131 protein-coding genes and 3 tRNA genes are annotated in these 110952 nt (G+C 69.9%); 90 read left to right on the top strand and 44 right to left on the bottom strand.

Annotated features, from left to right (window positions below; all coding sequences use genetic code 11):
- The first annotated feature begins 35 nt into the window (after window positions 1-35).
- The gene (gene fdhD / locus FCN18_RS24010; RefSeq protein WP_137096127.1) at window positions 36-863 is read left to right on the top strand and encodes a formate dehydrogenase accessory sulfurtransferase FdhD; all 828 of its coding nucleotides are present in this window, start codon (window positions 36-38) and stop codon (window positions 861-863) included.
- 25 nt (window positions 864-888) lie between these two features.
- Window positions 889-1818: an alpha/beta hydrolase gene (locus FCN18_RS24005; protein ID WP_137096126.1), complete on the top strand. Its 930-nt coding sequence runs from the start codon at window positions 889-891 to the stop codon at window positions 1816-1818.
- A 44-nt stretch (window positions 1819-1862) separates the two neighbouring features.
- Here the strand turns inward: FCN18_RS24005 and FCN18_RS24000 are convergent, their stop codons facing one another.
- From FCN18_RS24000 to FCN18_RS23965, 8 genes are all read right to left on the bottom strand, one after another.
- Window positions 1863-2798, bottom strand: a complete 936-nt coding sequence (locus tag FCN18_RS24000) for an anti-sigma factor RsbA family regulatory protein (protein ID WP_407675789.1) — start codon at window positions 2796-2798, stop codon at window positions 1863-1865.
- A 75-nt stretch (window positions 2799-2873) separates the two neighbouring features.
- Window positions 2874-3176: a hypothetical protein gene (locus FCN18_RS23995; RefSeq protein WP_137096125.1), complete on the bottom strand. Its 303-nt coding sequence runs from the start codon at window positions 3174-3176 to the stop codon at window positions 2874-2876.
- Between the two features lie 67 nt (window positions 3177-3243).
- Window positions 3244-4539, bottom strand: coding sequence for an ATP-dependent Clp protease ATP-binding subunit ClpX (clpX, locus tag FCN18_RS23990; protein WP_112275540.1), 1296 nt, complete (start codon window positions 4537-4539; stop codon window positions 3244-3246).
- Window positions 4540-4752: 213 nt separating this feature from the next.
- Entirely contained in the window at window positions 4753-5379 is a 627-nt protein-coding gene (locus tag FCN18_RS23985; protein ID WP_110342856.1) for an ATP-dependent Clp protease proteolytic subunit, read from the bottom strand.
- 26 nt (window positions 5380-5405) lie between these two features.
- Complete coding sequence (locus tag FCN18_RS23980) at window positions 5406-6017, bottom strand: ClpP family protease (protein ID WP_255565735.1); 612 nt, start codon at window positions 6015-6017, stop codon at window positions 5406-5408.
- Window positions 6018-6124: 107 nt separating this feature from the next.
- Window positions 6125-7546, bottom strand: a complete 1422-nt coding sequence (tig, locus tag FCN18_RS23975; protein ID WP_112275536.1) for a trigger factor — start codon at window positions 7544-7546, stop codon at window positions 6125-6127.
- 201 nt (window positions 7547-7747) lie between these two features.
- Window positions 7748-9091 carry a Na+/H+ antiporter NhaA gene (gene nhaA / locus FCN18_RS23970; protein WP_112275534.1) on the bottom strand — a complete coding sequence of 448 codons (1344 nt, stop codon included), beginning with the start codon at window positions 9089-9091 and terminating at the stop codon, window positions 7748-7750.
- Window positions 9092-9115: 24 nt separating this feature from the next.
- Complete coding sequence (locus tag FCN18_RS23965) at window positions 9116-9400, bottom strand: DUF3040 domain-containing protein (RefSeq protein ID WP_112275533.1); 285 nt, start codon at window positions 9398-9400, stop codon at window positions 9116-9118.
- 160 nt (window positions 9401-9560) lie between these two features.
- On the opposite strand from FCN18_RS23965, the gene FCN18_RS23960 reads away from it, so the two are divergent.
- The 9 genes from FCN18_RS23960 to FCN18_RS23920 all read left to right on the top strand — a co-directional run bounded on the left by FCN18_RS23960 (window position 9561) and on the right by FCN18_RS23920 (window position 18597).
- Window positions 9561-10631 (top strand): sensor histidine kinase, encoded by a 1071-nt coding sequence (locus FCN18_RS23960; protein ID WP_112275531.1) that lies wholly within the window; start codon window positions 9561-9563, stop codon window positions 10629-10631.
- Window positions 10628-11404, top strand: a complete 777-nt coding sequence (locus FCN18_RS23955) for a LytR/AlgR family response regulator transcription factor (RefSeq protein WP_112275529.1) — start codon at window positions 10628-10630, stop codon at window positions 11402-11404. The genes FCN18_RS23960 and FCN18_RS23955 overlap by 4 nt, the downstream gene beginning before the upstream one ends.
- Window positions 11405-11417: 13 nt before the next feature.
- Complete coding sequence (locus FCN18_RS23950) at window positions 11418-11762, top strand: hypothetical protein (protein ID WP_113643350.1); 345 nt, start codon at window positions 11418-11420, stop codon at window positions 11760-11762.
- Complete coding sequence (locus FCN18_RS23945) at window positions 11759-13534, top strand: sodium/solute symporter (protein WP_112275525.1); 1776 nt, start codon at window positions 11759-11761, stop codon at window positions 13532-13534. Before FCN18_RS23950 ends, FCN18_RS23945 begins: the two co-directional genes overlap by 4 nt.
- A gap of 74 nt (window positions 13535-13608) precedes the next feature.
- Complete coding sequence (locus tag FCN18_RS23940) at window positions 13609-13950, top strand: DUF485 domain-containing protein (protein ID WP_137096124.1); 342 nt, start codon at window positions 13609-13611, stop codon at window positions 13948-13950.
- Window positions 13947-15551, top strand: coding sequence for a solute symporter family protein (locus FCN18_RS23935; RefSeq protein WP_112275521.1), 1605 nt, complete (start codon window positions 13947-13949; stop codon window positions 15549-15551). Before FCN18_RS23940 ends, FCN18_RS23935 begins: the two co-directional genes overlap by 4 nt.
- 114 nt (window positions 15552-15665) lie before the next feature.
- On the top strand, window positions 15666-16235 hold the full coding sequence (locus FCN18_RS23930) for a hypothetical protein (RefSeq protein WP_137096123.1): 570 nt from the start codon (window positions 15666-15668) through the stop codon (window positions 16233-16235).
- Window positions 16236-16268: 33 nt separating this feature from the next.
- Entirely contained in the window at window positions 16269-17480 is a 1212-nt protein-coding gene (locus FCN18_RS23925; protein ID WP_137096122.1) for a cysteine desulfurase-like protein, read from the top strand.
- A gap of 160 nt (window positions 17481-17640) precedes the next feature.
- On the top strand, window positions 17641-18597 hold the full coding sequence (locus FCN18_RS23920; protein WP_137096121.1) for a matrixin family metalloprotease: 957 nt from the start codon (window positions 17641-17643) through the stop codon (window positions 18595-18597).
- Window positions 18598-18792: 195 nt separating this feature from the next.
- Here FCN18_RS23920 and FCN18_RS23915 read toward each other — a convergent pair whose 3' ends face one another.
- Together FCN18_RS23915 and FCN18_RS23910 are read right to left on the bottom strand one after the other, a co-directional pair.
- Window positions 18793-19161: a hypothetical protein gene (locus FCN18_RS23915; RefSeq protein ID WP_112275512.1), complete on the bottom strand. Its 369-nt coding sequence runs from the start codon at window positions 19159-19161 to the stop codon at window positions 18793-18795.
- Window positions 19162-19288: 127 nt separating this feature from the next.
- Window positions 19289-19702 (bottom strand): helix-turn-helix domain-containing protein, encoded by a 414-nt coding sequence (locus tag FCN18_RS23910; RefSeq protein ID WP_112275510.1) that lies wholly within the window; start codon window positions 19700-19702, stop codon window positions 19289-19291.
- A 134-nt stretch (window positions 19703-19836) separates the two neighbouring features.
- On the opposite strand from FCN18_RS23910, the gene FCN18_RS23905 reads away from it, so the two are divergent.
- From FCN18_RS23905 to FCN18_RS23770, 33 genes are all read left to right on the top strand, one after another.
- Window positions 19837-20079, top strand: coding sequence for a helix-turn-helix domain-containing protein (locus tag FCN18_RS23905; protein WP_112275508.1), 243 nt, complete (start codon window positions 19837-19839; stop codon window positions 20077-20079).
- Between the two features lie 98 nt (window positions 20080-20177).
- Complete coding sequence (locus FCN18_RS23900; RefSeq protein ID WP_112275506.1) at window positions 20178-20477, top strand: hypothetical protein; 300 nt, start codon at window positions 20178-20180, stop codon at window positions 20475-20477.
- Entirely contained in the window at window positions 20477-20620 is a 144-nt protein-coding gene (locus FCN18_RS39195) for a hypothetical protein (RefSeq protein WP_158303160.1), read from the top strand. The genes FCN18_RS23900 and FCN18_RS39195 overlap by 1 nt, the downstream gene beginning before the upstream one ends.
- Window positions 20621-20655: 35 nt before the next feature.
- Window positions 20656-21510: a hypothetical protein gene (locus FCN18_RS23895; protein ID WP_112275504.1), complete on the top strand. Its 855-nt coding sequence runs from the start codon at window positions 20656-20658 to the stop codon at window positions 21508-21510.
- On the top strand, window positions 21507-22505 hold the full coding sequence (locus FCN18_RS23890) for a PD-(D/E)XK nuclease family protein (RefSeq protein WP_112275502.1): 999 nt from the start codon (window positions 21507-21509) through the stop codon (window positions 22503-22505). Before FCN18_RS23895 ends, FCN18_RS23890 begins: the two co-directional genes overlap by 4 nt.
- A gap of 190 nt (window positions 22506-22695) precedes the next feature.
- The gene (locus FCN18_RS23885) at window positions 22696-23187 is read left to right on the top strand and encodes a hypothetical protein (protein ID WP_112275500.1); all 492 of its coding nucleotides are present in this window, start codon (window positions 22696-22698) and stop codon (window positions 23185-23187) included.
- Entirely contained in the window at window positions 23184-23612 is a 429-nt protein-coding gene (locus tag FCN18_RS23880; RefSeq protein WP_112275498.1) for a hypothetical protein, read from the top strand. The genes FCN18_RS23885 and FCN18_RS23880 overlap by 4 nt, the downstream gene beginning before the upstream one ends.
- Window positions 23605-24078, top strand: coding sequence for a hypothetical protein (locus FCN18_RS23875; protein ID WP_112275496.1), 474 nt, complete (start codon window positions 23605-23607; stop codon window positions 24076-24078). The genes FCN18_RS23880 and FCN18_RS23875 overlap by 8 nt, the downstream gene beginning before the upstream one ends.
- Entirely contained in the window at window positions 24068-24427 is a 360-nt protein-coding gene (locus FCN18_RS23870) for a hypothetical protein (protein WP_112275494.1), read from the top strand. The genes FCN18_RS23875 and FCN18_RS23870 overlap by 11 nt, the downstream gene beginning before the upstream one ends.
- The gene (locus tag FCN18_RS23865) at window positions 24420-24758 is read left to right on the top strand and encodes a hypothetical protein (protein WP_112275492.1); all 339 of its coding nucleotides are present in this window, start codon (window positions 24420-24422) and stop codon (window positions 24756-24758) included. The genes FCN18_RS23870 and FCN18_RS23865 overlap by 8 nt, the downstream gene beginning before the upstream one ends.
- Complete coding sequence (locus tag FCN18_RS23860) at window positions 24751-25005, top strand: hypothetical protein (RefSeq protein WP_112275490.1); 255 nt, start codon at window positions 24751-24753, stop codon at window positions 25003-25005. The genes FCN18_RS23865 and FCN18_RS23860 overlap by 8 nt, the downstream gene beginning before the upstream one ends.
- 77 nt (window positions 25006-25082) lie before the next feature.
- Window positions 25083-25493 (top strand): hypothetical protein, encoded by a 411-nt coding sequence (locus FCN18_RS23855; protein WP_112275488.1) that lies wholly within the window; start codon window positions 25083-25085, stop codon window positions 25491-25493.
- The gene (locus FCN18_RS23850; protein ID WP_112275487.1) at window positions 25490-26308 is read left to right on the top strand and encodes a DNA adenine methylase; all 819 of its coding nucleotides are present in this window, start codon (window positions 25490-25492) and stop codon (window positions 26306-26308) included. Before FCN18_RS23855 ends, FCN18_RS23850 begins: the two co-directional genes overlap by 4 nt.
- Complete coding sequence (locus FCN18_RS23845) at window positions 26305-27276, top strand: hypothetical protein (RefSeq protein ID WP_137096120.1); 972 nt, start codon at window positions 26305-26307, stop codon at window positions 27274-27276. The genes FCN18_RS23850 and FCN18_RS23845 overlap by 4 nt, the downstream gene beginning before the upstream one ends.
- Window positions 27273-27776, top strand: a complete 504-nt coding sequence (locus tag FCN18_RS23840; protein WP_137096119.1) for a zinc finger domain-containing protein — start codon at window positions 27273-27275, stop codon at window positions 27774-27776. Before FCN18_RS23845 ends, FCN18_RS23840 begins: the two co-directional genes overlap by 4 nt.
- A gap of 77 nt (window positions 27777-27853) precedes the next feature.
- Window positions 27854-28120: a hypothetical protein gene (locus FCN18_RS23835; RefSeq protein WP_112275480.1), complete on the top strand. Its 267-nt coding sequence runs from the start codon at window positions 27854-27856 to the stop codon at window positions 28118-28120.
- Window positions 28117-28281, top strand: coding sequence for a hypothetical protein (locus tag FCN18_RS39190; RefSeq protein WP_158303159.1), 165 nt, complete (start codon window positions 28117-28119; stop codon window positions 28279-28281). Before FCN18_RS23835 ends, FCN18_RS39190 begins: the two co-directional genes overlap by 4 nt.
- Entirely contained in the window at window positions 28278-28619 is a 342-nt protein-coding gene (locus FCN18_RS23830; RefSeq protein ID WP_112275478.1) for a hypothetical protein, read from the top strand. Before FCN18_RS39190 ends, FCN18_RS23830 begins: the two co-directional genes overlap by 4 nt.
- On the top strand, window positions 28616-30151 hold the full coding sequence (locus tag FCN18_RS23825) for a DNA cytosine methyltransferase (protein WP_112275476.1): 1536 nt from the start codon (window positions 28616-28618) through the stop codon (window positions 30149-30151). The genes FCN18_RS23830 and FCN18_RS23825 overlap by 4 nt, the downstream gene beginning before the upstream one ends.
- Window positions 30144-30530 carry a hypothetical protein gene (locus FCN18_RS23820; protein ID WP_112275474.1) on the top strand — a complete coding sequence of 129 codons (387 nt, stop codon included), beginning with the start codon at window positions 30144-30146 and terminating at the stop codon, window positions 30528-30530. Before FCN18_RS23825 ends, FCN18_RS23820 begins: the two co-directional genes overlap by 8 nt.
- Complete coding sequence (locus FCN18_RS23815; RefSeq protein ID WP_137096118.1) at window positions 30527-30706, top strand: hypothetical protein; 180 nt, start codon at window positions 30527-30529, stop codon at window positions 30704-30706. Before FCN18_RS23820 ends, FCN18_RS23815 begins: the two co-directional genes overlap by 4 nt.
- A complete protein-coding gene (locus FCN18_RS23810; protein ID WP_112275470.1) occupies window positions 30694-31002 on the top strand; it encodes a hypothetical protein in 309 nt (102 codons plus the stop codon). Before FCN18_RS23815 ends, FCN18_RS23810 begins: the two co-directional genes overlap by 13 nt.
- Window positions 30999-31514 (top strand): RusA family crossover junction endodeoxyribonuclease, encoded by a 516-nt coding sequence (locus FCN18_RS23805; protein ID WP_206077978.1) that lies wholly within the window; start codon window positions 30999-31001, stop codon window positions 31512-31514. The genes FCN18_RS23810 and FCN18_RS23805 overlap by 4 nt, the downstream gene beginning before the upstream one ends.
- Window positions 31511-31732: a hypothetical protein gene (locus FCN18_RS23800; RefSeq protein WP_112275468.1), complete on the top strand. Its 222-nt coding sequence runs from the start codon at window positions 31511-31513 to the stop codon at window positions 31730-31732. The genes FCN18_RS23805 and FCN18_RS23800 overlap by 4 nt, the downstream gene beginning before the upstream one ends.
- Complete coding sequence (locus tag FCN18_RS39185) at window positions 31729-32097, top strand: hypothetical protein (RefSeq protein ID WP_158303158.1); 369 nt, start codon at window positions 31729-31731, stop codon at window positions 32095-32097. The genes FCN18_RS23800 and FCN18_RS39185 overlap by 4 nt, the downstream gene beginning before the upstream one ends.
- Window positions 32094-32657 carry a WhiB family transcriptional regulator gene (locus FCN18_RS39180; RefSeq protein WP_158303157.1) on the top strand — a complete coding sequence of 188 codons (564 nt, stop codon included), beginning with the start codon at window positions 32094-32096 and terminating at the stop codon, window positions 32655-32657. The genes FCN18_RS39185 and FCN18_RS39180 overlap by 4 nt, the downstream gene beginning before the upstream one ends.
- Window positions 32658-32667: 10 nt before the next feature.
- Window positions 32668-32799, top strand: a complete 132-nt coding sequence (locus FCN18_RS40605) for a hypothetical protein (RefSeq protein WP_267285373.1) — start codon at window positions 32668-32670, stop codon at window positions 32797-32799.
- The gene (locus FCN18_RS39175; RefSeq protein ID WP_158303156.1) at window positions 32781-33206 is read left to right on the top strand and encodes a DUF6221 family protein; all 426 of its coding nucleotides are present in this window, start codon (window positions 32781-32783) and stop codon (window positions 33204-33206) included. Before FCN18_RS40605 ends, FCN18_RS39175 begins: the two co-directional genes overlap by 19 nt.
- Complete coding sequence (locus tag FCN18_RS39170; RefSeq protein WP_158303155.1) at window positions 33203-33349, top strand: hypothetical protein; 147 nt, start codon at window positions 33203-33205, stop codon at window positions 33347-33349. Before FCN18_RS39175 ends, FCN18_RS39170 begins: the two co-directional genes overlap by 4 nt.
- 185 nt (window positions 33350-33534) lie before the next feature.
- On the top strand, window positions 33535-33735 hold the full coding sequence (locus FCN18_RS23785; protein WP_137096117.1) for a hypothetical protein: 201 nt from the start codon (window positions 33535-33537) through the stop codon (window positions 33733-33735).
- 23 nt (window positions 33736-33758) lie between these two features.
- Entirely contained in the window at window positions 33759-34025 is a 267-nt protein-coding gene (locus tag FCN18_RS23780) for a hypothetical protein (RefSeq protein ID WP_112275462.1), read from the top strand.
- A 43-nt stretch (window positions 34026-34068) separates the two neighbouring features.
- Window positions 34069-34623, top strand: coding sequence for a hypothetical protein (locus FCN18_RS23775; RefSeq protein WP_112275460.1), 555 nt, complete (start codon window positions 34069-34071; stop codon window positions 34621-34623).
- On the top strand, window positions 34620-35906 hold the full coding sequence (locus tag FCN18_RS23770; protein ID WP_112275458.1) for a PBSX family phage terminase large subunit: 1287 nt from the start codon (window positions 34620-34622) through the stop codon (window positions 35904-35906). The genes FCN18_RS23775 and FCN18_RS23770 overlap by 4 nt, the downstream gene beginning before the upstream one ends.
- A 17-nt stretch (window positions 35907-35923) precedes the next feature.
- Here the strand turns inward: FCN18_RS23770 and FCN18_RS23765 are convergent, their stop codons facing one another.
- Entirely contained in the window at window positions 35924-36298 is a 375-nt protein-coding gene (locus FCN18_RS23765) for a hypothetical protein (protein ID WP_112275456.1), read from the bottom strand.
- A gap of 96 nt (window positions 36299-36394) precedes the next feature.
- Window positions 36395-36880 (bottom strand): hypothetical protein, encoded by a 486-nt coding sequence (locus tag FCN18_RS23760; protein WP_206077977.1) that lies wholly within the window; start codon window positions 36878-36880, stop codon window positions 36395-36397.
- Between the two features lie 161 nt (window positions 36881-37041).
- On the opposite strand from FCN18_RS23760, the gene FCN18_RS23755 reads away from it, so the two are divergent.
- Both FCN18_RS23755 and FCN18_RS23750 read left to right on the top strand, forming a co-directional pair.
- Complete coding sequence (locus FCN18_RS23755) at window positions 37042-38589, top strand: phage portal protein (protein WP_112275793.1); 1548 nt, start codon at window positions 37042-37044, stop codon at window positions 38587-38589.
- Window positions 38586-39710 carry a phage minor capsid protein gene (locus FCN18_RS23750; protein WP_228714101.1) on the top strand — a complete coding sequence of 375 codons (1125 nt, stop codon included), beginning with the start codon at window positions 38586-38588 and terminating at the stop codon, window positions 39708-39710. Before FCN18_RS23755 ends, FCN18_RS23750 begins: the two co-directional genes overlap by 4 nt.
- Before the next feature lie 25 nt (window positions 39711-39735).
- On the opposite strand, the gene FCN18_RS23745 is transcribed toward FCN18_RS23750, so the two are convergent.
- On the bottom strand, window positions 39736-40182 hold the full coding sequence (locus FCN18_RS23745) for a hypothetical protein (protein ID WP_112275454.1): 447 nt from the start codon (window positions 40180-40182) through the stop codon (window positions 39736-39738).
- Between the two features lie 77 nt (window positions 40183-40259).
- Here FCN18_RS23745 and FCN18_RS23740 point away from each other — a divergent pair, with 77 nt between their 5' ends.
- The 23 genes from FCN18_RS23740 to FCN18_RS23635 all read left to right on the top strand — a co-directional run bounded on the left by FCN18_RS23740 (window position 40260) and on the right by FCN18_RS23635 (window position 57761).
- Window positions 40260-41003 (top strand): hypothetical protein, encoded by a 744-nt coding sequence (locus FCN18_RS23740; protein ID WP_137096116.1) that lies wholly within the window; start codon window positions 40260-40262, stop codon window positions 41001-41003.
- Between the two features lie 7 nt (window positions 41004-41010).
- The gene (locus FCN18_RS23735) at window positions 41011-41220 is read left to right on the top strand and encodes a hypothetical protein (protein WP_112275450.1); all 210 of its coding nucleotides are present in this window, start codon (window positions 41011-41013) and stop codon (window positions 41218-41220) included.
- Between the two features lie 177 nt (window positions 41221-41397).
- Window positions 41398-42252 (top strand): N4-gp56 family major capsid protein, encoded by an 855-nt coding sequence (locus tag FCN18_RS23730; RefSeq protein WP_158303154.1) that lies wholly within the window; start codon window positions 41398-41400, stop codon window positions 42250-42252.
- 65 nt (window positions 42253-42317) lie between these two features.
- Window positions 42318-42593 (top strand): SAP domain-containing protein, encoded by a 276-nt coding sequence (locus FCN18_RS23725; protein WP_137096115.1) that lies wholly within the window; start codon window positions 42318-42320, stop codon window positions 42591-42593.
- Window positions 42594-42700: 107 nt separating this feature from the next.
- Complete coding sequence (locus FCN18_RS23720; RefSeq protein WP_112275444.1) at window positions 42701-42913, top strand: hypothetical protein; 213 nt, start codon at window positions 42701-42703, stop codon at window positions 42911-42913.
- A complete protein-coding gene (locus FCN18_RS23715; RefSeq protein ID WP_112275442.1) occupies window positions 42914-43144 on the top strand; it encodes a hypothetical protein in 231 nt (76 codons plus the stop codon). It begins immediately after the preceding gene.
- The gene (locus FCN18_RS23710; protein ID WP_112275440.1) at window positions 43141-43794 is read left to right on the top strand and encodes a collagen-like protein; all 654 of its coding nucleotides are present in this window, start codon (window positions 43141-43143) and stop codon (window positions 43792-43794) included. The genes FCN18_RS23715 and FCN18_RS23710 overlap by 4 nt, the downstream gene beginning before the upstream one ends.
- Before the next feature lie 114 nt (window positions 43795-43908).
- The gene (locus tag FCN18_RS23705; protein WP_112275438.1) at window positions 43909-44760 is read left to right on the top strand and encodes a peptidoglycan recognition protein family protein; all 852 of its coding nucleotides are present in this window, start codon (window positions 43909-43911) and stop codon (window positions 44758-44760) included.
- A gap of 21 nt (window positions 44761-44781) precedes the next feature.
- Window positions 44782-45042, top strand: coding sequence for a hypothetical protein (locus FCN18_RS23700; RefSeq protein ID WP_112275436.1), 261 nt, complete (start codon window positions 44782-44784; stop codon window positions 45040-45042).
- Between the two features lie 3 nt (window positions 45043-45045).
- On the top strand, window positions 45046-45843 hold the full coding sequence (locus FCN18_RS23695) for a hypothetical protein (protein WP_112275434.1): 798 nt from the start codon (window positions 45046-45048) through the stop codon (window positions 45841-45843).
- Window positions 45840-46418 (top strand): hypothetical protein, encoded by a 579-nt coding sequence (locus FCN18_RS23690; RefSeq protein ID WP_146770602.1) that lies wholly within the window; start codon window positions 45840-45842, stop codon window positions 46416-46418. Before FCN18_RS23695 ends, FCN18_RS23690 begins: the two co-directional genes overlap by 4 nt.
- Window positions 46415-46855: a hypothetical protein gene (locus FCN18_RS23685; protein WP_112275430.1), complete on the top strand. Its 441-nt coding sequence runs from the start codon at window positions 46415-46417 to the stop codon at window positions 46853-46855. The genes FCN18_RS23690 and FCN18_RS23685 overlap by 4 nt, the downstream gene beginning before the upstream one ends.
- Entirely contained in the window at window positions 46849-47175 is a 327-nt protein-coding gene (locus tag FCN18_RS23680) for a hypothetical protein (RefSeq protein WP_112275428.1), read from the top strand. The genes FCN18_RS23685 and FCN18_RS23680 overlap by 7 nt, the downstream gene beginning before the upstream one ends.
- Window positions 47172-47510, top strand: coding sequence for a hypothetical protein (locus FCN18_RS23675; RefSeq protein ID WP_112275426.1), 339 nt, complete (start codon window positions 47172-47174; stop codon window positions 47508-47510). The genes FCN18_RS23680 and FCN18_RS23675 overlap by 4 nt, the downstream gene beginning before the upstream one ends.
- A gap of 57 nt (window positions 47511-47567) precedes the next feature.
- Window positions 47568-48005: a minor capsid protein gene (locus FCN18_RS23670; protein WP_112275424.1), complete on the top strand. Its 438-nt coding sequence runs from the start codon at window positions 47568-47570 to the stop codon at window positions 48003-48005.
- Window positions 48002-48493, top strand: coding sequence for a phage tail tube protein (locus tag FCN18_RS23665; RefSeq protein WP_112275422.1), 492 nt, complete (start codon window positions 48002-48004; stop codon window positions 48491-48493). Before FCN18_RS23670 ends, FCN18_RS23665 begins: the two co-directional genes overlap by 4 nt.
- A 19-nt stretch (window positions 48494-48512) precedes the next feature.
- Window positions 48513-49157: a DUF7426 family protein gene (locus FCN18_RS39845; RefSeq protein WP_206077976.1), complete on the top strand. Its 645-nt coding sequence runs from the start codon at window positions 48513-48515 to the stop codon at window positions 49155-49157.
- A 50-nt stretch (window positions 49158-49207) separates the two neighbouring features.
- Entirely contained in the window at window positions 49208-49336 is a 129-nt protein-coding gene (locus tag FCN18_RS40600; protein WP_267285372.1) for a hypothetical protein, read from the top strand.
- Window positions 49337-49360: 24 nt separating this feature from the next.
- The gene (locus FCN18_RS23655; protein WP_112275421.1) at window positions 49361-52918 is read left to right on the top strand and encodes a coiled-coil domain-containing protein; all 3558 of its coding nucleotides are present in this window, start codon (window positions 49361-49363) and stop codon (window positions 52916-52918) included.
- A gap of 36 nt (window positions 52919-52954) precedes the next feature.
- Window positions 52955-53713: a hypothetical protein gene (locus FCN18_RS23650; RefSeq protein ID WP_112275420.1), complete on the top strand. Its 759-nt coding sequence runs from the start codon at window positions 52955-52957 to the stop codon at window positions 53711-53713.
- Complete coding sequence (locus FCN18_RS23645; RefSeq protein WP_137096114.1) at window positions 53713-56226, top strand: hypothetical protein; 2514 nt, start codon at window positions 53713-53715, stop codon at window positions 56224-56226. The genes FCN18_RS23650 and FCN18_RS23645 overlap by 1 nt, the downstream gene beginning before the upstream one ends.
- A 6-nt stretch (window positions 56227-56232) precedes the next feature.
- Window positions 56233-57036 carry a hypothetical protein gene (locus FCN18_RS23640; protein ID WP_112275418.1) on the top strand — a complete coding sequence of 268 codons (804 nt, stop codon included), beginning with the start codon at window positions 56233-56235 and terminating at the stop codon, window positions 57034-57036.
- Between the two features lie 59 nt (window positions 57037-57095).
- Entirely contained in the window at window positions 57096-57761 is a 666-nt protein-coding gene (locus FCN18_RS23635) for a hypothetical protein (protein ID WP_112275417.1), read from the top strand.
- Between the two features lie 3 nt (window positions 57762-57764).
- Here the strand turns inward: FCN18_RS23635 and FCN18_RS23630 are convergent, their stop codons facing one another.
- On the bottom strand, window positions 57765-58955 hold the full coding sequence (locus FCN18_RS23630) for a helix-turn-helix domain-containing protein (protein ID WP_137096113.1): 1191 nt from the start codon (window positions 58953-58955) through the stop codon (window positions 57765-57767).
- Between the two features lie 96 nt (window positions 58956-59051).
- Here FCN18_RS23630 and FCN18_RS23625 point away from each other — a divergent pair, with 96 nt between their 5' ends.
- Complete coding sequence (locus FCN18_RS23625) at window positions 59052-59276, top strand: hypothetical protein (protein WP_112275415.1); 225 nt, start codon at window positions 59052-59054, stop codon at window positions 59274-59276.
- Window positions 59277-59402: 126 nt separating this feature from the next.
- On the opposite strand, the gene FCN18_RS23620 is transcribed toward FCN18_RS23625, so the two are convergent.
- On the bottom strand, window positions 59403-59576 hold the full coding sequence (locus FCN18_RS23620; protein ID WP_112275414.1) for a MerR family transcriptional regulator: 174 nt from the start codon (window positions 59574-59576) through the stop codon (window positions 59403-59405).
- Window positions 59577-59798: 222 nt separating this feature from the next.
- Between FCN18_RS23620 and FCN18_RS23615 the strand changes: the two genes are divergently transcribed.
- Together FCN18_RS23615 and FCN18_RS23610 are read left to right on the top strand one after the other, a co-directional pair.
- Window positions 59799-60059, top strand: coding sequence for a helix-turn-helix domain-containing protein (locus FCN18_RS23615; protein WP_112275413.1), 261 nt, complete (start codon window positions 59799-59801; stop codon window positions 60057-60059).
- A complete protein-coding gene (locus FCN18_RS23610) occupies window positions 60056-60349 on the top strand; it encodes a hypothetical protein (RefSeq protein WP_112275411.1) in 294 nt (97 codons plus the stop codon). Before FCN18_RS23615 ends, FCN18_RS23610 begins: the two co-directional genes overlap by 4 nt.
- Window positions 60350-60559: 210 nt before the next feature.
- On the opposite strand, the gene FCN18_RS23605 is transcribed toward FCN18_RS23610, so the two are convergent.
- The 3 genes from FCN18_RS23605 to FCN18_RS23595 form a co-directional block, all read right to left on the bottom strand.
- Complete coding sequence (locus FCN18_RS23605) at window positions 60560-60829, bottom strand: hypothetical protein (protein ID WP_112275409.1); 270 nt, start codon at window positions 60827-60829, stop codon at window positions 60560-60562.
- A gap of 29 nt (window positions 60830-60858) precedes the next feature.
- Window positions 60859-61872, bottom strand: a complete 1014-nt coding sequence (locus FCN18_RS40270) for a tyrosine-type recombinase/integrase (protein ID WP_112275407.1) — start codon at window positions 61870-61872, stop codon at window positions 60859-60861.
- A gap of 102 nt (window positions 61873-61974) precedes the next feature.
- Window positions 61975-62048, bottom strand: a tRNA-Pro gene (locus FCN18_RS23595).
- Between the two features lie 79 nt (window positions 62049-62127).
- Between FCN18_RS23595 and FCN18_RS23590 the strand changes: the two genes are divergently transcribed.
- The 3 genes from FCN18_RS23590 (at window position 62128) to FCN18_RS23585 (ending at window position 63532) form a co-directional block, all read left to right on the top strand.
- Window positions 62128-62201 (top strand) — tRNA-Gly (locus FCN18_RS23590).
- A gap of 535 nt (window positions 62202-62736) precedes the next feature.
- Window positions 62737-62883: a hypothetical protein gene (locus tag FCN18_RS39165; RefSeq protein ID WP_158303153.1), complete on the top strand. Its 147-nt coding sequence runs from the start codon at window positions 62737-62739 to the stop codon at window positions 62881-62883.
- A 37-nt stretch (window positions 62884-62920) separates the two neighbouring features.
- On the top strand, window positions 62921-63532 hold the full coding sequence (locus FCN18_RS23585) for a hypothetical protein (RefSeq protein ID WP_137096112.1): 612 nt from the start codon (window positions 62921-62923) through the stop codon (window positions 63530-63532).
- A 378-nt stretch (window positions 63533-63910) separates the two neighbouring features.
- On the opposite strand, the gene FCN18_RS23580 is transcribed toward FCN18_RS23585, so the two are convergent.
- Both FCN18_RS23580 and FCN18_RS23575 read right to left on the bottom strand, forming a co-directional pair.
- Window positions 63911-64357 (bottom strand): nuclear transport factor 2 family protein, encoded by a 447-nt coding sequence (locus tag FCN18_RS23580; RefSeq protein ID WP_137096111.1) that lies wholly within the window; start codon window positions 64355-64357, stop codon window positions 63911-63913.
- Window positions 64358-64360: 3 nt separating this feature from the next.
- Entirely contained in the window at window positions 64361-65239 is an 879-nt protein-coding gene (locus tag FCN18_RS23575; RefSeq protein WP_113643355.1) for a TIGR03619 family F420-dependent LLM class oxidoreductase, read from the bottom strand.
- A 311-nt stretch (window positions 65240-65550) separates the two neighbouring features.
- On the opposite strand from FCN18_RS23575, the gene FCN18_RS40715 reads away from it, so the two are divergent.
- Window positions 65551-66294 (top strand): C40 family peptidase, encoded by a 744-nt coding sequence (locus FCN18_RS40715; protein ID WP_323808373.1) that lies wholly within the window; start codon window positions 65551-65553, stop codon window positions 66292-66294.
- A gap of 70 nt (window positions 66295-66364) precedes the next feature.
- On the top strand, window positions 66365-67159 hold the full coding sequence (locus tag FCN18_RS23565; RefSeq protein ID WP_137096110.1) for a hypothetical protein: 795 nt from the start codon (window positions 66365-66367) through the stop codon (window positions 67157-67159).
- Between the two features lie 19 nt (window positions 67160-67178).
- Here FCN18_RS23565 and FCN18_RS23560 read toward each other — a convergent pair whose 3' ends face one another.
- Window positions 67179-67988, bottom strand: coding sequence for an Fpg/Nei family DNA glycosylase (locus FCN18_RS23560; RefSeq protein ID WP_112275393.1), 810 nt, complete (start codon window positions 67986-67988; stop codon window positions 67179-67181).
- A complete protein-coding gene (locus tag FCN18_RS23555; RefSeq protein ID WP_112275391.1) occupies window positions 67988-68461 on the bottom strand; it encodes a ribose-5-phosphate isomerase in 474 nt (157 codons plus the stop codon). Before FCN18_RS23555 ends, FCN18_RS23560 begins: the two co-directional genes overlap by 1 nt.
- A 59-nt stretch (window positions 68462-68520) precedes the next feature.
- Between FCN18_RS23555 and FCN18_RS23550 the strand changes: the two genes are divergently transcribed.
- Both FCN18_RS23550 and FCN18_RS23545 read left to right on the top strand, forming a co-directional pair.
- Complete coding sequence (locus FCN18_RS23550; protein ID WP_137096109.1) at window positions 68521-68886, top strand: hypothetical protein; 366 nt, start codon at window positions 68521-68523, stop codon at window positions 68884-68886.
- Window positions 68879-69694, top strand: coding sequence for an MBL fold metallo-hydrolase (locus tag FCN18_RS23545; RefSeq protein ID WP_137096108.1), 816 nt, complete (start codon window positions 68879-68881; stop codon window positions 69692-69694). The genes FCN18_RS23550 and FCN18_RS23545 overlap by 8 nt, the downstream gene beginning before the upstream one ends.
- A gap of 63 nt (window positions 69695-69757) precedes the next feature.
- Here the strand turns inward: FCN18_RS23545 and FCN18_RS23540 are convergent, their stop codons facing one another.
- Window positions 69758-70381, bottom strand: a complete 624-nt coding sequence (locus tag FCN18_RS23540) for a mycothiol-dependent nitroreductase Rv2466c family protein (protein ID WP_112275385.1) — start codon at window positions 70379-70381, stop codon at window positions 69758-69760.
- 164 nt (window positions 70382-70545) lie between these two features.
- On the opposite strand from FCN18_RS23540, the gene pepN reads away from it, so the two are divergent.
- Window positions 70546-73110, top strand: a complete 2565-nt coding sequence (gene pepN, locus FCN18_RS23535) for an aminopeptidase N (protein WP_137096107.1) — start codon at window positions 70546-70548, stop codon at window positions 73108-73110.
- Between the two features lie 85 nt (window positions 73111-73195).
- Here the strand turns inward: pepN and FCN18_RS23530 are convergent, their stop codons facing one another.
- The 3 genes from FCN18_RS23530 to FCN18_RS23515 all read right to left on the bottom strand — a co-directional run bounded on the left by FCN18_RS23530 (window position 73196) and on the right by FCN18_RS23515 (window position 75359).
- Window positions 73196-73690, bottom strand: coding sequence for a DUF5130 family protein (locus tag FCN18_RS23530; protein ID WP_228714106.1), 495 nt, complete (start codon window positions 73688-73690; stop codon window positions 73196-73198).
- The gene (ctaJ, locus tag FCN18_RS23525) at window positions 73677-73916 is read right to left on the bottom strand and encodes an aa3-type cytochrome oxidase subunit CtaJ (protein ID WP_112275379.1); all 240 of its coding nucleotides are present in this window, start codon (window positions 73914-73916) and stop codon (window positions 73677-73679) included. Before ctaJ ends, FCN18_RS23530 begins: the two co-directional genes overlap by 14 nt.
- Before the next feature lie 705 nt (window positions 73917-74621).
- On the bottom strand, window positions 74622-75359 hold the full coding sequence (locus FCN18_RS23515) for an HNH endonuclease (RefSeq protein WP_228714100.1): 738 nt from the start codon (window positions 75357-75359) through the stop codon (window positions 74622-74624).
- Between the two features lie 188 nt (window positions 75360-75547).
- Here FCN18_RS23515 and FCN18_RS23510 point away from each other — a divergent pair, with 188 nt between their 5' ends.
- The 3 genes from FCN18_RS23510 to FCN18_RS23500 are packed head-to-tail and all read left to right on the top strand — an operon-like array spanning window position 75548 to window position 78504.
- Complete coding sequence (locus FCN18_RS23510) at window positions 75548-76546, top strand: mechanosensitive ion channel family protein (protein ID WP_137096106.1); 999 nt, start codon at window positions 75548-75550, stop codon at window positions 76544-76546.
- A gap of 41 nt (window positions 76547-76587) precedes the next feature.
- A complete protein-coding gene (locus FCN18_RS23505; RefSeq protein WP_112275373.1) occupies window positions 76588-76980 on the top strand; it encodes a globin in 393 nt (130 codons plus the stop codon).
- A gap of 6 nt (window positions 76981-76986) precedes the next feature.
- Complete coding sequence (locus FCN18_RS23500; RefSeq protein WP_206077975.1) at window positions 76987-78504, top strand: alpha-amylase family glycosyl hydrolase; 1518 nt, start codon at window positions 76987-76989, stop codon at window positions 78502-78504.
- Window positions 78505-78508: 4 nt separating this feature from the next.
- Here the strand turns inward: FCN18_RS23500 and FCN18_RS23495 are convergent, their stop codons facing one another.
- Window positions 78509-79930 carry an LVIVD repeat-containing protein gene (locus tag FCN18_RS23495; protein WP_137096104.1) on the bottom strand — a complete coding sequence of 474 codons (1422 nt, stop codon included), beginning with the start codon at window positions 79928-79930 and terminating at the stop codon, window positions 78509-78511.
- A 144-nt stretch (window positions 79931-80074) separates the two neighbouring features.
- Between FCN18_RS23495 and FCN18_RS23490 the strand changes: the two genes are divergently transcribed.
- Window positions 80075-80731 carry a DUF305 domain-containing protein gene (locus FCN18_RS23490; RefSeq protein ID WP_137096103.1) on the top strand — a complete coding sequence of 219 codons (657 nt, stop codon included), beginning with the start codon at window positions 80075-80077 and terminating at the stop codon, window positions 80729-80731.
- Window position 80732: 1 nt separating this feature from the next.
- Here the strand turns inward: FCN18_RS23490 and FCN18_RS23485 are convergent, their stop codons facing one another.
- From FCN18_RS23485 to FCN18_RS23445, 9 genes are all read right to left on the bottom strand, one after another.
- Window positions 80733-81020: a hypothetical protein gene (locus FCN18_RS23485; protein WP_112275365.1), complete on the bottom strand. Its 288-nt coding sequence runs from the start codon at window positions 81018-81020 to the stop codon at window positions 80733-80735.
- A 145-nt stretch (window positions 81021-81165) separates the two neighbouring features.
- On the bottom strand, window positions 81166-81801 hold the full coding sequence (locus tag FCN18_RS23480) for a hypothetical protein (RefSeq protein WP_112275363.1): 636 nt from the start codon (window positions 81799-81801) through the stop codon (window positions 81166-81168).
- Entirely contained in the window at window positions 81798-82226 is a 429-nt protein-coding gene (locus FCN18_RS23475; RefSeq protein WP_112275361.1) for an acyl-CoA thioesterase, read from the bottom strand. The genes FCN18_RS23480 and FCN18_RS23475 overlap by 4 nt, the downstream gene beginning before the upstream one ends.
- Window positions 82226-87199: an NAD-glutamate dehydrogenase gene (locus tag FCN18_RS23470; protein ID WP_137096102.1), complete on the bottom strand. Its 4974-nt coding sequence runs from the start codon at window positions 87197-87199 to the stop codon at window positions 82226-82228. Before FCN18_RS23470 ends, FCN18_RS23475 begins: the two co-directional genes overlap by 1 nt.
- 119 nt (window positions 87200-87318) lie before the next feature.
- On the bottom strand, window positions 87319-89520 hold the full coding sequence (locus FCN18_RS23465) for a hypothetical protein (protein ID WP_228714098.1): 2202 nt from the start codon (window positions 89518-89520) through the stop codon (window positions 87319-87321).
- Window positions 89521-89657: 137 nt separating this feature from the next.
- The gene (gene ettA / locus FCN18_RS23460; RefSeq protein WP_112275786.1) at window positions 89658-91334 is read right to left on the bottom strand and encodes an energy-dependent translational throttle protein EttA; all 1677 of its coding nucleotides are present in this window, start codon (window positions 91332-91334) and stop codon (window positions 89658-89660) included.
- Between the two features lie 122 nt (window positions 91335-91456).
- Window positions 91457-91900 carry a single-stranded DNA-binding protein gene (locus FCN18_RS23455; protein ID WP_112275358.1) on the bottom strand — a complete coding sequence of 148 codons (444 nt, stop codon included), beginning with the start codon at window positions 91898-91900 and terminating at the stop codon, window positions 91457-91459.
- Between the two features lie 153 nt (window positions 91901-92053).
- Window positions 92054-94021 (bottom strand): cytochrome c oxidase assembly protein, encoded by a 1968-nt coding sequence (locus FCN18_RS23450; RefSeq protein ID WP_112275356.1) that lies wholly within the window; start codon window positions 94019-94021, stop codon window positions 92054-92056.
- An 88-nt stretch (window positions 94022-94109) separates the two neighbouring features.
- On the bottom strand, window positions 94110-95279 hold the full coding sequence (locus FCN18_RS23445) for an MFS transporter (protein WP_113643434.1): 1170 nt from the start codon (window positions 95277-95279) through the stop codon (window positions 94110-94112).
- 110 nt (window positions 95280-95389) lie between these two features.
- Here FCN18_RS23445 and FCN18_RS23440 point away from each other — a divergent pair, with 110 nt between their 5' ends.
- The 3 genes from FCN18_RS23440 (at window position 95390) to FCN18_RS23430 (ending at window position 97445) form a co-directional block, all read left to right on the top strand.
- Window positions 95390-96466 (top strand): LacI family DNA-binding transcriptional regulator, encoded by a 1077-nt coding sequence (locus FCN18_RS23440; RefSeq protein ID WP_137096100.1) that lies wholly within the window; start codon window positions 95390-95392, stop codon window positions 96464-96466.
- A 183-nt stretch (window positions 96467-96649) separates the two neighbouring features.
- Window positions 96650-97054, top strand: a complete 405-nt coding sequence (locus FCN18_RS23435) for a peptidase inhibitor family I36 protein (RefSeq protein ID WP_137096099.1) — start codon at window positions 96650-96652, stop codon at window positions 97052-97054.
- A gap of 317 nt (window positions 97055-97371) precedes the next feature.
- A tRNA-Arg gene (locus tag FCN18_RS23430) sits at window positions 97372-97445 on the top strand.
- Here FCN18_RS23430 and FCN18_RS23425 read toward each other — a convergent pair.
- The 8 genes from FCN18_RS23425 to FCN18_RS23390 form a co-directional block, all read right to left on the bottom strand.
- Window positions 97414-99366 carry a recombinase family protein gene (locus tag FCN18_RS23425; RefSeq protein WP_112275351.1) on the bottom strand — a complete coding sequence of 651 codons (1953 nt, stop codon included), beginning with the start codon at window positions 99364-99366 and terminating at the stop codon, window positions 97414-97416. The genes FCN18_RS23430 and FCN18_RS23425 overlap by 32 nt on opposite strands.
- A gap of 155 nt (window positions 99367-99521) precedes the next feature.
- A complete protein-coding gene (locus tag FCN18_RS23420) occupies window positions 99522-100052 on the bottom strand; it encodes a hypothetical protein (RefSeq protein ID WP_110344151.1) in 531 nt (176 codons plus the stop codon).
- A gap of 185 nt (window positions 100053-100237) precedes the next feature.
- A complete protein-coding gene (locus tag FCN18_RS40260) occupies window positions 100238-101608 on the bottom strand; it encodes a DNA-methyltransferase (protein ID WP_110344150.1) in 1371 nt (456 codons plus the stop codon).
- Complete coding sequence (locus tag FCN18_RS23410) at window positions 101605-102648, bottom strand: DNA-methyltransferase (protein WP_110344149.1); 1044 nt, start codon at window positions 102646-102648, stop codon at window positions 101605-101607. Before FCN18_RS23410 ends, FCN18_RS40260 begins: the two co-directional genes overlap by 4 nt.
- Complete coding sequence (locus tag FCN18_RS23405; protein WP_206077974.1) at window positions 102645-103895, bottom strand: DNA-methyltransferase; 1251 nt, start codon at window positions 103893-103895, stop codon at window positions 102645-102647. Before FCN18_RS23405 ends, FCN18_RS23410 begins: the two co-directional genes overlap by 4 nt.
- Window positions 103892-104644 carry a recombinase family protein gene (locus tag FCN18_RS23400; protein ID WP_110344148.1) on the bottom strand — a complete coding sequence of 251 codons (753 nt, stop codon included), beginning with the start codon at window positions 104642-104644 and terminating at the stop codon, window positions 103892-103894. Before FCN18_RS23400 ends, FCN18_RS23405 begins: the two co-directional genes overlap by 4 nt.
- 113 nt (window positions 104645-104757) lie before the next feature.
- Window positions 104758-105678: a DNA methyltransferase gene (locus FCN18_RS23395; protein ID WP_110344147.1), complete on the bottom strand. Its 921-nt coding sequence runs from the start codon at window positions 105676-105678 to the stop codon at window positions 104758-104760.
- Window positions 105671-106654, bottom strand: a complete 984-nt coding sequence (locus tag FCN18_RS23390) for a hypothetical protein (RefSeq protein WP_137096098.1) — start codon at window positions 106652-106654, stop codon at window positions 105671-105673. Before FCN18_RS23390 ends, FCN18_RS23395 begins: the two co-directional genes overlap by 8 nt.
- Before the next feature lie 535 nt (window positions 106655-107189).
- Between FCN18_RS23390 and FCN18_RS23385 the strand changes: the two genes are divergently transcribed.
- The 3 genes from FCN18_RS23385 to FCN18_RS23375 all read left to right on the top strand — a co-directional run bounded on the left by FCN18_RS23385 (window position 107190) and on the right by FCN18_RS23375 (window position 110888).
- Window positions 107190-108212, top strand: coding sequence for a hypothetical protein (locus FCN18_RS23385; RefSeq protein ID WP_110344145.1), 1023 nt, complete (start codon window positions 107190-107192; stop codon window positions 108210-108212).
- A 173-nt stretch (window positions 108213-108385) separates the two neighbouring features.
- On the top strand, window positions 108386-108715 hold the full coding sequence (locus FCN18_RS40255; RefSeq protein WP_043832176.1) for a pilin: 330 nt from the start codon (window positions 108386-108388) through the stop codon (window positions 108713-108715).
- A gap of 4 nt (window positions 108716-108719) precedes the next feature.
- Window positions 108720-110888 (top strand): hypothetical protein, encoded by a 2169-nt coding sequence (locus tag FCN18_RS23375; RefSeq protein ID WP_137096097.1) that lies wholly within the window; start codon window positions 108720-108722, stop codon window positions 110886-110888.
- Window positions 110889-110952: the final 64 nt, after the last annotated feature.

Genomic DNA, 110952 nt, shown 5'->3' with positions numbered 1-110952 from the left:
AAGGGCTGTCGAACGTCGGTGGGGAGTGAGGTCCTATGGGCAGAGTGACGGTACGCAGACCGGTACGCAAGCTCACCGCCGACGGGCAACGGCGCAGGCCGGACGCGCTGGCCGCGGAAGAGCCCCTCGAGCTGCGGGTCTCCGGCAAACCGCTCGCGGTGACCATGCGCACACCCGGACACGACGTGGAGCTCGCCCACGGCTTCCTGCTCTCCGAGGGCGTCATCGGCTCGCGCGAGGACATCGCCACCGCCCGCTACTGCGACAGCGTCGACGACACCGGCCGCAACACCTACAACGTGCTCGACCTCGCGCTCGCCGAGGGCGTGCCGGAGCCGGACACGGGCGTCGAGCGCAACTTCTACACGACGTCCTCGTGCGGGGTGTGCGGCAAGGCCGCGCTCGACGCCGTCAAGCTGCGCACCCGGTTCGACCCGTCCGGCTCGCCGTTCACGGTCAGCACGACCGTGCTGGCAGGCCTGCCCGACGCCCTGCGCGAACGGCAGCGGGTGTTCGCCGCGACCGGCGGCCTGCACGCGGCCGGGCTGTTCACCTCCGAAGGGCGGCTGCTGGCCGTGCGGGAGGACGTGGGCAGGCACAACGCCGTCGACAAGGTACTCGGCTGGGCACTGCTCGAAGGGCGCATCCCGCTGTCCGACTGCGGCCTGCTGGTCTCCGGGAGGGCTTCCTTCGAGCTGGTTCAGAAGGCGGCGATGGCGGGTATGCCCATGCTCGCCGCGGTGTCGGCTCCGTCGTCGCTCGCCGTGGAACTCGCCGAGGAGAACGGCATGACCCTCGTCGGTTTCCTGCGCGGCGAGAGCATGAACCTCTACACCGGGGAAAAGAGGATCATGGAAGGCTGAGGACGGCGAGCTGGAGGGAGGACGTGTGCCGGCAGGGCGAGACGGTGCGGCTCGCGGGCCGAGCAGGCGGGCGGTCCTGCTGGCCGGTGTGGCTTCCGGTGTGGGAGCCGCCGCGGCGATCACGACCGGTGTCCTCAGCGAGTCGTCCTCCACCCCCGCTTCGGCGCTGCGCCGCTCGGCGAGCTCGTCGTTCCCCGCCGTCCTCTCCGGTCCCGGTGCCACCGTGGCCGACCGCGTGTACTCGCACGCTCGGGGCCGCCACGTCGACCTCGTGCTCGTGCTGCCGACCCGGAAACCGCCGCCAGGGCTGCCCATGTCGGTGCTGCTGCACGGGCGCAACGGCTCCGCCCGCAACGCGGCTCCGCCGGGCCTCGCCCACCGGCTCGGCAGGGACATCTCCAACGGCAGGGTGCCGCCGTTCGGGTTCGTCGCCGTGGACGGGGGCAACAGCTACTGGCACGAGCACCACCCCGGCGACGACCCGCTGGCCATGCTGCTCGACGAGATACCCGGCTGGCTGCGCGAGCGTGGCCTCGGCGACGCGAAGGGCAAGCCGTTCGCCGTCACCGGCACCTCGATGGGCGGCTTCGGCGCGTTCGTCTACGCCCGGCGGCGCAACGAGCGGCACGACCCGGTCGACGCCATCACGGCGATCTCCCCCGCGTTGATCACGTCGTGGAGGCAGATGCGCAAGCGCAAGGCCTTCGCCGACGAGGCGGAGTGGGCGTCGCTGGACCCGTTGCGCCACATCGGCGCCACCCGGGGCACCCCGACCGCCGTGTGGTGCGGCGAGCAGGACCCGTTCATCAAGGGCGTGCGGCAGTTCATCCGGCGGGCCAGGCCCGAGCTGGCGCACACCGCGCCGGGCGGACACAACGGGAAGTTCTTCCGGAGCACGGTGCCGAGCCTGGTCCACTTCCTCGGCCGGCACGCGCCGCGCCTGCGGATGGATTAGCTCGCGGCTGAGGCCGCCCTGCGAGCGCCATCGTCAGACACGGCCTAGGGCAAGCGAAGGTAGACCCTCGTGATGGTGCCGCTGTCGGTGCGGTACGTGCGCACCAGGTCGGCGATGTGGTTGACCAGGAGCAGGCCGCGGCCGCCGACCTGGCTCAGCGGCACCGGGCGGCGTCCCGCCAGCGGATCGGCGAGCTGACCCGAGTCCTCGACCTCGCACACGAGGTGGCCGCCTTCGGCCCACAGCCGCAGCTCGCCGCCGCCCCCGCCGTGCTGCACACTGTTGCCGGTCAGCTCACCCACGGCCAGCACGAGGTCCTGTAGCCGCTCCCCCGGCAGCCCGGCGTCGGCGGCGAAGTCGAACGCGAAATGCCGGACCCTGGCCAGCTCACTGACGGTGAAGGTCATCGCGGCCGCGGCGGGCGACGGCGACAGCGGGGCGTTGTACGTCGCCACGATGTCGTCGGGCGAGTAGCGCTCGCTGACGGTCTGCCCGATGTCGTCGATCAGCAGCGGGTGGGTGGCCTCCGCGTCGGCCAGCACCGACGCCGCCAGGCTCGTCGTGTCGTACGGGCACAGGATGGTGGCCTCCCGGCCCGCGAAAGCGGCGTTGATCAATGCCTCGTGCTGGGCACAGGCCGGGTACTCGTCCTCGCTGCGGCCGGCCCAGATCGGCTCGCCGATGATGCGCACCGGGCCGGGGTGGGCGTCGGCGAACGCACGCAGCACACCAGGGATGATCCGGCCCGGATTGCGCCCCGCGTCGCCCATGTCGATCAGCAGGACCTCGCCCGCGGCATCGCCCAGCGCGTCCTCGATCCGGGCCAGGTTCCGCCCGGGAACCGCCACCGCAACGGGCTCGCCCCCAGCGAGGCCGTCGAGCACGAACGGGACGGTGCCGGCCAGATACGTCGACTCGTCGCGATAGAAGAGCGCCGGATGGATGAACGCACCGGCGTCCATGTCGCGTATCGTCGTCACAACCTGCGGTCCTCTTCGTTCGACGCGCTTCCCTGCTGGTTAGCGATAGCCACCGACGACCCGCGCGAAACCAGTTCAGAGGATACGGCCGACAAAGCCGAGGAGCCAGAAAGCAACAGCCGTCGCCAGCGCGGTCACCGCCGACCAGCCCACCACCTGCCGGTCGCTGTCGGCGGAGGAGGCCCGCCAGCAGGCGAAAGCCGCCGCCCCGAACGGGGCCAACGGCAACAGCGGCAGCGGCGACAACCGCGTCAAGGTGGCCGCGACGCACACCGCGGCCAGCACCCCGAGCACGATCAGCGTCGCCCGCTGCACGCGGGGGCGCCGCAGGCGCAGCACGGCCACGAGCCGTTCGGCCACGTCCCCGAACTCGCGCACGCCGTGAGACGGCTGCCCGCCGGGACCCGGAAGCGGTGACGAACTCATCGGACGCGGTCAGCCGGGCTCAGGCCGACTTCTCGCCGCGCTCGCTGCGCTGCCTTCGCGACGGCTGCCGCGACACGATGGTGGGGTTCACGTTCTCGCGCACCGTCTGCTCGGTGATCACGACCTTCGCCACGTCGTCGCGGCTCGGGATGTCGTACATCACCGGCTGCAGCACTTCCTCCATGATCGCGCGGAGGCCACGGGCGCCGGTGCCCCTGAGCAGGGCCTGGTCGGCGATGGCCTCGAGCGCGGTCTTGGTGAACTCGAGCTCGACGTTGTCCATCTCGAAGAGCTTCTTGTACTGCTTGATCAGCGCGTTGCGCGGCTCGGTGAGGATCTTCACCAGCGACGGCTTGTCGAGGTTCGTCACGCTCGCGACCACGGGCAGACGCCCGATGAACTCGGGGATCAGCCCGTACTTGATGAGGTCCTCCGGCATGGTGTCGGAGAAGACGTCGCTCTCCTCGATCTCACGCTTGGTGCGGATCTCCGCGCCGAAGCCGAGGCCACGCTTGCCGATGCGGTCGTTGATGATCTTCTCGAGGCCCGCGAACGCACCCGCCACGATGAACAGCACGTTCGTGGTGTCGATCTGGATGAACTCCTGGTGCGGGTGCTTGCGGCCGCCCTGCGGCGGCACCGACGCGGTGGTGCCCTCCAGGATCTTCAGCAGCGCCTGCTGGACGCCCTCGCCGGACACGTCCCTGGTGATCGAGGGGTTCTCCGACTTGCGGGCGATCTTGTCGACCTCGTCGATGTAGATGATGCCGGTCTCGGCGCGCTTCACGTCGTAGTCGGCGGCCTGGATGAGCTTGAGCAGGATGTTCTCGACGTCCTCACCGACGTAGCCGGCCTCGGTGAGCGCCGTGGCGTCGGCGATCGCGAACGGGACGTTCAGCAGCTTCGCCAGCGTCTGCGCGAGGTAGGTCTTGCCGCACCCGGTGGGCCCGAGCATCAGGATGTTGGACTTGGCGAGCTCTACCGGCTCGTCCTTGGAGTCCTTGGGACCCGACTTGCTCTCGGACTGGATGCGCTTGTAGTGGTTGTACACCGCGACCGCGAGCGCGCGCTTGGCGTCGTCCTGGCCGATGATGTACTGCTCGAGGAACTCGTGGATGTCCGCGGGCTTGGGCAGCTCGTCGAGCTTGACGTCGCCGGCCTCGGCCAGCTCCTCCTCGATGATCTCGTTGCACAGGTCGATGCACTCATCGCAGATGTAGACGCCTGGCCCGGCGATGAGCTTCTTCACCTGTTTCTGGCTCTTGCCGCAGAAAGAGCACTTCAGCAGGTCTCCGCCGTCGCCGATGCGTGCCATGACCGCTGACCTCGTCCCCTCCGGTGCCCCAGGTGCACCTGACTCGTCTCGCCGGCCCCTCCCCGAGAGTGGGGCCGAAGCGCTGCCATTGACGGTACCCGCCCCAAGCGCCCGGCGGGAGGACCAACGGTAATTCCGGGCGTGCGGGTCACGATAGCCCCGCGGGTGGGTGCGTGTCGTCGCCCGACACGCACCCACCCGCGGGCCGTCGACTCAGCTGTCGGAAGCCTTGCGGTACGGGAGCACCTCGTCGATGATCCCGTACTCCTTGGCCTCGTCCGGCGTGAGGATCTTGTCGCGCTCGATGTCGGCCTTGACCTCGTCGGCGGTCTTGTTCGTGTGCTTGGCCAGCGTGACCTCCATGAGGCGGCGCACGCGCTGGATCTCGTTGGCCTGGATCTCCAGGTCCGACACCTGGCCGTAGGTGCCCTCGGTGGCGGGCTGGTGGATCAGCACGCGGGCGTTGGGCAGCGCGAGCCGCTTGCCCTTGGTGCCCGCGGCCAGCAGCACCGCAGCGGCCGAGGCGGCCTGGCCAAGGCACACCGTCTGGATGTCGGGGCGGACGTACTGCATCGTGTCGTAGATCGCCATCAGCGCGGTGAACGAGCCACCGGGCGAGTTGATGTAGATCGTGATGTCGCGGTCCGGGTCCTCGTGCTCGAGGTGCAGCAGCTGGGCCATCACGTCGTTGGCCGAGGCGTCGTCAACCTGCACGCCGAGGAAGATGACGCGCTCCTCGTACAGCTTGTTGTACGGGTTGGACTCCTTGACGCCGTAGCTGGTGCGCTCCACGTACGAGGGCAGCACGTACCGGGACTGCGGAAGATACGAGTTGTTCATGGGTCTTTCTCCTCCTACCGGCCCGGTCAGTTCGAGTTCGTGTTCGGGTGCGGGTTCTCGCGGGTGAGCACCTGGTCGACGAAGCCGTAGTCCTTGGCCTCGTCGGCGGTGAACCAGCGGTCACGGTCACCGTCGGCGAGGATCTGTTCCACGCTCTGACCCGTCTGGTCCGCGGTGATCCGCGCCAGCTCCTGCTTCCACTTGCCGAACACCTCGGCCTGGATGGCGATGTCGGACGCCGTGCCGCCGACGCCCGCCGAAGGCTGGTGCATGAGGATGCGGGCGTGCTGCAGCGCGTAGCGCTTGCCGGGCGTGCCCGAGGACAGGAGGAACTGCCCCATGGAGGCCGCCATGCCCATCGCGTAGGTCGCCACGTCCGGCTCGATGAGCTGCATCGTGTCGTAGATGGCGAAACCTGCGGTCACGGAGCCACCGGGCGAGTTGATGTAGAAGCGGATGTCCGACTGGGAGTCCTCCGCGGCGAGCAGCAGCAGCTGCGCGGTGATGCGGTTCGCGACCTCGTCATTGACCTCGGACCCGAGCACCACGATGCGCTCCTGCAGCAGCCGCTCGTACACCGAGTCGGTCAGGTTGAGCCCCGCGGTGCTGGTACGCCCCTCTGGCATGTGCTGCGTCACGTCTGCCTGCCTTTTCAGAAGTCTCAGATCTTGCAACCGACCCTAACGAACTCGGGCGGCGCCGAATGCCTGACACCGCCCGAGTTCGCTCAGAGCATGAGAATGGGTCACTTGTTCGGGGTCGCGGCCGCCTCCTCCGTGACCCCGGTCTCACCGGCCTCGGTCTCCGGCTGCTCGCCGGCGTCCTCGGCCGCTGCCTCCGCCTGCTCCTCGGGGCCGAACAGCTCCTCGAGGTCGATGGCGGCACCCGACGCGTCGGTGACCGTCGCACCGCGCACGACCGACGCGAGCGCCTTGCCGCGGCGCACGTCGGCGAAGATCGCGCCGAGCTGGCCCGACTGCTGGGCGCGCTGGACGTACTCGTCCGGGCTGACGCCGAAGCGCTGGGCCTGGTAGATGATCCGCTCGGTCAGCTCCGAGTCGTTCACCTGGACGTTCTTCTCGTCCGCGATGGTGTCCAGCAGGAGCTGGGTGCGCACGGACTTCTCGGCCTCGGTGCGGACCTCGTTCTCCCACTCCTCGGGGTTGCCGCCCTGCGCCTCGAGCGAGGCCTTGAAGGCGTCCTCGTCGTGGTCGAAGGGGTGGATCGCGTCGTGCTTGCGGTTGGAGATCTCGGCCTCGAGGACCTTCTCCGGGAGCGGCACCTCGACCCGCTCCAAGAGCGCCTCGAGGACCTTGTCCCTCGCCTCGACGCCCTGCTGCATCTTCTTCATGCGGCCGAGCCGCTCGCGCAGGTCGTCCTTCAGCTCGTCGAGCGTGTCGAACTCGCTCGCGAGCTGGGCGAACTCGTCGTCGGCCTCGGGCAGCTCGCGCTGCTTGATCGAGTTGACCTTGACGGTGACCTCGGCGTCCTTGCCGGCGTGCTCACCGGCCACCAGCTTGGTGGTGAACGTCTTGGTCTCGCCCGCGTTAGCGCCGATGATCGCCTCGTCGATGCCGTCGACGAGCTGACCGGAGCCGATCTCGTAGGACAGCCCGGACGTGGACGCGTCCGGCACCTCCTCGCCGTCGACGGTCGCCGCGAGGTCGATGGAGACGAAGTCACCGTTCTCCGCGGGCCGGTCGACACCGGTGAGGGTGCCGAAGCGGGCGCGCAGCTCGTCGAGCTGCTCGTCGACCTCCGAGTCCTCGAGCTCGACGTCGGCCACGCTCACCTCGAGGTCGTCGAGGTCGGGGAGGGTGATCTCGGGACGCACGTCGACCTCGGCGCTGAACTCCAGGACCTCACGGTCCTCGAGCTTGGTCACCTCGAAGTCGGGCTGGCCGAGGGTGCGGACCTCACCGGTCCGGACGGCCTCCAGGTACTTCGCCGGGATGGCCTCGTTGACGACCTCGTCGAGCACCGGGGCACGGCCGATCCGGCTCTCGAGAACGCGGGCCGGGGCCTTGCCGGGCCGGAAGCCGGGAATCCGGACCTGCTGAGCGATCTTGCGGTAGGCGCGGTCGAAGTTCGGTTTGAGCTCGTCGAACGGCACCTCGACATTGATCTTCACGCGCGTCGGGCTCAGCTGCTCGACGGTGCTCTTCAACGTTTTCTCCTAGCCGGGACAGTTTCGGTATATGGATCGGTCCACCGACCGCAGGTCAGGAGGGGACCGATGTCCGAGTCTAGGCCAGTGAGCCAGCTGGACGAGCACGGGTCCGCGCTCACACCCCGCCCACTCCCCCTCGCAGCCCCCTCACCGCAGTGAAGGCCACCTTGCCTGCGTTCAACGCAGGCAAGGTGGCCTTCACTGCCGACGGGAACGGTCGGGTGCGGGGTCCGGCTCGCCGGCTTCCTCCTCGCCGGTCTGGTGGATGTCGGGGATGCCGTCGGCGTTCTCGTCGCGGTTCTCCTCCTCGTGGATGCGGCAGTACACGCGGTTGCGCACGCGCAGGATCACCGCGGCGATCAGCGCGGCCACGAGCGAGGCGGAGAGGATCGCCAGCTTCACGTGCTCGTCCCGCTCGGTACCCGCGCCGAACGCGAGGTCACCGACGAGCAGGGACACGGTGAAACCGATGCCCGCGAGCACGGCGATGCCGAAGACGTCTATCCACGCGAGGTCACCGTCGAGTTGGGCCCTGGTGAACCGCGCCATCAGATAGGTGGAGCCGAAGATGCCGATCGCCTTCCCGAGCACGAGGCCCGCCACGATGCCGATCGCCACCCGGTCGCCGAACGCGGCGCCGAGCCCGCCGAGCCCGCCGACGGTCACGCCGGCGGCCATGAACGCGAAGATCGGCACCGCGACGCCGGCGGACACCGGCCGCCACCGGTGCTCGAACCGCTCCGCCAGTCCCGTGGTCTCGCCCTTGCGGCTCAGCGCGGGCACGGTGAAGCCGAGCACCACACCCGCGACGGTCGCGTGCACCCCGGAGGCGTGCAGCAGCGCCCACGCGGTGACGGCCAGCGGCAGCAGCAGCCACCACGAGCGCACCCGCCGCTGCACCAGCACGGCGAACACCGCGACGGGCAGCACGAACAGCAGCAGCGGCAGGAGCGAGAGCTCCTCGGTGTAGAACAGCGCGATGATCAGGATCGCCACGAGGTCGTCGACCACCGCGAGCGTCAGGAGGAACGTGCGCAGCGCCGAGGGCAGGTGCCTGCCGATCACGGCGAGCACGGCCACGGCGAACGCGATGTCGGTGGCGGTGGGGATGGCCCAGCCGCGCAGTGCCGACTCATCACCCCAGTTGACGAGCACGTAGATCAACGCGGGCAGCACGATACCGCCGAGCGCGGCGACGACGGGCACGGCTGCCCGGCGCGGGTCCCGCAGATCGCCCACGACGAACTCGCGCTTGAGTTCCAGCCCCACGACGAAGAAGAAGATCGCGAGCAGGCCGTCCGCCGCCCACTCCGAGAGGGTCAGATCCAGGTGCAGCGCGGAAGGGCCGAAGGTGAGGTCCCGCAGTGAGCCGTAGGCGTCCGACCAGGGCGAGTTGGCCCACACCAGCGCCACCACGGCACCGACGAGCAGGAGCATCCCGCCAACCGTTTCCAGCCGGAGGATGTCGGCAATCCGTTTGCGTTCGGGCCAGGACGACGGTCGGAACAGCCGAGGGCGCGCGGGAGTGGAAGGGGAGCTCACGCGGACCAGTCTAGAAAAGCTTTGTTACCTCAGCCTTCTCAACCAGAGCCGCCAGATGATCACCGTGGGCAGGCCCACGGCCAGTACGACGCCGACGATTCCCAGCACCGGCGAGGAGATCTCCGCTCCGATGGCGATCGTGACCAGCCCGCCCACGAAGAGCGCGAGCATTCCCAAGATGGCCAGGCCGATCCGCGACACACCGAGTGGGCGCAGCTTCTCGAGCCGCTGGGCGAGCCGGGGGTCGTCCTCGGCCAGGCGGCGCTCGATCTCCTCGAGCTGTCTCTGCTCTTCGTCGTGCAGTGCCATAGCGGCATCACCAAGACCATTATGGGCTTCCGGCGGCCCGCTGGACACCCCCGCCGTGGGGTGTTTACCCGATTTGTCACCATCCGGCGCCCCTGCCCCTCCCGCTGCGCGACGCGTGCCGTTAGATTCGGCGTACCCGTCGACGAGGGTGGGAGCGCGCATGTCGGTGCCTGCCGAGGAGGGACCTGGCAGGGGTTCCCTCTGGTCACGACGCCTGCGCGATCCCGCCGCGATCCTGGAGACGACGAGGCACGTCTCGGACGACCTCGCCGACGGCCTGTCCGGGCCACGCGTGCGGGCCGCGGCCAAGGGCATCCGGCGGCTGCTGGCCGCCGACGGCGTTGGCCTCGCCGATCTCTCCGCCAACCTGGTGGTCGCGGGCACGCTGCCGAGGGACGTCGACACGGCGGCCATGGTCGACGAGGTGCTGCACACCGAGAGCCGCTGCCGCCGGGCCGAGGTGGTGGCGGAGCCGCTCGTGGTCCACGACGAGCTCGCCGGGGTGCTCGTGGTCGCGGGCACCGCCAGGATGGCGGCACTGCGCGAGGTGGCGAGCGTGCTGGTCGCGGCGCTGGAGCGGAGCCTGCTCGAGGAGTCGGCCGAGCAGGCCGCCGAGGCCGAGCTGCGGGCGCTGCGCGCGGAGATCTCGCCCCACTTCGTCTACAACGCCCTCACCGTGATCGCCAGCCTCGTACGGCCCGACCCCGCGCGCTCGCGGGAGCTGATGCTCGATTTCGCCGACTACATCCGCTACAGCCTCGCCAGCCACGGCGAGTACACGACGGTGGCCGACGAGTTCCACGCGATCGAGACGTACCTGGCGTTGCAGCGCGCCGTGCTCGGCGACCGGCTGCGCGTGCAGATCCGGGTCGCGCCCGAGGTGCTCGCGGTGGCGATCCCCTACCTCGTGCTGCAGCCGATCGTGGAGAACGCCGTCCGGCACGGCATCGAGGGAGAGTCCGACGGCGGCACCGTGCACGTCCTCGGCGAGGCCGAGGGCTCTGACTGCGTGATCAGCGTCGAGGACGATGGAGTGGGCATGGACCCCGAGAAGGCCCGGGCCCTGCTCGCCGGGGAAGGAGCGTCGACCAGCATGGGCCTCGCGAACGTCGACCGGCGGCTGCGTAACGTGTACGGGCCGTGGTTCGGATTGGTCGTGGAGACAGCGCAGGGCGAGGGCACCAGGGTGATCGTGCGAGTGCCGAGGTTCCAGCCGGGGGTCATGCCGTGAGCGGGACACCGGCCGGGCTGCGCGTGCTGGCGGTCGACGACGTGCCCGCCGCGCTCGAGGACCTGTGCAGCCTGCTGCGCGAGGCGCCCGAGGTCACCGAGGTCACCGCGGCCGGCGCACCGCTCACCGCGCTCAAGCTCATCCAGAACGGCCAGTTCGACGCCGTGTTCCTCGACATCTCCATGCCGGGGCTCGACGGGCTCGAGCTCGGCTCGCTGCTGCGCAAGCTCGCCGAGCCGCCGGTGATCGTGTTCGTGACCGCGTTCGACGAGCACGCGGTGGCCGCGTTCGGCATCGGCGCGGTGGACTACCTGCTCAAACCGGTGCGGGCCGAGCGGCTCGCCGAGGCGCTGGCGCGCGTCACGCGCATGGCGCCTGCCGAGGAGCCCCAGCGCAACCACACCCCGCCCGACGCCATGGCGGCGCTGCCCGTCGAGTCGGGCGGCCGCACGCGCTACGTCCGCCGCCGCGACGTGCTGTTCGTGGAGGCGCACGGCGACTACGTGCGGCTGCACTCCCGCTCAGGGGTGCACCTGGTGCGGATGCCGATCTCGCGGCTCGAGGAGTACTGGGAGAGCGCCGGCTTCGTGCGCACGCACCGCGGGTTCCTCGTCGCGCTCGGGGCCGTGCGGGAGCTGCGCAGCGACTCCGTGGGCGGCCTGCTGGCCCACACCGAACTCGGCGACGTCCCGGTGAGCCGGCGGCACGCGCGGGAGCTGCGCGAACGACTGCTGCGGGCGGCCCAGCGCGGCGAGCTCGAACAGCAGACGTGAGCGCGGGACAGCCATGACCGGCCGCAGGGTCACCGTCACCAGTCCGCAGACGCGGCTCGCCCACGCGCGCCGCCGCTACCGCGGCCGGTGGCGGCCCACGACGCTCGATCCAGCCGAGGCGCCGAGGGCGGTCGCGCTGTACCGGGTCCAGCTGCGGGGCGCGGCGCTCGCGCTCGGGCTCCTGCTGACGCTGATCTTCGGGCTGCCACTGCTGCTGGCCATGTGGCCGCAGCTGGTGGACGTGCGCGTGCTCGGCATCCCGCTGGCGTGGCTCGCCCCGGTGCTCATCCCGTTCCCCGCGATGGTCGCGCTGGGCTTCTGGCACCTGCGCCGCGCGGAGCGCGCGGAGGACGAATGATCGTCGCGTTCGCGGTCGCTCCCGTCGTGCTGGTGACCCTCCTCATCGGACTGCGTGGCGTGGCCGCGATGCGGACCACGTCGGACTTCCTGGTGGCGTCGCGGCGCGTCTCCCCGCTGCTCAACTCCGCCGCCGTGTCCGGCGAGTACCTTTCGGCGGCGTCGTTCCTCGGGGTCGCGGGGCTCGTCGTCAAGGACGGTGTCGGCTCGCTGTGGTACCCGGTCGGCTTCACCGCCGGCTACATCGCGATGCTCGCGCTCGTGGCCGCGCCGATGCGCCGCTCGGGTGCGCTGACGGTGCCGGACTTCGCCGAGGCGCGGCTGGCGTCGCCGTCACTGCGCAGGCTCGCCGCCGTGGTCGTGCTGGTGATCGGCGCGCTCTACCTCGTGCCGCAGTTCCGCACGGCGGGGCTCGTGCTCAGCGTCGTCAGCGGCACGCCGTACTGGGTCGGGGTGGCGATCTCGGGCGCGGCGGTGAGCGCGACGCTCGCGCTCGGCGGCATGCGTGCGGCGACGTACGTGCAGGCCTTCCAGTTCGTGTTCAAGTTGCTGCTGTTCATCATTCCCGCGATCTGGCTGCTCGTGCAGGCGGGCCCCGGCGTGCGGGACGAGGCCGTGCACCCTGTCGAGTTCACGCGGTTCGACCACGACACCGAGGTCGTGTTCCGGGTCGGCGCCACGCTCGACGTGCCGGAGGGGGCACGGGTGGTGGAGCCGGACGGCGGCACGCGGCCCGTCCCGCCAGGCGAGTGGCAGGTCCCGGCGGGCAGCACGGTGGTGTTCGAGGACGGCAGCCCGGTGCCCCAGCTGCGCGGCGAGGCGGCCCCGGGCGCAGCGGGCTGGGAGCGTCCGCTGCTGGATCTGCACGACGAGGGCTACCCGCTGCTCGGCACGTGGGCGGTGCTGATCGCGACGATGCTCGGCACGATGGGCCTGCCGCACGTGATCATGCGGTTCCACACGAGCCCCGACGGGCGGGCGGCCCGGCGCACCGCGGCGCTCACGGTGGCGCTGCTCAGCGTGTTCTACCTGTTCCCCGGCATCTACGGCGTGCTGGGCAGGGTGCTCGTGCCGCACCTGTACCTGTCCGGAGCGACCGACAGCGCGGTGGTGGCGCTGCCCGCCCAGGTCGACGACGGCTCGGCGGGCACGCTGTTCACCGGGCTGCTCACGGCGGGCGCGTTCGCGGCGTTCCTCGCGACGTCACTCGGCCTCCTGCTCGTGGTCGCCGGAGCCATCTCCCACGACCTCGTGCCCGGCGGGCTGCGGCAGCTGCGCGTCGCCGTGGTGGGCGCCGCCGTCACGGTTGTGCTGCTCGCCCTGCCCGCGGCACGTTTCGACGCCGGCACGCTGGTGACCTGGGGCTTCACTGTCGCCGCCTCGACGTTCTGCCCGCTGCTCGTGCTCGGCATCTGGTGGCGAAGACTCACCGCTCCCGGCGCCATCGCCGGAGTCGCGGTGGGCCTCGTCGCGACGGCGGGCGCGTTCCTGCTCACCGTGTCGGGCCCGCCCGCCGACGGCTGGCTGGCGATCCTGCTCGTCCAGCCGGCGCCGTGGTCGGTGCCGCTGGCGTTCGCGACCATGATCGTGGTGTCCTTGTTCGGCAGGCCGCCGCCGTGGTCCACCGCCGCCATGCTCAGGCTGCACCTGCACGAGCACCGCACGTCACCTTTCGCCGACCGCTCCGCCGTCGCGCGTGACCTGGGCCACTCGTCGTGGACGGCCCGCCGTTCGTCTGCCGTTCGTCGCATCACGCGCCGGTTGGTCCGCTGACGATTCCGGCGTTTCGCTGTGTCCTCCTACTGTGTCGGCCAGCACTTTCCCCGTGCCGTGACGAGGAGGTCACCGTGAGTACCACCGAGCCGACCCATCCGCCTGGGCCGGAAACCTGGGCAGAGGTCCACGCCAGCGCGGAGTTCAAACAGCTGCGCAAGAGGCTGCGGAACTTCGTCTTCCCCATGACCGTGCTCTTCCTCGCCTGGTACCTGCTCTACGTGGTGCTGGCGGACTACGCGCACGGCTTCATGTCCACCAAGGTCATCGGCAACATCAACATCGGCCTGGTCTTCGGGCTGCTGCAGTTCGTGTCGACCTTCGTGATCACGTGGTTGTACGTGCGGTACGCCAACCGCAAGCTCGACCCGATCGCGGACAAGATCCGCGAGGACATCGAGGGAGGCGCGCAGTGAATCTCGCCCAGGGCGTCGAGGGCGGCAGCCCCGCCCTCAACATCAGCATCTTCGGGCTGTTCGTCGTCGCGACGCTGGTGGTCGTGTTCCGCGCCTCGCGCAACACCAAGACCGCGTCGGACTACTACGCCGCGGGCCGCGCGTTCTCCGGCCCGCAGAACGGCACCGCGATCGCGGGCGACTACCTTTCGGCCGCCTCGTTCCTCGGGATCGCGGGCGCGATCGCCGTCTACGGCTATGACGGCTTCCTCTACTCCATCGGGTTCCTCGTGGCCTGGCTCGTGGCGCTGCTGCTCGTCGCCGAGCTGCTCCGCAACACCGGCAAGTTCACGATGGGCGACGTGCTCGCGTTCCGGATGCGGCAGCGTCCGGTGCGCGCGGCGGCGGCGACGTCCACGCTCGCCGTGTCGTTCTTCTACCTGCTGGCGCAGATGGCCGGGGCGGGCGGCCTCGTGTCGCTGCTGCTGGGCATCGAGGCCGACGCGGGTCAGGCCGTGGTGATCGCGGTGGTCGGCGTCGTGATGATCACCTACGTGCTCGTGGGTGGCATGAAGGGCACCACCTGGGTGCAGATCATCAAGGCGGCGCTGCTGATCGCCGGCACGTTCGCGATGACGGTGTGGGTGCTCGGCCGGTACGGACTGAACCTCTCCGAGCTGCTCGGCTCGGCCTCCGAGCGGGCGGGCGGCAACGACGCGCTGCTCAACCCGGGTGAGCGTTACGGCGTCAGCGGCACGTCCCAGTTGGACTTCCTGTCGCTGGGCATCGCACTGGTGCTCGGCACGGCTGGCCTGCCGCACGTGCTGATGCGCTTCTACACGGTGCCGACGGCGAAGGAAGCCCGCCGCTCCGTGGTGTGGGCCATCGTGCTCATCGGCCTGTTCTACCTGTTCACCCTGGTGCTGGGCTACGGTGCCGCGGCGATCGTCGGCTCCGAGACCATCAGCAACGCACCGGGCGCGGAGAACTCCGCCGCGCCGCTGCTGGCGGAAGCGCTCGGCGGACCGGTGCTGCTCGGCTTCATCGCGGCGGTCGCGTTCGCCACGATCCTCGCCGTGGTGGCCGGGCTGACGATCACGGCGTCGGCGTCCTTCGCACACGACGTCTACGCCAACGTGATCAAGAAGGGCAAGGTCGACAGCAAGAACACCGAGGTCAGGGTCGCCCGCATCACCGCGTGCGTGATCGGGGCCGTCGCGATCGTCGGCGGCATCCTCGCCAAGGACCAGAACGTGGCGTTCCTCGTGGCGCTCGCGTTCGCGGTGGCGGCGTCGGCAAACCTGCCGACGATTCTCTACTCGCTCTTTTGGAAGCGGTTCAACACCAATGGCGCGCTGTGGTCGATCTACGGCGGCCTGACGGTGACGATCGTGCTCATCGTCTTCTCCCCCGCCGTGTCGGGCACGGAGAAATCGATGATCACGGGCGCCGACTTCCACTGGTTCCCGCTGCAGAACCCGGGCCTGGTGTCCATCCCGGTGTCGTTCTTCCTCGGCTGGCTCGGCACGGTGCTGTCGAAGGAGCACCTCGAGGAGAAGTACAAGGAGATGGAGGTCCGCTCACTCACCGGAGCGGGCGCCGAGAAGGCGTCGACCCACTAGGCGGCTCGTCGGGAAGGCCCCCGCTGCAACACGCGGCAGCGGGGGCCTTCCGCATGTCGAGGTTTCCCCTTGCCGCTCAGTGGTAACTCGATCGAGTGAGCCTAGGAGGACCTGATGCCGACTGGAGCAGTCATCACCCTTGTCGCGCTGGCCATCGTCCTGGTCATCGTGGTGGTCGCATTCGCCGTCCGCCGCCAGTTGCAGCGCAAGCACCTGCGTGAGCGGTTCGGCCCCGAGTACGACCGCGAGGTCGAGCACGCACCGAGCAAGCGCCGCGCCGAGCGCGAGCTCGCCCAGCGCGAGGCCGAACACGAGCAGCTCTCGATCCGCCCGCTGTCCGACGAGGCACGCGTGCGGTACACGGAGAGCTGGAACCTGATCCAGCAGCAGTTCGTCGACCGTCCCGCGGACGCCGTGGTGGACGCCGACCGGCTGCTCGCAGCGCTGATGGCCGATCGTGGCTACCCCACCGGCGACCACGAACAGCAGGCCGCCGCGTTGTCCGTGAAGCACTCGCGCACGATCGGCCACTACCGCACGGCACACGACGTCGTCGAACGGCACCGCACGGGCCAGTCCTCCACGGAGGATCTGCGCGAGGCCATGGTCCACTACCGGACCGTGTTCGACGAACTGCTGCTCCCCGACCCGGAGCACGCGGGCGCCCGGCATCGCAAGGTCTGATTTTCGTGCCCGCGTCCGGGCATACTCGGCCGCATGTCCTATGACGTGGAGCGGATCAGGAAGCACTTCCCGGCCCTGACCGAGGGCGCGGCTCACTTCGACGGTCCTGGCGGATCACAGGTGCCGACCGTGGTCGGCGACGCCGTGGCGCGGACGTTGTGCTCGGCGATCGCCAACCGTGGCTCGGTGACAGCGGCCGAACGCCGCGCCGACGGCATCGTGGTGGACGCCCGGCGGGCGGCGGCCGACCTGGTGGGCGCCGAACCCGAGGGCGTGATCTTCGGGCGGAGCATGACCCAGCTGACCTACGACCTCTCCCGCGCACTCGCCAAGGACTGGGGACCCGGCGACGAGGTGGTGGTGACCAGGCTCGACCACGACGCGAACATCCGCCCGTGGGTCCAGGCCGCCGAGGCGCGCGGCGCCACCGTCCGCTGGGCCGACTTCGATCCGGCCACGGGTGAGCTGGCGGTGTCCGCCGTCGCGGACCTGCTCTCCGAGCGCACCCAGCTCGTGGCGGTGACGGCGGCGTCGAACCTGCTCGGCACCAGGCCGGACGTCGCCGCGATCGCCGCGAAGGCACACGAGGCCGGGGCCCTCTGCTACGTCGACGGGGTGCATCTCACCGCCCACACCCCGGTCGACCTGCGCTCGTTCGGCGCCGACTTCTACGTGTGCTCGCCGTACAAGTTCTTCGGGCCTCACCTGGGTTTCGCCGCGGCGAGCCCGGCGCTACTGGAGACGCTCCACCCGGACAAGCTGCTGCCCTCGACCAACGTGGTCCCCGAACGCTTCGAGCTCGGCACCCTGCCCTACGAGCTGCTGGCCGGGACCACGGCAGCGATCGACTTCATCGCGGAACTGGTGCCCGGCGCGGGGTCCCGGCGCGACCGCCTGACAACCTCGTTGCGCGCGCTGGAGGAGCACGAGGACACGCTGGCCAGGCGGCTCGAGGCCGGGCTCCGCGCGATCGACGGCGTGGTGCTGTACGGCTCGCCCGAGCGGCATCGCACGCCGACGGTTCTGTTCTCAGTGGACGGTGTCGCGCCAGAGCGTGTGTACGCCGAGCTCGGCGAGCGCGGCGTCAACGCGCCGGCAGGCACGTTCTATGCCCTGGAGTGCGCGCGGCACCTCGGACTCGGCGACACGGGCGCCGTGCGTGCCGGGATCGCTCCGTACACCACGGAGTCCGAAGTGGACAAGCTGGTGGCGGAGATCGACCGGATAGCGGGCGAGCACGCCTGAAAGTTCCCCACCGATCGCGCCGCATCGGCGTTCGGCCATCCGGCGGTGTCAGCAGGATGGCCCACCTCCGGATAATTCTCCGTACGAAAATCGCGCCCCTGTGCGCGATTTTCCTTGCGCCACTGGGGAAATTCCGCCGATCGCGGTGAACGGGGAACCTATGCGGAAAGCACGGAGAACGACCGTCCTGCTCGCGTCCGTGCTGTTGGCGCTGGCCTCGGTGGTCGGTTCGGCGAGCGCGGCGGCCGAGGCCGCGCCACCGGGTCCCGAGTGTCCCGGCGCGGGTCCGATCCACGCGGCGGAACTGGCGACGCCGGTGCCGGCCGCGGCCTGCGGGCTGGCGGGCAGGACGGTGACCGCGGCGCTGGGCGTCGGTGCCCGGGTGCCCGAGCGGGGCATGTCGGTGACGGTGAGCGCGCTGACCAGGACCGGCAGCATCGACCTGACGGTGACCAACGACGACGGCATGGTGAGCGCGAAGGCCGACCGGGTTGGCGGCACCCAGCGGGCAACGCAGGCCGACCCGTGTGCGCAGTCGAGCTACGTCCTCATCGGCGGACGGTGGAACCGCACGCTGGCGTGGTGGTACAACGCGAGCACGGCCTCGCGAGCAGGCCTGCCCGCGAGCACGACGTTGTCGGCCCTGCGCTGGGCGAACCAGAACATGACCCTGGGCGACAACGACTGCGGGCTGCCGACACACCAGTTCTCGGCACGCGGCGCCTACCAGGGCAACCACACGTTGTACGCGAACATCGACAGCGCCGGACAGTGCACGAGCAAGTTCCCGAACAACTACAACACCATCAGCTGGGGCCCCACCGACTCGCCGGAGATCCTGGCGATCACGTGCCTGGCCGCATACGTGGACACGGGCTTCTACGCGGAGGCCGACATCTACCTGGCGTCGAATAAGGGCTTCACCGACGTGATGCCCGCGAACTGTGTCGGCCTGGTGGACCTGGAGAGCGTGGCGACCCACGAGTGGGGCCACGCGTTCGGCCTGGACCACGCCTTCGAGAGCGACCTGACGATGTACCCGACGTACGCCGACTGCGACACCAAGCAGCGCACGCTGGGACTCGGTGACTGGCAGGGCATGAACGCCCTGTACTGAGCACAACGCCCTGTACGAGACGCCGAAAGGCCGCCGCACTATGCGGTGGCCCTTCGGCTGACGCTGTCGGGGTGACAGGATTTGAACCTGCGACCCTTCGCTCCCAAAGCGAGACCGGGATTAGCGCTGTGCTAACCCGCATTCTAGCTGGTCATTGCTGGGCGAAAAAGCTGCGAGCGAAGGGTCTCTAAACGATCATTGATGGAGGACCGGACGGGCCGGCACGACGCACAGCCGCCGCGCTCCCCCGGACTCGTCTTCGTCGGCGGCCTGCGTCGGGATGAGCCCGCACGCGGTCGCCTCCTCTTCCGGCTCGACCTCAGCAACGGCGCCGCCCGGGATCACAACGAGCTCTCGCTCGACGGGCAGGAGATCGATGAGGGCTTGCCGGACGGCGCCGACGATGTCGACTCGGGGGTCAACCCAGAGGGTTTGCGTGGACCGCTGGTAGCGGTAGGCGGGGCCGTCGAGCTCGGCGAGGACGATGGCGAGACGCCCAAGCTTTCGGAGCGCCGCAGCGGTCAGCCGGTCGTGTTCGCTTCCGGCGCGTTCGGGGTCGTGCATGCCCCCTTTGTCTCGATCGAAGGTCACGAAGTTAGCCCTACCGGGCGGTAACTACCCGGGTGTCGTAGCCCAGATAAATTTTCCGTTTCATCACGTCACACGGCGGACGATCACTCGTCTAGCAGGGCTAACCCTTCCGTCGCGTCTTACGGAGCTGCTGCCGCGGCGGACCCTCGACGAAGTCGCCGGGATCACTGACCACGTCAGCGCGAGTCGGTGCGGGATCGGCTGAGTGGAGGCGACGCCGAACCTCGGCCAGCAGGTCGTCGTCGGTCAGGGACGAGAGGTCGACGTGGTTCGCCTTCTGCCCAGCCTCGTCGGGCGTGAGCTGGCCGGCCGCGACGAGGACTTCGAGGAGCGGCCGGGTAATGGCGCGTGCGACGGCGCGTGCGTTCTCGACGCCGGGCGTGGTCTCGCCGTGGAGCCACCGACTGATCAGGCTGGCGCTGAGCCCGCTGGCGCGCGACAGGTCGGCTGGACTCCACCGATGTCGGTCTAGCTGGCTGCGCAGGTAGGCGGGGAACTTCTGGTCGTCTCCCATGGGCCACGAGTGTACGTGCACGCGTGCAAGTCAGGAAGCCGAGCCCTGGGAGTTGATCTTGTTTCACCCGTCTCGCCCAATTACATCCGTGCAACTTTCTTGCGTGCATGCATGCCACTTGATATCGTGCATGCATGCAAACTTCTTCCGCGAGCGCAACTCCCGTCGCGGCCACCACCACCGTCCGCAAGGACTTCCGCCAGGCCATGACCGAGCACGGCTACGAGACCAACGCCCAGCTCGCCGCGGCCGTCGGCGTCGACCCGTCCACCGTCGGCCGCGTGATCCGTGGCGCGGTCGAGCCGTCAACGCGGTTCGTGTCCGGCGTGCTTCGCGCGACCGGCGGCCGGTTCGAGGACTTCTTCGAGGTCCAGTGACCACGGCCCAGCACAAGACGAGCCCCCACCGTCCGGGGACCAGCCATCTGGTGGGGGCTCTGGGAGACGACAACACCCAACCCATCAAGGAGTCGAGCATGTCGACCACCACAGAGTACGCGACCCCTGGCACCACGCGGGACCTCGCCGTCGGGCAGCTCTCGCACGTGCCGGGCGTCGACCTCCACTACGTCGCGCCGGGCGAGATCGACGCGGAGCAGTGCGAGAACTGCGGATACGTCGGCGCGGTCGTCGAGGCGCGTGTCTGCGGCCCGGCCCGCACGGACCTCTACGCCGAGGTCTGCATCTCGCGCGGCTGCGCCGAGTCGGTGGCCCGCTTCCACACCGAGCAGGGCGACGGCGACGTGATCGTCGAGATCGCTGGGGAGCCGAACTGATGGGGATCTTCAAGCGCGCCAACGAGACCTTGGACCGGATTGTCCGCGAGGAGGTCGACGAGGCCCGCGAGCGCACGCGGCAGGAGTGCCGCGAGCAGGTGCGGCAGTCGCACGAGAACCGCGGCCAGCAGACCGACCGGTGACCACCACTCCCCCACGAATCCACGGAAGGAATCCCATGACCAGCAACGAAGTTGCCACCACCAACGGCCAGACCGGGAAGGCTCCGGTGCAGGTGCCGCTCGTCGGCCAGCTCAACGACCTCGATCAGGCGTACCGGTACGCGGCTGCGCTCGCGCAGTCGAGCATTCTGCCGAAGGACTTGATCGGGAAGCCCGCGAACGTGCTCGCGATCATCTTGTACGGGCAGCAGCTCGCGCTGACGCCGATGCAGGCGATTCAGTCGATCTACGTCGTGAACGGCCGTCCGCAGATGTCCGGGCAGCTGTGGCTGTCCAAGGTGCGCGAGGCCGGGCACCGGGTGGAGGTGTCGGACCACACGGCGAAGTCGTGCACGGTGACGATCACGCGTGGCGACACGGACGAGCCCCACACCGAGACGTTCACGTGGGACGAGGCGGTCACGGCCGGGCTCACGAAGAAGGACGTGTGGAAGTCCTACCCGAAGCGGATGTTGCTGTGGCGTGCGGTGTCGAACTGCGCGACCGTGATCTGCCCGGAGGTCGCGCTCGGGTTCGGCGCCGAGGAGCCGGAGATCGCCGAGCCGGAGCGTCCGACGCTGGCGCAGGTGGCGGCCGAGCGCATCGACCGCGAGCAGGCGCACGCCAAGCGAATCGCCGAGGCGGCCTCGGTGGACGCCGAGACTGCGTCCGAGGCCGCGCGACAGGGCAAGGTCTCGGAGCAGGTCGCGCAGTCGGCTGCGGTAGATGCCGAGCACGCCGCGAGCATGGTCACCGAGCCGGACGCGGACATGCTCGCGGATCTGGCCGAGATCGAGCGCGAGCACACCGCCCCGTCGCCGGACTCTCCGATCGCGGGACTGTTCGACCCCGAAGCCGGTGAGCAGTCGTGACCGCCGTCAACGATCGTCCCGCGGAGCGCACTACGGCAGATCTGCTGCTGGAGTGGGACCGGCAGCGGCCCCGCTCGCGGCAGCGTGAGCTCGGCTGGTCGGAGGTCGGCGGCTGCCGCAAGCGCGCTGGGTTCCGGCTCGCCGGAACGGAGCCGACGAACCCCGGCGGGTCGGTGCAGGCCGTCCTCGGCACCGCGATCCACGAGGCCGTGCAGCAGCGACTCGTGGAATCGGCCGCGCCTGGCGACCTCGTCGAGCACCCTGTCGAGTTCGCGGGTATCCCTGGCCATCTCGACCGGTACGAGGCCGGGTCCGGCGACCTGGTCGACGTCAAGACCACTTCGTCGCGGTGGCTGGAGCACATCAAGGAGCACGGCCCCGACCGCGGCCACCTGTGGCAGACCAACGGCTATGCGGCCGCGCTGACGAAGCAGGGCCACGTCGTGCGCCGGATCGTGATCGACTACATCGCTCGCGACACAGGCGAGCTGTACCGGTGGACCGGCAAGCCCGACGTGATGCATGTTCGCGAGGCGCTCAACTGGCTCAAGCTGGTGCGCGAGACGCCGCTGGAGATGCTGAACCGGGACTACGACCCGTACGGCCCCTTCTGCGGCCACTGCCCGTTCTACGACGCGTGCTGGTCGGGTGGCGTGCCGGACCGGGACGCGCGGAGCGTGCTGTTCGTCGAGCACCCGGACGCGGCCGAATGGGCACGCAAGCTCGACCAGGCGCGCGCCGACGAGAAGGACGCCAAGGCGCGCGCCGCCGAGGCCGTCGGCGCGCTCGACGCGATCCGACCGAACACGTTCGGCAAGTCCGAGCCGGTCCACGTCGGCTACGAGAAGGCGCTCGTGTGGACGATCACCACCACGGAACGGCTCGACGCCGACCAGGTGCGCGCCGAATACCGCAAGGTCGGCGCGGAGCCGCCCACGAAGACCAGCGACACGAAGAAGCTCACCTTCGTGCCGATCCCGGAGCCCGAGCGGTGACCCACAAACCGGGCTGTACGGGGAAGCGGAAGTGGCCGAGCGAGGACGCCGCCGATGCGGCACTCGGCCACATCTGGTCCCAATGCAAACCCGGCCGCCGCCTCGAAACCCGCTCCTACCCCTGCGACCACTGCGGCAAATGGCACCTCACCAGCCAACCCGCGCAACCGTCCAAGGAGGACACAGCAGCATGAAGTTGAACGACCAGGACCAGCCGCCGAGCGCGGAGGAGTCCATGACGATCGCCGCCGAGTTCCTGCGCGTCGCCCACCAAGCCGCCGACGGCGACATCGACGGCATGGCCGCTTCCCTCGACGAGTACTTCACCGACGACCCCGTCGCCGCGTCCCTGCGCCTCTGGTACTTCGCCGCGGTCGGGCCGCTCATCGTCGCTGGCGCGGTGAAGAAGCTGAACGGCGGGCGCCTCCCAAGCGATGGCATGTGGGTCATCGAGCAGGAAGGCGACCCCGCCGACGATCCGTCAGCTCTCGCAGCGGCCCAGGCTGTCACTGCTCACCTCAACGGTGACGACGACGCAGCTCGCGACGTGATCTCGGCGCACTTCGGCGTCGTGGCGAAGAAGTCCGGCGGCGAGGCCGCACACGAGGCGCTGTTCGGCGTGGTCGTGCACCACCTCAACATGCTCGCTGCCCTCATCAACGAAGGGGTGTTCGCGAAGTGACCGACACGAAGGAAAGACCGGCACCACCCGCGATCGAAGCACGTGCCCCGGACTGCCCGATCTGCTGGCGCGAAACCAGCTTCGTCGACGACTGCTTCGAATGCGAGGACTGCGGCTGCTACTGGCCGAAGGGCTTCGACGAGCCCGGCGAGTGGACCGAACCCGACGAGCCGCAATGCACCTCGACGCACCAGCCGTTCAAGGACAACCCGTACGTCCGCGACCAGGAGACCCGCGAGCAGGTTCTTCGCTGCGTGCTCGACGACGGCCACGCAGGCGAACACCGACACCCGGACCACATCGGCGAGTGGACGGACGCTAGCCCGAACACGGCACGCCTCGATGTCGAGGACGAAGCCCCCGCACCGAGCGCGAAACCGCCGCTCGTGGTCGACGTGCACCTGCCGGAGGTGGCCGATGCCTGATCAGCTGTTGCGAATCGATTGCGACCGCGACCACGGCCCGACCTACGTCGACGACAACGACGAATACGCCGATCTCGCACCGTGCCCGTGGTGCCTCGCCGACGACCACTGGGCAGTGGTGCTCAAGCACGAGCGCGCCCACGATGCCCGCAAGCACCGCCGCCACCCTGGCGCCTCCACGCGGCTCGCGCAATGGCTCGCCTCGCAGGCCTACGCGCTAGGCATCATCAGCGGCTACGGCATCACCTGGAACGGCGCCTGTGGTGGCTGCGTGAACGGCCTCCGGTTCCGTGGCCGCCGCCCGTACGTCCTCGGCTGGGAATCGTGGAAATGGGGGTGCCTGCTCAAGATGCGGCACCGGCCCGGCGAGCTCATCGGCTTCGGCATGTGCGGCAAGTGCCTGCCCTGCCCGACCTGCAACTCGACCACGTCCGGTCACAACGAAGGGTGCCCCGATGCCTTCTGATCAGCTCTCGCTCGGGCTCGGCGAGCGGCACGCCGGCCAGGCCGCGAACCTCGCCGCCGGCCAAAAGGGCTACCGCGACGACCGGCACCGCGTCGAAACCGCGGTCGCGACCCTTGCACGCTCGGGCGCCGAGTTCACCGCCGACGACGTGCACCGACTCGTGCAGCACGACGGCGGCACCGGCTACGACCGCAACCTCGTCTCCAGCGTGCTCGGCATCTGGGCCAAGGAAGGCCGAATCAAGCGCATCGCCTACGCCGTCTCGACCTCGAAGTCACGGCACGCCAGCAAGAACGGTGTATGGCGCGGTGCTCGCCACGGCCAGATTCCGGAGGCGCGCCGTGGCTGAGCTACTTGCGCTTTCACCGATCGAGCGGCCAAACGGGAAGACGTACCGGCCGCGCAAGATCGTGGGCTTCCCGTGGGAGAACGACGGCTGGACCAACGATGACTGCGGCGTGATCGTGTTCGGCACCCACGACATCGAGGCCGCCAGAGAGTTCGCCCACGCGGTGATTGACTACAACTTCGGCAACGACCTGGTGCCCACCAAGCCCCACATCGGATGGTGGCGTGACGGTTTCGAGAACGGCGAGCGCGTCTGGCGAGCCGACCCGGTCCGCGGCCGAGCCGGGGTCATGTTCACCGCGGGCTACCCGGAGGAGGCACGCCGTGGGTGAACGCATCACCGTCCGGTACCTCCCGCCAGACCTGCACCGCCGTCTCGGACACGCGCTCCGCGAAGCGCCCCCGTCGATCGCCTTCGACATCACCCGCATCGTCGAATCCGCCTACGCGCAGGGCTACGACGAAGGCCACCTGCGGGGCGGATATGACGCACTGCTTGAGGAACGGCGCGACGAGCGCCAACGAGCCCGCGAGGACAGCGACACCGCGGCCACATCATCGCCCCAGCCCCGCATCTGATCGCACCGCCCGACCAGCGGCCCGCGCCCGATCCCCCGGGGCGCGGGCCGCACCCCTACACGCAAGGACCGCACCACATGCCCGAACGCACCTGCACCCTCGACGGCTGCACGAACAAGTACTACTCCCGCGGCCTATGCAGCGGCCACCACAAGCAGCACCAACGCCTCGGGCTGCTGCCCACCCGCAGCCCGAAACAGCCCGCGCGAGCTATGCCCGAGCACGAACTCCGCCGCCTACGCCGCGCCGTCGGACTCCCCGACACGGGCCCCACCCGCGACCAGGTCCGCCGCTGGAACGAGATCGAAGGCGGGCCCGTCCGCTCCGGCCGCCGAGTCGCAGGCGACCCGTACATCGACGCCGAAGTCGACCGCCTCACCCGAGCTGGCAAGTCGGCCTCCCAGATCGCCGTACAGCTCGGCATCACCAGCCGCGCAGTCACCCGCGCGCGCTCCCGCAACCGCCAGCAGGAGACGAGCGCAGCATGAGACCGCCGTTCGCCTACTTCGGAGGCAAGACCAGGCTCGCCGAGCAGATCGTCGCGCAGCTGCCACCCCACGAGCACTACGTCGAGCCCTTCGCCGGATCGCTGGCCGTGCTGCTCGCCAAGCCACGCAGCCGCATGGAGACCGTGAACGACCTCGACGGCGACCTCATGACGTTCTGGCGCGTCCTCCGGGAACAGCCCGACGACCTGACCCGCGTCTGCGCGCTCACCCCGCACGCCCGCGCCGAACAGCTCGAGGCCTACGCACTCGGCGCCGAGGTCGACGACCTCGAACGCGCCCGCCGCGTGTGGGTGCTGCTCTCCCAAGGCCGCGGCGGCCAGATGCGGCCGACCGGCTGGCGACACTACGTCGATCCCGCCGGCTCGGTGTTCGGCATGCCCGGATACCTCGAGGCCTACGTCTCGCGGCTCGAGCCCGCCGCCGCACGTCTCGCCGGAGTGTCGCTGGAGTGCCAGCCCGCGCTCGACATCATCGACCGGTACGGCCGCAGCCCGAACGTCCTCCTGTACGTCGACCCGCCCTACCTCGGCTCGACGCGAGTGTCGGGCGGCTACCGGCACGAGATGAAGACCGAGGCGCAGCACCGCGAGCTCGCCGACGCGCTGCGCGGCTGCGCCGCCTCCGTCGTGCTCTCCGGCTACGACTCGCCGCTCTACGCCGACCTCTACGACGGCTGGCACGTCACCCGCATCGACACCACCACAGGCCAAGGCGGCACGCGCCAAGAGCGCACCGAAGTCCTGTGGTCCAACCGAACCCCCGAACCCACGCTCTTCGAGGTGATGCCCGCATGACGAACCGCCCCACCGACCCCCGCGAGTTCGTGCGCATGTCCGTCGACATCGCACACCATCCCAAGGTCGTCGCGCTCGAAGACCCCGCCGCCGCATGGGGCTACGCCGCCGCCCTCGCGTACGCCGGGAAGTACCACACCGACGGATGGATCACCATCCGCACCGTCGCCCACGAAGGCGGGATCTCCACCCAAAAAGCGCGAAAACTCGTCCGCGTCGGGCTGCTGCACGAACACGGCCACACGTGCAAAAAGTGCCCCGAAGTTCCCAAGGGACAGGCATACCTACACGACTACCTGGAGCACAACCGATCCAAGGACGAAGTCGAAGAACAACGCAGGTCAGCAGCCGAACGCGGACGCAAAGGCGCCGCGAAACGCTGGTCCAAACGCGACGAAACCACCCCGAAAACCACCCCAGAAACCGATAGCAACAGCCATAGCACCAGCCAAGGCACCAGCAATAGCTACCACATGGCAGAGGTAGAGGAAGAGAAAGAGATCTCTACTCACCTACCTACCCCAGCAGCCACTACCGAACGCGCGAGCACGCCCGCGACCACGCCCACCGGACCCGCCATCACCGGCACCAACAGCGCCACCGCCTACCGCCTCGTCGCCGAAGCCATCGGCCGCAACATCCCGTCCACCATCCGCACCGCCCTCGCCATCGAAGCCGCCACCCTCCTCCCCGAAATCGGACCCGACATCACCCGAACCGCCCTCCAACGCTGGAACACCCGCACCGGCATCGGACCACGCGTCCTCGCATCCATCGCCACCGACCTCGTCAAAGAGCACGCAGCGGGCGGGACGACCCTCGCCGCAGGCGCGCGCACGGTGGCCGAGCCGGGCGCTCATGGCCGTGAGGCGAAGGCTCGCGGGTGGCTGGCGCTCGGGGCCGCGTCGGGCCCGGAGATTGGCGCTCAGGGCTCGTTTCTCGTCATCGAGGGGGGTCGCGCGTCGTGACTCGTGAGGAGGTGGCGCAGCTGCTCGCGGCGGCGGCCACGATCGATCCGCGGGCGCCGCAGCCGGGCGAGCTGGTGTTGCGGATCTGGACGGGGATGCTCGCGGACGTGCCGATGAAGGCCGCGGAGCGGGCGTTGTGGGCGCACTACCGGCAGACGCGGGAGACGATCCAGCCGGCGGACATCGTGAACTGGTGGCGTGAGCTGCGGCGGCACGCGCCGGAGGAGCGCGAGCGGCCGCCGTTCGACCCGGAGCTGATCCACCGCGGCGTGGATCGGGTCATGGCCGCGCTCGCCGCTCGCAAGGGACTGGAGCTGGAGGCGGCCGAGTCGGAGGCCGGTGCTCGGCGGCTGCTGCGGTCGGTGGAGTGCCCGCACTGCAAGGCGCCCGTTGGGCAGCCGTGCGTGCAGCCACACACGGGTGAGCCGCTGACGAAGCGTCCTGCGCATCCGGCTCGGGAGGATGCCGCGCTGGCCGCCTCGGCTGATTTGCACGCCTGACAGTTGCGTGCATGCATGCATCTTTGCTACTGTGCAAGTGTCACCGAGAACCACGGGACAACAACCAGGGAGACGACATGACCACCACCGCGCCTGACCAGCGCACTGAGACCCGCGCCCGCAACGGCGTCCAGGGCCAGAAGTACGCCACCATCCCCGCCCGCGAACTCTCCGTAGGCGACAAGCTGTTCGTCCACAACGACTTCGTGTCGGTCACCCGCATCTGGTCCGTCGAGGAGCGCGTCGAGTTCGAAGGCGCGACCGTCGGCTCGCCCGACCACCGCCACTTCAACACCTCGCCCGCCGCGCAGCTCGACGTGTACGTGACCGGTGGTGCGAGATGACCGTCCGCATCCGCGACCAACGCGCCACCAAGCCCGCACCGCGCCGCGCCCGCCTCGACATCGAAGGCGCCTGGAACGACTTCGACGGCGCCGCCGCGATCGTCGTCGCAGCGTTCGTGCTCGTCCTCATCGTCCAGGCCGCACAGGCGGTGCTCGGATGACCACCGAGAACGACATCACCTGGCTCGCCGCCATCCTCGACCACGCACGAGCGAACGACCTCGCCAGCACCATCGGATCCGTCGGAGTCCGTGGCAGCGGCGGACCCAGCGTCTACGTGGACAGCATCTTCACCCGCGACGGCGGGCGCGATGCCTTCACCCGATGGGCACGCAGCCTCGGAGCTACCCAGATCACCGAGGACGACGGGTACTACCGCGCACGCGGACCGCTCAAGGACGGAACCTGCGCGCTGGTCAGCCTCCCCGTGTCACCCAACCCCGCGGCCCGGGCCGACAGGGTGCTCACTCTTGACGAGTTCGCGGAGGCCACGGCGTGATCACCGTGACCGACCTGTTCTGTGGCGCCGGCGGCTCCGGCCTCGGCGCCACAGCAGTCCCCGGCGTCCAGCTCCAGATGGCCGCCAACCACAGCGCCCGCGCCATTGAGACCCACTCGCTGAACTTCCCCGACTGCGACCACGACTGCGCCGACATCTCTCAGGTCGAGCCGCGCCGCTACCGCCGCTCGAACATCCTGTGGGCCAGCCCCGAGTGCACGAACCACAGCATCGCCAAGGGCCGCAAGCGGAACCAACAGCCGGACCTGTTCGGCGAGACCGTCCCCGACCACGTCGCCGAGCGCTCCCGCGCGACCATGTGGGACGTGCCCCGGTTCGCCGAGGCACACCGCTACGACGCCGTGATCGTCGAGAACGTCGTCGACGCCGCCAAGTGGGAACCGTTCCGCGCGTGGCTCATGGCGATGGACGCCTACGGCTACGACCACAAGATCGTGTCCCTCAACAGCATGCACGCCCCGGCGATCGCAGCGCCCCGAGCGCCGCAGTCCCGCGACCGGATGTACGTGGTGTTCTGGCGCAAGGGCAACCGCGCCCCGGACCTCGACATCCGCCCGGCCGCCTACTGCCCGACGTGCGACCGTGAGGTGCGCGCGATGCAGGCGTGGAAGAACGGCAACCGCGTCGGACGCTACCGCCAGCAGTACGTGTACCGCTGCCCCAACGTGTCGTGCCGCAACGCGATCGTCGAGCCCTACGCGCTCCCCGCCGCGGCGGCGATCGACTGGGCACTGCCCGGCCAGCGCATCGGCGACCGCGACAAGCCACTCTCGCCCAAGACGCTGGCGCGGATCGAGGCCGGTCTTAAGCGGTACGCGGGCGCGCAGCTCGTACCCGCGGGCGGCACGTGGAACGACACGTCGTATCCACCGAGCGACCCGTTCCGTACCCTCACGACCCGCGAGACGCACGGTCTACTCGTGCCGGTCGAAGGTCGCGAGGGCAAGGTCGCCACGCACGTGGCGGCGCCGATGCGCACACAGACGGCCCGGCACGAGACCGCGCTCGTGGTGCCCTACTACGGCACCGCCGAGACTGCCCGGCCGTCAAGCGAGCCCGTCGGCGCGCTCACCACCCACGACCGCTACGGCCTGGCGTTCATCGCCGAGCTACGCGGCGGCGGCAGCGATGCCCGCGACATCCGCAAACCCCTGGCCACGGTGTGCGCGTCGGGCAATCACCACATGCTCGTGCGCCACAACACGAACAGGCCCGGCGACGCCGGTTACCTCTCCACCCCGGTCACCGAGCCCGCGCGCACGCTCACCACCGCAGGGCATCAGTCGCTCGTCGGCTGGCCGCACGAGACACCCGCCGTCGAGGACTGCTCGTTCCGGATGCTCGCCGTCCACGAGATCCAAGCCGCAATGGCGTTCACCCCCGACTACGTGATCACCGGCACCAAGCGCGAGCAGGTCCGCCAGCTTGGCAACGGCGTCACCCCGCCCGCCGCCGAGTGGCTGATCCGCGCCGTCGTCGACTCCCTCGAAGGGAGCACCACCGATGCCTGACCAGCCCGCACAGACCGACGACGTGATCGAGAAGGCGAAGACGGCGATTGGCGTCCGGTGCGCCGTTTGGTACGACCATGACGGCGAGCAGGTCGTCGGCCTCGCCGATGCCGTGCAGGCACTCGACGACGCTGGCCTGCTCCGTACGGAGCCGACCCCAGCCGACGAACAGCGGCTGAACGCGAAGCGCGAGGCGGTGCGCGAGGCCCGCAAGGTGATCTCGCAGTACCTCGTGACCGCCGAGAAATGGCGCTACGACCGCGTGATGTGGGCGTTCGCAATCATGCTCGGCGAGATACCCGAGGACACCCCGGAGCCCCTGAGCCCGAGCGATGTCGAGGCCCTGTGCAGGAGACCGCACACCGGGACGGCGACGTGAGGCCCTGGCTGCGTCGCGTGTGGGCGCATTTCACCGTCGACCCCCAGAGCGGCTACCGCTGGCGCGACATCCGCCGCTGGGAGCGCGACCGGCAGGCCACACGCGACTACCAGCTGTTCATCGAAGACTCGATCCGCTTCCACCAGCAGAGGAGACGCCGCAGATGGAGACGGTGACCGACCCCCGCGCCACCCTCGATGCGTACGCCTACGAGGACGCGCCGAAGCTCGGTAGCGACCCAGCGCCTGACCGCGAGGACTACGCGATGCGGGCCTTCGCCGCCCTCCGCGCCGTGCTGGATCTGCACAAACGCAGCGATGAGGAGGAGGGCGACCCACTGACCGTCATGTACGGCCACGTGTGCGTCGAATGCTCCGACGAGCACGCGGTGAAGAACAGCCATGCGCAAGGAATCGTGCTGTGGCCGTGCCCGAGCGTGCAGGCCATCACCACCGCGCTGGGGGCGAAGTGACCACAGCGACGCGCTGGAACATCACGAGGTGCGAGCAGCACCGCGACTGGATGCTCAACCTCGATGCCGACTGCCCCGACCCCTGCGACAACTGCACCTACCGGGCCGTGTACGAGCTCGACGTGCCGATGGTCGCCCGTCGGCGTGGCGGGCCGCTCGAACCGCCGCTCAACGCGAACGACCGCATCCACTTCCGCGTCCGCTCGCAACGAACCCGACTCATCCGCGAGGCCGTGCTCGTCGCCGCCAAGGCCGCCCGTATCCCGACCGGCTCGCACTTGACGGTGACGCTGCACTACCGGCCCGGCGACAACCGCCGGCGCGACGCCGACAACCTCGTCCCCACCCTCAAGGCCGCATGCGACGCCCTCGCCCGCGGCTCCCGCCGCGACTGGGTCGGCCTCGAACTCGTCCCCGACGACACCCCCAAGCACATGACCAAGAACATGCCCGTGATCCACCCCGGCCCGGGCGACCGTCGACTGTGGATCGAAGTGGAGATCACACCGTGACCGACGTCCAGCGCCGCGAGACCGTCGTGCGTCGCGTCGAGCACGTCGTGCCCGCGTCGCAGCCGTGGGGCGCGACCCGGCGCGACGTCGAACTCGCCATCCACCTCGCACAGAAGGAACTCGGCGAGGACCGCGCCCACAACGACGACTCCGTCCGCCTGTTCCCCGGCGACGACGAGATCGTCATCCGCTACGAAACCGAGGAGTCGGCCCCATGACCGTCCCCGAGCCGAGGGTCAGCCCGGTCACCTACGTCGTGTGCGGCCTGCCCGAAGACCACCCCGACGCAGACGCGTTCGAGGTCCGCGTCGAGTACCGCGGCGACGGCCTGTGGGTGGTGCGCCGCCTCGGGCGGTTCCTCGGCCGCGACGGCACCTGGTCGTACTGCTACGTGTGGCGCGACGGCGCGCAGGAGCCGACGACCGATGCCGAGCTCGCCGAGTACTCCAGCGGCGAGGACGCGTGGCGTGCCGAGCACCGATTCGACCTCGACACCGCGCTCCGCATGGCCAAGGACGTCGCTCCGCTCGTGAAGTGCAACGGCTACACGGTGGCCGACGTGCTCAAGGAGTGGCAGCCGTGACCACCGTCGAGCTGCCCCGCATCCCCCGGCAGGTCCCCGACTGGCACGAGCAAGGCGCGTGCAACCTGTTCCCCGAGCTGGTCGACGCGTGGCACGACGCCAAGCCGAACAGCCCCGAGGCGCTCGCCTGCCGGGTCATATGCTCGGCGTGCCCCGTGCGGATGCAGTGCGCCGAGGCGGCGTTGCGCAGCGGCGAGCCGTGGGGCATCTGGGGCGGCCTCGACCGCCGCGACCGCAAGCAGGTGGCCGTCGAGTACGGGTTCCCGATGCCGGCGGTGCTGCCCGAGCACGGCACGAACAGCCGGTACGCGAAGCACGAGTGCCGCTGCCCCGAGTGCCGCACCGCGCACGCCGTCTACGAGGCCGACCGGCGCGCCACCGCCCGCGAGAAGGCCCGCCGCCGCAACCTCTGGCTCGACCTGCCCGTCGTGGAGCGGCCGCTCAAGGTCGGCCGCCGCTGGGTCGGCCCCGGACAACTCATGCTCCCGATCGTCGTGCCTACGATCACCCGGCAGGCTGAACCCGCCCCGAAGCGGCACCTGGCGCTCGTCGCGGCGTGACGATGATCGGATGAGCCTGCAACCACTGCCCGACTACGAACCGCCCGCCAAGCCGTATCCGCTGCCGCCGCTCGACGATCTCGACCTCAAGCCGTGGCGCGCCGAAGACTGGAGACCCGAACTGTGGAGACCCGACGAGTAGAAGACAACCTGACCGGCTTTCTCCGTACTCGACTCGACGAGAAAGAACATCGCGCTCGTGATGTCTGGGTTTTCAGCCGGGACGCGCCGCCGTTCGAGATCAGGGGTGGCGCACGTGGGCAAGACGAGGTGTCCATCGACGGAGGTGGGTGGCAGCCGATGACGTCGGAGCTCCGGGACGAACTCTTCGCGCGCGCCGAGCCTGATCGCTTTGTCCTGGCCGACATCGAATCCAAGCGGCGCATCATCGAGGAGTACGAGGGCGAGGTCAGCCGTGGCCCCGCCGGTGACCGAGAGGACTTCGTCGCTCGGCACGAGGGAATCCTCGACGCGTACCGGACGGCCCTGCGCGCTCTTGCCCTTCCGTATGACGACCACCCGGACTACCGGGAAGAATGGCGGCCGTGACGGGCTGGTTCTGGGAGATGGCTCTACGCGGCGTGGGCGGTGCCATCACCGTGATGTTGTGGGTGCAACTCCGCTTCCGCGAGCACATCACCCACCACGAGGAGCCGAACCGTGCCCCAGCAGCCGCCCCCGACCCGCGGTAGTTGCTTCACCCGACTCGCCATCCCCGCGGCCGTCGCCACCCTGCTCATGATCGGCCGCCGGAGGCCACGCCGCAGGGTGTGATCCGCCCACCGTTGCGGTCATCGAACATACGTTCTAACGTCTCCCGTGTGCCGGTCAGTCGGGGGAAGCGACCGGCCGGCACCACCACGAGCAGGGAGACGACATGCCATTCGAAGTCAGGTACCCGCCACCGCCACCACCGCCGCGCATGGTCGACCAGTGGTTCCGCGACGGGATCAAGGTGCTCCAGCAGTGCCTCGACCGGATCAACGCTATGAACGCGCCCGTCGTGCAAGCCGACCTCGTCGAAGCCATGCACCTCGCACAGAAACTGGTCCGCATCTACGAGCCCGACGCGAGGTAACACCCGCCCGCCAGCATCGCGGCATGCCCACCACCAAGCGGAGCATCCGCATCCAGCAGAACCCCGACCACCCGCTCGGCCTCGTCACCGACGCCACCAACGGCGAGACCATCCCCGGCGTCATCGCCGCGCAGGTCACCCTCGGCGTCAAGCAGGTGCCGATGGCCGTGCTGACGGTGTTCGCCGCGCAGGTCGATGTCGAGACCAACAACGTCCGCTGGGTCGGGCTGGAGAAGGTGCCCACCGACGCCCTGCGCGCCGAACTCGAAGCACGCGAATCCAGCCACTGACCAGCGGATACGGCCGGTAACACGCTGGTCTCACGATCAGCGTGTGCCAGGCCCACCGCTCCCCCAAGAGACCCGCGACGCGATCGCCGACGCCATCCGCCGCGTCCCCACACCCTCGCATCGCGCCATCGCGAGCGAGTTCGGCGTCTCCATCTCCACCGTCTACCGGGTCGCCGTCGAGTACGACCTTGCCGACGCGTGGGAGGACCGGCGCGAGCGCACGGAGGCCGCGACCGCGGCGAACGCCGCCGAACTGGCCCGCCGACGCACCGAACTGCAGGCCGGGCTACTCGACGACATCGCCGAGCTGCGTGAGCGGCTGTTCGGCGACGTTGTGCACCTGAACGTCGTCAAGGTCGACATGGGGCGCGAAGAAGTCGAGCAGACCGTGCTGCCCGCTGGGCCCGCCGAGTGGCGCGCCACCATGGGCGCCATCACCGGCGCCGCCGCCCAGGCCATCGGCCTCGCCCGCCTCGAAGCCGAGAACTCCGGCGCCGGGCAGGCCAGCAACATGCTGGAGCAGTTCGAGAACAGCCTCCGGCAGGCGCGGCACGAGCGGGAGGCCGCCACGGCGCGCGACGCCGAGGCCGACGGGTGACCACCACGACGGCCAAGGCCGCCGCGCTGTCCGTCAAGCAGCAAGACAGCATCCTCGACGCCACCCACCGCATCAACGTGTGGGAAGGCGCCATCCGATCCGGCAAGACCATCGGATCGATCATCCGCTGGCTGATGTTCGTCCGCACCGCACCCGCCGGGCCGCTCGCCATGATCGGCAAAACGAGGGACACGCTCGCCCGGAACGTGCTCGACGTCATCGCCGACATGAACCCCGCCGCGATCTCCTACACCCGCGGGGCCACCACCGCCCGAATCCTCGGCAGGCTCGTCCACGTCATCGGCGCCAACGACGCCCGCGCCGAGTCCCGTATCCGCGGCCTCACGTTGGCCGGCGCGTACGTCGATGAGATCACCGTCCTTCCCGAGGCGTTTTTCACACAGCTCCTCGGCCGCATGTCCGTGCCCGGAGCGAAGCTTTTCGGCACGACGAACCCGGACAACCCGGCCCACTGGTTCAAGAAGAAGTTCCTCGACAAGGAGAAGCTCCCCCTCGACCACCCCGAGCGACCGGACATCGTGTCGTTCCACTTCAACCTCGACGACAACCCCGGCCTCGACCCCGAGTACGTGCGCGGCCTGATGGCCGAGTTCACGGGGCTCTGGTACAAGCGGTTCATCCTCGGGCTGTGGGTGGCGGCTGAGGGCGCGATCTACGACATGCTCGACGACGCCGTGCACACTGCGGCTGCGCCCGACCCGGACCGGTGGCAGCGCGGGTGGATCGCGCTCGACTACGGCACGAGCAACCCGACGCACGCCGTGCTCATCGTGCTCACCGACGACCGGCTGCACGCCGCCGCCGAGTGGCAGCACGACGGCAGGAAGAAGGGTCAGCTCACCGATGCCGCGATCTCGCAGCGGCTCGCCGAGTGGGCGGGCCCGCTCATCGAGCACTTACCCGTCGCGCCGATCATCGTCCTCGATCCCAGCGCGGCGAGCCTGCGGACGCAGATGCGCGCCGACGGCTGGCCCGGCATCCGCTCCGCCGACAACCGCGTCGACGTCGGCATCCGCAACACCTCGTCGCTGATCGCGGGCGGCAAGCTGCTGATCGACAAGGCGAAGTGCCCGATCCTGTGGGACGAGATGTGCGGCTACGTCTGGGACGAGACCGCCCTACAGCGCGGCGAGGAGCAGCCCGTCAAGACCGACGACCACGGGCCCGACGCGCTTCGCTACGGCGTCATGGCCGCGGCCCCTGCGTGGCGCCGCTGGCTCCCCGAACTCGCTGCCACGTCCGAACGCGACCAGGCCGCGTAGCGCTCACACCAATGTCGTCAGCGTAAGCCGATCCAGTCTCGAACGGTCATGCGGTCGACGCCGACCCGCTCGGCGAAACCAGCTTGAGACTCGATGCCGCGCGCGGACCGGTCGATGCGAACGAGGGCGGTGGCGGCGTGGCGGATACCCGCCAGCGCGGCGGCTTCGGCTTGCCGGGCGCGCAGGAGATCGGCGCCGAGGTCATCTACGACTGTCTCGGGGTCTGCGATCATGAGCCGGTATGCGGTGACGAGGGCCGCGTCGCGTTCTTCGGAGTCGTCCGGTTCCGGGTATCGCTCCTCGATCTCATTGGCCGCATCTAGCAGATCGCGGAGCTGGTCGTCCGTGAGGTCGTGGTCGCCGAGCCAGGCGTCGAGTTCGTATCTCTGCATGTAGAGTACTCTACACAAATTCTGTAGATGAGTCTACAGAATTTCGGCAACGAAATCTGCCGTCAGATGGATCGGCTCGGGACCAGGTATGCAGCCTCAGTCGAGGGTGAGCGCGACCTGGCCGGCCTTCGCTTCGGTCGCGGACACGACGATCTTCCCGCGGTCCGACACCTCGACCTGATACGTGTCGTGGCCGCCGGGCACGTCGGGGACGGCGATCGGCAGCACGCACGGCTCGACGGAGTCCCCGCCCTGGCCGAGCGCGCCGGTCGCGAGCACGGCGCCCGACGGGTCGTAGACCGTGACCCTCGTGCCCTCGGCGATGTCGTCGTAGCCGTTCGCGCCGATGCAGTACCAGGAGCCGTCGTCGTTGAGCTGGAGGTCGGCGCCGTCCGTCGACAGCGTGATCGTGCCCTCCAGCGTGAAGGTGTCCTCAGCCGTCGCCGCGGTGCCGGTCACGCCTCCGCTGCCGACGGACGGTTCGTCGTCACGTCCGATGAGGATGATCGCGATCGTCACTCCGAGCGCGACGGCGATCACGGCAAGCATGATGGTGGTGTTGCGCAGCGCCGTGCGGGTCATGGCGGTCCCCAGTCCGGTGTGTCGTCTCCTGATCATGAGTCGCAGGAAGGTTCGATACCGTTACGGAGCAGACAGAACGGTCGCTGCGCGGACCAGAACGCGCTAGACGGAACTGACCGCACTGGACGGACTGGGTGACATTCGCGCGCGACGCTCACCCGGTGCTGATCAGCCCAGACATGCCCTGGCCGCCGCCCGGCGCCGAGAAACTGCGCAAGCGCTGGCCCTCGTGGGCCGCGTGGTGGTCCGGCGACCTCGACGACCTCCGCACACACGCCTCCACCACCGCGCCCGGGGGCTACTGGGAGAAGCACCGCGACAAGGAACTCAAGGACCGGCAGATGCACCTGCCGCTCGCGGGAGACATCGCCGGTACCAGCGCCGAGCTGGTGTTCTCGGACTCCCCGACGCTCCAGTTCTCGGCCGACGTGCAGGACGCGTGGGACGAGCTCGCGCAGACGATCGGGTGGGGCAACAGCCTGGTCGAGGCCGGTGAAGTGTGCGCCGCGCTCGGTGGCGTGTACCTCCGCCCGGCGTGGGAGCGGGACCTATTCGACCACCCGCTGTCGACCTCGGTTCGTGCCGACGAGGCGATCCCCGAGTTCCGGTTCGGCATGCTGATCGGCGTCGTGTTCGTGACCAACCTCGGAGAGCGCGACGGCTTCCAGTGGCGGTGGCTGGAGCATCACGAGCCCGGTCAGATCCGGCACGAGCTGTGGAAGGGCACGCCGAACAACATCGGCAAGCTGATGGGGCTGGCCGATCACCCTGACACCAAGCATCTCGCCGTCGGCGAGTCGGGCGGGGTCATCGACACGCGACCGATCCGCGCCCGGGGGATCCTTGTCGAGTACATCCCGAACCAGTTGCCGCAGCCGCTCGACCGACAGCCGTACGGGCGCGCCGACATCCAGGGGCTGGAGACCGAGCTCGACGCGCTCGACGCGGCGTGGGCTTCGTGGATGCGGGATCTCGACCTCGGCAAAGGCCGCGTGCTCGTCTCGGCCGAGATGCTGGATTCGGTCGCGCCGTCGTCGCGCTCGACCGGGCACGTGCAGACCGCGACCGACAAGTTCTTCGGGCGACACCGCCGGAGCACGCCGGCGAAGGTGTTCGACGAGGACGCGAAGGTCTTCACCCCACTGTCGGGGCTGCCGATGGAGTCGGGCAACGGCCTCGCACCGATCACGCCCGTGCAGTTCGCGATCCGCGTGCAGGAGCACGCCGACACGTGCGCGGCGCTCGTCGAGCAGATCGTGTCCCGCGCCGGGTACGCGCCGCAGTCGTTCGGGATGCACGTCGAGGGCCAGCTCTCGGGCACAGCGATTCGGCGCCGGGAGCACCGGTCGCACCAGACGAAGAACCGGAAGCGCCAGTACGCGCGCCCGGCGCTGGAGCGGTTCGCCGAGACCCTGATGCTGATCAACGCCGTGATCTTCGGCCGGCCGCGCCCGACGGAGCGGCCGACGCTGGAGTGGCGGGAGACCGACCAGGCTGACCCGAAGGAAACCGCCGAGACGATCAACACCCTCAAGCTCGCCGAGGCGATCAGCATCGAGACCAGCGTGCAGATGGCCCACCCAGAGTGGGACGAGAAGCAGGTCACCGACGAGGTTGAGCGCATCCAGGCAGAGCGGGAGGCCAAGCGCGCCGAGAACCCGCTGACCGGGTACGAGACGCCCGACGCGCTCGACACCGCTGAGCCGTGACCGGCCCCGCCGTACCGCCGTCCGCTGCTGCGGCTGCCGCCGTGGCGGCAGCGCAGGGTGTGAACCCGGCCGACGCCGCCACTGTGCTCAAGTCCCTGCTGGACGTGTGGGACCTCGCCGCCGAGCGGATGATCGAGGCGGTCGCCCGCCGGCTCGCGCGCGGGATCGAGCAGCAGGGGTGGGCCGAGCAGAAGGCGCGCGAGGTGCTCGCCGTGCGCGACGAGCTGCAGTCCATCGTGAACGGCCTGGATCGGGCCACGCCGCGCATGGTCGAGCGGGCGCTGCGGGAGGCGTACGACCTCGGCGAGCGCGCTGCCCGCACTCTCGACGTCCGCAGCATCGCGACCCGCACGGACGAAGTGTTCTCGCTCGCCCAGCGGTACGTGCGGCAGCTGCGCGGCACCTACGTCCCCGTGCTCCGCTCGCACCTCGACGTGTACCAGCGGGCGATCGTCGAGACCGAGCTACTGATGCAGACCGGCACGATGGTCCGCCGCGAAGCGGTCGCCCGCGCCGTCGACCGGCTCGAAGCCGAAGGCTACGACCGGTTCGAGGACGACCAGGGCCGCCGCTGGCACCTCGATTCGTACGCGCGCATGGCGGGCCGCACGGTGGCGGGCCAGGCGATGGTGCAGGGGCAGCTCGATCAGATGCTCGTCGAGGGCCGCGACCTGGTGGTGATCTCCGATTCGCCGCGGGAGTGTCCGATGTGCCGCCCGTGGGAAGGCAAGGTGCTATCCATCTCGGGCGTGTCCGTGGGGCAGGAGCACGGCGGGCACCGCGTGGCCGCGCCCCTCGCCGCCGCGCGCGCCGCGGGGTTGTGGCATCCGAACTGCACCCACCGCGCCGACCCGTACACGCCGGGCCTGACGCGGATCGAGCCGCCGCACGGCAACGAGGAGGGCTACAAGGATCAGCAGCGGCTCCGCGCGCTGGAGCGGCGCGCCCGCGAGCTCAAGCGGCGGTTGGCCGCGGCCGAGCAGTTCGGGAAGCAGACCGACACCGCACGCCGCCTGCGGGCCCAGATCCGGGAGAACTCGGCGCGCATCAAGGCGCTGGTCGAGGAGACCGGGCAGCTCCGGAAACGAGACCGCGAGCGCCCGGTCGGTGGAGCGGGCTAACGAACGGTCCCCACGAGGCAGTCCACTAGTCGATCACCAGAAGAGCCCCAGACCTGAGTTCGTCCTCGCTGGCCGGCACAGCGTTCCGATGCCCCACCGCCACCTGGTACGGCCCGTCACCAGCGGGGACCTCGTGGACGTTGAAGTGCAGCATGCAGCCCGGCTCGGTTACCCCGGTCTTGGACTCGCCGACCTCGATGGCGCCGAGGGCGACGATCTCCCCGGAGCTGTTCGCGATGGACACGGTGCTGCCGGGGGTGAGGTCGGAGTAGCCGTCGACACCGCGGCAGGAGCCGTGGTCGCCGTAGAACACGCCGCCAGAGGAAACCCCGACGATGCCGCTGCCGCCGGTGATGGTGACGGTGCCGCGGGCGGTAAAGTCGCCTGGCCGGACGAGTAGGTACGCAGCCGTGGCGATGCCCGCGACGACGAGGACGCCCGCGATCGCGACCGTCCGGGTACGCATGGTCATGAATCGCTAGTCGGCATACCCGTGGTTCCTGTTACGGACGCCGACTCCGGTGACACACGGCGGCGACGCTCCCGTCCATGACTTCCCCAGCAACCGAGACGGGAGCCGCCGCCAGTGGGCAGAACGAGCCCGCGGCCGTGGCAACCCCGGCCACCAACACCGACACGACCGGGCAGCCCGCCACCGCGCCCGGAACCCAGCAGCCCCCGGCCGCTTCGCCCGCGGATAGCGCCAAGCCCGCCACCAACGGCGACAGCGACACCGGGGCGGGCAAGACGTTCACGCAGGCCGACGTCGACCGCCTGATCAACGAGCGCATACAGCGCGAGCGCAAGACCTTCGAGGATCGGCAGGCCGAGCAGAACAAGCAGCTCGCCAAGGTCCTCGGCTACGGCGACGACACGGACGACGTCGACCCCGCCAAGGCGCTCGAAGCCGAGCAGTCCCGCGCCACCGCCGCCGAGCAGCGCGCCGACCTCGCCGAGGCCAAGGTGCTCGCCGCCGCGGCCGGGATCAAACCCGAGCGCGTCGGCGCGTTCGTGAAGCTGTGCGACATCTCCGGCGCGCTCAAGGGCGTCGACCGCGCTGACGAGAAGGCCGTCGAGGCAGCGATCGAAGGCGCTGTCAAGAAGGGCGTCGAGGAGTACCCCGAGTTCAAGGGCTCTAGCCTCCCGGCGTCGTCCGGTGGTGATCGGTCGGGCGGGCAGCAGCAGTCCGTGACGGTCGAGCAGTTCAAGAAGATGGACGTCGACGAGCGCACCAAGCTCTACAAGGACAACCCCGGCCTGTACCAGCAGATCAAGGCCGCGGCGGCGAAGTAGTCGCGTCGTGGAGCTGCACGAGAACCTGAGGGTCGAGCCGGGAGGCGCGCGCATCGCGCAGCGCATCCCGGCGGCCGTCGTCGAGAAGGCCGACGAGGAGCGGCAGCAGTACACGTGGCTGGCCTGGAGCTGGCCCGGCGGGCTGCTCATGGTCGACATGCTCACCGACGCCGACGTGGCCGACTGGCTCCCGGCGCACACGGAGACGGCCGGGTGACACCACCCGGCCACTCTCCGACACGGAGGTAACCCCGGGCCACTCCACCGGGCGCCGACGGGCGGAAAACGGGCGGGGCCGCGCACGCGGCAGGAGGACGACACCCGAGCACTCCCTCGGGCGCTGACGAGCGACACCACGGAAGCCCCCGTCGTCACCGTCCGAAGGAGACACACCGTGGCACAGACCACGAGCACCGACCTCGCCCCGATCATCCCCGAGGTCTGGGAAGACATGCTCGAGGCGGACATCCCAAACAAGATCCGCTTCACGCCGATGGCCCGCGTCAACACGCGCCTGCAGGGCCAGCCCGGCAACGAGATCTCGATGAACTGGTGGAACTACATCGGTGACGCCGAGGACATCGCTGAGACCGACGTCATCGTGCCGGTCAAGATGGACACCGACGGTGAGAAGATGACCGTCAAGGAGGCGGCAAAGGGCGTCGAGCTCACCGACAAGGCCCGCATGGACCCGATCCAGGATCCCGAGCCGGAGGCCCGCCGCCAGCTCACGCGGGGCGTCGCGCAGAAGATCGACAAGGACCTGTTCGCCGTGATTGACGCCGCAGGTCCTGGGTCCGTCGACGTCACCGACGGTGCGACCACACCCGCGCAGGTACCATTCTCGATCGACACTCTCGGTAGGGCGATCGCCGAGTTCGGCGAGCTCGACGAGGGCGACTGGGCCGACGCATTCGCCGGTCTCGTGATCTCGCCGCAGGAGCAGATCGCGGTCATGGAGGATGACCGATTCCAGACCGCCGATAAGGCTGGTGCGAACGCCACCCTGTTCCGCGGGGCGATCGGCTCCGTCTACGGCATCCCGCTAATCGTGTCCGGGCGGGCCGTCAACGGCGCGCGCCTGGTGCGGCGGGACTCGATCCTGCTGGCCTACAAGCGGCGGCCGATGGTCGAGACCGACCGGGACATCCTCGCCCGTTCGACGATCATCACCACGAACGTCCACTACGGCGTGTACCGGGCGACCCGTCGCCTCGGTGTCGCCCGCTTCGCTCCCCAGCCGGCGTGATCCCGATGCTGTACCGACGGCATTACCAGGCGCGCGAGGTACCAGGCTCCGAGCGTGGCCCCGAGGTGGACGATGGAAACGTCGGCTACGCGGAGACCACGCAGGGCCTCACCCAGCAGGGCGCGGAGCAGGACGAGCCGAGGCTGTTCGACGAGCAGGCCGAGGGCGAGCGGTCGGAGGGCGGCGACGAGCAGCCCGCCGAGCAGGGAGAGCAGGGCGCGGTGTCGCCCGACGAGCACAGCCTCGACGAGCTCAAGAGCATGGCCGGCGAGCTGGGGCTGCCCACCAGCGGCACCAAGGCCGAGCTCGCCGAGCGAGTCAACGCGAAGCTCGCCGAGTAGACCGGGAGCCCCGGTGTGTGGTCCGTGGTGGTGGACGGGTCGCCTGGGGAAGGTGGACACGCCGGGGCTCCCACCTGCAACATTGATCGTGGACTGGAGGACCAGGTATGCCGTGGTTGGCGCAGCGTGAGGGCGGTCATCCGCACTACGCGACAGGGCAGCGTGAGGCGGTGTTCCGCCACCTCGGTTACGTCGAGGTGCCCGCGCCCGGCGCGAACGAGCCCGACGACACCAGCGGCCCGACCGACGATTTCGGCGAGCCGGTGCCCGACCTCCAGGGCCAGGACATGACTCCTGGCGAGACGTTCGACGAGGTGTGAGTGAGTGAGGTCGCAGCGCTCATCACAGCACTCGCAGGTCTCGTCACCGCCCTGGGTGGCGCGATCGCTGTGGTCGTCACCGCGTTCCGTACCAGCACCAGGGAACGGCGAGGCGCCGCACGTGAGGCCGCTGCCGACCGGCTGCTCGCCGCAGCCGAGGACGGGGAGATCACGCCCGAGGAGATCGCCGAGGCACTGCGGATCCGCCGCGAGGGCGGTGATGACCGGTGACTGAGTTCGATCGGCGTGTCGAGGCCGCGGCCGAGCGTGCGCGTGACCGCCGCGGGCACCGCACGATCTGGGCTGCGGCGGGCCTGACCATCGCCGGGGTCCTGGTGTTCTTCGTCGTGTGGCTCCTGGACCGGAGCTCGATGCAGGACGAGATCGAGACGCTGCAGTCGCGGGCGTCGGAGAATGCCTCGGCGGCTGCGGTGCTGGCTGATCAGGTTCGGGAACTCGGTGGGGTGCCGAAGGTCGAGCCGGTCCGGGGTGCTCGCGGGCCGCGGGGCGAGCAGGGGCCGCCTGGTCCCCGTGGTCCGCAGGGCGAGCGCGGCGACACCGGCCCTGCCGGTGAGGACGGCCAGTCCGGCGCAGACGGCGCGAATGGCGCTGACGGTGTCGATGGCGAGCCGGGCGCGGATGGCGCTGATGGCGAATCCGGGCCCGCTGGTCCTGCCGGCCCTGCTGGGCCTGCCGGACCGGTCGGTCCCGCTGGGGCCCCCGGTGAGGACGGCGAGCCACCCGCAGGGTGGACGTGGACGGACGCGGCGGGCCGCGAGCAGTCGTGCACGCGCGACGCTGGCTCGCCGGACGAGTCGCCGACGTACACCTGCACTGCGGAGCCGCCACCGACAACGGTTCCAACCCTCGCCAAGGGGTGACACTGGGGCCGCACGGTTGCTCGCGTGTGGCTGACCAACCTTGATCTCGCCGTCGCCAGTGCCCGGCTTCCCGTTGTGCATGTCGACGGATGGAGGAACCGGGGCCACGGTGGCATGTCGTCCGTGAAGGGCGTCGTGTGCCACTGGACGGCCACGCCGGACACGACCCGTCCGGCTGACAACTATCCGTCGAAGTCGATCGTCACGTTTGGACGGTCCGGGCTTCCGGGGCCGCTGTGCAACCTCGGCCTCGGCCGCGATGGCACGGTGTTCCTCGTCGCCGCCGGGCTCGCCTACCACGCCGGATCGGGCTACTACCAAGGGATTGGCGCGAACGGCAACGCCAACACGATCGGCATCGAGGCCGAAGAGGGCGGCGACGGCGACTGGACGCCCGCCATGCTCGACGCCTACCCGCGACTGTGCGCCGCACTCGCCCGCTTCTACAAGCTCCCGACCGGACGCGTGATCGGGCACAACGAGTGGGCCCCCAGCCGGAAGATCGACATCCGATCCTGGCCGGGCGGCATGGCCGGATTCCGCACCCGCGTGCAGTCGATCATCAACGGATCGGCCGCTCCGGCCACGCCGAAGCCGTCCACCAGCTACGCCGAGCTCTACGGAGGAGACCACATGGAAACCCTGCCCGCAGGTGGCGCCGAAGGCGGGATCTGGCGCTGCGAATCTATCCCGGTGCCGTCGATCCTGCGCGAGCATGACCTCGTGATCGCGCCCGCGCACGACCGCGCTGTCGTGATCCACCGCATAAACACGTGGAAGAACCAAGCGAAGCCAATGTCCGGGCCGAACAACAAGAACCCTGGCGGCTCCGGGTCAGTCCTCAACGACTTCGTCGTCTGGGAAACGGCTGGCAAGTCGGTGATCCTGCCTCAGGGCACGGCGAAGATCGACATCTGGTATCGGTCCGACCGCCCGTTCCGCATCTCCATCGCTCCCCGGCCCTGACCAGGAAGGCAGACACCCACGATGTCCATTCGAGAGATCCTGGCCCGGCTCGCCGCGACCGAGCCCGCGCAGCTCGCCGAGGGCGTGCGCACCGTGCTCGTCGCCCTGGTCGGCGTCGGCTGGCTCACCATCGATGACGTGACGGTCAACGCGATCGTCACTGTCGTCGGCGTGATCGGCTCGTTCGTGCTCACGTTCCTCGTGCGCAAGAACGTGACCCCAGTCGCGAAGCTCGGCGGCTGCGACGCGGTCATCGCGCACGACCCGGGCACCGAGGCCTGACCGATGACGTGGCCGGACTCGTGGCCGAAACGGCAGGTGGTGTGCGACCTTGTCGCGCTCACCGGCCAGACGGTGCAAGGGGCGTCGCTGGAGTATCAGCAGACCGGCGCGCCGTGGTGCGTGCTCAACGGCGTCCTGGTCGCCCCTGCCACGATCTCGGCCACGTTCGACGCGAACGGGCACGCGGAGACGTTGCTTCCCCGCACCGACGTCGCGGCGCCAGCCGGGCGGACGTGGACTGCCACGGTGCGCGTCGGCGAGCGGACGTTCGTGAAGACGTTCGCCCTGCCCGATGGCGACGGGCCGCTCGCGCTCGCCTCGGCGGCGGACACCGTGCCGCTGGGCGGGCTGCATCGTGTCGTCGCCACCGTGAACGGCGTCGGGCCCGACGAGGCCGGCAACGTCGACGTCACCGTCGCCGCCGGTTCGGTCGCGTGGACCGAGGTCACCGGCAAGCCAAGCGCGTTCCCGCCCTCGCCGCACACGCACGCGCCCGCCGACGTGGCCGGGCTTCCTGCGGCGCTGGTCGACATCGACACGCGCCTTGACGCGCTGGAGGCCGCGCCCGCAGAGCACCGTCACCAGATCGCCGACATCGACGGGCTCGCCGCGGCGCTCACGACGGCGCAGGAGCAACCGGACCTGTCCGACGTCGCCGTCACCCTGGCCTACGACCCGGACACCGGTTGGCCCCAGCGTCCCACCACGCGCCCGGTGGTGTGGCTCGGTGGCACGAACCCCGGCAACGTGCCTCCTGGCCTCACCACTCGTGACCTGTGGTTCGCCGACTCGGGGGCTTGAGCATGGCCGTGATCGTCGACGCCACGTTCGACACCGACCTCGAAGCGCACGCCGCGTGGTACGGCTGCCAAATCGCACGCGACACCGGCGATGCGTACAGTCCACCGGCCTCGCTACTCGCCACGACGACCGAGGCGTTCGGCTCCGCGGTGATGCGGATGGAGACGCCCGCCGTGGTCACCGCGCCGGGCACCAACTACACGTTCCGCGTGCGGTATCGGGAGGCCGTCGCGACGATGCCCGCAGTGGCGTGGCGCGTCCGCTGGATCGACGCCGGGAACGCGCTCATACGCGAGGACACCATCGACATGCCGCGCTCGGCCGAGTGGGCAGAGGCTTCGGGCACGCTGACCGCCCCGGAAACGGCAGCCCGCGTCGAGTGGCGGTTCACGTGGTCCGTGAGCGCGGCCGGTCCAGCGTTCCGTATCGACAACATCCTCGTGGCGTCCGTCGACGCACCCGCGGGGGCGCGCGCCTACCGATGGAACGGCACCGCATGGGTGCCGCTCGCCGACCCGCTGCGATGGGACGGCATGGGCTGGCAACCCACCGCACCTGTGGAGGTCATCGCATGATCTGGGCAACCACCGCCGACATCCGCGAATATCTCGGCGAAGACCTGCCGACGGACTACCCGGAGGCGCAACTGCAGCGCGACATCGACGCCGCGGTGCGCACGCTGCGCGGGAAGATCCTGCGCTGGCCGCCCATCGACGAGACCACCCAGCGCGCCGAGGACGCCGAGGTGCGCCGCGACATCGTCGCTGCGGTGGGCGAGGTCGTGCGCGCGAAGCTCGAACAGCGGAAGACGCAGGCCGCCCTCGGCGGCCTCGCCGAGATCGTCGAGCGCGGTGGCCGGGTGAAGGCCGGGAAGCTCGAAGTGGATGGCACCGCCTCGGGCGGTGGCGCGGCGAACGGTGTCGGCTACGGGCGGGAGACGCTGCTCCCGTGGCCCGCTGTCGAGGCGCTGGCAAGCGCTGGCCTGATCGGCGGGAGCGTGGCGACATGGTGAGCCTGCTCGGCACAATCATCCCCACTGCGGATCCGGTGTGGTTCCGGCGGCAGATCCCTGACGGCCCCGACGGTCCGACGTTCGGTGAGGCCATGTCCGGCTACGGCCGTTGGGAGCGCACCTCGCGGCAGATCCAGACGCCCGAGGGCCGTGTCGTGCTGCTCACGGGCACGGTGTACGTTCCCGCGGCGTGGGAGCCGAAGGTCGGCGACCAGCTCGCGCAGGGCGGCGGCGCGCCGGACTGGCGGCGGGTCGAGATGGTCGAGACCCTGACGTGGTTCGACGGCACGGTCATGCACCACGAGGTGCACGTGTCGTGAGCCTCAACATCCCGGACGACGACCTGGTGTTAGAAGCGTTTCGGCGCGGTGGCCGCGAGGCGATGGAGGAGTTGTCGCGGCTTTCCGGCGCGGAGGTGCCGCTCGATCAGGGCGACCTGGACCGCTCGCGCAAGGTGACCATTGTGGACACGCCCGACGGGTTCGAGGGAGCGGTCTCCTACGACACGGTGTATGCCGCTCGGCAGCACGAGGAGATCACTTGGCAGCACGACACGGGCCGGAAGGCGAAGTACCTCGGTGACCCGTTCCGGCTGAACGAGCAGCGACTGCAGCAGCACATCGCCGACGCGGTCAAGGACGTCCTCGGCGGCTGACCTTCACTTGATTTCCAGTCAAGTGGCCGGGTGACACCCCGGCCACATCGTCGTGGTGTGTTGCCGAAGTCGGGTGCTCTGCATCTCGCGTCGCTCGGCCTTGCCCGCTACGACGGCCAAGGCCCCGCCGACGCACGCCCAGCATTCGTCGTCGACATGCCGTCCACACCGGACCGCTGCGTTTGCGTCATTCCTCGAACTGGCTTTCCCAGCACCGACCTCTCCGGCTACGAGCGACCCGAGTTACAGGTCGTCCTCCGGGATGCGGTCGGTACGCCGTGGCAGGTCGGGCACGACGACGCCGAGGCGATCCGGTTGGCGTTGCGGGATACCGCGGCGATCACGTGGGCGGCAGGCACAGAGCACGAGCAAGAGATCTTCTCGTGTGACGCGAACGAGCCCCAGCCGTTCTGGCTGGGGCCCGACGCGAACGGCCGGCCGCGCTGGTCGGTGTCGTTCCAACTGTACGCACTGATCATGGAGGTCACACCGTGACGACACCCGCGCCCCCGGCGCAGCTCAAGAAGAGGGCCGTCCGCTTCCAGCGGCTGGAGATCAACACCGGCACCGAGGAGACCCCGAACTGGGTCCCCGTGCGCGGCCTCACCTCGATTCCGCTCGAGCTGTCCCCCGAGGAGGTCGACACCTCCGACTTCGACTCCGACGGCTGGTCCGACAGCCTCACCACCTTCCGGTCGTGGACCCTGAATGTGACCGGCTTCGAAGGCTTCACCGGCGAGGAAGCCTCCCCTGTCGAGGACCCCGGCCAGGAAGCACTCAAGGCGGCCGGTATCGCCACCGGATCGGACGCCTACGTGCAGGTGCGCATGTACCGCACGGACAACAACAAGGGCTACCAGGGACGCGGCTCCGCGAACTGGAGCGGCACCGGCGGCGACGTCAAGGGCGTCTCGCCGTTCAACTGCAACATCACCGGCGCTGGCGCGCTCACGCCGTTCACGTACACGCCGCCGACCCCGTAACCGAGAGGTAGCCAGGACCGTGACCACCTTCCCCGACCTCGTTGACTACCAGGACGACACCACCGACAAGCCCCTCGTCCTGCCCATCAATGGCAAGCAGTACGCATTCCCCGCGGCGATCCCGATGGCTCGCGGCATTCAGATCGTGCAACTCCGCGAGGAGATGCGCCGCGCCGCGAAGGCCCGCGTCGAGGCGATCGAGACGCTGACCGACCAGCTCGGCCGCGAGCCAAGCGTGGACGAGGTCGTCGCCCACCTGGCCGAGCACGGGCCCAAGCCCCGAAAGGACCTCGACCTCGACGACGCTGGCGAAGTCGAGCTGTACCTAGACCTCATCGGCCCCAAGCGGCGCGCCGAGATGGAGGCCAACGGCGTCACCTACCCACAGATGGTCAAGGTGGGCGCGACCCTGCTCGCTTGGCACATCGTGGGCGCCGACTACGCACGTCGTGTGTGGACCAACGGCGGGCAGATAGAAGGCGGTGATGTCCGCCCCCCGGAACAGGCCGGGGAGTCGTCCGGTCCGCCGAAGACATCCCGGAGTTCATCGACGAAGACCAAGCGCGCGAGCTCCAGGAAAACACCGGCCCGCAAGTCACGTGGAGCGACTACCTCGAACGGTGGCGGCTCATCGAAGCCGACTTCCACCGCGAGTACGGAGTAGACCTCGGCGACCCCGCCGTCTACAAAGGCCGGTCGTGGCGCTGGTTTGTCGTGCGCCTCACCGGCCTTTCGGCCGAGTCGCTGACGATGAAGTCGATCGGGCAGATGCGCCAAGCGGCCCAGCACAACGAGGGCAGCATCGACGACATGGACCGCGAGCTCGGGATCGTCCGCGAGTGACACCGGGAACTGATCGTTGCGGGCATGGCGTTGACGGTCGGCGAGCTCCAGGCGCGCTTTACTGGCGACGGCTCCGACTACTTCCGCACCGCACGCGCCGTCCGCGCTGACGCGAAGAAGACCGAGTCCGCGCTCGACATCACAGGCAAGCTCGACGCCGACACCTCTCCGCTCGTCCGGTCACTCGCGCACGCCAAGGCCGCGATGAAGGCCGCAGCTCGCGAAGAGACCGTCCTCAAGATCGACGCCGACGTCAGGAAAGCCGTCGCGAAGATCTGGGAACTGGACAAGCTGCGCGGCACTGACACGAAGATCGATGTCGACGCCGAGACCGCCAAGGCACAGGCGAAGATCAAGGCTCTCGTCGCGCGCCGCAACGCCGTGATGCTCGAAGTCGACGTAGACCAAGACAAGACGACGACGAAAGCCCGCAAAGCAGCGGAGGCCGCCGCCGAGGCGGCGGCCGACGGGTTTGAGAAGTCCAAGAGCATCGACCGCGCCACCGAGTCCGTGGCGAAGCGGGCGAACGCGAGGTTCTCCGCGCTGGTGGCGGTGGGCCTCTTCGCCGGTGTGCCCGCCGCGGCTGCAATCGCGGGTACGGCGGCGGTAGCGGCGCTGGCCGTGGTGCCGGCGGCATTCATCGGGATCGGCGCGGCTGCCTCGGCGACGCGGGATGATGTGGCGTCGGAGTGGCGAGCCCTCGGCGCCGAACTGGTCGCCGTGTCCCGCTCGGCCGCCGAGCCGATGGCCGGCGAGTTCGTCGACGCGGCGGCGACACTGCGTGGCACGGTCCGCGATCTCTCGCCCGATGTGCACGCCGCCTTTGCGCATGCGGCTGACGGGATCGACCCGCTCGTGGACGGCGTCGACACCGCGGCCCGCGTGTCGATGCCCGCGCTTCTCGTCGCCGCGCACCAGTCCGAGTCGACCATGCGGGGCGTCGGGACGCTGGCCACGCAGATGGGCTGGGGCATCCGTGAGATGTTCTTCAACCTCGCCGAGGGCGCCGACGCGTCCGGCGATGCCCTGGAAACCACCGGGTACATCTTGCGTGACTTCCTCGACTTCACGGGGCGATTTTTCACCAACTTGACCACGCACGGCGGCCCGGTGCTGGAGCAGTTCCGCACGTCGCTAGCCGGGGTGCAAGACCTCCTGCTGACGCTCACGTCGACCGGGATGCCGCTGCTGTCCGGCGCGACATCCGGGTTCCTGGGCGTGGTCTCTGGCGGGATCTCCCTCCTTGATGGGTTCGCCTCCGCGATAGGGGGCTGGGCTGGGCCGATCACGACGTTCCTTGGTGCGGCCAAGGCCGTCGACATGCTCACGTTCGGCGGCGCCCGTCGCGGGTTCCAGGGCCTGCGTTCGGAGATCTCGAAGACGAGCGGCGCGGGCTCGAAGTTCAAGGTCGGCATGCTCGGTCTCGCGGCCGGAGCGTTCCACCCGGCGACGCTCGCGGCCGGGGTCTTCGGCGGGGTGCTCATGGCGCTCGCGGAGAAGCAGCGGCTCGCCGCTGAGCGCGCGCAGGAGATCCAGGAGGCGCAGGACGGGTTCACGGAGGTGTTGCAGCGCAACGGAAACGCCATCGACGGTCAGGTGCGGTCGCTTGCTGCGCAGGGCCTCGCCGCCGACGGCGCGGGCGCAGCTGCCGCGATGCTCGGCATCCGATGGGACACCGTCACCGACGCAGCCACCGGCAACGACGCCGCGATGGCGAAGATCACGACCACCCTGAACCGCGTGAAAGCGGAAGCTGGTCACTCGGCCGACGAGGTCGGGCATCTGAACGCCGCGCTCGACGATTCCCTCGTGCCAGTGATGATCCTGGAGATGGCTCTCGACAAGCAGCGTCAGGCGCTCGAAGCGGCCCGCCGCGAGCAGGAGCTGGCACGGCAAGCGATCCTGAACACCGGGGACTCCGTGTTCCAGCTCACGGACGCGCAGGAGGGCGCGGCCAACAGCGCGCAGACCCTGGAGGCGGCGTTCGACGTCCTCGCCGACACCGCGGCGGACGTGGAGTCGAAGGGCCAGGCAATCATCGACATCCTCGCCGAGCTGGAGGGCCGCACGCCGTCAGCCGAGGAGGCGACGCAGCGTCTGAACGACGCGATCCGGGACATGAACGGCCAGTTCGCCGACGGCGTGGACAAGGCCAAGGGCTGGGGCGGCGAGCTGGTCAACGCCTCGGGCGAGATCCGCACGCTCACGGAGAACGGTTCGAACCTCCAGGACTTTGTGCAGGGCGCGGCTGCAGACTTCGGCACGCTCGGCAAAAGCCTCGCGGCCGCGGGCGTGCCCGTCGAGGAGGTCAGCCGTCGCCTCGGTGTGCAGCGTGACCGGCTTGCCGAGACGCTGGAGGGCTGGGGCCTCAACCAGGAGCAGATCGCGGCTGTCCTGGAGTACTACGGGCTAGTGCCGGATCGGGTCGCGACGCTGGCCGAGCTGGAGGGCAACGCGCTGGAGCAGGCACAGCTGATCACGTCCGAACTGGAGCGCATGCCGCCGGGCAAGTCGATCAAGGCGGACCTGACCGGCGACGCGCAGCAGGCGCTCCTCGACCTGAACTACGCGATCGTCGAACTGCCCGACGGCACGTTCGAGGTGTTCGCGAACACAAAGGAAGGCGCCCGTGCGGCGCGCGAGTTCGCCGAGTCGGTCGACGGCAGGGTGCTCACCGCGCAGGTGGACGCGAACACCGGGCCAGCCGAGCAGAAGCGCGGCTGGATCGTGGACGCGATCAACCGGTCGCGGGGAACGGTGACGCTGCTCGGCAACAACCGGCCAGCGGAGTCGTCGCGCTCGTGGATCGTCGACGCGATCAACCGCTCGCGCGGCACGGCGACGATCTTCGGTAACGCCAACCCCGGTCACCGGTCGCTCGCTGATCTGGTCCGAGCGATGAACCGCTCGCGGGGCACGTCGTGGCTCGGGTTGGCCACGGGCGGCGCGTACGCCGCCCTGGCGGACTTCGAGCGCGCTGCGGCCCGCACCGTGGTGAAGCAGGTCCAGGTGCAGATCTCGAACATCTTCGGCGGGAACGCACTCGGCGGTATCTGGGGCAACGCACAGGGCGGTGTGTGGGAGGGGGCCCGCCCGGTCGGGTTCGACGGTGGGGGGCTCGCCGGGAAGGTCGCGTCCGGCCAGTTCGGCGTGATGGACGCGAACCGGGCGGCCGTCGTGCCGCCGAACAGGCTCAAGGCCGTCATCCCGTTCATCGGGGACCGCACGCATGACCGCGAGTACTACATCCCGGAGAATGACGACCCGCGCTCCCTGCGTCTGCTCCAGACCGCGAACGAGGCGATGCTCGGGTCGCCTCACCCGGCCGGATTCGCGGCGGGTGGCGTTGCGGTACCTGCGCCGCGCGCTGCGGCGGCCACGTCGATGTCGTCAGCCGGCGCCACGGTGCCGGTCGTCGACGGAAGCCGGGGTGTCATCGCGGCGATCAACCGGCAGACGTCGGCCGTGGTCGGCGCGATCGATCGTGCTGCGGCGAACGGGAGGTCGGTGACCGTCGTGCTGGACAGCCGTGTGCTGGCGCAGGGTGTCGCGAAAGGGAACCTGCTGAACCGGGCGCGCTGAGCTCTGCGCGTGACACCCGGCGGTGACGATCCGGGTATGTGGATCGGGCGGCCTGGTGACGTGCGCGAGATGCGCAACCCACGCCGTGGCGCGGTCAAGGTGCCCGCGAACGAGCTCGCGCAGATGGTCGCGCTTTCCGGCGCGGTGCACACCTCGTCACGGCCGAAGCAGCCGAGACGATGGTCGATCGAGTTGCCGTGGCTCCCGGAGGCGCATGCGGACTGGCTCACCGAGCTAGCGTCCAAAGTGCACGGACCCGGACCGGTCGTCGTCGTCGAACCGTCCACCCGGAACTACCTTGCGCCTCGGCAGTCCGTCGGCCGGGGGCGAGCCGACCACTGGTCCACGAGCTCTGGCTCGATCTCGACACAGGCCGACGGCACGAACAGCTGGTTCCGCATCGGTGCCGGTGAGCTGCGCTGGGTCAACCCGGTCTGGGGCCGCTGGCCCGCCGCCGAGGGCATGGTGCTGTCGTTCGCGACCGAGTCCGGCCTGACGGCCGGGATCTCCTGGTACGACCTGGCTGGGACGCTCCTGTCGGGCACGAGCGATCCGTCGGGGACGGTGACAGCGACGGCTCCGGCTGGCGCGACGTGGGCGACGCCGACGATCTCCGCCACCGTGGGCGGCACGATGCCAGTGCCGCGGGCGTGCCTGCGCTACGGCGACACGGTGCCAGCGTCACCGTGGCCGGTGGGTGAGCACGTCGGCGCGTTCGCGATCCTGAACCCGCAGCGGCTCGTCGAGCGGTTGCCGTACGGGTCGGTGACGCTCGAGCTGCTGGAGCAGTACTGATGCAGCACGCCGATGACCCCGATCTCGCGGCAGCCCTGGCGAGCCCCGATGTGACCATGTCCGGTCGGGTCGAGTTCGACTGGCTCCGCGACGGCCTCTACAACCACGAGTACACCGACCTGTCGTGGCTGCTCACCTCTGCGGTGCTGGAGTACCCGACCCTCGTCGGGGACCTCCCGGAGGAGGTCAACCCGGTCACGGGGTTCTCGTCGGCTCAGCTCACAATGACGCTCGGCGGCGCAAAGTATGGCGACGCGGACCTCGACGCCGCGTGGGACGCCGAGCTCCGCGAGCAGGGTCTCGCCGCTGATCAGCTTTTCTCGCCGTACTGGCGGGATTCCCCGCTGTACGAGTTCGACATCAAAGGCACCCCGGTCCGCTACTCGCGAGTCGTCGAGACCGCGGCGGGCGAGCGGGTGGTGCGCCAGTTCACCGGTTGGGTGCGGTCGACCCCCATCGACCGTGAGGCCAACACGGTCACCGTCGTCTGCTCGGACGTCGAGGACATCCGCCGCGAACTCGTCACCTTTCCGCACTGGTGCATCCGCCCGCCGAACGTCGACGATCCGGGCACGAGCGCCGGGCAGATGGCCGGCGCGGTCCCCGGTTCGCTGGCGTGGGCGGTCGAGGAGACGTTGCGGCAGGGCGGCCGCCCGACGGGCCCGGCGGCGCGCGAGGACGCGGTCATGTACGCCTCCTGCAACGGGCTGCTGTTGCCGTCGGTGGGGAACTACGCGTGGTCGTTCGGTTCGCCGCAGCTGGTCCGGCACGCCATCGCCTACGACCCTGGCGTGTGGCAGTGGCAGGAGGGGAAGTTCGGGCTCTGCCTCAAGCCGCTGCTCCCGCCGTACAACAGCACGCGCCGGTCTAACTCGTGGATCAACTGCGCCCGCGCCGTGACCGTGCCCGCCGCGGGCTCGGGCGGTGCGACGCGCAAGATCGGCATGTCGATGTGGTTCCAGTCGGCGGGCGGTTCGGCCGTCGGCAACCCGTCGTATGTGACGCTGTTCATGGACGACTGGTGGGTCAACGGCGTCACCGGCAACGCCACGTTGTTCGTCGATTCCAATGGCCGGATCACCGTGCAGCTCACCGAGAGCGGCGCGCTCACCGGTACGCGGATCTGGGTCAAGACCTACGATGCCGCGCTCGCCCCGGCGGGCTGGCACTACGTGAACGCGATGTTCACGGTGTCCTCGACGAGTGTGCAGATCGACGTTCACCTCGACGACTCCCCCGTCACCGCGGCTACCTCCTCGATGCCCGCCGCGGGGTTCCGGTACCTCAACGTGCCGCCAGCGTTCCGGCCGAACCTCGTCGAACTGCGGGCGAGCGCCGCCCCAATACAGCACGTGCAGATCTACGACGGCGACGCCACGCTCGAATACCAGCTCGGCCAGGGCTACCCGCCGGAACGCGAGGCCATGCCGCTGGCGCTGCCGTACCACACGTTCACGGAGCTCCAGTGGATACCGGACGTGGTCGAGCGGCCCGCATGGGATCTGTTGCAGGAGATCGTGAAGGCCGAGTTCGGTGTCGTGCACACCAACGAGCACGGCCAGATCATCGCCCTGTCGCACCCGAGGATGCGGCAGGAAGCGCTCGACCAGATCGCGGGCGGCAACCTGCTGACCATCGACGACGACAAGCTGCTGTCGCTGATCATCGACCCGAGCCTTGATCACTACGCCAACACCATGACCGGCGGCGCGGTCAACCGGTACGCGGTGTTCAAGCACGTCTATACCAATCCCGGTCCGCTCGACTACTACGTGTCTCCCGGGGACACGCTGGAGCGGGTGATCTCTTTCGATGAGGCTGTGACCGTGGACGCGCGCATTAATGGCGTCAGCGCGACCCAGCCGCCGAACGGCCCGGACATCAGGATCTCCAGCGTCTCGGCGGTGCGCGCCGACAACGTCAACGTCGAACATCCGAATGTTCCCGGGATCGGTGGCGGTATCTCGGTCGACCTGCGATTCCCGGATCCAGACCAGCCCGATGCGCGCTCGGCGCTGGTGCGCTGGTGGGTCAACGCGGGCTGGGCTGCCGCGTATCTCGGCTCGTACATCGGGGGCAACTCCAGCTCGTTCCATCTGTCCGGGCTGGCCTACAGCGAGCGGAACACACACCGCACGAAGAAGGTGGACGCGGCCGAGGTGGCGCTGCGCGGCACGCGCGCCGTCGACATCGGAGACTCCGATTGGCGACAGACCAAGGGGTCGGTCGACGTGATCCTGGAGAACCTGCTCAAGGACACCGTGCAGCCCGCGCCGCTGGTCGAGCCGATCACTATCCCGGCCGATCCGCGTATCCAGCTGCGCGACGTGATCCGGCTGACGAACGAGGGCGGCATCACGGGGGCGTTGTTCGCGCAGGTGATCGGCATCAACCGTCGGGACGACGCGTCGGGGTCGGTGGACACGCTCGCGCTGCGGATCGTGCGCACGCCTGGTGTGGCGCTCTGGGATGACCCGGACCTCGGCTGGGACGTCGGGACGTGGGGAGAGTGAGGACGCATGGCATTCAGTGATCAGCTCGTCGTCGGGCCGCCCGGCGCGGAAGTGTCGAGTTCGCAGTTCGGCGAGATCCTCAAGCTGCTGCTCAACAATCTCGACGGGCGAGACATCGACCGCCTGTCGGAAATCAACGGGCTCAGTGCCCGGCTCGGTTCCGGTGTGGGCACGGGGTCGAGCACCACGACGGGCACAGCCTCCGCACAGCTGGCCGCTCTCCGGACCCGTGCGGGCGCGCTGGAGACGCTGACGCCGTCCACGGCCCGCTTCGCGCACCTCGTGCACACTGGCCGCACCACCACACCGCCAGCGAACTTCGCCGCGCTGTGCTCGACGGCGAACACGGCGAACGCACAGCTGATCCAGCCGAACGACACGACAACCGCGGCGCGCACGCTGTGGATGCCCGCGCCGACGAACGAAGGCGGCGCGATCACGAAGTCCGCGAACAACTACGAGTTCACATTCGGCTACACGGGCTACTGGATGATCACCGCGAACCTCGGGATCGTTGTGCGCGACGTCGCGGCGACCGCGCTGCTCGGCCAGGTGCAGGCCGCACTCATGACCGGCAGCGGCACGATCGAGCTGCTGAACAACGACGTGCTCCCCGCGAACATCCCGAGCCGGCAGGCAATCTATCTACCGATCAGCGGTGAGATCCGGGTGACGAGCACGACGGAGCCCTATTACCTGCGGGCGTACCAGACGCTCTACGCGGCCGCGAGCGGGGACAACGACACGATGGTGCTCGACGCGGTCGGCGGCGCGACCTACCTCAAGGCCCGGTTCGTCCGTCCACTGTAAGCAATCTGGTGGTGACACTGTGACGTGATTGTCGTGGCGACACAAGGGAGGTCGTCACGATGCCGTCCACAGTAGACACCTATGCCGACTACACGCTCATGTTTGAGCGCGCCGCCGGACAGCACTGGAACGCCACGCAGGCCGAGGGCCAATGGGCGTGGGAACCACAGTCCGCGACCGAGTCGCGCATCCGCTGGGGCCACCCGCACACGTGGGCCAGCGAGCCGCACCAGTACAAGGAGCACTTCCGCCGCGACGGCGATTGGGTGATGCTCGACGGCTGGGAGGGCAACGGCACGTTCTACGAGCTCGACGCCGCCGTGCAGTGGACGGCCGACGGCGACCTCGTCACGAACCGTGTGGCGCTGCCGCCGGGCGCGCAGCACTACGCGAAGTGGACGGTGCCGCCGCCGCTCGGCGGCTGCTACGGCATGTTCGCGCTCGGCACGATCGTCGAGCAGTCGAGCGGGAAGCGGGTGGCGTTCGCGCACGAGCAGCGCTGGACCAACGTCGGCGTGATCGCGAGCCCGCACCTGCCCGCGGCCCCGGCGCTGCGGCAGACCGAGAAGTGGTGGGACGACAACGGTCACGCGTTCTCGCTGCGCGTGCACCGGGACGTCTTCCTCGCCAAGGGCTACGGCATGGCGTACCGGATCCAGAACTACGACCCCGCCAGCGGCGCAGCCACGACCCGCCTCGACCTCAAGCACGCCTGGACGTACTGAGGTTCAGACCTGAACGCCCGCCCAGCGGGCGAACCCAGCGAGCGTGTCGTCGCGGCGCCGTTCCTGCTCGGCGAGCGTCACCACGGTCTCGCGGACCTGCGGATGCTGCCGTGTGCGGCGCGGTGAGATGCGGCGCGCTTCGTTGAGGTGCACGAGCGCCTTCTCACGATCGCCGTGCAGCACGCACGCCCGCGCCATGTCGATGTGGTGATGCCCCACTCGCTCCGGCCGCGTTGGGTCCTGCACACGCACCGCATCGTTGCGGCGCAACGACTCCGCCGCGTCGTACTGCTCGACGGGCAGCGCGCACCAGTGCACCGCTGTATTGAGCGCGGAGGCGTCGATGTTGAAGTACGGCCGCTCGGGCGGGGCGAACTCGTCGAGGATCGCGCGCGCCTCGGCGATGTACTCGTCCGCTTCCTGGCCGTCGCCAGCGCGCGCAGCGAGCACCGCGGACCGGAGATCGAGCTGTACGGCCATCGCTCGCGCCTCGGGGCTGGCGTCGAGGTGGTCGCGGGCACGGGTGAGCAAGCGCAGGCCAGCCCGGAAGTCGGCGTACTGGAGGTGCCGAGTCGAGCGGTGGTAGGCGCTCACGACGACGCGGAGCGGGTCGCCCGTGGAGGGGGCAAGGTGGATATGCCGTTCGTGCGCGAGCGCCGCGAGGTCGAACTGCCGATACTGGCCGCCGATGGTGGCGGCCATGCGGTAGGCGTCGTGCAGCGCAGCGCGGGCTTGCTCGCCCTTACGGCCGGACTGCTCAGCGAGGGGGTAGAGGTGGTGCAGCAACGGGGGCAGCTTCGGCGCGGCCTCGTCGTAGCGCTCCTGGTGGATCGCTCGTGCGACAGTTCCAAGACCGCGGCTGATCGCGGCGAGGGTGAGCGGCGCGCCCTCGGGGCGTGGGTCGTCGTAGGCGTCAAGCGCTGACCGCAGGTCCGAGATCGTGGCGGAGTCGGCGCTCGGCTCTTCCATGACCTGGTCTTCGCGGGTGTCGTAGAGGTGTGCTGGCTTGACCCGCAGTGCGCGGGCGACGGATGCGACGAACGACGGCGAGGCGGGGATGCGGCCCTGCTCAACGTGCCGGATGGTGCCGAGGCCGACGTGTGCACGGTCCGCGAGTTGCTGCTGGGTGATCCCGGCGAGGCGACGTGCTCGGGCGACTCGCCGTCCTACGCTGTCGTACTCGTCGTGGGTCATGCGCTGCTCCCTGGTCCGAGGGTGCGTGCACGCTACAGCCTACCTTGAGTAGTTGTTGAGTACTTCAGCTGCGACATCGCTCCTAGCGTTTGGGATGTGACGGAGAGCAGCGGACACGGGGTTGTCGAGCCGCCGAGCGACACGGAGCTCGCGACGTTGCTGCGCACAGCGCAGTCGTTCCTCGGCGACATCGCGTTCGAGGTGCCCCGCGGCAACGTTCGCCCGGCCCAGTTCGCCGAGCTCGCCGACCTGCTTGAGCGCCTCGCCCGCACGGTCCGTGCCCGCGCCGAGGTCGTCGTCTACCAGCGGGAGGACCGGTGAGCTGGTTCCTGCACCACGACGGCCGCGTCAGCAAGATCGGCGCTGACGGCTGGCCCGTCGAGACCGACGAGGAACCTCCCGAGCACCTGGTCGGCGCGGATGCCCCGACTCCGCGCCGGCCAGGGGTCACGCCTCGCGCTGCTGCTGGAGGCGATCGATCTGGCGACGGAGGTCGGCCGTGTTCCAGCGGGCCTGGCCACCGGGGGTGACGTAGTCGGGTGTGACCAAGCCTGCCTTCCACCAGCGGAACAGGGTCGTGCGGCCGATGCCGAGTTCCTTCGCCGCTTCGCCGGTGCTCACTGGGGGCCGTTCCTTGATCACGATGCAACGAAACACCACCGATGGAACGCATGGTGATCGACTGCAACTTTCGGAACGTATGCATCTAACGGAACTCTTGCAACTAGTGGAACAGTTGGGAAGACTCCAGGCAGCGGACAGGGGGCTGAGCGGGAAGGCACTGGCCGGTGGCCGAGTACGCGGACGTCCCCATCGTGGTTGGCGAGGTGGAGGGAAGAGGCGATGTTGCGAGCGGACCCTTGGAGACGCACCACCCGCCAACGGCGTGCCGACGCGCAGGCCGTCATGCGGCAGCTCGTCGCGATCCGCCGTCGCCACCGGATCACGCAGGAGACGGTCGCTGACCGGCTCGCCACCACGCGCGACGTCGTGTCCCGCTGGGAGACCTGCGCCCGGCAGCCGCGCTTGGGCGACCTCCTCGGCTACGTCCACGCCATCGGTGCCCGCATCACGATCGTCGAGACCCCAGCGAGGCCAGCGTGACCACTTCCGAGCGGCGCGTGAAGCGACCCAGCGTCGAGCTGGCCGAGGCAGCGCGGCTGCTCGATCAGTGCGATCGCGATCTGGTGCTCAACCGGTTCGGGTACCAGCTCCTCGCGATCCCGGACGGCGTCGACTTCCTGCGCCGCTGGATGTCCGAGGCCGCCGTGGACCTGGAAGGCGTCACCGACCCGCCGGCCACGGTGCTCGACGCGGACATCCTCGAACCGCGGCGACCGCTCATCGTGCTCGCTCGGAGGATCCGCCAGCACCTCGGCACACGATCACGGTAACCGTCATCGCCGCAGGTCAGCGTTCTACACGCGGCGGCTGGCCGGTGGAAGGGTGTAGGCCATGACTGGGGAGTCATGCGAGGACGAGCCGTGCGCGCGCTGCCACGGCGCGAAGAAGGTCTGGGTGCAGCGCCGGTTGGATGGCGAGAAGTTGACGGTTCGCGAGCGCTGCCCGCGCTGCGGCGGCACTGGCGTTGAGCCGGACTCGGGTTAGCTGGCCTTGCGCCGGGCGCGCTTGGTGGACGAGCGCAGGGCGAGGCTCTTCATGTGGGCGCGGCGGGCGCTGGCGGCCCGCTCTGCGCGGATGTCGGGCGGCAGCACACCGTCGGGGTCTACGTGTCTCTCGAACCGGTCGTTCGCGGCCTTGCGCGCCGCCGCGGTGCGGGCGGCGCGGTCGGCGGTGTTGGCCCACGAGGAGTGCGAGGCGATCTGGGCGCGGAGGGTGCGCTGCGCGGGCGTGAGGTTCTTCGACGCTGCCATGCGGCTAGCACAGCGCACCCGTGTCACCGCTACAGACGACTGCCGACGCGGATCCGCCGCGCAGTAGCGTGCGCCCGCTCAGTGGCTGCGCTCTTGCCGTAGCGGCGCGCCATCTGCGGAGTGGTCCACCCGTTGATCAGCATGAGGTCACCCTCGCTGCCGCCTTCCTTGAGGAAGTGGTGCGACTGGTAGTGGCGACCGAGGTGAGCATGCAGGTTCCGCCCCATCGCTTCGTTCACGCCTGCAGCCCGGCCGCGTCGCCGGAGCATGAGCTTGATGCCGTTCGGGCTGAGCGGGCGGGCACCCTTCTCGGCCAGCCACAGCGCGGAGAGCCCGGCACCCTTGTGCCGACTGCGAACACGGAGGTATCGAGAGATCGCCTTGCCGGTCTTCGCGTCGAACGGAATGACCCGCAGCTTGTCGCCCTTCCCGAGGACGCGGATCGTGTCGACGTTCAGATCCAGATCACCGGGCCGCTCGTCGTCGCCCAGATCGAGGGCGGCGACCTCCGCGAGCCGGCATCCGGTGTCCCAGAGCAGTCGGATAATCGCCTCATCGCGGCGGGACGCGAAGTCCTTCCCGTTGCAGGTGGCGAGCACGTCGCGCATGATGTCGTCCGGCGTGATCGGCACGAGCGCTTCGGGGATCTCGGGGGGCTTCATGGACGCCATCGGGTGCGAGTCGAGTTCGTCCTCGGCGACGAGCCACCCGAACCACGCGTGGAGGGCTCGATAGTTGTTGTTCGCATTGCCCTTGCTCGTGGTGGCGACGCGGTAGGCGATCCACGCGCGGGCAAGGCGCTTGAGTTCGTCGACCTCGGCGGGCGGCTCGGGTGCGGTCGGCAGGTCGGCGATCCACTCGTCGGGGTTGTCGACCTCGGGGGGTGCGATGGGGTTGACGGACCACCAGTGGAACTTGCGGGCTACGTCGCCGTAGCACTTGATGGTGTTCTCGCTCTTGCCCTCGGCGCGGAGTGATCGGCGCCATTCGGCGATCAGTGGTTCCCAGGGCTCGGGTGCCGGGATCGGTGGTGGTGTCGGCATGCTCCAACTTTCAAAGCGAAGTGTCACTGAGCACTGCGCTTGCCGACCCCGCGACCAGCAACCCTCGCAGAACCGCGAAAGCTGCTGGTCAGAGACATAAAGTCGGGGTGACAGGATTTGAACCTGCGACCCTTCGCTCCCAAAGCGAATGCGCTACCAAGCTGCGCCACACCCCGTGACCGCCACGCCTGGGCGGTGTGCGACCACCTTAGCGTGTACCGCTACACTACCGGGGCGGCTGGTCACCGGTCGCATGCGGGCGTAGCTCAATGGTAGAGCCCCAGTCTTCCAAACTGGTGGTGCGGGTTCGATTCCCGTCGCCCGCTCCAGAACGTTTACGCAGGTCAAACCCACTTCACGGTGACGGTTCCCGATCACGGGGAGCCGTCGTTCGCCGTCTTGGGCCACAACCGGGCCACCAACCGACCGGAACCAGAACACCGGCGGCCCCCCACCAGGCTCGTCGTCGGGCCGATCGCCTCGCCGCAGCTCGACACGGGCATTCGGATGGATGTTCGGTCACGGTGTCAGGAACGCCCTTGCCGCCGACCAGGCCCGCCTTGACGAGCACCGGCAGTGCGGCGAACGTGGCAGTTCCGGGAATGGAACGTCCTTGCCGGCATCGACCGCGCCGACAAGTGGTTGGTACGTAAAGGGATTCAGGGCGACGGTCCGGGCCGCGCGGAGCTGGCTCGATCCTGCGCCGCCGCACAGCGGCGGTTCATCTCCGCATACCGCAAGCAGCCCCGGGCTTGGGTGCCCGCGATAACGATCAGGGCACACCGGGTAATGGACGGCAAAGCCCCTCAGATGTTCCCTCTGAACCGGTGCGCGCGCACCGCCACGGAGGGGACCCACGCCACGATGACCGCCGTACCTGCCGCCGCCCTACCCAGCGTGGTGGGACCACCCGGCTCCCGGCTCGTGACCGGCGCCATCGGTACAGGCTTCCGCATCCTGTTCCTGATCCTCGTGGCCGCCGGATACGCCATCTACGACGTCGGCGGGTAACCCCTCACCGCACAACCAGAGTAAGGAACCAACACCCATGAGATCCGTCCCCGCCCTCGCTGCTGCCTGCGCAACTGCCGCCATCCTTGCCGGCTGCTCGAACGACACCGCTGGCAGCGGCTCCGCTCCAGAGCTGCCCGCCGCCACGACCGAGGCCACCGCGAGCGAGGCCACTGCGGAACAAGCCGCCGACGAGCCCGAACGCAACGAGCGCGGCAACATCGTCAAGCAGCTCGGCGAGGAGGCCGGGTTCGCCGGGTTCGGCGGGCAGGTCGGGGACGACACCAACGTGCTGTTCGCCATCGACAAGGTGGAGGTCGACCCGTCGTGTGACCAGTACGGTATGGCCGCCGAGAGCGATCGCACGCTGTTGCTTCACGTGCGCGTCGCGACCGGCAGCAGCGCCGAGACCGCGAGCATGGCCCTCGGCGTCCTGAACCCGTACAGCTTCTCCGAGATCGATGCCAACGGCGTCACCCACGCCGCGGAGTCCGGGATGTGCACGGACCCGAACGCCAGCATCACGATGCAGAACTTCGGGCCGAACCAGAAGTACGCCGGCACTCTCGAGCTGATCGTGCCCGAAGCCAACGGTTCGCTGATCCTGTCGTCTCCCGGCATGGAGGGCGGCTGGGAGTGGGACTACTGAGCGCGCCACCCGGCCGTTCCGCCGAACACAGCCATGGATTCCCGTCGCTTCGGGATCGTGAACCGGTGGGCGGGCATCACTCGCGCGCAGGCAGGCCCTGCACCACCGCGGCTACGACTGGGAGTGGATTCCGGCCGAGCTCCAGGACCGGGCCCGGATCAACGGGTCCGACGGCGAGCTGCCGCACCTGGACCCGCTGACCCGCGGGGTGTCGAAGCGCCTCACGGCAGGGCCGCCAGGCACTCCCGGCACCTCGTGCCGGGAGTGCCTGCCCCCAGCACAAGGCGACATGCATACGCCGTCGTCGGCACGGCCCCGACCAGTCGCCCCGCCGGACGCACGGCGCGAACCTGTGCCTCACGCGCGCGCCGCCGGTGTCTACGCGGAGACCTGCCGCGCCGTCGCCATCGCGCGCTCGGTCTCCCAGAACGCGCGCATCGACACGATCCGGCCGTCCTCGCCCACTTTGTAGACGAATACGCCGTCGGTGTCGACGCGGTAGTTGCCCGGCAGGTACGTCGTGATCGTGCCGACGTTGGCCACCTCGTCGCCCGCCGCGTGCGAATCCCTGATCACGAACTCGAACCGTTCGACGTTCGCGATCGTCTTGTCCCAGAACGCGGAGATGCCGTCCGTGCCGTGGTGGCCCTTGCCCTCCTCGTCGAACATCGACGGGCCAACCGGGTCCTCGATCACGCCGTTGGGGTGGAACAGCGTGAGCCACTGGTCCTTCTCCCCCGCCACGACGGCCTGCATCGACCGCCACGCCGCGAGGCGCGCTGGCGGCTGCTCCGCCTTCGGGTCCCAGCACACGGTGACACTCACGGCTCAGGCCTCCTTGAACTTGTCGATGATCTCGTCGGCGAACTTCTTGATCGCGTCCTTCTTCGCCGACACCGGTGCGTCGAAACCGAGGCCCTGCAACACCCACGGCACGGTGATCACGTCGGTGACGCCGATCTCGGCCTGCTGCCGGTAGCCGTCGAGGCCGAAGCGGTCGACGCAGACGGCCTGGATCTCGAACGGCTCGTCGGCGCGCCCGTACTCCGCGCGCAGCTCGCGCAGGCGCTGGATCGTCGTGGACAGGTCGTCGAACTTCATCATCGCCGAGGCCCAGCCGTCACCGGCCCTGGCCGCGCGCCGCAGCGCCACTTCCGTGTGCCCGCCGATGTAGAACGGCACGGGCCGCTCCGGCGCCGGGCTCATCCGTAGCCTGCCGAAGTCGAAGAACCGGCCGTGGTACTCGACCATGCCGCCGCCGAGGATGAGGCGCAGCACCTCGATGGCCTCGTCGACGCGCTTTCCTCGGTGCTCGTAGGGCGCGCCGCACCATTCGAACTCCTCGGGCGACCAACCCACGCCCAGGCCGAGCCCGAAGCGGCCTCCGGTGAGGTTGGCGACGGAGCCGACCTGCCTGGCGAGCAGCACGGGGTTGCGCGAGCCGAGCTTGAGCACGGACGTGTAGAAGCGGATCCGGCTGGTGACGGCGCCCATCGCCCCCGCGGCGATCAGCGGGTCGACCCACGGGGTCTCCTCGTCCCAGAACCGGCTGCCGTCGGGGGTGTAGGGGTAGTCCGCCGACACCGTCTCCGAGTAGAAGAGCGAGTCGGGCAGCGCGACCGAGGCGAACCCGCACTCCTCCGCCGTCGCGGCGAGCTCGGTGAGCTGGTCGAGCGGGCTGAGGGCCACCGACAGTGTGAACTTCATGCGCCAGAACTATAACGTGTTCTAGTTCTGGAGGCCAGTGGTGAGCCAGGGCACCCTGAGGCTGTGATCTGCGACACCGAACACCACGTGTCGCATTCACCTGACGGTTCGAAACATTCCCTGGTCGACGCGCGGACCCGGATTAAACGTCATTCGCCGATTTGTTTCCCACATCACCTTCTTCAGCGAAAGAAGGGCTCGCCTTCCAGCGGATTCGCGTGTTTACCGTTTCCGGTCGCCGATGGCGGGAAAGCCACGGCGGTAGTCGGGGGAACACATTCCGTAGAACCGAATTTCTGTGGAGGAAACGCGTGCCCACGACATCCTGGAAACGGTCCGCCATCATCGCCGCCGTCGGAGCCGGAACGCTGCTCGGCTTCGCCGGGACGTCCTCGGCGGTCGTGCCGACCTCGCAGAGCATCGACGCGCCGCCGAAGTCCGTCGCGCCGGGCTCGCAGGTGACGTTCACCGGCAAGCTCACCGGCATGGGCGACCGGCCGCTGCCCGGCGAGCCGGTGGACCTGGAGTGGCGAGCCGGGCCGGACCAGCCGTGGTCGGTCTCGAAGACCGGGCAGACCAACCACGACGGTGTGGCCTCGATCGCCGTGCCGGTCGAGCGCACGTCGCACTGGCGGCTCAGCTACCGGGGCGACGAGATCCACGACCCCTCCCTGTCGGCCGAGCAGACCGTGCAGGCACACAAGCCGGTCAACCAGCGCATCGTCGACGCGGCGGCGAGCCAGGCGGGCAAGCCGTACTCGTACGGCGCCAGCGGCCCGGACAGCTTCGACTGCTCCGGCTTCACGCAGTACGTCCACAGCAAGGTCGGCATCGACCTGCCGCGCACGTCGAGCGACCAGCGCGCTGCCGTGCCGCAGATCGGCAAGGGCGACAAGGTGCCCGGTGACCTGCTGTTCTTCTCCGATGGTGGCAGCGTCTACCACGTGGGCATCTACGCCGGTGGCAACCAGATGTGGGCCGCGCCGGAGTCGGGCGACGTCGTGCGCAAGCAGGACATCTACACCGAGTCCTACACCGTCGGCCGCGCCTGGTGACGCCACGGGAACTCGACGGGTAACGTCCGCGTTGTCCGGTTCAACGAACCAAAACAACCGGGAGTGACCCATGGGTACCGCGATCGTCGTGATCGTGCTCCTACTGATCGTCGTCGGCGGCGGCTTCTACCTGGTCCGTTCTCAGCAGGAGGCCAAGCGGCGCCAGCTCGAGGACGCCAAGTCAGAGGCTCGCCGCTGGCTCGAGCGGCTCGGCGGTCAGGTGCTGAACCTCACGGGCACCGACACGGCGTCACAGCAGGCGATGGCCGACGCGGCCGAGCGCTACAACGCCGCGGGCTCGCAGATGGAACAGGCGCAGACCGCCGAGCAGGCCCGGCTCGTCAAGGAGACCGCGCTCGAGGGCCTGTACTACGTGCGAGCGGCCCGCGAGGCGATGGGCATGGACCCCGGTCCAGCCCTGCCCGAGGACGCCGAGCGTGAGCGTGCGGGCAAGGTCACCGAGCATCGCGCGGTGGAGGTCGAGGGGCATCACTACGAGGCGTCGCCCGAGCCCGGCCAGAACACGCCGCACTACTACCCCGGCGGCCGTGTCGCCGGCAGGCCGGTGCCGAGGGGCTGGTACAGCGAGCCGTGGTGGAAGCCCGCGCTCGTGGCCGGCGCCTGGGGCCTCGGCTCGATGCTGCTGTTCAGCGCGATGTTCTCCGGCATGGCGGGCATCGCGAGCGCCGGAGCCTGGGAAGCGGGCTACGACGCGGGCCAGGAGGACGCCGCCGAGTCCGGTGACGCCGGTGGTGAAGGCGGTGAAGGCGGTGACTACGGCGACGGCGGTGGCGACTACGGAGGCGACTTCGGAGGTGGCGACTTCGGCGGGGGTGACTTCGGAGGCGACTTCGGCGGCTTCTGAGTGAACTGACGAGAACCCGTCACGAAGGCTGGCAGGTCGGACACCAGTACAGGTTCCGGCCTGCCAGTTCTTTGTGTGCGATGGGTGTGCCGCAGACCAGGCACGGCTGCCCCGTCCGCCGGTAGACGTAGACCTCACCCCCGTGGCGGTCCTGCCGAGGGGCGCGACCGGTCACCTCTGGCAGGTGCTCGTCGGCCACCGTGTCGATCCGCCCGGTGCGCACACCCGCCCGCATCAACGTCACGAGGTCGTCCCAGACGTCCTTCCACAGCACGGAGTCCAGCGAGCGTCCGGGCAGCATCGGCGCGATGCCGTGCCGGAACAGCACCTCGGCGCGGTAGACGTTGCCGACGCCTGCCAGCACCGACTGGTCCATCAGCAGCGCCGCGATCGTCGTGCGCGAGCGGGAGATGCGCTCCCACGCCCGCTCCGGCTCGGCGTCCCGGCGCAGCGGGTCGGGGCCGAGCCTCGCCTTGATGGCCTCGGCTTCGGGCTCGGAGAGCAGCTCACACCGCGTCGGCCCGCGCAGGTCCGTCCAATGTGTCCGTCCGGACAGCCGCATGCGCACCTGCCCGACGGGCGGTGTTTCCGGCAGTTTCGCCTCGGTGAACGTGCCGTACAGCCCAAGGTGGACGTGCACCGTCCCCTGTGGACCGTAGTTGTGGAAAAGGTGCTTGCCGTACGCCTCGGCGCTGTGCAGTACCTGCCCGTCGAGCCGGGCCGCCTCGGCGCCGAACCTGCCCTGAGGGCTGGACACCCGCACCGGCGCGCCGGCGTAGCGCCGCTGGTGCAGCCGCGCGAGCCGGTGCAGGGTGTGCCCTTCGGGCATCAGGCCTCCGGCAGGGCCGGCGGGTTTCCGGTGGTCTCGTAGTCGCTGATCTGCTGCACGCGCCGCGAATGACGGGCGTCGAGGTCGGGCGGGGTGGCCAGGAACGCCTCGACGATCTCGGTCGCCTCGTCCTTGGTGTGCATCCGCGCGCCGACGCCGATGAGCTGGGCGTGGTTGTGCTCGCGGGTCAGCTTGGCCGTCTCGACGCTCCACGCGAGACCGGCCCGCGCGCCGGGCACCTTGTTGGCGGCGATCTGCTCGCCGTTGCCCGAACCGCCGATCACGATGCCGAGGCTGCCCTCGTCGGCGACCACGCGCCGCGCGGTCTCGATGCAGAAGGCCGGGTAGTCGTCCGCCGCGTCGTAGACGTGCGGACCGACGTCGGTCACCTCGTGACCCTGCTTCTCGAGGTGAGCGACGAGGTGGTTCTTGAGCTCGAAGCCCGCATGGTCGGATCCCAGATAGACACGCACGGCACGGAGTGTGCCATCCCCGCAGGGCACGACCGCGCACCACCCGGCAAGCTGACGCCGTGAACGTCTTCCGGCAGGCAGGTCACGACGGGCGCCTCGAGTGGGCCGACGGCGCCACGCTCTCGGCCGAGGCCGCCGCCACGGGCGCGCACGTGCTCACGGCGTGCCTGCGCAACGCGCATGCCGTGGCCGTGGGCGCGGGCGCCGTCGTGGCCGCGCCGCTCGACCTGGGCGCGCGGCGGCCGTCGCCCGAGGCGTCGCTCGCGGCACTGGCGTGGCGGGAGGCCGGGGCACTGGCGGCGGGTTCGGCCTCGGGCCGGGAACTGCGGGAGAACGGCCACGGTCGCCTCGTCGGGCACGCGACGGCCGCGGGCTGCTCACGGGTGGTGCCGCGGCTCACGAGCGGGGTGTACGAGCGTGGCTGACGGGCGGTGGGTGAACCTCGGCGACGGCGTGTACGTCCGCCGGCACGAGGAGCTGGACCTGTCCACCGGGCTCGTGCTGGGCGAGCGCGGCTGCCTGGTGGTCGACACGCGCGGCGACGCGGCACAGGGCGGTGAGCTGGCCGCCGCCGTGCGGGAGCTGACCACGCTGCCGTGGACGGTCGTGCTCACGCACGCGCACTTCGACCACGGCTTCGGCACGGCGGCGTTCGAGCCCTGCGAGGTGTGGGCGCACGAGGGCTGCCGGGCGGCTCTGGCGGCCGAGGGCCCCGGGGACCGCCAACGGTGGGCCCGGCGCTACCGCGACGAGGGACGGGCCGACGTGGCCGCCGCCCTCGAGGCCACCCGGATCGTGCTGCCCGATCGCCTCGTCACGGGCAGGACGGAGCTGAACCTCGGGGGCAGGCGGGTGGTGCTCGACCACTTCGGCCCCGCGCACACCGGGCACGACCTCGTGGTGCAGGTGCCGGACGCGGGCGTGGTGTTCGCGGGCGACCTGGTGGAGCACGCGCCGGGCGGTTCGTTCACGGCCGAGTCGTTCGGCCCCGACACGACGCTGCACGCGTGGCCCTCGGCGCTCGACGGCGTGCTCACGCTGACACCCCGTGTGGTGGTGCCGGGACACGGCGAGCCGGTGGACCGGGAGTTCACCCAGGCGGCGCGCGAGACGCTGGCGAGGCTCGCCGCGCTGCGCGCCGCCGTTGAGGCCGGCGAGCTGGACGCGACCCGGGCCAGGGAGCTGTCCCCGTGCCCGGCCGACGTCACCGACGCCGCGCTCGCTCTGCAGTGAAGGCCACCTTCACTGCGTTGAACGCCGTGAAGGTGGCCTTCACTGCAGATCTGTCATGCCCGCTCAGTCGAAGTTCAGCTCGCCCGTCCGAGTCCGCTTCAGCTCGAAGAAGTCCGGGTAGCCGGCGAGCAACCGCGCGCCGTCGAAGATCTTCAGCGCCTCCTCGCCCTTCGGGATCGAGGAGAGCACCGGGCCGAAGAAGGCGACGCCGTCGATGTGGATCGTCGGCGTGCCCACGTCCATGCCCACCGGGTCCATGCCCTCGTGATGGCTCTTGCGCAGCGCCTCGTCGTACTCGGTCGACGTCGCGGCGTCGAGCAGCTCGGCCGGCGCCGAGACCTCGGCCAGGACTTCCTTGAGCACGATCTCGACGTCCTTGTTGCCCTGGTTGTGGTAGCGGGTACCGAACCCCGTGTAGTAATCGCGCAGCACGTCCTCGCCGTGCCGCTGTGCGAGCGCGACCGCCACGCGCACCGGTCCCCACGCCTTGTCCAGCAGCTCGCGGTAGTCCTGGGGCAGGTCCCGGCCCTCGTTCAGCACCGCGAGGCTCATCACCCGGAAGCGCAGATCCAGGTCGCGGTGTTTCTCGACCTCGAGGATCCAGCGCGAGGTGATCCACGCGAAGGGACACACCGGGTCGAAGTAGAAATCGACACGCGTCCTGCCGTCTTGCCGCTCTGTAGGCATGGGCTCTCCTGATTGGTTCCGGTCACCGGCGGGTAAGCAACTCCCCTACCACGGCGCAACAGCGTCGGCGCGCGACTTGTTCCCCGTCGCGACGGCCCGCGTTCCCATGATTTGATGCCCCGAGCAGATCGAAACCGACAACCGCTACCAGCACAGAGGTGCCAGTGCCCGCCCCAAACCTGACCCGCGACCAAGCCAAACAGCGTGCCGAACTCCTCGACGTGGAGTCCTACGACGTCGAGCTCGACCTGACGGACGGCCACGGCCGACCCGGTGAGAAGACGTTCGACTCCAGGACGAGGATCACCTTCTCGGCCGCGCGACCGGGCGAGACGTCATGGGTGGACATCGTGGCCGAGGGTGTCCGTTCCGCGACGCTCAACGGCACGGCGCTGGACGTGTCGGGCTACGTCGAGGACGACGGGGTGGCCCTCCCCGAGCTCGCCGCGAGCAACGAGCTCGTGGTGGAGGCCGACTGCCGGTACATGAACACCGGCGAGGGCCTGCACCGTTTCGTCGACCCGGTCGACGGAGGCGTGTACCTCTACACGCAGTTCGAGACCGCCGACGCCAAGCGCATGTTCGCGTGCTTCGACCAGCCCGACCTCAAGGCGACGTACCGGCTGACGGTCATCGCGCCGAAGGACTGGAAGGTCGTCTCCAACGCCCTCGTGGAGTCCCAAGAGGACACTCCGGAAGGCGCGGTCCGCACCGTTTTCGCCGTGTCCGAGCGGATCTCCACGTACCTGGTGGCCCTCATCGCCGGGCCCTACGCGGAGTGGCGCGACGAGTACTCCGACGAGCACAAGACGATCCCGCTGGGCATCTACTGCCGGGCTTCGCTCGCCGAGTACATGGACGCCGAGCGCCTGTTCACCGAGACCAAGCAGGGCTTCGGCTTCTACCACGAGAACTTCGGCACCCCGTACCCCTTCTCGAAGTACGACCAGCTGTTCGTGCCCGAGTTCAACGCGGGCGCGATGGAGAACGCCGGCGCCGTGACGTTCCTGGAGGACTACGTCTTCCGCAGCAGGGTCACTCGCTACGCCTACGAACGGCGCGCCGAGACGCTGCTGCACGAGATGGCGCACATGTGGTTCGGCGACCTCGTGACCATGCGCTGGTGGGACGACCTGTGGCTGAACGAGTCGTTCGCGACGTTCGCGAGCGTGCTCGCGCAGGCCGAGGCGACCGAGTACACGGGTGCGTGGACGAGCTTCGCCAACATCGAGAAGTCGTGGGCCTACCGGCAGGACCAGCTGCCCTCGACGCATCCGATCGCGGCCGACATCGTCGACCTGCACGCCGTCGAGGTGAACTTCGACGGCATCACCTACGCCAAGGGCGCGAGCGTGCTCAAGCAGCTCGTCGCCTATGTCGGGCTCGAGAACTTCCTCGCGGGCCTGCGGGTGTACTTCCGCAAGCACGCGTGGGACAACGCGACGCTCGAGGACCTGCTGGGCGCGCTGGAGGAGGCGTCCGGCCGTGACCTGTCCTGGTGGAGCGCCCAGTGGCTCGAGACGACGGGGCTCAACTCGCTGCGCCCGCGCATCGAGGTCGACGGCGAGGGACGCTTCACGTCGTTCGCGGTGCTGCAGGGCGGCGCCAAGCCGGGCGAGGGCGAGCTGCGCACCCACCGGGTGGCGGTCGGCGTCTACGACGACGACGGCTCGGGCAAGCTCGTGCGCACGCGGCGCGTGGAGCTCGACGTCGACGGCGAGCGGACCGAGGTGCCCGACCTGGTGGGCGTGCCGGCCGGCAAGCTCGTGCTGGTCAACGACGACGACCTGACCTACTGCACGATGCGGCTCGACAACGACTCGCTCGTCACGCTCATCGACCGCATCGGCGACATCACCGAGCCGCTGCCGCGCACGCTGTGCTGGTCGGCGGCCTGGGAGATGACCCGTGAAGCCGAGCTGAAGGCCCGCGACTTCGTCACGCTCGTCCAGCGCGGCATCCACGCGGAGACCGAGGTCGGCGTGGTACAGCGGCTGCTGCTGCAGGCGCAGACCGCCCTGAACTCCTACGCCGAGGAGAAGTGGGCGCGCGAACACGGCTGGCCGTCGTTCACGGCGCGCCTGCTCGAGCTGGCCCGAGGCGCCGAGCCGGGCTCGGACCACCAGCTGGCATTCGTCAACTCGCTGGCGGGCTCGGTGCTCGACGACGACACGGCGGCCGTGCTGGCGGGCTGGCTGGACGGCTCGGCGAAGCTGGAGGGCCTCACGGTCGACACGGACCTGCGCTGGCGGCTGCTGCACGCGCTCGTGGCGCACGGCAAGGCCGGCGACGCGGAGATCGACGCGGAGCAGGCGCGCGACGACACGGCGACGGGCCGCAGGCACGCGGAGCGGTCGCGGGCACTGCGCCCGACCGCGGAGGCGAAGGCGAAGGCGTGGGAGCGCGCCGTCTATGACGACGAGCTGCCCAACGCCGTGAACGAGGCGATCATCGCCGGGTTCTCGCACCCGGCGCAGAAGCACCTGCTCGGCGACTACGTCGCGAAGTACTTCGACGCGATCGACGAGGTGTGGGCGCGCCGGTCCAGCGAGCGCGCGCAGCCGACGGTGGTGGGCCTGTACCCGTCGTGGGCGGTGAACCGGGAGGGCGTCGCCGCCGCCGACGCGTGGCTCGAGGGCGAGCACTCGCCCGCGCTGCGCCGCCTGGTGTCGGAGGGCAGGGCCGGCATCGTGCGGGCGCTGGCGGCCCGCGAGTTCGACGAGAGCTGACCCCCGCTCAGCAAACAGCCCCCAAGGCCACCTTTGTTGCGTTGAACGCAACAAAGGTGGCCTTGGGGGCCTCTGGGGTGACTTGTCAGTGCGGGGCGGGGCCGGCCGAGTCGGCCAGCATGCGCAGCCCGCTGACGAGGCCGCCGATGAGGTCGCCCTCCTTGAAGGAGGCGACCATGCTCATCACCGCGAGCTTGGCGCCGCGGTCGGGCAGGCGGTACATGGCCTCGCCACCGGTGACGACCTCGACCACGCGCTCGCCGGGGGAAACCGCGATCAGCACGGCGTGGTCGCCCTGCGCGCCGAGGCTGTCGTGCAGCGACTCCGCACCCACACGGCTGTCGTTTCCGAGCTCGCCGAGGTAGATACTGAACTCCAGGCCGGTCTCCCTGCTGGCCAGCGTCAACGCCTCGTCGAGGCGGGCCAGTTGGGCGGTCGTGAATGGGCCTTTCGGAGCAGCGGGCTCGTACATCTGCGCCACGGACACGCGTCCGCTGGCGGTAACGGCCGCGCCGGGCTGCAGTTCGGTTCCCTCGAGCCCGGTCGACGGGCTCTGAGTGGTCAGCTCACCAGCTCCCACGGGCACCTCCCCGAACCTTCGACGGGCTCGCCGTCTCACCAGCCGCGTGCGCATCACCGGCGCCAGCCGGGTTGGCACTCCACCACATCGGCGGGAACTCCCACGCCTGCCCCGGCCGGTACCTCGGCCTACCTGCGAACCTCGAACGCAGGGTGGCCAAGGCGAACACACCGTAGATGGCGAGCGGGATCACCGCGAAGACCAGAGTCGTCTCGAGGATGCTCACGACCGCAGGGTATCCGACGGCCCACGGTCACACCTCACCTGCCACGGCGAACCGACAGTGCCGTCCGTCGCTCGAGGGGTCCCGTCCGCCGCTTGCCACGCCGGGAATCCCACGTTGAGCCGAAACGCCGTTCGCGAAAGGTCGCAACTCACCGTACGGGCGGCGGCACCCGGCTCTCGCATCTTGTTCCCCTACTTGATTGCTCGTACGTTTTTCACCTGTACGGGCCTTGCGCCTCACCCCCCATCCCCAATAGGTCACACCCCGGTCACAGGAGGACTTGCCATGCACACCGTCCTGACCCCCGCCGAGTCGAACCACAACACCGTTTCGTCGCTTTTCGCCGAATCCGCCGAGCGTGGTACCCGGGTCACGCGGGGTACACGCGTCACCTGCGGCACTCGGGTGACGGCCGGGACTCGGGTCACGCGCGGTACGCGAGTCACCCGCGGCACCCGCGTCACGGCCGGGACTCGGGTCACGAGGGGCACGCGAGTCACGGCGGGCACCAGGGTCACGAGGGGCACGCGAGTCACCCGCGGCACCAGGGTGACGGCGGGCACCCGCGTCACGCGCGGTACCAGGGTCACCCGCGGCACGCGCGTCACCGCCTGAGGCGGAACGTCCACGCAGCGTTCCCGCCCGACCTGAAGACGTAACGACGAAGTGAATACCCACCACGGCACGCCCCTGGCCGCGTGACGATCACGCGGCCGGGGCGCCGAGGTATTGCCGCCACAGCGGGTCGGCCTCCGTGGAGTGCGCGAGCAGCCTCCAGTGCGGACCGTGCGGCGCCGTCGGCACGACGCGCAACCGCCAGCCGATCTCCGACAGCAGCTTGTCCGCCTTGCGGTGGTTGCATTTCGCACAGCAGGCCACACAGTTCTGCCACGAGTGCGCACCACCGCGGCTGCGCGGCACCACATGGTCGATCGTCTCCGCGCGAGCCCCGCAGTACGCGCAGCGGAAGCGATCCCGGTGCATCAACCCGGCCCGCGTGAGCGGAACCTGGGCACGATAGGGTACGCGCACGTAGGTGCTCAGCCTGATCACCGAAGGAACCTCGACCGCCATGGTGGCGGCGTGCAGCGTCAGCCCCGTGGGATCCTCGTGCACGACCTCCGCCTTGCCACACACGAGCAGCACGATGGCGCGGCGTAGAGGTAACGCGGTGAGTGGTTCGAACGTCGTGTTGAGCAGCAGCACACGCCGCTTGCCCCAGCCAGGTCCCGACGAACCGCCGCCTCCCGGATCCCTCGACCGCCGCTGACCGTGCGAGCGAGTGATCCGGCCCCCACGCGCCGGAGGGCCGGTCGGCTGTGGCCCACTGGCATGTGGGCCGCCGATCACGGCGCCTACGGGCGCGCACAGCTTGGCCTCCGGCGCCTGCCCGGCCGGATGCCGGGTATGGGCGCCGTGGGGGCTCGGTTGTCGGTCTGGCACGCGACCACCTCCACCGGTGTTGCCCTAGTCGACCACAGACCGGGGCCAGAACGCACGTGCGTTAGGCAACGTGTCACTTCCCAGTACGGTTGTGGTTGGACTCGACGTGGTCAACATGCCGTAATCGGGGGACTCACCGGACCTGGAGAGTGTGCGGCGTCACAAACATGGAAGGAGCGTTCCCCGAAGTGGAGCAGTTGCTCAGCGACCCGCCGTCCTGCATCAACGAGGCGGGCACCTGGTGCCAGCAGATCTGGCGGCTCACCGGGAACGAGTGGCTGGCGGGCTCGGCGAACTGGCTCGTCGCCAAGCCGTTGAGCATCCTGCTGATCGTCGTGGTCGCCGTCCTCGTGCGGTACCTGGTCCGCAAGCTCATCGACCGGCTCACCAGAACGCCTGCCGACGACGCCGACGGCGGCGCGGGCAGGCTGCCCGCGCTGCTGCGTCCCCTGCGCGAGCGCGCGCCGGAGGTGCTCGGTCCCGTGGTGATCGAAAGACGCCGCCAGCGGGCGATGACGATCGGCTCGGTGCTGAAGTCGCTCACCACCGTGGTGATCTACGGCCTCGCATTCGTCATGGTCCTCGGCGAGATCGGCATCAACCTCGCCCCGATCCTCGCCTCGGCCGGCATCGTCGGTGTGGCGATCGGGTTCGGTGCGCAGAACCTGGTGCGGGACTTCCTCTCCGGGATCTTCATGATGCTGGAGGACCAGTACGGCGTCGGCGATGTCGTCGACGTCGGCGAGGCGGTCGGCACCGTCGAGGCGGTGGGCCTGCGCATCACCACGCTGCGCGACCTCAACGGCACCGTCTGGTACGTCCGCAACGGCGAGGTGCTGCGCGTCGGCAACTCCAGCCAGGGCTACGCCGTGGGCGTGGTCGACATCCCGCTGAGCTACAACACCGACGTCCAGCGGGCGACCACGCTGCTGGAGGAGGTCGCGGACGAGGCCGCGGCACGGCCGGCGATCGCGCCGGACGTGCTGGAGCCGCCGGAGGTGCTCGGTGTGGAGAACGTCACGCCCGAGGGCACGCAGCTGCGGCTCACGGTCAAGGTGCGGCCAGGCCGCCAATGGGCGGTGCAGCGAGCCCTGCGCGCGGAGATCCTCCCCGCCTTCGAACGGGCCGGCTTCGAGCCGCCGCTCGGCCGCTTCTTCGGAAACGGTTCGACGGGCACCGCGAACTGAAGATCGTGAGCAACGCACGGCAGAATGGAGAGGTGGCTGAAGTGAGCGAGACGCCGGATCCCCGTACGTTCTACGAGGCGGTGGGTGGCGAGCCGACGTTCCGCAAGATCGTCGCCCGCTTTTACGCCGAGGTCGCCGACGACGAGGTGCTGCGCCCGCTCTACCCGGAGGAGGACCTCGGTCCCGCCGAGGACCGGCTGCGGCTGTTCCTCATGCAGTACTGGGGCGGCCCGCACACCTACTCCGACCAGCGTGGGCACCCCCGGCTGCGCATGCGGCACGCGCCGTTCAAGATCGGACCGATCGAGCGGGACGCGTGGCTGCGCGCGATGCGCGTCGCCGTGGACGAGAGCGGCATCGAGGAGCCGTACCGCACCCAGCTCTGGCAGTACCTGGAGATGGCCGCCCAGTCGATGATGAACAGCTGGGTGTGACCGCTGGTGCGCAGAGCCGGCAGAGACACCGCACGGCCCTCCGCACCGGCCGGCGCCCGCTGGTGGCAGGACGCAGTCTTCTACGAGCTGCCCGTGCGCTTGTTCGCGGACTTCGACGGAGACGGCGTCGGCGACCTCGAGGGCATCAGGGGCAGGCTCGGCTACCTCGACCTGCTCGGGGTGCACGCGCTGCGGCTGACGCCGTTCTACCTCTCCCCCATGGCCGACGACGGCTACGACATCGCGGGCCCCCGTGCGGTCGATCCCGTGCTGGGCAACCTCGACACGGTCGACTCGCTGCTGGCCGAGGCGCACGCGGCCGGGCTTCGGGTCGTGCTCGACCTCGTGGCGAACCACACGAGCGACAAGCACATCTGGTTCGCGGCCGCCCTCTCCGCCGCACCGGGCAGCCCCGAGCGCGAGCGCTACCACTTCCGCGACGGCCGGGGCGAGCACGGCGAGCTGCCGCCGAACGACTGGCGCGCGCGGGACGGCGGCCCGGCCTGGACTCGCGTGGCCGACGGCCAGTGGTACCTGCACCTGTTCGGGCCCCATGAGCCGGATCTGAACTGGACCAACCCCGAGGTGCGGGCCGACTTCGAGCGCACTCTGCGGTTCTGGCTCGACCGCGGCGCCGATGGGATCCACCTCGCGGCCGCCTCGGGCATGGCCAAGCACCGCGACCTGCCCGACGCCGATCCGCGGGGGCGCACGGATCCCCGTTTCGACGACGACGGCGTGCACGAGATCCATCAGGCCATCCGCAAGGTGATCGACGAGTACCCGCACGCGGTGTCGCTGGGCGGGCTCGACATCGCCGACGACGAGCGTTTCGCCCGGTACCTGCGGCCGGGTGAGCTGCACCTCGCCGTGCACCCCCGGCTCGCGCGCACGCCGTTCGATGCCGACGCGCTGCAGGCAGCCGTCGAGCGCTCGCTGGCCACGGTCGCGTCCGTCGGCGCGCCGCCGGCCTGGGCGCTGGCGGGGCACGGCCTGCCGAGGCAGGTGACGCGCTACGGGGGCGGCACGCGGGGATTGAACCGGGCGCGGGCCATGGCGCTCGTCCTGCTGGGTCTTCCGGGTGCGGTGAGCCTGCGGGCAGGTGAGGAGCTCGGCCTCGGCGACACCGAGGAGGGTTCGCGGGCGCCGATCCCATGGGAGGGCACCGCGCCGCCGTTCGGTTTCTCCGCGTTGCCGGGCGGCTGGGAGTCGATCCCCTCCGGCTGGGCGCCGTTCACCGTCGAGGCGCAGCTGGAGGACGAGGAGTCGACGCTCTCGCTGTACCGCAGAGCGATCGAGCTGCGCCGCGAGCATCCGGGCTTCGCGGGTGACGACGTGGAGTGGTACGGGGCGCCGCCGGGCTGTTTCGCCTACCGGCGAAGCCCCGGTGGCCTCATCTGCGCGCTGAACACGTCAGCGGCGCCCGTGCCCGTGCCACGCGGCGACGTGCTGCTCGCCAGCGCTCCCCTCGTGGAGGGAAGGCTGGCGGCAGACGCCGCCGCGTGGTTGTGGGTTCAGCCGTGACCGGTCAGCCGCGACCGTAGCTCGGCTGGGTCTGTGCGTTGAACTCGTCGTAGCGGACCGACTTCGCCGGCGCGGTGCGCCAGTCGTTGATGGCCAGCACGTCGAAGCCCTTCTGGATGTCCGACGAGTAGATGTGGCCGTTGTAGTAGTACGCCGACCACGAACCACCGGTGATTCGCTGGGTGTCCGACAGCGGACCGCGCTCCCAGTAGCCGATCTCCTTGGGGTTGGCCGAGTCGGTGAAGTCCCACACCGAGATCCCGCCCTGGTACCAGGCCTGGACCATGATGTCGCGGCCCTTGACCGGGATCAGCGAGCCGTTGTGCGCCACGCAGTTCTCGTTCTCGGTCTGGTGCCTCGGCAGCTTGTAGTAGCTGCGGAACTCCAGCTTGCGGTCGTCGCCGCGGCCGGTGATGTCGTAGATGCCGTCCGCGCCGCGGTTCGGCCCGAAGGTCGCGTTGCAGGTGGGCAGGCCACCGCCACCGAGCTCGTCGGTGTAGACCACCTTCGTGCCGGAGTTGTTGAACGTCGCCGAGTGCCAGAAGGCGAAGTTCACGTTGTCCTGCACGCGGTCGATCACGCGCGGGTTCAGCTTGTCCGAGAGATCGAACAGCACGCCGTCACCCATGCACGCGCCCGCCAAGAGGTTCTTCTCCGGGTAGGCCGTGAGGTCGTGACAGCCCGTGGTCGCCGAGCGGTTGGTGCCGTCCGGGTTGGGGCCGCCGGGGTTGCCGCCGTCAGGAAAGAGCACCGGCGTGGCCACGACCGCCGCCCGCTCGGGGTGTTTCGTGGGCACCTCGACGATCGAGATCTTGTCGTGCGGGGGCTGGCAGTTCGGCAGGTTCGCCGCGGGCGAGTAGGAGGACACGTAGAGGTAGACGGACTCGCGCTGCTGGTCCGGCACCATCGTGTGCGTGTGCGAGCCGCAGTCGGTGCGCACGGACGCGACGTACTCCGGGTTCGCGAGGTCGCTGATGTCGAAGACCTTGATGCCTTCCCACGCATTGGGGTCGGAGGCCACCGACGGCTCGCTCGTGCAGGAGTCGTTGGTGCGCGCGTAGTCGGTCGACAGGAAGAGCAGGTCGCCCGACACCGAGACGTCGTTCTGCCCGCCTGGGCAGAGCACCTGGCTGACGACGCGCGGCTTGTGCGGCTTGCGGATGTCGTAGATGGTGAAACCGTCGTAGTTGCCGACGATCGCGTGGTTCTTCGTGAACGCGATGTCGCTGTTGAAGGCCTCCTGCGTGGCGAAGGGGCCTTCCTTCGGCAGGTTGGCGATCTGCCGCATGTTGGGGCTGTGGACGATCTCGTCCACCCCGGGGCTCGTGTTCTGCGCGGAGGCGGTGGCGGTGGTGCTGCCCGCCACCAGTACCGCCGCCGCGGCGACGAGGAGCCCGCTCAACCGAAGACGTCTCCGAGGCTTCACTCTCGAGTTCTCCTCTCGACCGGCAAGGTTCGCACCATTGTCGCCGGGCCGTCTTCTGCTTGATAGCGACGAATGGATGGTTTTCAGCGGCGCAACGGCGTTCGATATTGACTTCCGGCCGGAGCACCGGGTTCGCTTGCGCGCATGGGACGGCGGCTGGTGGCGGGTGTGGCCGCCATATTCTTCTTGGCACTGGCGGGCTGCACGGCCGAGGAGGCTCCTCCGGAGGGCGAACAGGGCGGCTCGGACGTGATCGTGCCCGGCAGGCCGGGTGAGCAGGCGAGCGTGGTGCCGGGCAGTGAGGCGGCGGAGCATCAGAAGGCGGTGCGGCCGAACGACGCCGACCGGCAGTACATGATCAACATGATTCCCCACCATCAGCAGGCGATCACGATGACCGACCTCGCCGCGCGGCACGCCACGAGCGATCAGGTCAAGGGCATCGCGGGCCGGATCGCCGCCTCCCAGGAAGCCGAGATCTCCGTGATGGAGTCCTGGCTGCGGGAGTTCGGGCACGCCGGGGATCAGCACGGCGGCCACGCCGAACACGGCGGGCACGATCACGCGCTCATGCCGGGCATGGCGACGCAGGAGCAGCTCGACGCGCTGCGTGCCGCGCGGGGCGCCGAGTTCGACCGGCAGTTCCTGCAACTGATGATCACGCACCACCAGGGCGCGCTCACGATGGCCGAACAGCAGCTCGGCCACGGCATCGAACCAAGGGCCATCGCGATGGCTCAGGAGATCATCACCGGCCAGACCGACGAGATCGAGCACATGCGCGGCATGCTCGGCACGTGAGTCAGGTGAGCCCAGCGCCGGGGTCGAGCCCGGGGTCGGCACCGTCGCCGACGTCGTCGAGCGCCTCCGCGGCCACCCAGCCGGCCGCGGTCGCCAGCGGCACGAACGGCGCGGCGTCACCCACGGCCTTCGCCACCTGACGCGCCCGGCTCAGCTTCTGCTCCTCGGCGGCGTAGGTCGTGCCCTGCTCCGCCTCCGGCGGCCGGTCGACGCGCCACGGCGGCTCCTCGGCACGCACGCTGTCCAGAAACTCCGCGGTGGGGTCCTCACCGGGCTTGTCCTCGGTCATGCCCCCACTCTGGCACCTTCCGTGACCGCAGTGAAGGCCACCATGCCTGCGCCCACCCGTCTCCCGCCACCACCCAAACGGAGGCGCTCCGCGCCGCTGTGTTCGTTCAACGCAGTGAAGGTGGCCTTCACTGCGGCTGGCGGTGCTAGAGCAGGAGTGGAAGGAGCGCGTGCCTGCGGCGCAGCACGGCGCCATAGCGGGCGTCGAGGCGCAGCCACGAGTCCGTCGCGGTCACCCGCACCACGTCGTCGCTCACCGACGAGTCCACGAACCCCATGCCCGACATCGCGAACAGGCACCGCATGGGCACCTTGATCTCCAGGCTTCCACCCGACACCGTCAGCACGGTCTGGTCCATCAGCGACGCGGGCGGCGTTCCGTGCGGGCCCACGTTCTCCCGCGCGAGCGCCACACCCCGGTCGGCGAGGTCGGCGACGACGGCCGCGGGCAGCGTGTCCACCTGCTGCCACGACGTCGCCGCCGGCAGCTCCGAGCGCCACAGCAGGTCGCGCGGCGGGCCGGGATCCATCACCTCGCCCGGCGTCACGGTGAGCGCGGCGAGCAGCTCACTGCCCGACACCGTGACGTCGGCAGGGGCCACGTCACCCTCGACGGCCCGCGTGACGAGCACGTCGAACGGCGTCGCCGCCCACGCCTCCAGCACACCGGGCCTGCGCGTGCGGAGCCGGATGACGGCGTTGCCGTCGAGCCGGACCGCCCTGGCGATGAAGGCGCCGAGCGTCTCGCGGTCGGCGGCGTCGGGGATGCGCAGTTCGGTCACGACTCGGCTCCTGGGATGCGGGCGCCGAGGAAGTCCCGCTCCGCGCTGGTGAGCCTGCGCGGGCGGGCGGCGGCGAGGTCGTACGGCGCGAGCGTGGTGCTTGCCACCACGGCCACTTTGTCCTGTTCGGACGGTCCGTTGTAGACGCGGTAGGCCAGCGTGAACGAAGCCATCTTCAGCTCGCTCAACGTGATCTCCACCCGGACGTCGTGACCGTTCACCACCACGGGCGAACGGTAGTCGACCGCGAGCCGCACCACGACGATGCCACGGGCGAAATCGCCGAGCCCCTCGGCGGAGGCGTCGTCGAACAGCAGCGGCACCCGCGCCTCCTCGAGGAGGGTCACCATGTTCGCGTGGTTGACGTGCCCGAAGGCGTCCATGTCCGACCAGCGCGGCCGGACCAGTGTCACGTACTCGCCCATCAGCGCACCGTACTGCGGATCTGCCTCGCCGCGACCGAAATTGTGGCGAGGTCGAGCCTGCCGGAGCGCTCGATCTCCTCCAGCGTCACGCGCGCGCGGGCGAGACGGGAGGAGTTGGCCTGCTCCCACTTCGCGATCTTCTCCTGTGCGGTGTCCTCCGGATCGCTGTGCTGGAGCGCGTCAAGCGTGATCGCCCGCAGCGACGAGTACAGGTCGTCGCGCAGGGCGAGCCTGGCGAGCGCGTGCCAGCGGTTGCCGCGCTCCAGCGCGTTCACCGAGGTCAGCATGCGCTCGAGCCCCAGGTGGTCGGACATCGCGTAATACAGTTCCGCGGTCTCCAGCGGGCTGCGCTCGGTGTCGAGCCCGACCTCGCGCTCGGCCAGCTCGGCGACCTCCGTGATGTCGAGCAGGCAGTAGCTGTAGAGCAGCAGCGAGATGCGGGTGGCCAGCTCACGGGGCACGCCCTCGCTCACGAACTCGTCGGCCTTGGCCCGCACGGCCTCGACCTCCTGCCCGCGGAGCAGCTCGTCGAGTTTCGGCACGAGCTGGCTGACCGTGGAGCCGAACCGGTTGATCTCGGCGCCGACGGCGAGCGGCTGCGGCCGGTTGGTGAGGAACCAGCGGGCCGCGCGGTCGAGCAGCCTGCGGGTCTCCAGCACCATGTGGTCGGCCACGTTCGCGGGCACGACGTTGTCGAGTGCGGCGATGCTGTCCCACAGCGTCGGCAGGCCGAAGACGCCGGTCACCACGGCGTAGGCGCGCACGGCGTCGGTCGCCGTGGCGTTGAGCTCCTCGGCGAGCCGGAACGCGTACGACACGCCCGCGCCGTCGACGACCTCGTTGACCAGCAGCGTCGTGGTGATCTGGCGGCGCAGCGGGTGGCGGCCGATCGCGCCGCCGAAGTGTTCGCGCAGCGGCGTCGGGAAGTACTCGGGCAGCCTGCGGGCGAACACCTCGACATCGGGCAGCTCGCTGGCGAGCAGCTCGTCCTTGAGGTCGAGCTTCACGTGCGCCAGCAAGGTCGCGATCTCCGGCGAGGTCAGGCCGAGGCCGGCCTTCTCCAGCTTCGCGAACTCCGCGTCGGCGGGCAGCGCCTCCAGCTCGCGGTCCACCGCGCCCTTGGCCTCCAGCGCGCTGACGAGCCTGCGGTGCACCGACAGCATCGACTCAGCGTGTGCCCTGCTGACACCGAGCACCGCGTTCTGCTTGCGGTTGTCGGTGAGCACCATCTCGCCGACCTCGTCGGTCATCTCCAGCAGCAGCTCGTTGCGCCGCTCGCGGTCCAGCTCGCCCGAGCCGATCAGCTGGTCAAGCATGATCTTGATGTTGACCTCGTGGTCGGAGCAGTCCACGCCCGCCGAGTTGTCGAGCGCGTCGGTGTTGACCTTGCCGCCGTGGCGGGCGAACTCGATGCGGCCCCGCTGGGTCAGGCCGAGGTTGCCACCCTCGCCCACCACCTTCACGCGGAGCTGGCTGCCGTTGACGCGCACCGCGTCGTTGGCCTTGTCCCCCGCGTCGGCGTGGCGCTCGGTTTCGGCCTTCACGTACGTGCCGATGCCGCCGTTCCACAACAGGTCGACGGGCGCGAGCAGGATCGCGTTCACCAGCTCGGCCGGAGACATCTTCTGCACGCCCTCGGCCAGCCCCAGCGCCTCGCGCACCTGCGGCGTGATGGGGATGGTCTTGGCGCTGCGCGGGAAGACGCCGCCACCCTCGCTGATCAGCGAGCGGTCGTAGTCGTCCCACGACGAGCGCGGCAGCTCGAACAAGCGCTTGCGCTCGCGGAAGGACGCCGCCGCGTCCGGGTTCGGGTCGAGGAAGACGTGCAGGTGGTTGAACGCGGCGACGAGCCGGATGTGCTCGGAGAGCAGCATCCCGTTGCCGAACACGTCCCCGGCCATGTCACCGATGCCGACGACGGTGAACTCCTCGCTCTGCGTGTCCACGCCGAGCTCCCGGAAGTGCCGCTTGACGCTCTCCCAGGCACCCTTGGCCGTGATGCCCATCGCCTTGTGGTCGTAGCCCATCGAGCCGCCGGAGGCGAACGCGTCGCCGAGCCAGAAGCCGTAGCTCGTGGCCACCTCGTTGGCGAGGTCGGAGAACTTCGCCGTGCCCTTGTCCGCGGCCACGACGAGGTAGTTGTCGTCGCCGTCGTACCGGACGACGGCGGGGGCGGGCACCGTGCTGCCCTCGACGAGGTTGTCGGTGAGATCGAGCAGCCCGGAGATGAACATGCGGTAGCAGGCCACGCCCTCGGCCTGGTAGGCCTCCCGGTCCAGCCCGGGGTCGCCCGTGGGCGCGGGCGGGCGCTTGACGACGAACCCGCCCTTCGCGCCCACCGGCACGATCACGGCGTTCTTCACCGCCTGCGCCTTGACCAGGCCCAAAATCTCCGTGCGGAAGTCCTCCCGCCGGTCCGACCAGCGCAGGCCACCACGCGCGACCGACCCGAACCGAAGGTGCACACCCTCGACCCTCGGCGAATACACGAAGATCTCGAACGCGGGCCTCGGCTCCGGCAGGTCCGGCACCTGCTGCGGGTCGAGCTTGAACGCCAGGTAGGGCCGCACCGCGCCGTCCGCGTCGGTGACCCAGTAGTTCGTGCGCAGGGTCGCCACGATCACCGCCGCCAGCCTGCGCAGGATCCGGTCCTCGTCGAGGCTCGTCACCTGGTCGATCCGCGCGTTGATGTCGTCGAGCTGCGCCTGTACGTGGTCGGCCCGCTCGCCGTTCGAGTGCTCCAGCGCGAAGCGCGTCTCGAACAGCCGCACCAGCTCCGTGGCGATGCCGGTGTGCGCGAGCACCGTGTTCTCGATGTACTCCTGGGAGTACGGGCTGCCGGCCTGGCGCAGGTAGCGGGCGTAGGCACGCAGCACCGACGCCTGCCGCCACGTCAGCCCGGCCCGCAGCACCAGCGCGTTGAAGCCGTCGACCTCGCAGTCGCCACGCCACGCGGCGGCGAAGGCGTCCTGGAAGCGCACCTGCAGGTCCTGCTCGGCGGCCTCGCCGATCGACTCCAGCACCCTCGGCTCGATGCGCAGGCCGAAGTCGTAGATCCACGAGCGCATGCCGTCCTCGCGCGCCAGCTCGTACGGACGCTCGTCGACCACCTCGACGCCCATGCGCTGCAGCAGCGGCAGCACCTGCGACAGCGTCACGCCCTCGCCGAGCAGGTACAGCTTGAAGCGCCGCTCCCCCGCCGCGGCGCCGTCGGGCAGGTAGAACGAAAGGCGCACGTCGCCGGGGCCGTCCAGCGACTCCAGTGTCCGCAGGTCGGCCAGCGCGACCTCGGCGGTGAAGTCCTCTTTGTACGCCTCAGGGAACACGGCGGCGAAGCGCTGGCCCTGCTCGGTCGCCGACTCCTCACCTGCGAACGTGACCGCCTTGCCGTTGCCCGCCCGTTCGCGCCGCTCGGCCAGTATCGCCTCGACCATCAGGTCGTCCCAGCTGCGGACCGCCTCGTTGAGCCGCTCCTGGATGCGCAGCGTGTCCGGATCCACGACGCTGGCCGGATCGGTGTGGACGATGAAGTGCACCTGAGCCAGCAGGGTCTCGCCGAGCCGCGTGCCGTACTCGAGCGAGGTGCCCTCCAGCTCCTCCAGCAGCACCTCCTGCATCGCGAGCCGCGAACGCGTCGTGTAGCGGTCCCGCGGCAGGAACACCAGGCACGAGTAGAAGCGGCCGTAGGGATCGCGGCGCAGGAACAGCCGCAGCCTGCGCCGGTCGGCGAGCGTGATCGCCCCGGTCGCGGTGGCGTAGAGCGAGTCGACGTCGGCCGAGAACAGGTCCGCGCGCGGCCAGTTCTGCAGCACCTCCAGCATCCGCTGGCCCGAGTAGGACTCCATCGGGAAGCCCGCGCGGTGGATGACCTCGCGCACCCTGCCCTCGATCACGGGGATGTCGAGCACGTCCTCGTGCAGTGCCGACGTGGTGAACATGCCGAGGAAGCGGTGCTCACCGCTGACGTTGCCGCGCTCGTCGAAGGTCTTGACGCCGATGTAGTACGGGTACACGGGACGGTGCACAGTGGACGGTGCGCTCGCCTGCGTCAGCACGAGCAGCGTCGGCGCGAGCGCCTGCGTGACCGAGTCAGGACCCGCCGTGAGGCTGCGGGCGGCGAGGCTGTCCTGGCGCAGTACCCCGAGGCCGGAGGCAAGCGCGGCCCGCAGCGCGGGCTCCTGGGTGTCCGGGTCCTCGACGAGCTCGTAGTGCCGGTAGCCGAGGAACGTGAAGTGCCCGGCGGCGAGCCAGCGCAGGAGCTCGGCCCCGTCGTGGACCTCGTCCGCGGACAGCGGCGGCGGGTTCGTGTCGAGGTCGTCGGCGATTCCACACGCGGCCTCGATCATCTTCTGCGTGTCCTCGACGACCTCGCGCACGTCTCCCAGCACGGCGGTGAGCCGGTTGTCGAGCTCGCGGGCCCGGTTCGGATCGCCGATCGGATCGATCTCGAGGTACATCCAGGACTCCGCGGCGGCGCCCTCCGGCGGCTCCGCGGCGTCGGCCTGCGGGAACACGTCGCGCAGCTCGCCGGTCAGGTCCCTGTCGACCACGACGATCGGGTGCACGATGCGCTGCACCTGCACACCCCCGCGGGACAGCTCGGCGGCGACCGAGTCCACGAGGTACGGCATGTCGTCGGTGACGAGCTGGACGACGGTGGCCTCCCGCGTCCAGCCGTCCTGTGCGGCGGTGGGGTTCAGCAGCCGCACCGCGGGGCGGCCCGGCACGCGCTGCTGGGCCAGCTCCAGGTGCGAGCGAACGGCACCGACGAGGTCGACGGGATCGTCGCCGATGATCTCCTCGGCCGGCGTGAGCCGGTAGTACAGGCGGATCAGCTCGGCGATGTCCGGCGCCTGCCGCGCGGCTGTGTCGACCAGCTCGTCGCGGATCTGTTCCGGGCTTTTCGTCCTCCGCCCGTTGAGGAGGTCCTCGGGCCCGCCGACGGGCCGGGTCGAGACACCGGTCGAGCTCATGTCAGGCAACGCAACTCTCCACTCCTGGCCTTGACACCACGATGTGCCGATCCAGGTTTTACCTTACTGTGACTGAGCAAATCGGCTGTGGCGGCTCGGTGCGGCGCCCGGTTCCGGCGTCAGAAGTCGTGGTGGGGCCCGCCGTTGACCCGGCGCGACCCGTCCCGCACGTCGTCGTCCGTTCCGAGCTGCTTGACCAGGGCGGCCGCGCTCGACGTGCCCGCCCGGTGCTCGGCGAGCGCCCGCGCGAGCAGCTCCGCGAGCCCGGCGTCGGGCGGCGGCTCGTCGAGCGGGAGACCGGAGCCGGGGGAACTCGGCTCCGCCGCGACGGACGAGCCGGTGTCAGAACCGAAATCGGGCCCCAGCTCGTCGAGGGGCGCCAGCGACGGCGGCAGCCTCAACCGGGGCAGCCAGCCGTAGCCGTCCGACGGCGCCGAGCCGGTCTCGGCGGCGTCCTCGCTGGACGGCTTCTCCACCGGTGGGGGCTTCTCCGCAGGCGGTTCGGGCCTGCTCGCCGCCGGTGACTCCACCGTGGACCGCACCGACCGCTGTTCACGCTCGTCGGAGTGCGCGGCGCGGCGCCTGCCGCCGCCCGCGCCCGGCGAGATGCCGAGCCGGTCGAGCACCGAGCGCGCGGCGACCGAACCGTGCTCGGAATCGTGCCGTGTGCTGCGCCCGGACGCCTGATGTTCCCGTGGCCTGCTCACCGGCTCCGGTTCGGGCCGCGCGACGGCCTCCTGCCACTCCGGCTTGGGCGCTGGTTCTGGGGTGGGCTCGGGGGCGGTCGCCTGCGCCTCCTCGGCGACGGCGGGTTCGGGTGCGAGGGTCTCGACCGTGTTCACATCGCCGGTCGGTGTGGTCTCCTCCCGTTCCAGCTCCGGGGCGAGGCGCAGCATCGGCAACACGACCTTCGGCCGCGTGGAGCGAGCCGGAGTGGAGGCCGGTTCGGCCGAGTGCTTGCTCGCCACCGCGGAACCGGCCGCGCCCGGGTTGAACGGTTCGGGCTCGGCTGCGGCCCACGCGCCAGTTGCTCCGGCGGACGCCGGCGAGGGGGTCTCGGTGACGGACGAGGCGGGCGGCGTCGCCGATGCCGACGCCGCGCCCTCCGCACTCGCTGGCGCAGTCGCCTGACCGGCCGCAGCCGTGGCCGTAGTCATCGGGCCGGCCGCCGTCGCGGCGGATGCGGACGTCGCCGCTGGCTCGGGAGCCGCTTCCGGCTCCGGCCTGCGCGTGACGGCGGGTGGGGTGACCTCGGCGGCCGTGGCCACCACGTCGGCGAGGTCGACGGGCGCCTGTTCCCCCGAGCCGAACTCCCCGGTCAACAACGCGCGCGCCTGGCTGCGCGCACGCGCGTGCAAATGTTCGGAGGAGCGGGCGTTGTGCAGGCAGGCGATGGCCTCCGACGGCTCGCCGATCCGCTCCTCGATGTTCGCGAGCTCCAGCCAGAGCCGCGACGCCAGCGCGTGCAGCTCGTGCCTGCCGACGCTGTGCAGCGCGTCGCGCAGCATCCGGCCCGCCGCGTCGGCGGAGCCGTTGTTCGCCAGCACGCGCGTGGCGAGCGCCAGCCGGAGCCAGCCGGTGGGAGCGACGCTCGCCGCCCGTTCCGGCTCGGCCAGCAGCGGCTGAGCCGCCTCCAGCGCCAGCTCGCCCTCACCTCGGTCGAGCAGCGCGCAGACCAGCTCCAACGTCAACCGCACACGCGCGAGCCCGCCGTCGGTGCCCTTGTCCTCCAGGTGATCGAGGAAACCGAGCCCGGTACGCGCCGCGTCGGCCGCGCCGACCACGTCGCCATGGCGGCGCCGGTGCGCCGACACGGCGACCCGGATCAGCGCCCGCGCGAGCAGTTTGTCGTCGGCGCCCAGGCCGGTGTCGCCCGTGACGAGCCGGTCGCCCTCCATGAGCACCCGGTCGAGCTCGGCCTTGCGGCCCAGCGTGCCGAGGCAGCCGACGAGGTGGCACAGGGCCGCCGCCCGCTGCGTAGCCGACAGGCCGCTCACGGTGAGCACGGGCCGCAACGCGGCCAGCCCCGTCAACGGTGCCCCCACGCTGCGCGAGCACACGGCGAGGTCCGTGCGCAGCTGCGCGGCCACCACCGGCAGCCCCGCGTCCTCCGCGGCCCGCAGCGCTGCCACCGCTCTGCCCACGGTGGACGCGCGGTGCCCCAGCTGCACGCGAGCGTGCACGACGACGCTCTCGGCACGCACCCACAGCTCGTTGAAGCCGGCGGCCTCGGCGAGCGAGGCGGCCCGCTCGCCGAGGACGAGCGCCAGCTCGGGTGCGCGCAGCTCGAGCGCCGTCGCCTGCTCGACGAGCCGCTCCACGGGCCCGTTCGCCCCATCCGCACCACTGCGAACAACGGGAGAACGGCCGTTCGTCACGGTTCGGCCTGCGTGCGTGATGGCTACCACGGGGACTCCGCTCTGTGAGGGCTATTCACATTCCAGCAGAAGTGCCTCGGTCAGTCGCGGGTGAGCTTCCGGTGTGTCACCCGGTGCGGCCGGGCGGCTTCCGCGCCCATGCGCTCGACCTTGTTCTTCTCGTAGCCCTCGAAGTTCCCCTCGAACCAGAACCACTTGGCCGGATTGGTGTCGTCGCCCTCCCACGCGAGGATGTGGGTCGCCACGCGGTCCAGGAACCACCGGTCGTGGGAGATGACCACCGCACAGCCGGGGAACTGCTCCAGCGCGTTCTCCAGCGAGCCCAGCGTCTCGACGTCCAGGTCGTTGGTCGGCTCGTCGAGCAGGATCAGGTTCCCACCCTGCTTCAACGTCATCGCGAGGTTGAGCCTGTTGCGTTCACCGCCGGAGAGCACCCCGGCCGGCTTCTGCTGGTCCGGGCCCTTGAAGCCGAACGCGCTGACGTAAGCCCGCGACGGCATCTCCGTCTGGCCGACGTGGATGTAGTCCAGCCCGTCGGAGACGACCTGCCACACCGTCTTGTCCGGATCGATGCCGGCCCGCTGCTGGTCCACATAGGACAGCTTGACGGTCTCGCCGATCTTCACGCTGCCCGCGTCAGGCTCCTCCAGGCCGACGATCGTCTTGAACAGCGTGGTCTTACCGACACCGTTCGGTCCGATCACGCCCACGATGCCGTTGCGCGGCAACGTGAACGACAGGTCGTCGATCAGCAGCCGGTCGTCGAAACCCTTCTTCAGACCCTGGACCTCGACCACCACGCTGCCGAGCCGGGGACCCGGCGGGATCTGGATCTCCTCGAAGTCCAGCTTCCGGGTCTTCTCGGCCTCGGCGGCCATCTGCTCGTACCGCTCGAGACGGGACCGCGACTTGGTCTGCCTGGCCTTCGCGTTGGACCGCACCCACTCCAGCTCGGTCTGCAGGCGCTTCGCGAGCTTCGCGTCCTTTTTGCCCTGCACCTCCAGCCGTTCGCGCTTCTTCTCCAGGTAGGTCGAGTAGTTGCCCTCGTAACCGACGACACGGCCCCGGTCGAGCTCCATGATCCACTGGGCGACGTTGTCCAGGAAGTACCTGTCGTGCGTGACCGCCAGCACGGCGCCCGGGTAGGTCGCCAGGAACTGCTCCAGCCAGAGCACGCTCTCCGCGTCCAGGTGGTTGGTGGGCTCGTCGAGCAGCAACAGGTCGGGCTTCGACAGCAGCAGCTTGCACAGCGCGACCCGGCGGCGCTCACCACCGGAAAGGTGGGTCACCGGCTCGTCGCCGGGCGGGCAGCGCAGGGCGTCCATCGCCTGTTCCAGCTGCGAGTCGAGCTCCCAGGCGTCGGCGTGGTCGAGTTCCTCCTGCAGCTTGCCCATCTCCTCCATGAGGGCGTCGCTGTAGTCGGTGGCCATCTGCTCGGCGATCTCGTTGAAGCGGTCGAGCTTCACCTTGATCTCGCCGAGGCCCTCCTCGACGTTGCCCCTGACCGTCTTCTCCTCGTTGAGCGGCGGCTCCTGGAGGAGGATGCCGACGCTCGCGCCGGGCTGGAGGAAGGCCTCACCGTTGCTCGGTTGGTCGAGCCCCGCCATGATCCTCAGCACGGTGGACTTGCCAGCACCGTTCGGACCCACCACGCCGATCTTCGCGCCGGGGTAGAACGCGGTGCTGACGTCGTCGAGGATGACCTTGTCCCCGACGGTCTTGCGCACCTTCTTCATGGTGTAGATGAACTCGGCCATGCTGCGATCGTAGAGCGAGCCCGTCGGCTCCCTGACGCCGGTCACCGTCCCGGCACCGACCGTAGAGCGTTTTCTCGCAGGGTGATGCCCCCTCTACCCAGCGCAGTGCCACCCTGAGTAGCTCACGCCGCCGGTATTCGTTCTCGTTCGCGGTCCACCGCCTCCTCGCTCAGCGCCGCCGGTGCGGGTGGGTCACCGTTGCGTCCAAGGCGTCGCACGGTCGCGGTACACCACGACAGGTTGGGTCCGATCGCCAGCGCCTCGAGCTCGGGAATGGAGCGCTGCTGTCCTCCGCTCTCGAACTCGGCCGCGTACAGCCGCCCGCTGACGATCACCGGATCGCCCTTCGACAGTGACGCGCCGACCGTGCCGGCCATGCGCCGCCAGCACGTGACCCGCACGGCCATCCCCCGGCCGTCCCGCCACTGCCCGGACTCCTTGTCGTAACGCCGTTCGTTGCTTCGCAGCCAGAAGCTGAGCACCTCGTCGCCGTTCGCGAGCTTGCGCCGGGACAGCTCGCTGCACACGTTGCCGACGATCGTCAGCAGGGTCTCGCCGATGGCCATTGCCCTCACCTTCGCCGTGGTCGTTCTTCCGGCTTCCAGGCTGCCCCCGCGAACGGACCGAGAACGGACACGAACTGAATCTGTGGACAACTTCGAGCGAGTCGAACAACTCGCGGCGGAGCGCGAGAAATCGTCAGTGCCCTCTGCTACGGGCTACTTCCTCGGCTCGCCCTGCTCGGCAAGCTGCTTGAGCATGGCGTTGTACGAGGCCAGGTCCTGCTCCCCCGTCGCCTCCTCGCGGCGGTCACGGCGGCGCGCCTCCCGCTCGTCGGCCCTCGCCCACTGGATGAGCAGCGCCACCATCACCAGCAGCACGGGCAGTTCCCCGGACGCCCACGCGATGCCGCCGCCGAGCCGCTGGTCGGTCAGCAGGTTGCTCACCCACGGCAGATCAAGAGACCGGTAGAAGTCCTCGCCGATCACGGTCTGCATGTTCATCAGCGTCACACCGAAGAAGGCGTGGAACGGCATCGACGCGAAGACCATCCCGAGCCGGCCCAGCGGTGGCAGCCTGCGCGGCGCCGGGTCCACACCGATCACCGGCCAGTAGAAGACGTAACCGGCCAGCAGGAAGTGGGCGTTCATCGCCAGGTGCGCCCAGTGGTGGTTCAGCGCGGCGTCGAACAACCCGGAGTAGTACAGCCCGTAGAAGGAGCCGACGAACAGCAGCAACGCAACGATCGGGTGGGTCAGCACGCGCGCCACCGGCGAGTGCACGAAGGCCAGCAGCCACTCGCGCGGCCCCGGGGGCGCGCTACGGCCCGCGGTGGGCAGTGCCCGCAGCGCCAGGGTGACCGGGCCACCGAGGACGAACAGCACCGGAATCGCCATCGACAGCAGCATGTGGTTGACCATGTGCATGCTGAACATCGCCGGCGCGTACCGGCCGATGCCCGATGAGGTGGCGATCAGCAGCAGTACGCACCCTGCCACCCAGGCCACCGTGCGCCCGACCGGCCACGCGTCGCCACGCTTGCGCAGCCGGCGCGCACCGGCGAGGTAGAGCACGGCCAGCACGATCGCCGCCGTGCCGTAGATGAGGTCGAAGCGCCAGTCCGTGAGCAGTCGCCACGCGGTCGGCTCTCCGTTCAGGACGTAGCCGAGGAGCAACTCGACTGTCGAGGGCTGGGCGAGGATCTCCTGGGGCGGAGGGGTCCGGGACAGCGCGGTCGCGAGGCCGATCGTGACGGCCATGACGAGCACCTCGACCGCGGCGAGCCGCACGAGCTGTCCACCGCCCGCGCCGTCGTTGAGGTCACGCACGCTGCGCTGTCGCTGCTGGTGACCGAACACACCGAGCACGAGCAGGGCCACGATCTTGCCGAGCACCAGCAGGCCGTAGTCGGTGGTCAGCAGCTGACCGGGGCTCACGCGCACGAGCGCGTTGATGACGCCGGACGCGGCCATGACGACCCAGCTGACCAGTGCGATCTTGGAGAATCGCGACGCCGCGAGCGACAGGTGCGCACCCCGCCGCCTGGCGTGCGCGAGCAGCGCGATGAGCCCGCCGACCCACAACGCCGCGCCGACGAGGTGGTAGAGCAGGCTGTTGGTCGCCAGGTCGTGCGAGCCGCCGCTGGCCGAGTGACCGGTCACCGCGACAGGGAGCAGGCCCCCGACCGACAGGAAGAACAGCGCCGTGGTCCAGCCCCACGACAGCACGAGCCGGCAGCCGAGCGCGAGCAGCAGGGCGATGAGCGCCGTCCAGAGCCACGCCTTCGGCTGCTCGATGGCATCGATGAAGTTGAGCAGGACCTCCGGCCGGAGCACCTCCGTGAACGGGCGTCCGGCGCCGTCGGCCGCGCTGAAGAGCACCGAAGCGATCGCGAAGACGAACCACACCCACGCCGCGATCCCGGCCGTGCGCACAGCTGCGTAGCCGTCCGCGGCGAGCGTTCCCGACTTCTGCGGTGGCACGAGGAATGCCGCGAGCAGCAGCGAGCCGATGCAGATGGCCGCCGCGGCGTCGGCTCCGACCCGCACCACGGTGATGCCGTAGCGCGTGACGATGCCGGGATCGGTAAGGCCGGCGACCACGGCGCCGGCGCCTCCGGTGAGCGCGACGAGCCCCACGGCGACGATGACCGCGAGCAGCGCTCCGATCGCGAGCAGTGGAGCCATGCCTGCCCGGCGTCGGGTGGGGGCGTCCTGGGCAGGGTCGGCTTCGGTGGACACGCTACGAGGGTAGGACGACGTGGGTGGACACGATTCAGCGGACCGCGTGCGATGAGGCGCGGCTCGCACGCTCCTTCGCGACGAACCGGGTGGCGGCGACGGCGGCCGGTGCGATCACGGCCGCGACCAGGCCGACGACGACGAACGACGCCGACAGCGACGTCAGCTGCGCGATGCCCCCGATCACCGGCGGGCCGGCGAGAAAGCCCGTGTAGGCGATCGCGGTGACGAACGCCACCTCACGCTCGCCGCCACTGTCGTCGGACCGCTTGCCGGCTTCGCCCGCGAGGCCCAGCGCGATGGGGAAACACGCCGCGAGCCCCGCCCCGGCCAGCAGGAAGCCGACGTAGCTGACGGCGGGCATCCCGGCGACGGCGGCGGCGACGAGGCCCGTGCCCGCACACGCGGCACCGGAGACGAGCACCTTCGCCGAACCGAATCGCGCCTGTGTCCAGGATCCAGCGAGCCGCGCGAAGGCCATCGCGAGGGAGAAGCCGGCGTAGGCGAGCGCGGCCGCACCCTCGCTCGCGCCCTGTTCGTTCACCAACAGCAGAGCGGACCAGTCGGAGCTGGCGCCCTCCGCGATAGCCGAGCACAGCGCGATCGCCGCGAGCAGCCACAGCGCGGGCCGCCGGACGAGCGGGGTCGCCGCGGCCGGCGAGCCGCTCGCTTGCTCGGTCCTGGGCGCGACACCTGGTAGGACCCGCACGACGGCGGCGAGCATGACCGCGCCCACCAGCACCGCCACGACGAGATGCCGCAACGGCGACCAGCCTGCGCTCGCGGCCAGCGCCGCGCCGCCGGAACCTGCGAGCGCGCCGAAGCTGAATCCGGCGTGGAACAACGGCATGATCGGCTTGCCTTCCGCGCGTTCCACCGCGACGCCCGCGATGTTCATGGACACGTCCAGCACGCCCGAGGACGCGCCGAGACCGAACAGGGCGAGTGCGAGCCACAGCACGGACTGCGCGGAACCGACCAGCGGAAGGACGAGGCACACGGCGATCGCCGAAGCCACGATGACCGCCCGAGCGCCGACGCGCTCGACGATGCGGCCCGACACGCTCGCCGCGATGAGCATGCCGACGCTGGCCGCGAGGAGCGCGAGCCCGAACGGACCCGGGCCGATCCCGATCTGGTCGCTCAATGCGGGTGTTCGCGGGGCCCATGAACCGAGCGTCGCACCGTTGAAGGCGAAGACCATGATCACCGCGAACCGCCGCACGCCGCCGGCTCCTTCCTCGAGAATCCTTGCCTCAGAATGTCTTAAGCGCTTCAGAGAGCGCAAGGGGGACTACCGATTAGACTGCGCGGGTGGCCAGCACGCGGCGAAGGCAACCGACACTCGACGACGTCGCGGACGAGGTGGGTGTCTCCCGCACGACGGTCTCGAACGCCTTCAACCGCCCCGACCAGCTCTCGGCTGCGTTGCGCGAGGAGGTCCTGCGGACGGCGAAGCGGCTCGGCTACGCGGGGCCCGACCCGGTGGCGCGCAGCCTCGCGACCCGTCGCGTCGGCGCCATCGCCTTCATGCTCGACACGGGCGTGTCGGCGGCCTTCTCCGACCCGGCGCTGTCGATCACGCTCGACGCACTCGCCGCCGAGGTCGACCGCGAGGGGCACGCGCTGCTCCTGCTGCCCGGCGGGGACCACGGCGGCCCGCCCGCCGACCGGGTGCTGAACGCCCAGGCCGACCTGGCCGTGGCGTACTCGCTGGCGGACGGCGCACCGGCACTGCGCGCCGTGCGAGACCGGGGTCTGCCGCTCGTGGTGATCGACCAGCCGTACGTGTCCGGCGCGGCGAGGGTCAGCACGGACGACCGCGGTGGCGCCATCGCCGCGGCGCGGCATCTGCTCGACCTGGGGCACCGGCGATTCGGCATCCTCTCCGCTCAGTGCCTCTCGGAACCCCGTGGCGGGCCGATGACCGCGGAAGAGGCGGCGAAGAGCATGTTCCGGGACAACCGGGAGCGTCTGGCGGGATATGTGGACACCCTCGCGACGGCCGGTGTCACCGGCGTGCCCGTGTGGGAAACGTCGGGGACCTCGCGTGAACAGGCGAGACAAGCGGCCGGCGAGCTGCTCGACGGCGACCCGCGGCCGACCGCACTCTTGTGCATGTCGGACGAGCTGGCCCTGGGCGCGCTGGCCGCGGCCCGGCAGCGCGGGCTGAGGGTGCCGGGTGAGCTGTCGGTGGTGGGATTCGACGACGCCCCGCCGGCCGCGTGGGCCGAGCCCGCGCTGACGACCGTGCGGCAGGACCTGCAGCGCAAGGGCAGGCTCGCCGGTGAGCTCGCGTTGCGGCTGCTCGCGGGGCGTAAGGCACCTCCCCCGGTCACCCTGCCGGTGGAGCTGGTCGTGCGCGACTCCACCGGACCCCGCCCCGCGTAGCAGCACCGGCACCTTCCCACAAGGGCTTTCCGGAAAGTGTGGACAACTCCTACTCCGACGGGCGGGAAAGGGGCAGTTGTCCACAGAACCGAAATTGCCCGCTGACATTCCCTCCGGCCTTCGGCATCGTGGAGCTCAGCACATTCCACGGCGATTTCGCCCGAACACAGGGGGATTCACGAAATGTCTCGACGCTTTTCCGTACTGAGCAGGCGCGTCCCGAAGGCCCTTCTGCTGGCCACGCTGGGAATGCTGTGCGCGGCCGGTGTCGCGCAGGCCGACGTCGGCGGGCAGCCGCCGTCCCCGCCCGGATTCGCTTGTGAGCCGGGAGAGTTCTGTGCCTGGACGGGCGAGTTCTACGGCGGCCAGATCACCCGGTTCGACCTGCGCGGCACCAACCCGGAGGAGTGCGTGCCGCTGCCGGAGGGCGTCGACGCCCGCTCGTTCGCCAACCGGCTCGAGCGTCAGGTCACCGTCTATCAGGATCGGCACTGCGCGACCGAAGGGGATTTCAGTACCTATCCAGGGCCGGGCACGTTCGTCCCGCAGGCGCCCTATGTCGTGAGGGCGATTCAGATCTGGAACTGAACCCGCACAGCGGCCGCCGAAAAACGCGGCCGCCCGAGCTGGGCACCCACACCGGCACGCCAGGGGAACGCGTGGACGGGGTGTCCCGGGGGGCCGTGTCCCCGAGCGCGGCCCGCCGCGGGTGCGCTGTCGATCCACGGGCAGCGCACCCGTGGCCACCTGGCAGACCAGCGGCTGAACACGTGATCGTCCAACAACGGCGAGCTCGCTCACCAGGCCGGGTGACGGGTGAAACGATTCGCCGGTGTCCGGCGATCAAGTAATCAGTGGTGACTAAGCTGGCGGCTGAGTGGCATGGCCTTCGGTTGTCACCATGGGCCCTCGTAGCTCAGCTGGATAGAGCAAGAGCCTTCTAATCTCTAGGTCGCAGGTTCGAGTCCTGCCGGGGGCACTCCAAGGATGGGAACGGGAGAGGTGCTAGCCATGGCACCCTCCTTGTTCTCGTTGTCGTGTTTGCGCTGGTTGAGTCGCCGCTCTCGGTCGAACGGCAGGATGACGGCCTCGTCAGCGGCCTGACGGGTGGCTGGCAGTGTCGTTCCGGCCAGGGTGACCGTGCACTTGATCTGGTTGGTGTCCTTGTGGTAACGGAGTTCGAGTCGGAGGGCTTCGAACAGTCGCCGCGCGGTGTCTTCGGGTAGTTCTTCGATCCGGACCTCGCCCATGGGCAAGGTGTCGAGCAGGTCGGGATTGGGTGCCTGCTGGTTGGCCTCCTCGGCTTCGGCGAGCTGGGCTTCAAGTTGGGTCTTGCGCTGGTGAAGTTCGGCGCGTTCCTCGTTGATGTCGCGCACGAAGTCCTCGGTCGGTGTGTCGATACGGGAGAAGTTGCGGACGAGGTTCTTGATCATTCGGGTGGTGTCGTCGATCTCGCGTCGCAGGGCGGCGAGGCGTTGTTCTCGTTCCCGTTGGGCGGCTGCGCCGAGATCTCGGACCGTGCTGTCGAGCAGGTTGCGGCGGTACGTGCCGAAGATGTGGGTGGAGAGGAACTCGTTGAGTTTGTCGACGATCGCGTCTTCGCGAATCCAGAAGCTCCCAGCGGTGGGATGGCCGTCGGGGACGTATCCCTTCTTCGGTTCGCACACGTAGTAGGCGTGGCCACGGCGGGTCTTGCCGTTCATGCGCCGGCCGCAGTCACCGTGGAACAGGTAGGTGCGCAGCAGGTACGAGCGTTTGGTCTGGGGATGCTTGACGTTGGTGTTGCTGGTGCTGCGTGAGCCGAAGCGGTGTCCGCTGATGTCCTGGGCTTTGAGCCAGTCCTCCAAACTGACGAGCGGTTCGTGAACGGGTTGCGCGGACCAGATCCATTCCTCGATGGGGTTGGCGCGGTTGCCGCGGGACTTGCGGCCCTTGCGGTTCCAGACCATGTGCCCGGTGTACTTGGGGTTGGTGAGGATGTCGCGCACGTTCGAATAGGTCCAGCGGCCGACGGAGCGCTTCGGGTCGACGGGTACCGGCGGTGGATAGGTCGCGGGATCGAGGTTGAGCCGGTCCGCGATGGCCTGGTAGCCGAGGCGTTCGGTGATGCGCCAGTGGTAGGCCATGCGGACGGCGGGTGCCTGCGCGGGGTCGAGGTCGAGGAACGTCTTTTTGACGCCCTTGGCGCGCTTGGCGGGGACCGGGTGCGGGACGTGGCGGGCGCGGTAGCCGTAGCAGGGTTTCCCGACGTTGTATCCCGCCTCGGTGTGGATCGCGAAGCCGTCCCAGGACTTCTCCAGCATGTCGACGACGTAGAACTCGGAAATGCTCTGCTTGACCCGGCGGGTCAGCAATGAGGTGGCGACCTTCGGCTTGCGACCGTCCACTGTGGCCAATTGGAAGGGCTCATCGGCCGCGAGCAGACGCACCCCGGCGCGCTCCAGGCGGTGCTCGATGGTGGTGCCGTAGTACATGTGCCGGGCGGTCCGTTCGATGGACTCGCAGATGACGTAGTCGAATCGCCGATCGGGACGTTCGGCCTCGGCGAGCAGGTCTTGGATGCCGCCGTCACGCGTGATCGGAATGTCGAACTGTTCATGCGCGTGCCCACCGCCGCGGGCGTCGAGGTCCATGCGCCCGGATTCGACGTCGTAGAAGTGCGCGACGATCAGTCCGTCCTCGGGCAGCGCGCGCTGCGATGAACCGAGCTGACGCGGCAAAGACAATGTGGGGTCTTGCATGTCGCGAGTGGACACTCGGCCCAGCCACGCGAACCGCAGCAGAGTGGGCTGTGCGGCGACGATCGGCTCGCCGCCCGCTGCCGCTGCGCTGTAGGGGCTTCGCGCGCGTCCTACGCTGCGTCGTCCAGCCCACGCGCGGACCTGTTCCGGGCCTGCCATTGTGTCACCTCCCACAACACTCGTGCTTGTTCCGCGGCCAGTCGCTGAGCCTCGATTCCTTCCACAGTGCGGATTTCGGCGACCAGTTCCGGTGGTTCGTCAGGAGCCAGACGTCCGGTGGCGTCGTCGCGGCGTTCGTATTCGCCTGCCAACGCTCACACCCCTTGTCCGCTCATGTAGAGGTTTCCGATCGTGAAATAGCTGGCGCCCAGGACGCGGCGGCGGAGGAACGCGGTGAGTGCACGCGCCTGCGGCAGCATCTCCAAGACCGGGTTCCAGGGCTCGGTCGCGTAGGCGATCGGGACGCAGTGCTGCGCGGCGAGGCGTTCGCGATCCAGAATCTCGAACGGATCGCGCGATAGCCGCTCCGCCTTCTCGGAGACGATCAGGTCGTAGCCCGGTTCAGGTACGGACAGAGACGCGGCCAGCTCGCGCCACCCGCCTTCGCGTCGGGGCAGTCCCGCATCGTGCAGCGTCGCCGAGTCCACGTCGGCGGGCAGGTCGTAGAAGCAGTGGGTGATCACCACGCGAGGACGGAACACCCGCTCGCACAGCGAGTACTGCTGGCGTAGGAGGCGCAGGGCGATCGCGTCGGTCCTGTTCTTGCGTCCGTAGAACACCGCCCTGATCGGCTCGGGCGCGGCGGTGATCCCGTCGGTGGCCGTAGTCGCTGCTGGGGCGGACATGGGAATCGTGCCTCCTGGTCTCCTCGTCCCGCGCCACGTGCAAGCACCTGTCGTTCAGCGCGAACCAGCTGGTCAGAGCGTCCAGCTGGGTGGTGCGGGCCTGGGATCGTAGCGTCGATCAGCGAGAAACGGAGGCCCCGAACGAGTGGGCCCCGCCTGTCGTCCACGTCACACCGGCGCGGGTGTCACGCGGCGCGCGGAACCGGTTCCGGGGCCTGGTGGGTGCCGCGGGCTCGTGCTTGCTGGCGGGGGTCGTGGACGCGCCAGGTGGCGAGGCGGCAGTAGTCGCGACTGGCATCCAGCGAGATGGCGCGCCGGCCGTGCACGGCGGCAGCCAAGGCGGTGGTTCCGGTGCCACCAAAGGGATCGAGCACCACACCGGGAACGCTGGCCGCGCTCGTGTCGGCGCAGTCGCAGGCGTCGGCGAACTCGGTGGCCCGCGATAGCAGGAACTCGCGGGCGTAGCCGCCCAGCGCGGCCCGCGCCTCGGCGACGAGCTGCCCATCGGGATGCTCGTGCACGGCCGGACGGCCCTGGGTGTCGAGGGCGCGAGGCGTGTCGTTGAGTCCCGCGGCTCGCAGCGCGGCCAGGTGGGCCTCGGTCAGGCCGTGCTCGCGCACCAGTTCCAGCGCCCGCCGCGTCTGTGGCCGGGAGGTGTCCAGGCCGAAGGCGACCGGGACGCGGCGGCGGCCCTGCCCGCAGGCGGTGCACACGCTCTGCGGCGACCACCCGAGGACGAGTCGCCGAGGCCATTCCACCGGAAACGACGCGAAGTGCGCGATACCCAGGTGCGGAGGCACCCGCAGTGGTTGAGGTGCGATCTCCCATACCGATCCGGGCAGGCGGCCGTGCGGGTGCAACATCTGCCGTCGTTTCAGGGTCTGCTGTTCCGCACCCGGGTAGTACCGGCCATCGCGTGCCGCGCGGCCAGGATCGGATCGATGCGGCGCCACACGAGCGAGACTCGACGCGGAGTGCGGGAGCCTGATGGTGTCGATGGCGTTGTAGTAGCGCGGGTTGAGCGTGAAGTGGAACCAGGTTTCGTGGCTGCGGCGGACCCGGTCGCGCACGGACTCGGGCAGTCCGTGTGGTTTGGACCAGATGATCTCGGCGCGCAAGATCAAACCGAGTTCGTCGACGCAGCGCAGGGCGTAGCGCCACGGCAGCCCGATCAGCGACTTCGCCGGAACGCTGCGGTTGTGTGGGTCGCCGCCGTCCGGGACCTGCCCGGCACCGCGGGTTCCGTTCAGGGAGCGGCCTTTGCCGTTGTTGTGGCTGGAGTACTTGTCACCGAGGTTGATGAAGATTGACCCGGACGGTTTGAGGACGCGGATCATCTCGCGGGTGCAGGCGATCAGGTTCTCGAGATAGGCGCCCGGGGTGTCTTCGGCACCGAGCTGTCCGCGGTAGGCGGTGTCGCCATCGCGGTAGGTCCGCAGCCCGAAGTAGGGCGGGCTGGTGATCACCAGATCGACGCTGGCGTCCGGGACTGGAAGGTCACGGGCGTCGCCGTGAACGATCTCCGGTTTGACGAAGGCGATGTCGTCGTCGGTCATCGCGGCCCTCCTGCGTCCGGGCCGGCCGCAGTGATGCGCCGGAGTGCGAGGTCGTGGTAGGTGGCCTTGGTGTCGATGCCGGTGAAACGCCGGCCGAGCGCGCGGGCGGCGACGCCGGTGGTCCCGCTGCCGCTGAATGGGTCGAGGACGTGGCCCCCGGGCGGGCATCCGGCCGCGATGCACCGGCGCGGGATCTCCACTGGCGATGGCGCGGGATGCCTGGCGCGGGTGCGGTCGGGCGGGATGGTCCACACGTTGCCGGGGTTGCGGCCACGCTGCCCGTCGGCGGGTGTGCGGGGCCAGGTTCCGCGTGCGGTGTTCGGCTTGGTGCCGCCGTAGTGGGCGCGGCGGGACAGGGCCCGGTCGCCGGTGTAGGGCTGCCGGATCGCATCGAGGTCGAAGTAGTAGTCCGGCTGCGTGACGAACAGGAAGAGCATCTCGTGCCGGGTCGTGAGCCGATCGGAGATCGGGGTGGGCGTGGCGTGGGGCTTGTGCCAGACGATCGCCGACCGCAAGATCCACCCGTCGTCCTGCAGGGCGAAGGCCAGCCGCCACGGCATGCCGAGCAGGTTCTTGTGCGGCACGTCCGCTCGTGGCCGGTAGTGCGGCTGCCCGGCCTGGCCGGGCGCCGCGCACCAGTAGCCGTCCGAGTTGGTGGAGTAGCTGTCACCCAGGTTGACCCACACCGTGGCCCGCGGGGTGAGCACCCGCCGGGCCACAGAGAACGTCGCGCGCAGAGTCTCGATGTAGTCGTCCGCGGTCGGTTCCAGCCCGATCTGCGGATGCTCGCGCCGGGCCCCGCAGTCTCGGCATCGCCACCGCCCGGTACCCGCTTCGCGGAGGCTGGCGGGGCGGTGGCGGCAGCCGGGCCGGCCGCCGGTCCAGGTGTCGGGGGCGTAGTCGCGCAGCCGCCAGTAGGGCGGGCTGGTGACCAGACAGTCCACCGAATCTTCGGGCAGGTTTCGGATTCCGGCTTCCGCGTCGGCGGTCACCAGCGTGACGGCGTTGTCCTCACGGGAGTGTGCAGCGAAGGTGGTCACGCGGCCCTCCCGGTGTCCTGTGCGGACAGGCCGAGGCGGCGCAGGCCGATGTCGTGAAACTCCGAGTTGAGGTCGATGCCGAGGTAGGAGCGGCCGAGCTGGCGCGCGGCCAGGCCGGTGGTGGCGGCGCCGCTGAACGGGTCGAGCACCACCCCGCCGTCGGGGCATCCGGCGGCGATGCAGCGCAGCGGGATGTCGACCGGGAACGCGGCGAAGTGCGCCTCGCGCAAGGGGCGGGTGGTGATCGACCAGACGTCGCCGGGATTCTTGCCCCGAGCGTGCGCGGCGGTGTGCCGCGCCCCGGTCGGGCGCATCGCGTCCCCCGGTGCTTTCCCGGTGAACGGATCGGCATCCCGGTATTTGCCGTACACGCTGCGCCCGCGGCGGCGCGCGGTCGCATCGACCCCGCCGTGACGGCCCTTGTTCGCACCGCCGATCACGATGCCCTCCCCGACCGCCTCGGGACGGGTGAGTGGTTCGCGGATCGGGTCGAGGTCGAAGAAATACTTCTGCTGTTTGGTCAGCAGGAACAGCATCTCGTACCGGTTGGAGACCCGGTCGCGCACGGATTCGGGCATGGCGTTGGGTTTGTGCCACACGATCGCGTTACGCAGAATCCAGCCGTCGGCCTGCAACGCGAACGCGACCCGCCACGGCATGCCAACCAGGTTCTTCCGCGGCAGGCTCCGTGTGCGCGCCACCCCGGCCTGGCGCAGCGATTCCCGCAACGGCGCCGCCGCACCACGGCCGGACAAGGTGCTGGCCCGCATCGCGTCCCCGGTGCGGCCGGGCGGTTCGGCGGAGTACGAATCGCCCAGGTTCAACCACACCGTGCCGGTGTCGGCCAGGACACGGTGCAATTGCACGAAGACCTCCCGCAGCCGGTCGACGTAGTCCTGCGGGGTCGCCTCCAGGCCGTGCTGATTGTCCTCGCGGCGGGCGCCGCACCGGCGGCAGCGCTGCGGCACGCCACCGCGATGCGCCGCGGACGCGGGATAGGCAAGACCGGGGTGTTTGGACTGGGGAATGTTGCCGCCGCGTCCGGTCGCGGCCAGGTGCGCGCAGCCGGGGTCACCGCCGACCCAGGTTCCGGTCCCGTAGTCGCGCAGCCCCCAGTACGGCGGGCTGGTGACCACGCAGTCCACCGACTTCTCCGCCAGGCCGGCGAGGGTGGCGGTGGCGTCGCCGGTGTAGAGCGTGACCATCTCGTCGCGGTAGTGGACGGTGCTCGTCGGATGCTGGGTCACGCCGCCTCCCTGCCCTGGTCGGCGAGTCCGGTGGTGTCGGCGTCCGGGGTCGACGAGACCCAGCGGGCTCGGCGGTTGTGGACCGTCCAGAACAGGGCAGGTTCGACCAGCGCCCGGTGGCTGCGCTGCCGTGACCACGTCCAGTTTTCCGGCGGCTGGTCCACTCCGCGCAGCGTGCGATCACGCACGACGTAGCCGAGGTAGACGGGGTTGGCCAGGATGGTGCGCACTACCGCGCGGTTCCACTCGCGTGCCCGGCCGGACACGGGATCGACCGGGCGGGGATGCTGCTGGTCGGTCAGGCGCCGGGTGATGGCGCGGTCGCTGAGGTTCTCGTACCGAGACCAGGCGAAGATCAGCGGCACGACCGGCGCGCGCAGCGCGTCGACGACCAGCCGGTGCCGCCACCCCGCACGAGCGGACTCCGGCTCCACCCAGTGATGTTCCAGGGCGTAGCCGTACGGTGCGGGCCCCAACCACCAGCCATCGCGGGTGCGCCGCCACAGCGTCAACCGCGACCGCCGGGCAAGCTCCACCTGATACAGGTAGACGCCCAGATCGGCAGACTCGCGCCGGTCATCGTCGTCATACGGAGCCAGCGGGTATCCGGTGAGGGCTTCGCGCAGCCGCCTCCATCCGGTGGGTGACTCAGGCCTGCGCGTGCGATAGCTGACGAACGGATAGAACAGAGGATTGATACGGGGTGAAACCCGACGCGGGCGGCGACCCGGTTGCGGACTGAGGTCCATGAGATTCGCTCCTTCGGCAAGGTGGGTGTGAGGTCGCGAGCCGCGGGACGTCGGCTCAACGTCGCTGCGCCGCGGGCAAGGCGCCGACGGCTGCTCGGTGAAGCGGCGCGCACTCAGGCCGCGGCCGAATCGGGCCGTGTCCCGCGCCCGGGGCGGTGCGGTCGCGGCGGTGCGTGCAGCGCCGGGAGGGGCTGGTTCAGGGCCGGATCGGCGGCGTCGGGATCAGCCCGGAGCACCAGCGCGGTGTGGTGCGCGGGCAGCGCGACCGGATGCCCGAGAGCCCGTTCGGCTCGGGCGGCGGCGCGGCGCTGCGCCAGCGACGCGCGGGTGTAGGTGCGGCCTCGTCGCACCGTGGCGGTCAGCGCCACACACCGCGCGACCGGTGCCAGCCCGGCCGCGGTGGCGACCGCCGCGATCCGGCTGGGAACGTCGAGCAGGTCGTGGCGCACGGGGTGGCGCTGCGGGGCGCTGGTGATGACCACGTGCCCGCCAGGACGCAGCGGCGGCCGGTATTGCGCAAGCAGCCCGTGCAACCGCTCCAGGGCACCATCGAGGTCGCCAGCCGGCCCGGGGCGCAGGGTCGTCAGGAGGAGATCGATCCGCCCGGTCAGTCCGGCCGTGGCCGCGGCGACGGCCGTTCCGGGGCGTCGGTCGAGGATGAGGACCATGCCGTCGACGAACACCCCGCGCGCCTTCGTGGCGGTCACATTGGCGCGGGCCAAGCGCCACCACCGGCGCTGTCCGGTCAAGCCGATCGCGTGCCGTCCGGCCCGCAGCGCTTCGACGATCGTGGTGCCCGCTCCGCAGTCGGGATCGAGCACGACATCACCGGGCCGGGTCAGCGCCGCGATGGCGTAGCGGGCGATCGCCGGGGCCATCAGGGCGGGGTCGGCGCCGGTGGCGTCGTGGTATCCGCCCTCGGTCAGCTGGGCCGTCAGGCTGTCGGTCCCGGTCGGCCACAGCGACGACACAACGGGGCCTTCGGACCGCTCCCCCGCCGGGCGGGTGAGCTGCGTGCCGGTGCGCTTAGACATCCGAGGTCTCCTTCTCGTCGAGGGCACCGTCGTCCGTCGCGTCCGGAGCCATCCGCCCGAGCAGAACGAGGTCGTGGTGCACCGTGCGCAGCGGTGGCGCTGTGGCGTCGACCGCGCGCGGCGAGAAGTCCGGCGCAGGTACTGCGGTGCGCATCCGGTCGGCGGCTGTGAGGCAGTTCGGCGTGTCCGGTACGGGCGCGGTGAGCACGGCGATGTGATCGAGACACCGCATCCCACGACTACCCAGTGTGTTCAGCAAAGTCGCGCGCGGATCGCGCAGCCAACCATCGCGGCTATCACTGTGTGTGACTGTTGCGAGGAGGCCGCGCGGGGTGAGCAGGGCGTCCCAGTCGGTGCGTGCGAGCCAGTCGGTGGCGTGCGGATCAAGCGCGGTGATGATCAGGTCGAAGCCACCGCGCGGTCCGTCTCCGTCTCGATGCCGAGGGCGCGCGGAGTCGGGGTGCGGTTCGGGCACCGGGTGCAGCCCGAGCCGACCGAGTCGGGGTCGCGACCCCGACTCGGCTCCGGCACGGCGGGAGGAGTCGGTGTGCTCGGCCGGGTCGTCGGAGGTGGGTGCCGTGGTCGCGGTGTCAGCGCCACGACCGAGCCGGGCTACGGTCCAGACTGCCTCGGCGAGACCGGCGTACGCCTCGGCGCTGCGGGCGTTGCCGGCCGCGTGCTGAAAAGCGCGCGGGGATGGCGGCGGGGTGAGCAGAAGGACGCGGTCGCCGGGGCGCGTGTAGGTCGTCACGAGGGTGACGATCGTGCGTCCGAGCCAGCCGGGAAGCAGTGCGGTACCGGGCAGCATCTCCGCGTCGGCGAACGACCAGAACGTCGCCGGACGTGGACGCCGGGCAGCTGCGGTAGCAGGTGTGGTCCGTGGCGCACGGTGCCGGCCACGGCGGAGGCTCGCCGTGTCGCGATGCGGCAAGCGGCGGTGACGGCGTCCGGGCTCGGGATGCGGTGTTGAGGTCATCGGTGGCCTTCCTCGCGGTGTGATCGGCGTGGTCTGCCAAGTCACCCCAAGAAGCCGGTTTTGAGGCCGTTTTTCGACACCGCTCACCCAAGTTTTTTTCGAACTCCCGAAGCCCGGCGCCCCACGCATCTAGACGCGAGCCCGAATGTGTCGAAACTTTCCCAGCGTCCGGAAGTATTCGAGCACGACACCGTGCGGATTGACTTGCTGTCGAATAACCCGGGCACGGTCAAGAAGAATTTCTGACCCGAATCAAAAGCGCTCGGCCGGAGTCGCCACTAGCCCACCACGGCGGACCGCCGACTGCTTACTAAAGAAGCACTTAAAAGACCAGTTCACACGCTATTAAGGCGATCCTGGATGCCGCCGGAGCAGGCTGTCCCGAGCAGGGGTTTCTGAATCCTTCAAGGTGGCGGCTTTAGTAGCCGCATCCACCTACTAAGAAGATCATCCTTGTTCTTTTCTTGTCCTTTTCTTGTCGCCGCCCTGGCGTCCTGACGGAGCTGATTCGCCAACTCCAGTCAGGAGCACATCAATGACGAACGACGAGATTGTGTCCGCACCTATCCGGCCCGATCACGAGGGGCACGAATGGTTGCCGCTGGACACCGCGCGCGACGCCTTCGGGTGGCTGGTCACCGGGCCGAAGCCGATGGCCGTGGACGGGGCCCGGTTCGTCGGATTGCCGCGGCGGCCGGTGCCGCTGGACGAGCTGCGGGACCGGGTGATGAGCAAGCAGTGCCCGCATCGCACCCAGGACGACGTGTGGGCGCATTTGGTGCTGCGTTCCCGCGCTCACGGGGGCGCGTGGACAGTCGCGTGCGTCGGGATGGCACTGCCGTCGCTGGCCTCGAGTTCCCGGTGGCTGGCGGCGCGGTATCCGCTCGATCGCGCAGATGTCCACGCGGCCGTACTCGCCGGATTCGTCCAAGCATTGGCGACGGTGGATCTCACCGATCCCGGCATCATCGCCAGGCTGCACTTCGCCGCTCGCCGTGCCGGGCAAGCGGCACTGGAAGCGTCCCTGGACGCCCCACTGCCGGCTGGCTCGGGCTATCACTCCGCAGCGCCGCGCCCGCCGTACGGGCACCCCGACTTGGTGCTCGCGCGGGCGGTCGGTGAGCAGATTCTCACCCCCGCCGAAGCGGACCTGATCTCGGCTACCCGGCTCGGCGAAACCTCGGTGACCGACTGGGCGCAAGCCCACGGCGCCGCGCTCAAGACCGCGTTCAAGGCGCGTGATCGAGCCGAAGACCGACTCGTCACCTGGCTGCGCGATCAGCTCGCCGACACCGACTCCGAAGACCCCGTCGCCGACGCAGCGGTTGCCGCTCTGGTCGCCGACTCGCCGGATGCTCCCGCCGAGGAAAACCCGTCGTTATCACGCGCTGTGAGCGGCCGTCTGCGCAACGGCTGGCCGACCGCTTCCAAAAAATCGTCACGGGCGGTGTCGAAAAACGACCCGAAATCCGGCTTCTTGGGGTGCGGGGAGACCCCACCCAGCTCTCCGCGTACCGCCGAGCACGAGCCGACTTCGGAGGTGCGCCGATGCGCGTGACACCCCATCCCCAAACCCAGCACACCACCGCGCCGCCGCGCTCCCTCGCGTCGAGCGCATCCGATCAGAACCGGCCCCTCACGGGCGTCGCCGGCCATTCACGACCGACAGCACACGCGGATGCCGCACGTCCACGTCATCGGACCTCTCGGTCGCGCCCAGTGCGCCGCGCGGTGACGCGCTCGGTTGCCTTCGCGGTACTCGGCGCGGTCCTGCTCAGCTCGCTCACCGCGGATGCGGCGCAGGCCTCGACACAGGTGCTCGCGATCGCGAGCAGCGTCGGGCAGGTCTTCGACAACATCCGCAACTGGCTGGTCGGCATCCTCGCCGGGCTGGCGACGGTGTTCCTCACCATCGGCGGCGTCCGGTACCTGATGGCCGGGGGCGACCCCGGCGAAGTCGAGAAGGCCAAGCAGTCGTTCAAGTCGGCGGGCTGGGGCTACGGGTTGGCGGCGCTGGCGCCGCTCGTGGTGGAAATCCTGCGCGGGATTGTCGGGGCCTGAGGCTATGACCGCGACCCGAAACCCCCGCGTGCCCGAGCCCGATCGCGGCGAGCCCGGCACCGGCGCACGCCCGGCGGAGACGGTGCGCCGGGAGCGGGTCCTGCTCGCCCCGCCGACCCCGCAGCGCACCGGACGTGGTTCCCGGCGGCGGCTGGTCTGGCTGCTGGCTCTGGGGCTGACCGTGGTGCTCGGCGGTGCGCTGGCTGTCAGTGCGTGGGCCTCGCCCGGTGCACCCCGGCAGCCAGGCACGCAGCAGGCGGCGCTGGCGCAGCCCGCGGCGCAGCAACCGCCACCACCGTTGCCGCTGCCGCCCAACCCCAGCGACACGTGTGCGCCGAACTCGCCGGACCCGACGTGTCACTTTCCGACCGGCACGCCGCGCCCGTCGATCCCGGCGACGCCGCTGCCGCCGATCACCGCCCTGCCGCCGCCGACAAGTTGCTTCCCCGGCCAGATCGGGTGCACACCCGGTGGCCCGACCACCGCGCCGAGCACGACTGCGAACCCGCCGTGCACGGGTGAAGACTGCATCCCGCAGCCCACCCCGACACCGAGCACGAGTCCGCAGCCGGGTGGCCCCAGCACGGGAAACGGCGATCCGGACTGCGGACTGACCAACATCACCGGCTGCATCGCCAAGGCGATCAACGGGGTGTTCAAGGATCTGGTCAATGCCGCGCTGTCGCCGATCCTGGAGTTACTCGGCCACACCGCGCTGACCACGCCGACGCTGGATCAGCTTCCCGGTATCGGCGAGCTGTGGAACAACTCGTGGCAGATTGTGCTGGCCTGCTACGGGATGCTGATCCTCGTCGCCGGGATCGTGGTGATGTCCCACGAGACGGTGCAGAGCCGGTACTCGATCAAGGAGATCGGCCCGCGGATTCCGATCGGATTCCTCGCCTCCGCGCTGTCGTTGTTCTTCGCGGAGAAGTTCATCCGGCTGGCCAACGCGCTGTCCGCCGCCGTGCTCGGCGACGGGGTGAATCCGCCGTCGCTCGGGTCGACCCTCAAGGACGCGGTCGAGGGCGCGGTCTCCGGCGGGTTCTTCATGATCCTGCTGGCGCTGGTGCTCGTGGTTGTCGGGATCGCCCTGCTGATCGTCTACGTCGTCCGCGTGGTCATCACGTTGATCCTGATCGTCACCGGGCCGCTGTTTCTGATGTGTCACTGCCTGCCCCACACCGATGGCATCGCCCGGTGGTGGTGGAAGGCGCTCGGGGCGACGCTGGCGATCCAGGTTGCCCAGTCGCTGGTGCTGATCACCGCCGTGCGGACATTCCTGGCCGGCGGAGTGCATCTGTTCGGCTCGACGCTGTCCGCGCTCGGCATGCTCATCGCCGCGATCGCGCTGTTCTACATCCTGTTCAAGATCCCGTTCTGGGCCCTCTCGGCCACCAAGATCGGCAACGGCCGGTCCTTCCTCGGCGGGCTCGCGAAGGCGTACATCGCGGCGAAGACGTTCGGGATGGTCGCCGGGAAGTCCGGCGGACTGGGCAAAGCCGGCGCGGTCGCGGGTGGCGGAAAAGGCAGCAAGGGCGGCGGGGGCCGCGGCGGTGCTGCCGCCGATCCGCCGTGGCCCGCTCAGCCGCGGATCGCGCCGACACCGGAGGCGGTCAACAAGCGGTTGCAGGCGGCCTACGACGCCGACCGCGCCCGTGCTGCCCAGCAGCCGCGCCCGCCGTCGCAGCGACCGGAGTTTCTGCAACCCGGTCCGCAGGAGACCACCCACGACCCGGCTGTCACCCCGGCCACCCAAGGACCCGTCATGCCCGAATTCAGTTCCGCATCCAAGCCCGCTACGGCGGTCCCGCCACCCGCCGGGCGGCGCAGGCAGGCCGCGACGGCGCCCCGGTTCCAAGCTCCCGGTGCACCGCGCCGCGCCGGTGGTGCCGCGCCCCCGGCTCGACCGGTGGCGGTGGCCGCGGTTCCGCCGCACTTGCGGTTCCAGCCGCCGACGCCGGAACCGCCCCACGTGTCCCAGCCGGTCAAACCAGCGGCCGTGCCACCCGCTGCACCGGTGTTCCGGACCGCGCACCCGGAGCCGCGCATCGGAGACGCCCGCCCACGCACGCCGTCCGTGCCGCCGGTGACGTTCCGGGCGCCGACCACGCCACCGACACCGCCGAGATCCGTACCGAAAGCCCCGCCCCGTGGAGGTGAGAAGTCATGACACCCCTTGTGTCAACCTCAAGATCAAAGTCAGGCTGCGGTCGGCTGTTTCATCCGGTGTTGGG

This window comes from Prauserella endophytica, assembly GCF_005146945.1.
GTDB classification, from domain to species: Bacteria; Actinomycetota; Actinomycetes; order Mycobacteriales; family Pseudonocardiaceae; genus Prauserella_A; species Prauserella_A endophytica.
Note: the sequence above shows the minus strand (reverse complement) of the source record. Positions and strands in the feature narration are given on the sequence as shown.

Bases quoted from the DNA above. Each gene is read 5' to 3' on its own strand.
- fdhD (WP_137096127.1), top strand. From the start codon at position 36: ATGGGCAGAGTGACGGTACGCAGACCGGTACGCAAGCTCACCGCCGAC.
- clpX (WP_112275540.1), bottom strand. From the start codon at position 4,539: ATGGCACGCATCGGCGACGGCGGAGACCTGCTGAAGTGCTCTTTCTGC.
- FCN18_RS23985 (WP_110342856.1), bottom strand. From the start codon at position 5,379: ATGAACAACTCGTATCTTCCGCAGTCCCGGTACGTGCTGCCCTCGTAC.
- FCN18_RS23965 (WP_112275533.1), bottom strand. From the start codon at position 9,400: ATGGCACTGCACGACGAAGAGCAGAGACAGCTCGAGGAGATCGAGCGC.
- FCN18_RS23960 (WP_112275531.1), top strand. From the start codon at position 9,561: ATGTCGGTGCCTGCCGAGGAGGGACCTGGCAGGGGTTCCCTCTGGTCA.
- FCN18_RS23950 (WP_113643350.1), top strand. From the start codon at position 11,418: ATGACCGGCCGCAGGGTCACCGTCACCAGTCCGCAGACGCGGCTCGCC.
- FCN18_RS23945 (WP_112275525.1), top strand. From the start codon at position 11,759: ATGATCGTCGCGTTCGCGGTCGCTCCCGTCGTGCTGGTGACCCTCCTC.
- FCN18_RS23930 (WP_137096123.1), top strand. From the start codon at position 15,666: ATGCCGACTGGAGCAGTCATCACCCTTGTCGCGCTGGCCATCGTCCTG.
- FCN18_RS23925 (WP_137096122.1), top strand. From the start codon at position 16,269: ATGTCCTATGACGTGGAGCGGATCAGGAAGCACTTCCCGGCCCTGACC.
- FCN18_RS23920 (WP_137096121.1), top strand. From the start codon at position 17,641: ATGCGGAAAGCACGGAGAACGACCGTCCTGCTCGCGTCCGTGCTGTTG.
- FCN18_RS23915 (WP_112275512.1), bottom strand. From the start codon at position 19,161: ATGCACGACCCCGAACGCGCCGGAAGCGAACACGACCGGCTGACCGCT.
- FCN18_RS23910 (WP_112275510.1), bottom strand. From the start codon at position 19,702: ATGGGAGACGACCAGAAGTTCCCCGCCTACCTGCGCAGCCAGCTAGAC.
- FCN18_RS23905 (WP_112275508.1), top strand. From the start codon at position 19,837: ATGCAAACTTCTTCCGCGAGCGCAACTCCCGTCGCGGCCACCACCACC.
- FCN18_RS23900 (WP_112275506.1), top strand. From the start codon at position 20,178: ATGTCGACCACCACAGAGTACGCGACCCCTGGCACCACGCGGGACCTC.
- FCN18_RS39195 (WP_158303160.1), top strand. From the start codon at position 20,477: ATGGGGATCTTCAAGCGCGCCAACGAGACCTTGGACCGGATTGTCCGC.
- FCN18_RS23895 (WP_112275504.1), top strand. From the start codon at position 20,656: ATGACCAGCAACGAAGTTGCCACCACCAACGGCCAGACCGGGAAGGCT.
- FCN18_RS23885 (WP_112275500.1), top strand. From the start codon at position 22,696: ATGAAGTTGAACGACCAGGACCAGCCGCCGAGCGCGGAGGAGTCCATG.
- FCN18_RS23875 (WP_112275496.1), top strand. From the start codon at position 23,605: ATGCCTGATCAGCTGTTGCGAATCGATTGCGACCGCGACCACGGCCCG.
- FCN18_RS23870 (WP_112275494.1), top strand. From the start codon at position 24,068: ATGCCTTCTGATCAGCTCTCGCTCGGGCTCGGCGAGCGGCACGCCGGC.
- FCN18_RS23855 (WP_112275488.1), top strand. From the start codon at position 25,083: ATGCCCGAACGCACCTGCACCCTCGACGGCTGCACGAACAAGTACTAC.
- FCN18_RS23850 (WP_112275487.1), top strand. From the start codon at position 25,490: ATGAGACCGCCGTTCGCCTACTTCGGAGGCAAGACCAGGCTCGCCGAG.
- FCN18_RS23845 (WP_137096120.1), top strand. From the start codon at position 26,305: ATGACGAACCGCCCCACCGACCCCCGCGAGTTCGTGCGCATGTCCGTC.
- FCN18_RS23835 (WP_112275480.1), top strand. From the start codon at position 27,854: ATGACCACCACCGCGCCTGACCAGCGCACTGAGACCCGCGCCCGCAAC.
- FCN18_RS39190 (WP_158303159.1), top strand. From the start codon at position 28,117: ATGACCGTCCGCATCCGCGACCAACGCGCCACCAAGCCCGCACCGCGC.
- FCN18_RS23830 (WP_112275478.1), top strand. From the start codon at position 28,278: ATGACCACCGAGAACGACATCACCTGGCTCGCCGCCATCCTCGACCAC.
- FCN18_RS23820 (WP_112275474.1), top strand. From the start codon at position 30,144: ATGCCTGACCAGCCCGCACAGACCGACGACGTGATCGAGAAGGCGAAG.
- FCN18_RS23810 (WP_112275470.1), top strand. From the start codon at position 30,694: ATGGAGACGGTGACCGACCCCCGCGCCACCCTCGATGCGTACGCCTAC.
- FCN18_RS39185 (WP_158303158.1), top strand. From the start codon at position 31,729: ATGACCGTCCCCGAGCCGAGGGTCAGCCCGGTCACCTACGTCGTGTGC.
- FCN18_RS40605 (WP_267285373.1), top strand. From the start codon at position 32,668: ATGAGCCTGCAACCACTGCCCGACTACGAACCGCCCGCCAAGCCGTAT.
- FCN18_RS23785 (WP_137096117.1), top strand. From the start codon at position 33,535: ATGCCATTCGAAGTCAGGTACCCGCCACCGCCACCACCGCCGCGCATG.
- FCN18_RS23780 (WP_112275462.1), top strand. From the start codon at position 33,759: ATGCCCACCACCAAGCGGAGCATCCGCATCCAGCAGAACCCCGACCAC.
- FCN18_RS23765 (WP_112275456.1), bottom strand. From the start codon at position 36,298: ATGCAGAGATACGAACTCGACGCCTGGCTCGGCGACCACGACCTCACG.
- FCN18_RS23760 (WP_206077977.1), bottom strand. From the start codon at position 36,880: ATGACCCGCACGGCGCTGCGCAACACCACCATCATGCTTGCCGTGATC.
- FCN18_RS23745 (WP_112275454.1), bottom strand. From the start codon at position 40,182: ATGACCATGCGTACCCGGACGGTCGCGATCGCGGGCGTCCTCGTCGTC.
- FCN18_RS23740 (WP_137096116.1), top strand. From the start codon at position 40,260: ATGACTTCCCCAGCAACCGAGACGGGAGCCGCCGCCAGTGGGCAGAAC.
- FCN18_RS23720 (WP_112275444.1), top strand. From the start codon at position 42,701: ATGCCGTGGTTGGCGCAGCGTGAGGGCGGTCATCCGCACTACGCGACA.
- FCN18_RS23705 (WP_112275438.1), top strand. From the start codon at position 43,909: ATGTCGTCCGTGAAGGGCGTCGTGTGCCACTGGACGGCCACGCCGGAC.
- FCN18_RS23700 (WP_112275436.1), top strand. From the start codon at position 44,782: ATGTCCATTCGAGAGATCCTGGCCCGGCTCGCCGCGACCGAGCCCGCG.
- FCN18_RS23695 (WP_112275434.1), top strand. From the start codon at position 45,046: ATGACGTGGCCGGACTCGTGGCCGAAACGGCAGGTGGTGTGCGACCTT.
- FCN18_RS23685 (WP_112275430.1), top strand. From the start codon at position 46,415: ATGATCTGGGCAACCACCGCCGACATCCGCGAATATCTCGGCGAAGAC.
- FCN18_RS23680 (WP_112275428.1), top strand. From the start codon at position 46,849: ATGGTGAGCCTGCTCGGCACAATCATCCCCACTGCGGATCCGGTGTGG.
- FCN18_RS23655 (WP_112275421.1), top strand. From the start codon at position 49,361: ATGGCGTTGACGGTCGGCGAGCTCCAGGCGCGCTTTACTGGCGACGGC.
- FCN18_RS23650 (WP_112275420.1), top strand. From the start codon at position 52,955: ATGTGGATCGGGCGGCCTGGTGACGTGCGCGAGATGCGCAACCCACGC.
- FCN18_RS23645 (WP_137096114.1), top strand. From the start codon at position 53,713: ATGCAGCACGCCGATGACCCCGATCTCGCGGCAGCCCTGGCGAGCCCC.
- FCN18_RS23640 (WP_112275418.1), top strand. From the start codon at position 56,233: ATGGCATTCAGTGATCAGCTCGTCGTCGGGCCGCCCGGCGCGGAAGTG.
- FCN18_RS23635 (WP_112275417.1), top strand. From the start codon at position 57,096: ATGCCGTCCACAGTAGACACCTATGCCGACTACACGCTCATGTTTGAG.
- FCN18_RS23630 (WP_137096113.1), bottom strand. From the start codon at position 58,955: ATGACCCACGACGAGTACGACAGCGTAGGACGGCGAGTCGCCCGAGCA.
- FCN18_RS23615 (WP_112275413.1), top strand. From the start codon at position 59,799: ATGTTGCGAGCGGACCCTTGGAGACGCACCACCCGCCAACGGCGTGCC.
- FCN18_RS23605 (WP_112275409.1), bottom strand. From the start codon at position 60,829: ATGGCAGCGTCGAAGAACCTCACGCCCGCGCAGCGCACCCTCCGCGCC.
- FCN18_RS40270 (WP_112275407.1), bottom strand. From the start codon at position 61,872: ATGCCGACACCACCACCGATCCCGGCACCCGAGCCCTGGGAACCACTG.
- FCN18_RS39165 (WP_158303153.1), top strand. From the start codon at position 62,737: ATGACCGCCGTACCTGCCGCCGCCCTACCCAGCGTGGTGGGACCACCC.
- FCN18_RS23585 (WP_137096112.1), top strand. From the start codon at position 62,921: ATGAGATCCGTCCCCGCCCTCGCTGCTGCCTGCGCAACTGCCGCCATC.
- FCN18_RS23575 (WP_113643355.1), bottom strand. From the start codon at position 65,239: ATGAAGTTCACACTGTCGGTGGCCCTCAGCCCGCTCGACCAGCTCACC.
- FCN18_RS23565 (WP_137096110.1), top strand. From the start codon at position 66,365: ATGGGTACCGCGATCGTCGTGATCGTGCTCCTACTGATCGTCGTCGGC.
- FCN18_RS23560 (WP_112275393.1), bottom strand. From the start codon at position 67,988: ATGCCCGAAGGGCACACCCTGCACCGGCTCGCGCGGCTGCACCAGCGG.
- FCN18_RS23540 (WP_112275385.1), bottom strand. From the start codon at position 70,381: ATGCCTACAGAGCGGCAAGACGGCAGGACGCGTGTCGATTTCTACTTC.
- FCN18_RS23490 (WP_137096103.1), top strand. From the start codon at position 80,075: ATGGGACGGCGGCTGGTGGCGGGTGTGGCCGCCATATTCTTCTTGGCA.
- FCN18_RS23485 (WP_112275365.1), bottom strand. From the start codon at position 81,020: ATGACCGAGGACAAGCCCGGTGAGGACCCCACCGCGGAGTTTCTGGAC.
- FCN18_RS23475 (WP_112275361.1), bottom strand. From the start codon at position 82,226: ATGGGCGAGTACGTGACACTGGTCCGGCCGCGCTGGTCGGACATGGAC.
- FCN18_RS23470 (WP_137096102.1), bottom strand. From the start codon at position 87,199: ATGAGCTCGACCGGTGTCTCGACCCGGCCCGTCGGCGGGCCCGAGGAC.
- ettA (WP_112275786.1), bottom strand. From the start codon at position 91,334: ATGGCCGAGTTCATCTACACCATGAAGAAGGTGCGCAAGACCGTCGGG.
- FCN18_RS23455 (WP_112275358.1), bottom strand. From the start codon at position 91,900: ATGGCCATCGGCGAGACCCTGCTGACGATCGTCGGCAACGTGTGCAGC.
- FCN18_RS23450 (WP_112275356.1), bottom strand. From the start codon at position 94,021: ATGGCTCCACTGCTCGCGATCGGAGCGCTGCTCGCGGTCATCGTCGCC.
- FCN18_RS23445 (WP_113643434.1), bottom strand. From the start codon at position 95,279: ATGGTCTTCGCCTTCAACGGTGCGACGCTCGGTTCATGGGCCCCGCGA.
- FCN18_RS23435 (WP_137096099.1), top strand. From the start codon at position 96,650: ATGTCTCGACGCTTTTCCGTACTGAGCAGGCGCGTCCCGAAGGCCCTT.
- FCN18_RS23425 (WP_112275351.1), bottom strand. From the start codon at position 99,366: ATGGCAGGCCCGGAACAGGTCCGCGCGTGGGCTGGACGACGCAGCGTA.
- FCN18_RS23420 (WP_110344151.1), bottom strand. From the start codon at position 100,052: ATGTCCGCCCCAGCAGCGACTACGGCCACCGACGGGATCACCGCCGCG.
- FCN18_RS40260 (WP_110344150.1), bottom strand. From the start codon at position 101,608: ATGACCGACGACGACATCGCCTTCGTCAAACCGGAGATCGTTCACGGC.
- FCN18_RS23400 (WP_110344148.1), bottom strand. From the start codon at position 104,644: ATGGACCTCAGTCCGCAACCGGGTCGCCGCCCGCGTCGGGTTTCACCC.
- FCN18_RS23395 (WP_110344147.1), bottom strand. From the start codon at position 105,678: ATGTCTAAGCGCACCGGCACGCAGCTCACCCGCCCGGCGGGGGAGCGG.
- FCN18_RS23390 (WP_137096098.1), bottom strand. From the start codon at position 106,654: ATGACCTCAACACCGCATCCCGAGCCCGGACGCCGTCACCGCCGCTTG.
- FCN18_RS23385 (WP_110344145.1), top strand. From the start codon at position 107,190: ATGACGAACGACGAGATTGTGTCCGCACCTATCCGGCCCGATCACGAG.
- FCN18_RS23375 (WP_137096097.1), top strand. From the start codon at position 108,720: ATGACCGCGACCCGAAACCCCCGCGTGCCCGAGCCCGATCGCGGCGAG.